This window comes from Pseudomonas sp. 203-8 (genome assembly GCF_020708595.1).
Classification (GTDB): domain Bacteria; phylum Pseudomonadota; class Gammaproteobacteria; order Pseudomonadales; family Pseudomonadaceae; genus Pseudomonas; species Pseudomonas aeruginosa.
On sequence record NZ_JAJFDF010000008.1, the window covers coordinates 1 to 110,956 of the forward strand.

104 protein-coding genes and 1 tRNA gene (1 of these 105 cut by a window edge) are annotated in these 110,956 nt (G+C 66.9%); 52 read left to right on the plus strand and 53 right to left on the minus strand.

Annotated elements, in window-relative coordinates:
* Together tssD and LJF27_RS18925 are read right to left on the minus strand one after the other, a co-directional pair.
* The coding region (tssD, locus tag LJF27_RS18920) for a type VI secretion system tube protein TssD (protein WP_034048843.1) at window positions 1-123 on the minus strand (123 nt) is incomplete at its 3' end.
* A 1,255-nt stretch (window positions 124-1,378) separates the two neighbouring features.
* Window positions 1,379-1,455, minus strand: a tRNA-Arg gene (locus LJF27_RS18925).
* A gap of 629 nt (window positions 1,456-2,084) precedes the next feature.
* Between LJF27_RS18925 and gabD the strand changes: the two genes are divergently transcribed.
* From gabD to LJF27_RS18940, 3 genes are all read left to right on the plus strand, one after another.
* Window positions 2,085-3,536 carry an NADP-dependent succinate-semialdehyde dehydrogenase gene (gabD, locus tag LJF27_RS18930; RefSeq protein WP_003106269.1) on the plus strand — a complete coding sequence of 484 codons (1,452 nt, stop codon included), beginning with the start codon at window positions 2,085-2,087 and terminating at the stop codon, window positions 3,534-3,536.
* A 244-nt stretch (window positions 3,537-3,780) separates the two neighbouring features.
* On the plus strand, window positions 3,781-5,061 hold the full coding sequence (gabT, locus tag LJF27_RS18935) for a 4-aminobutyrate--2-oxoglutarate transaminase (RefSeq protein ID WP_003106268.1): 1,281 nt from the start codon (window positions 3,781-3,783) through the stop codon (window positions 5,059-5,061).
* 325 nt (window positions 5,062-5,386) lie between these two features.
* A complete protein-coding gene (locus tag LJF27_RS18940) occupies window positions 5,387-6,586 on the plus strand; it encodes an HDOD domain-containing protein (protein WP_019725712.1) in 1,200 nt (399 codons plus the stop codon).
* A gap of 170 nt (window positions 6,587-6,756) precedes the next feature.
* On the opposite strand, the gene LJF27_RS18945 is transcribed toward LJF27_RS18940, so the two are convergent.
* Window positions 6,757-8,178 carry a PLP-dependent aminotransferase family protein gene (locus LJF27_RS18945; RefSeq protein ID WP_003106262.1) on the minus strand — a complete coding sequence of 474 codons (1,422 nt, stop codon included), beginning with the start codon at window positions 8,176-8,178 and terminating at the stop codon, window positions 6,757-6,759.
* A 126-nt stretch (window positions 8,179-8,304) separates the two neighbouring features.
* On the opposite strand from LJF27_RS18945, the gene LJF27_RS18950 reads away from it, so the two are divergent.
* The 3 genes from LJF27_RS18950 to LJF27_RS18960 are packed head-to-tail and all read left to right on the plus strand — an operon-like array spanning window position 8,305 to window position 9,479.
* On the plus strand, window positions 8,305-8,742 hold the full coding sequence (locus tag LJF27_RS18950) for a carboxymuconolactone decarboxylase family protein (protein ID WP_003106260.1): 438 nt from the start codon (window positions 8,305-8,307) through the stop codon (window positions 8,740-8,742).
* Window positions 8,743-8,753: 11 nt separating this feature from the next.
* Entirely contained in the window at window positions 8,754-9,161 is a 408-nt protein-coding gene (locus LJF27_RS18955) for a cupin domain-containing protein (protein WP_003112927.1), read from the plus strand.
* Between the two features lie 33 nt (window positions 9,162-9,194).
* Window positions 9,195-9,479, plus strand: a complete 285-nt coding sequence (locus LJF27_RS18960; RefSeq protein WP_003106257.1) for an antibiotic biosynthesis monooxygenase family protein — start codon at window positions 9,195-9,197, stop codon at window positions 9,477-9,479.
* Here LJF27_RS18960 and LJF27_RS18965 read toward each other — a convergent pair.
* The 4 genes from LJF27_RS18965 to LJF27_RS18980 form a co-directional block, all read right to left on the minus strand.
* Window positions 9,476-10,408: a LysR family transcriptional regulator gene (locus tag LJF27_RS18965; RefSeq protein WP_023089555.1), complete on the minus strand. Its 933-nt coding sequence runs from the start codon at window positions 10,406-10,408 to the stop codon at window positions 9,476-9,478. The genes LJF27_RS18960 and LJF27_RS18965 overlap by 4 nt on opposite strands.
* 49 nt (window positions 10,409-10,457) lie before the next feature.
* On the minus strand, window positions 10,458-11,672 hold the full coding sequence (locus LJF27_RS18970; protein ID WP_003118714.1) for a CynX/NimT family MFS transporter: 1,215 nt from the start codon (window positions 11,670-11,672) through the stop codon (window positions 10,458-10,460).
* A 162-nt stretch (window positions 11,673-11,834) separates the two neighbouring features.
* Window positions 11,835-12,605 (minus strand): hypothetical protein, encoded by a 771-nt coding sequence (locus LJF27_RS18975; RefSeq protein ID WP_003107718.1) that lies wholly within the window; start codon window positions 12,603-12,605, stop codon window positions 11,835-11,837.
* Between the two features lie 108 nt (window positions 12,606-12,713).
* The gene (locus LJF27_RS18980) at window positions 12,714-13,400 is read right to left on the minus strand and encodes a Crp/Fnr family transcriptional regulator (RefSeq protein ID WP_003107720.1); all 687 of its coding nucleotides are present in this window, start codon (window positions 13,398-13,400) and stop codon (window positions 12,714-12,716) included.
* A 75-nt stretch (window positions 13,401-13,475) separates the two neighbouring features.
* Between LJF27_RS18980 and LJF27_RS18985 the strand changes: the two genes are divergently transcribed.
* The gene (locus LJF27_RS18985) at window positions 13,476-13,991 is read left to right on the plus strand and encodes a DUF962 domain-containing protein (protein ID WP_003107722.1); all 516 of its coding nucleotides are present in this window, start codon (window positions 13,476-13,478) and stop codon (window positions 13,989-13,991) included.
* A gap of 39 nt (window positions 13,992-14,030) precedes the next feature.
* Here the strand turns inward: LJF27_RS18985 and LJF27_RS18990 are convergent, their stop codons facing one another.
* Window positions 14,031-14,789 (minus strand): M48 family metallopeptidase, encoded by a 759-nt coding sequence (locus LJF27_RS18990; protein WP_003084230.1) that lies wholly within the window; start codon window positions 14,787-14,789, stop codon window positions 14,031-14,033.
* Between the two features lie 171 nt (window positions 14,790-14,960).
* The gene (locus LJF27_RS18995; RefSeq protein WP_003118717.1) at window positions 14,961-15,713 is read right to left on the minus strand and encodes a sulfite exporter TauE/SafE family protein; all 753 of its coding nucleotides are present in this window, start codon (window positions 15,711-15,713) and stop codon (window positions 14,961-14,963) included.
* Window positions 15,714-15,806: 93 nt separating this feature from the next.
* Here LJF27_RS18995 and LJF27_RS19000 point away from each other — a divergent pair, with 93 nt between their 5' ends.
* Window positions 15,807-16,505 carry an ArsR/SmtB family transcription factor gene (locus tag LJF27_RS19000; protein WP_003118718.1) on the plus strand — a complete coding sequence of 233 codons (699 nt, stop codon included), beginning with the start codon at window positions 15,807-15,809 and terminating at the stop codon, window positions 16,503-16,505.
* Window positions 16,506-16,518: 13 nt separating this feature from the next.
* Here the strand turns inward: LJF27_RS19000 and LJF27_RS19005 are convergent, their stop codons facing one another.
* From LJF27_RS19005 to LJF27_RS19030, 6 genes are all read right to left on the minus strand, one after another.
* Window positions 16,519-17,508 (minus strand): sulfate/molybdate ABC transporter ATP-binding protein, encoded by a 990-nt coding sequence (locus LJF27_RS19005; RefSeq protein ID WP_003118719.1) that lies wholly within the window; start codon window positions 17,506-17,508, stop codon window positions 16,519-16,521.
* 3 nt (window positions 17,509-17,511) lie between these two features.
* Window positions 17,512-18,381 carry a sulfate ABC transporter permease subunit CysW gene (gene cysW, locus LJF27_RS19010; RefSeq protein ID WP_003084239.1) on the minus strand — a complete coding sequence of 290 codons (870 nt, stop codon included), beginning with the start codon at window positions 18,379-18,381 and terminating at the stop codon, window positions 17,512-17,514.
* Window positions 18,382-18,391: 10 nt separating this feature from the next.
* Window positions 18,392-19,210, minus strand: a complete 819-nt coding sequence (gene cysT / locus LJF27_RS19015; protein ID WP_003084241.1) for a sulfate ABC transporter permease subunit CysT — start codon at window positions 19,208-19,210, stop codon at window positions 18,392-18,394.
* 161 nt (window positions 19,211-19,371) lie between these two features.
* The gene (locus LJF27_RS19020) at window positions 19,372-20,370 is read right to left on the minus strand and encodes a sulfate ABC transporter substrate-binding protein (protein WP_003084243.1); all 999 of its coding nucleotides are present in this window, start codon (window positions 20,368-20,370) and stop codon (window positions 19,372-19,374) included.
* A gap of 176 nt (window positions 20,371-20,546) precedes the next feature.
* Window positions 20,547-20,729 carry a sulfur starvation response protein OscA gene (gene oscA, locus LJF27_RS19025; RefSeq protein WP_003084246.1) on the minus strand — a complete coding sequence of 61 codons (183 nt, stop codon included), beginning with the start codon at window positions 20,727-20,729 and terminating at the stop codon, window positions 20,547-20,549.
* A gap of 163 nt (window positions 20,730-20,892) precedes the next feature.
* A complete protein-coding gene (locus LJF27_RS19030) occupies window positions 20,893-23,175 on the minus strand; it encodes a putative bifunctional diguanylate cyclase/phosphodiesterase (protein ID WP_023117233.1) in 2,283 nt (760 codons plus the stop codon).
* 171 nt (window positions 23,176-23,346) lie between these two features.
* Between LJF27_RS19030 and desA the strand changes: the two genes are divergently transcribed.
* The 6 genes from desA (at window position 23,347) to LJF27_RS19060 (ending at window position 31,247) form a co-directional block, all read left to right on the plus strand.
* A complete protein-coding gene (gene desA / locus LJF27_RS19035) occupies window positions 23,347-24,525 on the plus strand; it encodes a delta-9 fatty acid desaturase DesA (protein ID WP_023117232.1) in 1,179 nt (392 codons plus the stop codon).
* Between the two features lie 230 nt (window positions 24,526-24,755).
* Entirely contained in the window at window positions 24,756-26,141 is a 1,386-nt protein-coding gene (locus tag LJF27_RS19040) for a sodium:solute symporter (protein ID WP_023117231.1), read from the plus strand.
* 55 nt (window positions 26,142-26,196) lie between these two features.
* Window positions 26,197-27,153, plus strand: a complete 957-nt coding sequence (gene speB / locus LJF27_RS19045) for an agmatinase (RefSeq protein ID WP_003104498.1) — start codon at window positions 26,197-26,199, stop codon at window positions 27,151-27,153.
* Window positions 27,154-27,205: 52 nt separating this feature from the next.
* Window positions 27,206-28,168 carry a LysR family transcriptional regulator gene (locus LJF27_RS19050; RefSeq protein ID WP_003118724.1) on the plus strand — a complete coding sequence of 321 codons (963 nt, stop codon included), beginning with the start codon at window positions 27,206-27,208 and terminating at the stop codon, window positions 28,166-28,168.
* 112 nt (window positions 28,169-28,280) lie between these two features.
* Entirely contained in the window at window positions 28,281-29,252 is a 972-nt protein-coding gene (locus LJF27_RS19055; protein ID WP_003104500.1) for a GGDEF domain-containing protein, read from the plus strand.
* A gap of 612 nt (window positions 29,253-29,864) precedes the next feature.
* Window positions 29,865-31,247, plus strand: coding sequence for an OprD family porin (locus LJF27_RS19060; RefSeq protein ID WP_003084265.1), 1,383 nt, complete (start codon window positions 29,865-29,867; stop codon window positions 31,245-31,247).
* Window positions 31,248-31,381: 134 nt separating this feature from the next.
* Here LJF27_RS19060 and aguA read toward each other — a convergent pair whose 3' ends face one another.
* The 5 genes from aguA to LJF27_RS19085 all read right to left on the minus strand — a co-directional run bounded on the left by aguA (window position 31,382) and on the right by LJF27_RS19085 (window position 37,034).
* Window positions 31,382-32,488 carry an agmatine deiminase gene (gene aguA, locus LJF27_RS19065; RefSeq protein ID WP_003144947.1) on the minus strand — a complete coding sequence of 369 codons (1,107 nt, stop codon included), beginning with the start codon at window positions 32,486-32,488 and terminating at the stop codon, window positions 31,382-31,384.
* A gap of 85 nt (window positions 32,489-32,573) precedes the next feature.
* Complete coding sequence (gene aguB, locus LJF27_RS19070) at window positions 32,574-33,452, minus strand: N-carbamoylputrescine amidase (RefSeq protein ID WP_003111119.1); 879 nt, start codon at window positions 33,450-33,452, stop codon at window positions 32,574-32,576.
* 162 nt (window positions 33,453-33,614) lie between these two features.
* Window positions 33,615-34,280, minus strand: coding sequence for a TetR/AcrR family transcriptional regulator (locus LJF27_RS19075; protein ID WP_003107783.1), 666 nt, complete (start codon window positions 34,278-34,280; stop codon window positions 33,615-33,617).
* A gap of 60 nt (window positions 34,281-34,340) precedes the next feature.
* On the minus strand, window positions 34,341-35,402 hold the full coding sequence (locus LJF27_RS19080; protein ID WP_003107781.1) for a polyamine ABC transporter substrate-binding protein: 1,062 nt from the start codon (window positions 35,400-35,402) through the stop codon (window positions 34,341-34,343).
* A gap of 255 nt (window positions 35,403-35,657) precedes the next feature.
* Entirely contained in the window at window positions 35,658-37,034 is a 1,377-nt protein-coding gene (locus tag LJF27_RS19085; RefSeq protein ID WP_003112937.1) for a glutamine synthetase family protein, read from the minus strand.
* Between the two features lie 278 nt (window positions 37,035-37,312).
* On the opposite strand from LJF27_RS19085, the gene LJF27_RS19090 reads away from it, so the two are divergent.
* From LJF27_RS19090 to LJF27_RS19125, 8 genes are all read left to right on the plus strand, one after another.
* The gene (locus LJF27_RS19090; protein WP_023117230.1) at window positions 37,313-38,065 is read left to right on the plus strand and encodes a gamma-glutamyl-gamma-aminobutyrate hydrolase family protein; all 753 of its coding nucleotides are present in this window, start codon (window positions 37,313-37,315) and stop codon (window positions 38,063-38,065) included.
* Between the two features lie 40 nt (window positions 38,066-38,105).
* Window positions 38,106-39,464: a glutamine synthetase family protein gene (locus tag LJF27_RS19095; protein ID WP_003084290.1), complete on the plus strand. Its 1,359-nt coding sequence runs from the start codon at window positions 38,106-38,108 to the stop codon at window positions 39,462-39,464.
* Between the two features lie 65 nt (window positions 39,465-39,529).
* Window positions 39,530-40,900: a putrescine--pyruvate aminotransferase gene (spuC, locus tag LJF27_RS19100; protein ID WP_003084297.1), complete on the plus strand. Its 1,371-nt coding sequence runs from the start codon at window positions 39,530-39,532 to the stop codon at window positions 40,898-40,900.
* 115 nt (window positions 40,901-41,015) lie between these two features.
* On the plus strand, window positions 41,016-42,119 hold the full coding sequence (gene spuD, locus LJF27_RS19105) for a putrescine-binding protein SpuD (RefSeq protein ID WP_003084299.1): 1,104 nt from the start codon (window positions 41,016-41,018) through the stop codon (window positions 42,117-42,119).
* A 418-nt stretch (window positions 42,120-42,537) separates the two neighbouring features.
* Window positions 42,538-43,635, plus strand: a complete 1,098-nt coding sequence (spuE, locus tag LJF27_RS19110) for a spermidine-binding protein SpuE (RefSeq protein WP_003084301.1) — start codon at window positions 42,538-42,540, stop codon at window positions 43,633-43,635.
* Between the two features lie 54 nt (window positions 43,636-43,689).
* Window positions 43,690-44,844, plus strand: a complete 1,155-nt coding sequence (gene potA / locus LJF27_RS19115) for a polyamine ABC transporter ATP-binding protein (protein WP_003084303.1) — start codon at window positions 43,690-43,692, stop codon at window positions 44,842-44,844.
* A gap of 26 nt (window positions 44,845-44,870) precedes the next feature.
* Window positions 44,871-45,752 carry an ABC transporter permease subunit gene (locus LJF27_RS19120; protein WP_003121722.1) on the plus strand — a complete coding sequence of 294 codons (882 nt, stop codon included), beginning with the start codon at window positions 44,871-44,873 and terminating at the stop codon, window positions 45,750-45,752.
* Window positions 45,749-46,618, plus strand: coding sequence for an ABC transporter permease subunit (locus tag LJF27_RS19125; protein ID WP_003084307.1), 870 nt, complete (start codon window positions 45,749-45,751; stop codon window positions 46,616-46,618). The genes LJF27_RS19120 and LJF27_RS19125 overlap by 4 nt, the downstream gene beginning before the upstream one ends.
* Window positions 46,619-46,795: 177 nt before the next feature.
* On the opposite strand, the gene hacB is transcribed toward LJF27_RS19125, so the two are convergent.
* Window positions 46,796-49,183 carry an N-acylhomoserine lactone acylase HacB gene (gene hacB, locus LJF27_RS19130; RefSeq protein ID WP_023117229.1) on the minus strand — a complete coding sequence of 796 codons (2,388 nt, stop codon included), beginning with the start codon at window positions 49,181-49,183 and terminating at the stop codon, window positions 46,796-46,798.
* A gap of 110 nt (window positions 49,184-49,293) precedes the next feature.
* Between hacB and LJF27_RS19135 the strand changes: the two genes are divergently transcribed.
* Window positions 49,294-50,346, plus strand: coding sequence for an AraC family transcriptional regulator (locus LJF27_RS19135; RefSeq protein WP_003112941.1), 1,053 nt, complete (start codon window positions 49,294-49,296; stop codon window positions 50,344-50,346).
* Here the strand turns inward: LJF27_RS19135 and LJF27_RS19140 are convergent.
* Both LJF27_RS19140 and LJF27_RS19145 read right to left on the minus strand, forming a co-directional pair.
* Window positions 50,325-50,828 carry a transcriptional regulator gene (locus LJF27_RS19140; RefSeq protein WP_003112942.1) on the minus strand — a complete coding sequence of 168 codons (504 nt, stop codon included), beginning with the start codon at window positions 50,826-50,828 and terminating at the stop codon, window positions 50,325-50,327. The two genes, LJF27_RS19135 and LJF27_RS19140, sit on opposite strands and share 22 nt — an antisense overlap.
* Window positions 50,829-50,931: 103 nt before the next feature.
* Window positions 50,932-51,543 carry a DUF6436 domain-containing protein gene (locus tag LJF27_RS19145; protein ID WP_003118762.1) on the minus strand — a complete coding sequence of 204 codons (612 nt, stop codon included), beginning with the start codon at window positions 51,541-51,543 and terminating at the stop codon, window positions 50,932-50,934.
* Between the two features lie 76 nt (window positions 51,544-51,619).
* Between LJF27_RS19145 and LJF27_RS19150 the strand changes: the two genes are divergently transcribed.
* Window positions 51,620-52,561 (plus strand): alpha/beta hydrolase, encoded by a 942-nt coding sequence (locus LJF27_RS19150; protein WP_003084318.1) that lies wholly within the window; start codon window positions 51,620-51,622, stop codon window positions 52,559-52,561.
* Between the two features lie 19 nt (window positions 52,562-52,580).
* Here LJF27_RS19150 and LJF27_RS19155 read toward each other — a convergent pair whose 3' ends face one another.
* Window positions 52,581-53,333, minus strand: coding sequence for a hypothetical protein (locus tag LJF27_RS19155; protein WP_003084320.1), 753 nt, complete (start codon window positions 53,331-53,333; stop codon window positions 52,581-52,583).
* 48 nt (window positions 53,334-53,381) lie between these two features.
* Here LJF27_RS19155 and LJF27_RS19160 point away from each other — a divergent pair, with 48 nt between their 5' ends.
* Window positions 53,382-54,080, plus strand: coding sequence for a 2OG-Fe(II) oxygenase (locus tag LJF27_RS19160; RefSeq protein ID WP_003118764.1), 699 nt, complete (start codon window positions 53,382-53,384; stop codon window positions 54,078-54,080).
* A gap of 21 nt (window positions 54,081-54,101) precedes the next feature.
* On the opposite strand, the gene LJF27_RS19165 is transcribed toward LJF27_RS19160, so the two are convergent.
* Window positions 54,102-54,656 (minus strand): DUF6160 family protein, encoded by a 555-nt coding sequence (locus tag LJF27_RS19165; protein ID WP_003084327.1) that lies wholly within the window; start codon window positions 54,654-54,656, stop codon window positions 54,102-54,104.
* Between the two features lie 265 nt (window positions 54,657-54,921).
* Between LJF27_RS19165 and LJF27_RS19170 the strand changes: the two genes are divergently transcribed.
* Window positions 54,922-55,416, plus strand: coding sequence for a DUF523 domain-containing protein (locus tag LJF27_RS19170; RefSeq protein WP_003112945.1), 495 nt, complete (start codon window positions 54,922-54,924; stop codon window positions 55,414-55,416).
* 2 nt (window positions 55,417-55,418) lie between these two features.
* On the opposite strand, the gene LJF27_RS19175 is transcribed toward LJF27_RS19170, so the two are convergent.
* Window positions 55,419-56,111: an amino acid ABC transporter permease gene (locus tag LJF27_RS19175; RefSeq protein WP_003084339.1), complete on the minus strand. Its 693-nt coding sequence runs from the start codon at window positions 56,109-56,111 to the stop codon at window positions 55,419-55,421.
* Window positions 56,112-56,182: 71 nt separating this feature from the next.
* Window positions 56,183-56,953: a cystine ABC transporter substrate-binding protein gene (locus LJF27_RS19180; protein ID WP_003112946.1), complete on the minus strand. Its 771-nt coding sequence runs from the start codon at window positions 56,951-56,953 to the stop codon at window positions 56,183-56,185.
* 292 nt (window positions 56,954-57,245) lie between these two features.
* Between LJF27_RS19180 and LJF27_RS19185 the strand changes: the two genes are divergently transcribed.
* On the plus strand, window positions 57,246-57,683 hold the full coding sequence (locus LJF27_RS19185; RefSeq protein ID WP_003084345.1) for a DUF4399 domain-containing protein: 438 nt from the start codon (window positions 57,246-57,248) through the stop codon (window positions 57,681-57,683).
* A 57-nt stretch (window positions 57,684-57,740) separates the two neighbouring features.
* Here the strand turns inward: LJF27_RS19185 and serA are convergent, their stop codons facing one another.
* A complete protein-coding gene (gene serA / locus LJF27_RS19190; protein WP_003112947.1) occupies window positions 57,741-58,970 on the minus strand; it encodes a phosphoglycerate dehydrogenase in 1,230 nt (409 codons plus the stop codon).
* Window positions 58,971-59,173: 203 nt separating this feature from the next.
* On the opposite strand from serA, the gene LJF27_RS19195 reads away from it, so the two are divergent.
* From LJF27_RS19195 to LJF27_RS19210, 4 genes are all read left to right on the plus strand, one after another.
* Entirely contained in the window at window positions 59,174-60,568 is a 1,395-nt protein-coding gene (locus tag LJF27_RS19195) for an FAD-binding oxidoreductase (RefSeq protein ID WP_003112948.1), read from the plus strand.
* 91 nt (window positions 60,569-60,659) lie between these two features.
* Window positions 60,660-61,325 (plus strand): fumarylacetoacetate hydrolase family protein, encoded by a 666-nt coding sequence (locus LJF27_RS19200; protein WP_003110705.1) that lies wholly within the window; start codon window positions 60,660-60,662, stop codon window positions 61,323-61,325.
* Window positions 61,326-61,423: 98 nt separating this feature from the next.
* Window positions 61,424-62,413, plus strand: coding sequence for an SdiA-regulated domain-containing protein (locus LJF27_RS19205; RefSeq protein WP_003121726.1), 990 nt, complete (start codon window positions 61,424-61,426; stop codon window positions 62,411-62,413).
* Window positions 62,414-62,496: 83 nt separating this feature from the next.
* Complete coding sequence (locus LJF27_RS19210; RefSeq protein ID WP_003084357.1) at window positions 62,497-62,847, plus strand: NirD/YgiW/YdeI family stress tolerance protein; 351 nt, start codon at window positions 62,497-62,499, stop codon at window positions 62,845-62,847.
* Between the two features lie 80 nt (window positions 62,848-62,927).
* Here the strand turns inward: LJF27_RS19210 and aphB are convergent, their stop codons facing one another.
* From aphB to LJF27_RS19240, 6 genes are all read right to left on the minus strand, one after another.
* The gene (gene aphB / locus LJF27_RS19215) at window positions 62,928-63,962 is read right to left on the minus strand and encodes an acetylpolyamine amidohydrolase AphB (RefSeq protein WP_003110574.1); all 1,035 of its coding nucleotides are present in this window, start codon (window positions 63,960-63,962) and stop codon (window positions 62,928-62,930) included.
* A gap of 15 nt (window positions 63,963-63,977) precedes the next feature.
* Window positions 63,978-65,372 (minus strand): APC family permease, encoded by a 1,395-nt coding sequence (locus tag LJF27_RS19220; protein ID WP_003112951.1) that lies wholly within the window; start codon window positions 65,370-65,372, stop codon window positions 63,978-63,980.
* Between the two features lie 420 nt (window positions 65,373-65,792).
* The gene (locus LJF27_RS19225) at window positions 65,793-66,836 is read right to left on the minus strand and encodes an extracellular solute-binding protein (protein WP_003084365.1); all 1,044 of its coding nucleotides are present in this window, start codon (window positions 66,834-66,836) and stop codon (window positions 65,793-65,795) included.
* A 47-nt stretch (window positions 66,837-66,883) separates the two neighbouring features.
* Window positions 66,884-67,672: an ABC transporter permease gene (locus LJF27_RS19230; protein ID WP_023117228.1), complete on the minus strand. Its 789-nt coding sequence runs from the start codon at window positions 67,670-67,672 to the stop codon at window positions 66,884-66,886.
* On the minus strand, window positions 67,669-68,598 hold the full coding sequence (locus LJF27_RS19235) for an ABC transporter permease (RefSeq protein ID WP_003112953.1): 930 nt from the start codon (window positions 68,596-68,598) through the stop codon (window positions 67,669-67,671). Before LJF27_RS19235 ends, LJF27_RS19230 begins: the two co-directional genes overlap by 4 nt.
* Window positions 68,595-69,644 (minus strand): ABC transporter ATP-binding protein, encoded by a 1,050-nt coding sequence (locus LJF27_RS19240; RefSeq protein ID WP_003112954.1) that lies wholly within the window; start codon window positions 69,642-69,644, stop codon window positions 68,595-68,597. The genes LJF27_RS19235 and LJF27_RS19240 overlap by 4 nt, the downstream gene beginning before the upstream one ends.
* Window positions 69,645-69,971: 327 nt before the next feature.
* Between LJF27_RS19240 and LJF27_RS19245 the strand changes: the two genes are divergently transcribed.
* The gene (locus LJF27_RS19245; RefSeq protein ID WP_003118774.1) at window positions 69,972-70,937 is read left to right on the plus strand and encodes an SdiA-regulated domain-containing protein; all 966 of its coding nucleotides are present in this window, start codon (window positions 69,972-69,974) and stop codon (window positions 70,935-70,937) included.
* A 39-nt stretch (window positions 70,938-70,976) separates the two neighbouring features.
* Here LJF27_RS19245 and LJF27_RS19250 read toward each other — a convergent pair whose 3' ends face one another.
* A complete protein-coding gene (locus LJF27_RS19250; protein WP_025324571.1) occupies window positions 70,977-72,920 on the minus strand; it encodes an autotransporter outer membrane beta-barrel domain-containing protein in 1,944 nt (647 codons plus the stop codon).
* Window positions 72,921-73,209: 289 nt separating this feature from the next.
* On the opposite strand from LJF27_RS19250, the gene LJF27_RS30460 reads away from it, so the two are divergent.
* On the plus strand, window positions 73,210-73,935 hold the full coding sequence (locus LJF27_RS30460; protein WP_003117873.1) for a CatB-related O-acetyltransferase: 726 nt from the start codon (window positions 73,210-73,212) through the stop codon (window positions 73,933-73,935).
* A gap of 42 nt (window positions 73,936-73,977) precedes the next feature.
* On the opposite strand, the gene LJF27_RS19260 is transcribed toward LJF27_RS30460, so the two are convergent.
* Complete coding sequence (locus LJF27_RS19260) at window positions 73,978-74,310, minus strand: YegP family protein (protein ID WP_003117874.1); 333 nt, start codon at window positions 74,308-74,310, stop codon at window positions 73,978-73,980.
* A 122-nt stretch (window positions 74,311-74,432) separates the two neighbouring features.
* Window positions 74,433-75,104 (minus strand): ribose-5-phosphate isomerase RpiA, encoded by a 672-nt coding sequence (gene rpiA / locus LJF27_RS19265; RefSeq protein ID WP_023086903.1) that lies wholly within the window; start codon window positions 75,102-75,104, stop codon window positions 74,433-74,435.
* 234 nt (window positions 75,105-75,338) lie between these two features.
* On the opposite strand from rpiA, the gene ilvA reads away from it, so the two are divergent.
* The 4 genes from ilvA (at window position 75,339) to LJF27_RS19285 (ending at window position 79,250) form a co-directional block, all read left to right on the plus strand.
* Window positions 75,339-76,877, plus strand: coding sequence for a threonine ammonia-lyase, biosynthetic (gene ilvA / locus LJF27_RS19270; protein ID WP_017001827.1), 1,539 nt, complete (start codon window positions 75,339-75,341; stop codon window positions 76,875-76,877).
* A 119-nt stretch (window positions 76,878-76,996) separates the two neighbouring features.
* Window positions 76,997-77,464, plus strand: a complete 468-nt coding sequence (locus LJF27_RS19275; protein WP_003084389.1) for a DUF2269 domain-containing protein — start codon at window positions 76,997-76,999, stop codon at window positions 77,462-77,464.
* 50 nt (window positions 77,465-77,514) lie between these two features.
* Window positions 77,515-78,786, plus strand: a complete 1,272-nt coding sequence (locus LJF27_RS19280) for an SDR family oxidoreductase (RefSeq protein WP_003084391.1) — start codon at window positions 77,515-77,517, stop codon at window positions 78,784-78,786.
* On the plus strand, window positions 78,783-79,250 hold the full coding sequence (locus tag LJF27_RS19285; protein ID WP_003084393.1) for a DUF2269 family protein: 468 nt from the start codon (window positions 78,783-78,785) through the stop codon (window positions 79,248-79,250). The genes LJF27_RS19280 and LJF27_RS19285 overlap by 4 nt, the downstream gene beginning before the upstream one ends.
* Here the strand turns inward: LJF27_RS19285 and LJF27_RS19290 are convergent.
* The gene (locus LJF27_RS19290; RefSeq protein WP_023117227.1) at window positions 79,223-80,464 is read right to left on the minus strand and encodes an MFS transporter; all 1,242 of its coding nucleotides are present in this window, start codon (window positions 80,462-80,464) and stop codon (window positions 79,223-79,225) included. The genes LJF27_RS19285 and LJF27_RS19290 overlap by 28 nt on opposite strands.
* Window positions 80,465-80,513: 49 nt before the next feature.
* Window positions 80,514-81,167: an HAD family hydrolase gene (locus LJF27_RS19295; RefSeq protein ID WP_003110585.1), complete on the minus strand. Its 654-nt coding sequence runs from the start codon at window positions 81,165-81,167 to the stop codon at window positions 80,514-80,516.
* Between the two features lie 203 nt (window positions 81,168-81,370).
* On the opposite strand from LJF27_RS19295, the gene LJF27_RS19300 reads away from it, so the two are divergent.
* From LJF27_RS19300 to LJF27_RS19310, 3 genes are all read left to right on the plus strand, one after another.
* Entirely contained in the window at window positions 81,371-81,850 is a 480-nt protein-coding gene (locus tag LJF27_RS19300; RefSeq protein WP_003084400.1) for an RNA pyrophosphohydrolase, read from the plus strand.
* Between the two features lie 22 nt (window positions 81,851-81,872).
* Complete coding sequence (ptsP, locus tag LJF27_RS19305) at window positions 81,873-84,152, plus strand: phosphoenolpyruvate--protein phosphotransferase (RefSeq protein WP_003084404.1); 2,280 nt, start codon at window positions 81,873-81,875, stop codon at window positions 84,150-84,152.
* 118 nt (window positions 84,153-84,270) lie between these two features.
* The gene (locus LJF27_RS19310) at window positions 84,271-85,308 is read left to right on the plus strand and encodes a sensor domain-containing diguanylate cyclase (protein WP_023117226.1); all 1,038 of its coding nucleotides are present in this window, start codon (window positions 84,271-84,273) and stop codon (window positions 85,306-85,308) included.
* A gap of 3 nt (window positions 85,309-85,311) precedes the next feature.
* Here the strand turns inward: LJF27_RS19310 and LJF27_RS19315 are convergent, their stop codons facing one another.
* Window positions 85,312-86,067: an NRDE family protein gene (locus tag LJF27_RS19315; RefSeq protein ID WP_003160930.1), complete on the minus strand. Its 756-nt coding sequence runs from the start codon at window positions 86,065-86,067 to the stop codon at window positions 85,312-85,314.
* A 121-nt stretch (window positions 86,068-86,188) separates the two neighbouring features.
* On the opposite strand from LJF27_RS19315, the gene LJF27_RS19320 reads away from it, so the two are divergent.
* The 3 genes from LJF27_RS19320 to LJF27_RS19330 all read left to right on the plus strand — a co-directional run bounded on the left by LJF27_RS19320 (window position 86,189) and on the right by LJF27_RS19330 (window position 88,802).
* A complete protein-coding gene (locus LJF27_RS19320; protein ID WP_003110587.1) occupies window positions 86,189-86,992 on the plus strand; it encodes a sulfite exporter TauE/SafE family protein in 804 nt (267 codons plus the stop codon).
* Between the two features lie 9 nt (window positions 86,993-87,001).
* Window positions 87,002-87,802, plus strand: a complete 801-nt coding sequence (lgt, locus tag LJF27_RS19325) for a prolipoprotein diacylglyceryl transferase (protein WP_003112963.1) — start codon at window positions 87,002-87,004, stop codon at window positions 87,800-87,802.
* A 205-nt stretch (window positions 87,803-88,007) separates the two neighbouring features.
* Entirely contained in the window at window positions 88,008-88,802 is a 795-nt protein-coding gene (locus LJF27_RS19330) for a thymidylate synthase (RefSeq protein WP_003110588.1), read from the plus strand.
* A gap of 26 nt (window positions 88,803-88,828) precedes the next feature.
* Here the strand turns inward: LJF27_RS19330 and LJF27_RS19335 are convergent, their stop codons facing one another.
* The 3 genes from LJF27_RS19335 to LJF27_RS19345 are packed head-to-tail and all read right to left on the minus strand — an operon-like array spanning window position 88,829 to window position 92,417.
* Entirely contained in the window at window positions 88,829-89,626 is a 798-nt protein-coding gene (locus LJF27_RS19335) for an FkbM family methyltransferase (protein ID WP_003112965.1), read from the minus strand.
* A gap of 33 nt (window positions 89,627-89,659) precedes the next feature.
* Entirely contained in the window at window positions 89,660-91,039 is a 1,380-nt protein-coding gene (locus LJF27_RS19340; RefSeq protein WP_023117225.1) for a GTPase/DUF3482 domain-containing protein, read from the minus strand.
* Window positions 91,032-92,417 (minus strand): DUF2868 domain-containing protein, encoded by a 1,386-nt coding sequence (locus LJF27_RS19345; RefSeq protein WP_003142615.1) that lies wholly within the window; start codon window positions 92,415-92,417, stop codon window positions 91,032-91,034. Before LJF27_RS19345 ends, LJF27_RS19340 begins: the two co-directional genes overlap by 8 nt.
* Before the next feature lie 191 nt (window positions 92,418-92,608).
* Here LJF27_RS19345 and LJF27_RS19350 point away from each other — a divergent pair, with 191 nt between their 5' ends.
* On the plus strand, window positions 92,609-92,971 hold the full coding sequence (locus LJF27_RS19350) for a hypothetical protein (RefSeq protein WP_003084423.1): 363 nt from the start codon (window positions 92,609-92,611) through the stop codon (window positions 92,969-92,971).
* Between the two features lie 36 nt (window positions 92,972-93,007).
* On the opposite strand, the gene LJF27_RS19355 is transcribed toward LJF27_RS19350, so the two are convergent.
* Window positions 93,008-94,159, minus strand: a complete 1,152-nt coding sequence (locus LJF27_RS19355) for a glycerophosphodiester phosphodiesterase (protein ID WP_003117884.1) — start codon at window positions 94,157-94,159, stop codon at window positions 93,008-93,010.
* Between the two features lie 209 nt (window positions 94,160-94,368).
* Between LJF27_RS19355 and LJF27_RS19360 the strand changes: the two genes are divergently transcribed.
* The 3 genes from LJF27_RS19360 to LJF27_RS19370 all read left to right on the plus strand — a co-directional run bounded on the left by LJF27_RS19360 (window position 94,369) and on the right by LJF27_RS19370 (window position 97,089).
* Entirely contained in the window at window positions 94,369-95,463 is a 1,095-nt protein-coding gene (locus LJF27_RS19360; RefSeq protein ID WP_003117885.1) for a hypothetical protein, read from the plus strand.
* Window positions 95,460-96,500 carry a hypothetical protein gene (locus tag LJF27_RS19365; RefSeq protein ID WP_003112968.1) on the plus strand — a complete coding sequence of 347 codons (1,041 nt, stop codon included), beginning with the start codon at window positions 95,460-95,462 and terminating at the stop codon, window positions 96,498-96,500. Before LJF27_RS19360 ends, LJF27_RS19365 begins: the two co-directional genes overlap by 4 nt.
* 82 nt (window positions 96,501-96,582) lie before the next feature.
* Complete coding sequence (locus LJF27_RS19370) at window positions 96,583-97,089, plus strand: dihydrofolate reductase (RefSeq protein ID WP_003117886.1); 507 nt, start codon at window positions 96,583-96,585, stop codon at window positions 97,087-97,089.
* A gap of 15 nt (window positions 97,090-97,104) precedes the next feature.
* Here the strand turns inward: LJF27_RS19370 and LJF27_RS19375 are convergent, their stop codons facing one another.
* From LJF27_RS19375 to pfpI, 5 genes are all read right to left on the minus strand, one after another.
* Window positions 97,105-97,578: a metallophosphoesterase family protein gene (locus tag LJF27_RS19375; RefSeq protein WP_003102894.1), complete on the minus strand. Its 474-nt coding sequence runs from the start codon at window positions 97,576-97,578 to the stop codon at window positions 97,105-97,107.
* 138 nt (window positions 97,579-97,716) lie between these two features.
* Window positions 97,717-99,102 (minus strand): nucleobase:cation symporter-2 family protein, encoded by a 1,386-nt coding sequence (locus LJF27_RS19380; protein WP_003102887.1) that lies wholly within the window; start codon window positions 99,100-99,102, stop codon window positions 97,717-97,719.
* Window positions 99,103-99,331: 229 nt separating this feature from the next.
* Window positions 99,332-101,170, minus strand: coding sequence for a dihydroxy-acid dehydratase (gene ilvD, locus LJF27_RS19385; protein WP_003084436.1), 1,839 nt, complete (start codon window positions 101,168-101,170; stop codon window positions 99,332-99,334).
* A 327-nt stretch (window positions 101,171-101,497) separates the two neighbouring features.
* Window positions 101,498-102,694, minus strand: coding sequence for a class I SAM-dependent rRNA methyltransferase (locus LJF27_RS19390; protein WP_003102882.1), 1,197 nt, complete (start codon window positions 102,692-102,694; stop codon window positions 101,498-101,500).
* A 72-nt stretch (window positions 102,695-102,766) separates the two neighbouring features.
* Window positions 102,767-103,306, minus strand: a complete 540-nt coding sequence (gene pfpI, locus LJF27_RS19395) for a protease PfpI (protein ID WP_003102879.1) — start codon at window positions 103,304-103,306, stop codon at window positions 102,767-102,769.
* A 215-nt stretch (window positions 103,307-103,521) separates the two neighbouring features.
* Here pfpI and LJF27_RS19400 point away from each other — a divergent pair, with 215 nt between their 5' ends.
* The 5 genes from LJF27_RS19400 (at window position 103,522) to LJF27_RS19420 (ending at window position 107,555) form a co-directional block, all read left to right on the plus strand.
* Window positions 103,522-104,346, plus strand: coding sequence for an HDOD domain-containing protein (locus LJF27_RS19400; RefSeq protein ID WP_003118789.1), 825 nt, complete (start codon window positions 103,522-103,524; stop codon window positions 104,344-104,346).
* Window positions 104,347-104,404: 58 nt separating this feature from the next.
* Window positions 104,405-105,217 carry a bifunctional DNA-formamidopyrimidine glycosylase/DNA-(apurinic or apyrimidinic site) lyase gene (mutM, locus tag LJF27_RS19405; RefSeq protein WP_003102876.1) on the plus strand — a complete coding sequence of 271 codons (813 nt, stop codon included), beginning with the start codon at window positions 104,405-104,407 and terminating at the stop codon, window positions 105,215-105,217.
* Window positions 105,218-105,293: 76 nt separating this feature from the next.
* The gene (locus LJF27_RS19410; RefSeq protein ID WP_003117887.1) at window positions 105,294-105,872 is read left to right on the plus strand and encodes a lysophospholipid acyltransferase family protein; all 579 of its coding nucleotides are present in this window, start codon (window positions 105,294-105,296) and stop codon (window positions 105,870-105,872) included.
* An 82-nt stretch (window positions 105,873-105,954) separates the two neighbouring features.
* On the plus strand, window positions 105,955-106,299 hold the full coding sequence (locus LJF27_RS19415; protein WP_003084452.1) for a hypothetical protein: 345 nt from the start codon (window positions 105,955-105,957) through the stop codon (window positions 106,297-106,299).
* Between the two features lie 269 nt (window positions 106,300-106,568).
* A complete protein-coding gene (locus LJF27_RS19420) occupies window positions 106,569-107,555 on the plus strand; it encodes a tetratricopeptide repeat protein (RefSeq protein ID WP_003117888.1) in 987 nt (328 codons plus the stop codon).
* Between the two features lie 104 nt (window positions 107,556-107,659).
* Here the strand turns inward: LJF27_RS19420 and ggt are convergent, their stop codons facing one another.
* The 4 genes from ggt to LJF27_RS19440 all read right to left on the minus strand — a co-directional run.
* Window positions 107,660-109,393: a gamma-glutamyltransferase gene (gene ggt / locus LJF27_RS19425; protein WP_004346651.1), complete on the minus strand. Its 1,734-nt coding sequence runs from the start codon at window positions 109,391-109,393 to the stop codon at window positions 107,660-107,662.
* 127 nt (window positions 109,394-109,520) lie between these two features.
* A complete protein-coding gene (locus LJF27_RS19430) occupies window positions 109,521-109,772 on the minus strand; it encodes a YfhL family 4Fe-4S dicluster ferredoxin (RefSeq protein ID WP_003084462.1) in 252 nt (83 codons plus the stop codon).
* A 120-nt stretch (window positions 109,773-109,892) separates the two neighbouring features.
* Window positions 109,893-110,372: a pantetheine-phosphate adenylyltransferase gene (gene coaD, locus LJF27_RS19435; protein ID WP_003084466.1), complete on the minus strand. Its 480-nt coding sequence runs from the start codon at window positions 110,370-110,372 to the stop codon at window positions 109,893-109,895.
* A gap of 148 nt (window positions 110,373-110,520) precedes the next feature.
* On the minus strand, window positions 110,521-110,956 hold the 3' portion of the coding sequence (locus LJF27_RS19440) for a GMC family oxidoreductase (protein WP_003102870.1). 1,160 nt of this gene lie beyond the right edge of the window; only the last 436 of its 1,596 coding nucleotides appear in the window; its start codon lies beyond the right edge, outside the window; its stop codon occupies window positions 110,521-110,523.

The window sequence follows — 110,956 nt, forward strand, 5'->3', positions numbered from 1 at the left end:
GACCATCACCTGGTCCTCGTGGCCTTCCTGGTAGGTGTTGCCGACCGAATCCTCGGTGAAGGCGCCGGCGGTGATCAGGCCCTGCTTGGTGCCGGTGATGGACATATAGGCGGGGGTTGCCATGGATACGTTCCTTGTCGTTGAAAGTGCCCAGGCGATATGCCGGGGGCATCGGTGCTAGACAAGAACCGTGCCACTAGTCTTGAAACTCTTTTCCATCAAGGCGTTATTGGGGGAAGCCAAAAATTGGCTGGCGATTCTCATGGGAAGAACACTGAAAATTGCGCAACTTTTTGCACACCGCTTGCAAAAAGTTGCGCATTCTCTCGGAGCCCTTTGGGTGTTTGTTCCCTAGCGTTCTATCCACAGCTTTATCCACCAAAAAGTTGCACAATGGCTTTTGGATTGTGAGGCTGAATGGTCGGAGTATTTTCTGCCTCTGCCCCTATCCAAACAACGCTTCAGCACGGGTAGTCTGATTGTCCAAACGTTCACCAAGCCCAGCCGGTACAAGCTCACCTTTCCACCGTATGCGTGACCTCTCCCTCAGCCGGTATTCCCCCAATGGGGGCGAACCGCCGTTCAAATGCGGGTGGCCGGCTTGAAGTCGGATAGTCTGACCTCAAAACCGGCAAATCGCCGGTTTTGGATCTCCTGCATTGCAGACAAAGGCTCGCTGCGTTCAAGCGCAAATACGGGAATATCCCGCATTTGAAAACCCGGCTTCAAAAGTACGCAAAACGTCCTTTTGACTGCGGACGAAATTCGTCGTCAGTCGGTGTTTTGTGCGTCCGAATTTCGGACGCACAAAATCCCCCAGATTCGGGGTATTACGAGAGTCTCGTAAAACTCTCACTCCAGCCACCGGCTGAAGCCGCCACTACAAAATATTCGTAGTGAACATGCCCTGATTTTTCAGGAGATGATCGCGCGACCGTGGCCGCAATTTTGTGGAGACGGCGACCCCGCTGAGTTACGGCCTCGGGCATTAACGTTGGAGCAACGTTGGCTAACGGTGGACTAACGTTGATCGCGTTACCGGGAAGGGGGCGCATTTCAAGTGCGCCCCTTGGCGCGACCAGCGATGGCTCCGAACTGAGCCATGGGCTAACGCGGCGCTATCTCACAACCACCAATGGGGGAAGTGAGGAGAATCCCACCTTGCCTGACCAATCGCCAGGGGATCGAACTTACCGGGAGCGACGCAGGCCACCCGGTTGCCCTGCTGGAACTGACGACAGACATTTGAGCTGGCCGGCATAAAAAAGCCCCGCCTGAGCGATTCAGGACGGGGCTTTCCTTTAGGCTTACTGCACCCACCATGCACCCATGAGAGGTGGCTTGTGGCTAATGACTTTTGGTAAGTGCTTGATTTGTATGGCGCATCCGGCGGGATTCGAACCCACGACCCCTGCCTTCGGAGGGCAGTACTCTATCCAGCTGAGCTACGGATGCAGCGCCGCGGCTCGCGCGGCAGGCCGCAATCATACGCATCTCGTCGGCGGGAGTCCATTCCATGTGCGTACGTTCGTGATTTCGAACGAAAATGACCGTCCGTCGAGGATGTGCTCAGAAAAGCAGCAGAATTTTCCGACTTTCGTTGATTTTATCGAACGGGGTATTGCCCTTTGTCAGTGGTGGCCCTAGGATTCGTTTGAGATTTCAAACGCCCCCAAAGCCACAACAACAGGAGACCGGGGAATTGGCATCAGTTCAGCCGGCCGCGTGCCCCTGGAATGACCTCTTTCTGACCTGCCCGTCGCTCGTCCGGCCTTTCGCGCTGCCGGGCCGCCGTGGTGCCGGCGTGGCGTTTCGTCCGCGATCCCTTTTCCGCACGAGCCTTTCGTATCCTCCCCGACGCCTGCCGGCGGTCGCGTTCGTCCGCGTCCGCCCGTTGCGCATGGTGGCCGGCCGGTAACGGCGACGCCGCTGGCACAGGGCGCAGGAAATGGAACACCGGGGCGCTGGCCCTTTCGAATAACCAGCAGGCAACACTTTCCGGTTACAACCGAACCAGACAACCAGGCACGCGGGGTAGTCGAGGTAGACCCGCTGCTCACGGCATTCCTCGAAGGAGACAGGTCATGCAACTCAAAGATGCCAAGCTGTTCCGTCAACAAGCCTACGTCGATGGCGCCTGGGTGGATGCCGACAACGGCCAGACCATCAAGGTGAACAACCCGGCCACCGGCGAGATCATCGGCAGCGTGCCGAAGATGGGCGCCGCCGAGACCCGCCGCGCCATCGAGGCTGCCGACAAGGCCCTGCCGGCCTGGCGCGCGCTGACCGCCAAGGAGCGCGCCAACAAGCTGCGCCGCTGGTTCGACCTGATGATCGAGAACCAGGACGACCTGGCCCGCCTGATGACCATCGAGCAGGGCAAGCCGCTGGCCGAGGCCAAGGGCGAGATCGCCTACGCCGCCTCCTTCCTCGAATGGTTCGGCGAAGAAGCCAAGCGCATCTACGGCGACACCATTCCCGGCCACCAGCCGGACAAGCGCATCATCGTGATCAAGCAGCCAATCGGCGTGACCGCGGCCATCACGCCGTGGAACTTCCCCTCGGCGATGATCACCCGCAAGGCCGGCCCGGCCCTGGCCGCCGGCTGCACCATGGTGCTCAAGCCTGCTTCGCAGACCCCGTATTCCGCCCTGGCCCTGGCCGAACTGGCAGAGCGCGCCGGCATTCCGAAGGGCGTGTTCAGCGTGGTCACCGGTAGCGCCGGCGAAGTCGGCGGCGAGCTGACCAGCAACCCGATCGTGCGCAAGCTGACCTTCACCGGTTCCACCGAAATCGGCCGCCAACTGATGGCCGAGTGCGCCCAGGACATCAAGAAGGTGTCCCTGGAGCTGGGCGGCAACGCGCCGTTCATCGTGTTCGACGACGCCGACCTGGACGCCGCCGTCGAGGGCGCGCTGATTTCCAAGTACCGCAATAACGGCCAGACCTGCGTCTGCGCCAACCGCCTGTACGTGCAGGACGGCGTGTACGACGCCTTCGTCGACAAGCTGAAGGCCGCCGTGGCCAAGCTGAACATCGGCAACGGCCTGGAAGCCGGCGTGACCACCGGTCCGCTGATCGACGCCAAGGCCGTGGCCAAGGTCGAGGAACACATCGCCGACGCGGTCTCCAAGGGCGCCAAGGTGGTTTCCGGCGGCAAGCCGCACGCCCTCGGCGGCACCTTCTTCGAGCCGACCATCCTGGTCGACGTGCCGAAGAACGCCCTGGTGTCCAAGGACGAGACCTTCGGCCCGCTGGCGCCGGTGTTCCGCTTCAAGGACGAGGCCGAGGTCATCGCCATGTCCAACGACACCGAGTTCGGCCTGGCGTCCTACTTCTACGCCCGCGACCTGGCCCGCGTGTTCCGCGTCGCCGAGCAACTGGAGTACGGCATGGTCGGCATCAACACCGGCCTGATCTCCAACGAAGTGGCGCCGTTCGGCGGCATCAAGGCCTCGGGCCTGGGCCGCGAAGGTTCCAAGTACGGGATCGAGGACTACCTCGAGATCAAGTACCTCTGCCTGGGCGGTATCTGAGCCCGGCGAGGAACGCATCCGGAGGGGCCGGACGGCAGGCAAGAGCTGCGCCGTCCGGTGTCGACGTTGCCGGTGGTGGCACCGGACGAACCGGGAGACGCGGTCGCCGATCGCGAAGCGGCTCCGAGCCCTGGCGGGCCTGCAAGTCCCGAGGCAGTCGATCATCGCATGCTGCCTTGGGGAGCTTCCTTCCCGCCTTCATCCTTTGACCCGGCCGACCCGATGAGCGGCCACTGAGGAAGCCATGAGCAAGACCAACGAATCCCTGCTGAAGCGTCGCCAGGCCGCGGTACCCCGCGGCGTGGGCCAGATCCACCCGGTCGTCGCCGAGCGCGCCGAGAACTCCACCGTCTGGGACGTGGAAGGCCGCGAGTACATCGACTTCGCCGGCGGCATCGCCGTGCTGAACACCGGCCACCTGCATCCGAAGGTGATCGCCGCGGTCCAGGAGCAACTGGGCAAGCTGTCCCACACCTGCTTCCAGGTGCTGGCCTACGAACCCTACATCGAGCTGGCCGAGGAAATCGCCAAGCGCGTGCCGGGCGACTTCCCGAAGAAGACCCTGCTGGTCACCTCCGGCTCCGAAGCCGTGGAGAACGCCGTCAAGATCGCCCGCGCCGCCACCGGCCGCGCTGGCGTGATCGCCTTCACCGGCGCGTACCACGGCCGCACCATGATGACCCTGGGCCTGACCGGCAAGGTGGTCCCGTACTCCGCCGGCATGGGCCTGATGCCGGGCGGCATCTTCCGCGCCCTGGCGCCCTGCGAGCTGCACGGCGTGAGCGAGGACGACTCCATCGCCAGCATCGAGCGCATCTTCAAGAACGATGCCCAGCCCCAGGACATCGCCGCGATCATCATCGAGCCGGTGCAGGGCGAGGGTGGCTTCTACGTCAACTCCAAGTCCTTCATGCAGCGCCTGCGCGCCCTGTGCGACCAGCACGGCATCCTGCTGATCGCCGACGAAGTGCAGACCGGCGCCGGCCGTACCGGCACCTTCTTCGCTACCGAGCAACTGGGCATCGTTCCTGACCTGACCACCTTCGCCAAGTCGGTCGGCGGCGGCTTCCCGATCTCCGGCGTGGCCGGCAAGGCCGAGATCATGGACGCCATCGCGCCCGGCGGCCTGGGCGGCACCTATGCCGGCAGCCCGATCGCCTGCGCCGCGGCACTGGCCGTGCTGAAGGTGTTCGAGGAAGAGAAGCTGCTGGAACGTTCGCAAGCCGTCGGCGAGCGCCTCAAGGCCGGCCTGCGCGAGATCCAGGCCAAGCACAAGGTGATCGGCGACGTTCGTGGCCTGGGTTCGATGGTGGCCATCGAGCTGTTCGAGGGCGGCGATACCCACAAGCCGGCCGCCGAGCTGGTCAGCAAGATCGTCGTCCGTGCGCGCGAGAAGGGCCTGATCCTGCTCTCCTGCGGCACCTACTACAACGTCATCCGCTTCCTCATGCCCGTCACCATCCCCGACGCGCAACTGGAGAAGGGCCTGGCCATCCTGGCCGAGTGCTTCGACGAACTCGCTTAAGCTTCACCGGCAAAGCGATACCCCCGAGGCCCGCGCGTCCGCGCGGGCCTTTCTTTCAGAGGCTTCACGGAAACGGAAGCCTCTTTTTTCTGCCAGGGTTTTCCGCGAAACGCCCGACGAACGGTTTTCGCCTGTTACCCTTGGGCGCCTGGCGCATACGAATCCTCCCGCATTCCTCCGGTCGTTCCGTTCGTGGCGATTAGGACAGGTCCTAGAGGCGCACCGTGTTCGTCCGTCATACCCTTGTGTGCCCGCGGGCCGTGTCGTGCCCGCCTGTCATGCCTGGTGCGTCCCGCTCGGTTCGCCAGGTTCGAAGAGGAACGCCATGAGTGCCGCGAAAAAGGCCCCCGTCATCCTGATTGCCGACCCGGACCCCTGGAGTCGCGACTTGCTTGGCCAACTGGTCCTCGGCGTGCGTTGCGATGCCCGGCTGGTCCTCTGCGGCGATGGCGGAGAAGCGCTGGCGCATTGCCGGCGCCGGCGCTTCGCGTTGATCCTGGCCGAGCTGAACCTGCCGCAGGTGGATGGCTTCGAGCTGCTGCGCGAAGCGCGCCTGCGCCGCTCGGTCGCCGAGCAGCCGTTCATCCTGATCAGCGACCGCGCCGACCAGGCCAGCGTGCGCGCCGCCGTGGCACTGGCGCCGACCGCCTACCTGGTGAAGCCGTTCCAGGCCGAGAACCTGATGCAACGCCTGCGAGGGTTGTTGCTGAAGGGCGACGAAGTGGTCGCCTGTCCGCTGCCGGAGCGGGACGCGGGCGAGAACCTGGAGGCTTTCCTCGAACGCGCGCGCGACTCCGCGGAGGGGGCGCCGTTGCTGGCCGACGTGCGTGCCGCCAGCGATCGTTGCCTGAGCGCCGAGGAGCATCCGCTGCGCGTGCTGGAGGATGAGTTCGGCCGCGATCCGCAGATCACCGCTGGCCTGATCGCCGCCGCCAACAGCGCCGCCCGGCACGTCGGTCCGGCCTGCCAGACCCTGGGCCAGGCCCTGCGGCGGCTGGGACTTGGGCACAGCCTGAACCTGGTGCTCGGTTTCAGTCTGCAGCGGGCCATCCAGCTCGGCGAGCCGCTACTGGCCGAGCGCGCCATGCACTTCTGGGATCTTTCGCAACGTTGCGCGGACATCGCCTGGGAACTGGCCGACGCCCTCGGCGCGGACGTCGAGCGCTGCTATACCGCAGGGCTGCTGCATCGCCTGGGCGACCTGGCGCTGCTGCGGACATTGCAGGATTGGTGCGATGGCGGCGGCGCGCTGGACGAGGCGCGGCTCGACGAGCTGCTGGGGCGTTTCGGCGCCAGCTTCGGCTCGGCCCTGCGGGCGCGTTGGCGGCTGCCGCTGGAGCTGCGCCGGCTGATCGCTGCGGCGTACCAGTTCGGTGGCGTGCTTTCCCGCGAAGAGCTGATCCTCAGCCTGGCGAGCCAGGCCGCCAGCCTGCCCGAGGACGACGCGGAGCAACTGGCCGAGAGCAAGGCTGCCCGCATGCTCGGCCTGGACGGCGAACGACTGGCGAAACTGCTGCAGCCCTGAGCCGTCCTCGCCGGGCCTTTGCAAGGGGCGGCGCCTCCCGTAGGGCGGATAACGCGACGCGTCATGCGCCGCTGGGCATGGGACGCGGTTGCAATCGAGCCTCTGGCCGGGGAGATCGGCACCTACCTGCGCGCCGCCGAGTTGCCGGCCGTGGATGGGCGGAAGCGCGCCTAGCGCCGCAGCTCGGCGCGCAACAGGTCCAACGCCGGGTCGATGTCGTCCCGTTCGATGCAGCCGAAGCCGAAGAGGAAGCCGGCCTGTGCCGGGGTTTCCGCGTAGAAGGGCGGCAGGGTGCCGACCTCCAGGCCTTGCTGGCGCAAATGACGGGCGATGCGCAGCACATCCAGCGGTTCGCGACAGCGCGCCGCGAGGTGGATCCCGGCCACCGCCGGCAGCGCTTCGAGCCAGGGGCTCAGGTCGCCGTGCAGGCGTTCCAGCAGGCGCCCGCGACGCTGGGCGTATTCGCGTTGCAGGCGGCGCGTATGGCGGGCGAAGTCGCCGCGCTGGATGAACAGCGCGAGGGCGCGTTGCTGCAAGGTCTCGCTATGCCGGTCGACCAGCTTGCGCGCCGCCAGCACCGCTTCGCGCAGGCTTGCCGGCGGCAGCAGGTAGCCGAGGCGCAGCTCGGGGAAGAGGGTCTTGGAAAAGGTCCCGAGGTAGGCCACCTGGCCGTTCCGGTCGAGGCTGCGCAGCGACTCCAGCGAACGCCCGTCGAAGCGGTACTCGCTGTCGTAGTCGTCCTCGATGATCAGCGCCCGGTGGCGCTGCGCCCAGTCCAGCAACTGCAGGCGCCGCTCCAGGCTCATCGGCATGCCCAGCGGGAACTGGTGCGACGGGGTGACGTAGACCAGCTTGGCGTTGTCCGGCAGCAGGTCGACGCGCAGCCCCTCGGCGTCCACCGGCACTCCGCGCACCTCGGCGCCGGTGGCCAGCAGGCTGGCGCGGGCCGGCGGATAACCGGGTTCCTCGACCACCGCCAGGTCGCCGGGGTCGAGCATCACCCGGGCCAGCAGGTCGAGTCCCTGCTGGGCGCCCTGGGTGACCATCAGGGCGTTCCAGTCGCACTGCACGGCGCGGTTGATCGCCAGGTAGCGGGAGATCGCCAGGCGCAGCTCGGGGTCGCCTTCGGTTTCCTTGTAGAACGCCGGCGAGCGCTGTTGCAGGCGTAGCGCCTGGAGCACGCAGGTACGCCAGGTATCGAAGGGAAAGCGGCGCTTGTCGGTCGTGCCGCCGGCGAAGCTGTAGCGGAGCGGTGCTCGCTGGTCCATCAGACCGGACTGCGGTTCGATGCGTGCCCAGCGCGCGGCCGGCCGCAACGGACCGTCGGCGCGCTGCGGCGGCGCTTCCCCGGCGGGCCCGCGGGCGACGAAGGTGCCGCTGCCGACCCGGCCTTCGAGGAAGCCCTCGCTGGCGAGGCGCTCGTAGGCTTCGCTGACGGTCTTGCGCGACACTTCCAGGCGTTCGGCGAGGTAGCGCGTGGCTGGCAGGCGATCGCCGGTGGCCAGGCGACCATGGAGGATCGCGTCGCGCAGCTGGCGATAGAGCTGGCCGACCAGGTCGTGGCGGCCGTCGAGGATCAGTTGCAGTTCCATGGCGAAATTGGCTACCTGGTATTTCTGGTAATTGGCTCTTCGTGGAAGCCAAAGGCAGGCTTAGTGTTACCCCATGCCGCGCCGCTTTCCACTCTCGCGGCTGCCAATCAGCCAAGGAGATTCGCCATGACCACCCGCCTCGAATGGGCCAAAGCCTCCCCCGACGCCTATGCCGCCATGCTCGGCCTGGAAAAGGCCCTGGCCAAGGCCGGCCTGGAGCGCCCGTTGATCGAACTGGTCTACCTGCGCACTTCGCAGATCAACGGTTGCGCCTACTGCGTGAACATGCATGCCAACGACGCGCGCAAGGCCGGCGAGACCGAGCAGCGTCTGCAAGCGCTCTGCGTCTGGCAGGAAACCCCCTACTTCACCCCGCGCGAGCGCGCTGCCCTGGCCTGGACCGAGCAACTCGCCCGCCTCAGCCAGGGGGCGTTGCCGCACGGCCTGCTCGACGAACTGCGCGAGCACTTCGACGACAAGGAGATCGCCGAACTGACCCTGGCGGTCTCGGCCATCAACGCCTGGAACCGCTTCGGCGTCGGCATGGGCATGCAACCGGAATGAGGTGGACGGCGATGAAGGCCAATCGATCGATCGCCTGCCTGCTGCTCGCCGCGCTGCCGACGCTGGCCAGCGCCCATGTTGCGGAGAAGGTGGAAACCCTGCACGACCAGGCCCTGGCCGAGATTCCCGGCCATCGTGGGTTGATGCTGACGGTGTCGTTCAAGCCCGGCCAGGTCTCCGCGCCCCATGTGCATCCCGGCTCGGTGTTCGTCTACGTGCTCGAAGGCACCGTGCAGACGCAACTGGAAGGCGGCTCGGTGGAGACCTACACGGTGGGCCAGAGCTGGTACGAGCCGGCGAACGTGCCGCACCTGCTGGCACGCAATCCCGATCCGATGAAGCCGGCCAAGTTGCTGGTCTGGGAGTTGCTCAAGGAGGGCGACCCGATCCTCAAGCCACTGGAGCGCGGCGCCCACTGAGGCGTCGCTCGTTCGCCCGGAGGAGCGTCCGTCATGAGCGCCAGCCAGGTCATCCGTATTCGCGCGCGCAATGGTCAGTCGGAACGGCTTGGCCTGCGCCTGCAACAACTGGTCGAACCGGGGCTGGAGGCGCCGGGTTGCCTGGAGTACCAGGTGCGCAGGGACGCCCTCGAGCCGGATCTCTGGCTGGTGTGCAGCCAGTGGCGGGAAGCGCAGCAGATGTTCGACTACCTGGCCGGCGGCATCCAGCAGGTATTCGCCGAAGTGCTCTGGCGCTCCCTGGCGGCGAGCCTCGAAGTGCAGGATGACGCAGGCTAGAGCAAACCCAGCTCGGCGCAGACGATCAGTACCTGCTCGCGCAGCCAGAGGTTCGCCGGGTCCTGGTCGGCGGCGCGGCTCCATGACAGGTGCAGGGCGAACGGCGGCAGCCCGGGCGGTGCGAGGCAGGCGCGATGGCGGCCATCGTCGAGCAGCGCGTGGATACGTCGCGGCAGCATCAGCACGAAGTCGCTGCCCGACAGCAGTTGCAGGGCGGCGACGTAGCTGTTGGCGCGCGCGGCGACTTCGCGGCTGCGGCCCTGGCGTCGCAGCCACGTGTCCACCAGGTTGGCGTTGCTGGCGTCGAGCGGGGTCGGGAAGACGAAGCGGCGCCGGCAGAACTCGTCCAGTTCCAGGCGCTCGTGGCGCGGCTGGGCACGATCCTGCACGCAGAGCAGTTCGTCGCTGAACAGGGCGAGCGCCTGTAGCTCCGGTGCCGGTCGGTGGTACTCGGGACCGAAGTCGAAGACCAGGTCGACCTGGCCGTCGAGCAATGCTTCGGTGGGCAGTTCGGGACCCAGGCGGCGGATGTCCAGGCCGATCCTCGGGCCGTTGGCGGCGAGCCGTCGCAGGAGTGCCGGAAGGATCAGCAGCTCGACGTATTCCGGCGCGCAGAGGGTAAAGGTCCGCGGCTCGCCACGCGGGTCGAAGCTGCCCTGGGCGGCGTGACAGGCGTTGATGCGGGCGAGCATTTCCTCCACGTGGGGCAGCATGGCGCGACTCTTGTGGGTCGGCTGCATGCCGCCGCGGGTGGCGATGAACAGCTCGTCGTCGAAGGCCTGGCGCAGCTTCTTCAGGCAGTAGCTGACCGTCGACGGACTGAGGTTCAGGTGTTCGGCGACCTCGACGAGGTTCTGTCGTTGGTGGACCTGGAGGAAGACCAGCAGGTCCTGCATGTCGACCTTGCGCAGGCCGTTGGCGATCAGCATCGGGGCGTCCTGACGGCGTCGGGAGCGCCATCAGAACCCGTCCCTTTCCTCAGCGCAAGCTTTCGGCGCCGACGCCTCGCGCCTGCCGCTCGGCGAACAGTGCCGCATAGCGCCGCGGGTCGAAGCGCAGGCCCAGCCCCAGTAGCAGCGCCGCCACCGTGGCCAGCCCGAGCCAGGCTCCGGTGAAGCTGCCGAGGCTGTCGCGCAGCAGCCCGGCGATCCATGGCGAGACCCCGGCGATCAGGTAGCCGGCGCCTTGTACCAGGGCAGCCAGTTGACCGGCGCGTTGCGGCGCGTCGAAGTGGTCGAGGCAGACGATCAAGCCCATGGGGAACAGCCCGCCGATGCCCAGTCCCAGACACAGCGCCCAGAGCAGCGGCAGGCTGGCCGGCGCCCAGGCGAGGCCGAGGAAGCCGGCCAGCATCAGCGCCGTTAGCCCGACCAGCACCGGGCGGCGATCCCGCGAGCGGCTGGCCAGGGCCGGCGCGAGCAACCCGGAGAGCACCTCCATGGCCGTCAGGAAACCGAGCAGCAGCCCGGATTCCTGGGCGCTCCAGCCCTGCTCCAGGTAATAGGGCGCGAGCCAGGCCAGCACGCAGGTGTAGCAGGCTGTGCCGAGGCCGAAGAACAGGACCAGCAGCCAGGTCCGCGGATAGCGCAGGAGGCTCCTGCCCGGCTGCGCGTCGGGCAGGCGCAGGCGGGTGCCGGGTTGCAGCCACCAGGCCAGCAGCGCGAGCGCGGCGAGCGCCGCCCAGGCACCGAGGCCGAGCCGCCAGCCGGCGTGCTCCGCCAGGGTCGGCGCGGCGCTGGCGGACAGCGCCGCGCCAGCCATGATGGCGGTGACGTAGAGCCCCATGCAGAGCGGCGTGCGCGCGCCGAAACGGGCCTTGATCAGGGCCGGCATCAGCGCCTGGATCAGGGCGATGCCGAGACCGGCGAGCATGGCGCTGCCGAGCAGGTCGGGCAGGCCTCGGCTGCCCAGGCGCAGGGCGCTGGCGGCGCCGATCAGCAGCAGGGCGAGGGCCACCGAACGCCACTCGCCGACGCGGCGGGCGATGCCCAGGCCGAAGAACATGCCGAGGCCGAGGGTCAGCACCGGCAGGGCGGTCAGCAGCGAGACGGCGCCGAAGCTGAGCGCGATCTCGCCGCGCATGGCGTTCAGCAGTGGGCCGACGGCGGCCATGGAGGGCCGCAGGTTGAGGCCGACCAGGACGATGGCGGCCATCAGCCAGAGGGTGCGGCCGGGTGGGTTGGCAGTGGGCATGGCGATCTCCTTTCGGGAGCACCATTGCGCCTGCGCCAGGGCGTGGCGGCAAATCAAAATCCGCAGGGCGGATTCGAAAAAATGCGCTGGCCAGGGAGTCGGGGCGGACGCTGGCGCAACGTTGCGAGTCGCGAGGTTATCCGCCCCGTGCGGCGCGTGGCCTCACTCCGCACTCAAGCGCATCAGGCTTTCGCTCAGGGCACGCGCGTGGCGGTCGACGATGATCGGCGCCCAGGGCCTGCCGGAAGCGCTGACCAGCGCGCTGCTCTTGCTGTTCAGGTCGCGCAGGGCCTGGCTCAGGTACTCCCAGCGGTTTTCCAGTTTCTTCAGTCCCGCCGGGTTGGCGCTTTGCGCCACCAGCAGGGCGATGCGCCGGTCGATCAGCGGGACCAGCACGCTCTCGTCCTGGCCGAGATAGTCCCGGGGCTGCTCGCGGGCAGTTTCCAGCCCGCCCAGGTAGGCGCGCGCCAGGTATTGCAGGGACAGGTACTCGACCCGCACCGGCAACTGCCAGAGCGGCAGGGGCTGGCCTGGCGGGGGCGGTGGCACCTGGCGTTCCACCAGGTTGAGGAAGTCACGCAGGGCGCGGCTCAGTTGCTGCGGGTAGCGCCAGGGCAGGTCCTCTTCGCGGGGGCCGTAGGCCGCGCCTTCACGGATGCGCGCCACCAGCGTCTTTTCGTCTTGCCGCAGGAGCACCCCCTCGGGGGCGGCGGCGAGCGCGCGGTCGAGGCTGGCGAGGTCCTTCTCCAGTTGCGCCGCGTGCTGTTCCTGGAAACCCTCGCCGCGCAGCAACAACAGGCTGCCCACCGCGCGACAGGCCTGGACCTGCAGTTGTTGCAGGGCGCGTTGCTGGTCGTCGAGGGCGGCGCGCGCCGGCAGCACCAGCAGCAGGCAGTAAAGACAGAGGACAGCGGGAAGCGCGGGACGGAGCATGGGGAGATCCTGTTGTTGTCGTTATGGATATCCGCACCGAGGGCAGGTGCCCTGCACACGGTAGCCGGCCATGGCGCGCCTGCAAGCGTTCGAAAGTGTGATTCGCGCTCAGCCGTGGGTGGCCGCGCGCAGGCCGGCGAGGTCGAGAATCTCGATGCCGCCGTAGCTGAGCTGGAGGATGCCCTGGGCTTCGAGGTCCTTGAGGATCTGGTTGGTGGTCTGCCGCGACAGCGACAGCATCAATGCCAACTGCTCCTGCGGCAGGTGCAGGACCTGCCGGCTGCGGCTGTTGTCGTAGCCCTCGGCGAGCATCAGCAGGCGCCGCGCCAGGCGTTGTGCGGCCGGCAGCAGGGCCATCTCTTCCAGGGCGATGAATGCCAGGCGCAGCTTGTGGCTCATCAGCAGGGCCACGTCGCGCCAGTAGTGCGGCTCGCGGCGAAGCAGTTCGAGCAGCGCCGCCTGCGGCACCTGGAGTAGCTGGGTGTGGCCTTCGGCGTAGGCGTCGTGGGTGCGCGCCTGGCCGTCGAACAGGGCGATCTCGCCGAACCAGTGCGGCGCTTCCACCAGGATCAGCAGCGCCTCCTTGCCGTTCTCGCTGACCGCGCTGATACGGATCGCGCCCTCGACCACGCAGTACAGTCCGCAGGGCGCGTCGCCGCGGGCGAACAGGCGCTGGCCCGGCGGCAACTGGCGCGGTTGGGCGAGTGCCAGCAGGTGCGTCTGCAAGGCCTCCGGCAAACCCTGGAACCAGCGGCCGGCCTGGAGTTGCGAACGGTAGTCGGTACGCTCGTTCATGTTTGTCGTCTAGCTGACAGAGTGGAAAACCGGGGCGGCGCGATGATGCGAGAACCCTGGCGTGAGACCACAACAATGAAAACCCTAGTCGATCACCTTGCGCAATACGCCGCCTACCACCGCGACCGGCGCAACATCTTCAGCCATTTCATCGGCATTCCGATGATCGTCCTCTCCATCGCCGTGTTGCTGGCGCGGCCGGCGCTGGGGTTCGGCCTGTCTCCGGCGCTGCTGCTGGCGCTCGCCGCGGCGCTGTTCTACCTGCGCCTGGACCTGCGCTTCGGCGTGGCCATGACGGCGCTGCTGGCGCTGACGGTGTGGGGCGCTGCGCAATTGGCGGCGGGGACTACCGCGGCCTGGCTGGGCTGGGGCGTCGGCCTGTTCGTGGTCGGCTGGATCATCCAGTTCGTCGGTCATTACTACGAAGGGCGCAAGCCGGCCTTCGTCGACGATCTCAGCGGGTTGATCGTCGGTCCGCTCTTCGTGCTGGCGGAACTGGCCTTTCTGCTGGGGCTGCGCGGCGACGTGCAGCGCGAGGTCGAGGAGCGCGCCGGCCCGACCTGCATTCGCGAGCACAAGCGGGCGGCGTGAGGCGGTCTCCCGCGAGCGCGGGAGACCGGGGTGGGAGCGTTACTTGCGATCCGCAGCGATGCGCTGGCGGATGTGATCGGCGCGGGCCTGGGAGCCCGGGTGCGAATCGAACATGCTGCTGTCGCCGCCGCCCAGCTTGGCCAGCTTCTCGAAGGCGGTGACCAGGCCCTGGGTGTTCACTCCGCGCTTCTTCAGTAGCTCGTAGGAGAAATCGTCGGCGTCGGATTCCTGGGACTGGGAGAACTGCGCGTTGACCAGCGATTCGGTGAGTTCGCCCAGCTGGGAGCCGGACAGGGCGGCCAGCGCGCCGCTCTTCGAGGCGCCGGCGGCGCCGCGCACCGCGGCGGCCGCGTAGGCGGTCTGGGCGGCCTTGCGGGTGTGGCCGAGGGCGACGTGGCCCATCTCGTGGCCGAGCACGCCTTCGATCTCGTTGTCGCTCATCAGCTCCATCAGCCCGCTGTAGACGCGGATGCAGCCGTTGGCCATGGCCCAGGCGTTGACCTCCTCGGTGAGGTAGACCTTGTAGTTCACCGGCACGCCGTCGATCTGGTCGCCCAGGGCCTTGGCGATCTTGTCCAGGCGCTGGCCGTACTTGCTGTTGGCCGGGGCGATGCGGTTTTGCTGGTCGGACTCGGCGCAGGCCTGGTCGGCGACCTGGCGGACCTCGGCGTCGCTCAGGGTTGCAGCCTTCACCGCCATCATGCCGTGCTGCATGAGGTCACCCTGGGGCAGGTTCTGGCAGCCGGCCAGGGTGGCGCAGGCGAGGGCCAGGGCGGAAAGGGAAAGACGGGTCTTCATCGTGTGCTCCTTGCGATAGGTGGCGTTCCGTGCCGGACGGGCGTGTTCCGCCCGGTGCCGCGCGCCCGGTGGGGGTCGCGCGGCGGCGGATGATAGCGACTTGTGCCGTTCGTCGGAAGTCCCGCGAAGGCCGCAGGCCCGCCCTGGCGGGTGCGCAATGCGTCCCTGGCGTCAGTGGAAACCGCGCCAGGCGAGGTCGGCGCCGAGCAGCAGGAGACCGACGAAGAAGCAGCGCCTGAACAGCGTCGCGCTGATCCGCTGGCGCAGCCACTGGCCGAGGAGCATCCCGCCCAGCGCCGGGACCAGGGTCAGCAGAGAGGCGCCGAGCATCTGCGGTTCGAGCAGGTCGCCGTGCACGCCGAGAGTGACCGCCAGGGCCAGGGTCGAGGCGCTGAACGACAGGCCGAGGGCCTGGACCAGTTCGTCGCGCTGCAATCCTAGGGCTCCCAGATAGGGCACCGCGGGAATCACGAAAACCCCGGTGACCGCGGTCAGCGCGCCGGTCGCCAGCCCGACCAGCGGGCCGGCCCAGGGCTCGTGGCGCGCCGGCAGGTGCAGCGGGATCGCGGCCAGGCCGAGCAGCGCGTAGGCCGCCAGGGCCAGGCCGAGCACGCCGGTGGCCTGCCTTGGGGCGTCGCCGCCGAGCCATGCGCCGACCAGCAGGGTGCCCACGATCACCCCGAGCAGCAGGCCGGCCAGGCGCTTCATCAAGCCGAGGAAGCGCGGGCCGCAGGCGAGCTGCCAGAGGTTGGTCACCATCGACGGTACGATCAGCAGCGCCGCCGCCTGCATCGGCGGCATGGCCAGGCCGAGCAGGCCCACCGAGACCGTCGGCAGGCCCAGGCCGACCACGCCCTTGACGAAGCCCGCGAGAAGGAAGGTGAGGGCGATCAGTGGGATCAGGGCGTGGAGGTCGACGGACATGCGGGTTCTTCCTTGTCTCGGGCTGGCGCGAACGGGCGATGGCGGCCAGTATCTCTCGTCGTCGACAGGCAATGTTTCATCCGGAGGTGAAGCATGCAATTCAATCCCGGCTTCAGTTCGCTGGCGGCGCTGCTCGCCGATCCCGGCCGCGCGCAGATGATCTGGGCACTGATGGATGGCAGCGCCCGCCCGGCCAGCGAGCTGGCGCTGCTGGCGGGCGTCTCGCCGTCCTCCGCCAGCGGCCACCTGGGACGGCTGGTCGAGGGCGGCGTGCTGAGCCTGGAGGCGCGCGGGCGCAATCGCTTCTATCGCCTGGCCGGGCCGGAAGTGGGACAGGCGGTGGAAGCGCTGGCCAGCGCCTCCCTGGCCCTGCAGCCGCAGCGGCGCAGCCTGCCGCCGAGCCACGGCACGCCGTCGGCGTTGCGCGAGGCGCGGACCTGCTACGACCACCTGGCCGGCGAACTCGCGGTCGGTGTGTTCGCACGGATGCTGGATGCCGGCTGGATCGAGCAGGAGGGCAGGACGCTGCGCCTGAGCGCGACCGGCGAGGCCGGGCTGGCCAGGTTGGGAATCGACCTGTCGGAGGTCCGCCGCCGCCGTCGGCAGTTCGCCTGCGCCTGCCCCGACTGGAGCGAACGCAAGCCGCACCTCGGCGGCGCGCTGGGGGCGGCGTTGCTGGAGGCCTGTCTGCGCCAGGGCTGGTTGCGGCCGCAGGACGGCTCGCGGGCGTTGCAGGTGTCGTCGAAGGGCCGCGCGGGACTGCGCGGCCTGGCGGAGCGCACGGCGGGCTGAACCCGCCGCGGGATCAGAGATTGGCCACCGGCTGGAAGGCCTTCGGCTTGAAGTAGAGGGTCTCGCCGCGGGCCAGGCCGGCCAGGCTGTCGTGGTCCTTCACCACTTCGGCTTCGATCAGTTCGTCCTGGCCGTCGACCTTCAGCGTTACCCGGGTGATAGCCCCCAGCGGACGGATGTCGCGGACCTCGGCGGCGCGGTGCTCGGCCACCTCGGAACGCGACAGCGACACTTCGTGGGGGCGGAACAGCAGGTGCTGGTCGTTGCCCAGTTGCAGGCGGTTGGAGTCGCCGAGGAAGTGGTAGACGAAATCGCTGGCCGGGTTCTCGTAGACCTCGCCGGGCGAGCCGATCTGCTCGATCACGCCCTTGTTCATCACCACGATGCGGTCGGCCACTTCCATCGCTTCTTCCTGGTCGTGGGTGACGAACACCGAGGTCAGGTTGATCTCCTCGTGCAGGCGCGCCAGCCAGCGGCGCAGCTCCTTGCGTACCTTGGCGTCGAGGGCGCCGAAGGGTTCGTCGAGGAGCAGGATCTTCGGCTCCACCGCCAGCGCGCGGGCCAGGGCGATACGCTGCCGCTGGCCGCCGGAGAGTTGCTCTGGATAGCGGTCGGCGAGCCAGTCGAGCTGCACCATGTTGAGCAGCTCGTGGACCTTGGCCTTGATCGCGGACTCGCCCGGCCGCTCGCCCTTGGGCTTCATGCGCAGGCCGAAGGCGACGTTGTCGAACACCGTCATGTGGCGGAACAGCGCGTAGTGCTGGAAGACGAAGCCGACGTTGCGGTCGCGCACGTCGTGCTGCGAGACGTCCTCGCCATGGAACACGATGTTGCCGGCGTCCGGGGTTTCCAGCCCGGCGATGATCCGCAGCAGGGTGGTCTTGCCGCACCCGGAGGGGCCGAGCAGGGCCACCAGTTCGCCGCTCTGGATATCCAGGTTGATGTTGTCCAGGGCCTTGAAGGCGTTGAAGTTCTTGCTGACGTTACGGATTTCGATGCTCATGGTTCATTCCTCGTCAGCATTGCTTTTCAGTCGGGACATGCGGGATTCGCTCCACTGCTTGAGCAGAAGGATGACCAGCGCCATCAGCAGCAACAGGCTGGCGACGCTGAAGGCGGCGACATGGTTGTATTCGTTGTAGAGGATCTCGACGTGCAGCGGCAGGGTGTTGGTGACACCGCGGATATGCCCGGAAACCACCGACACCGCGCCGAACTCGCCCATCGCCCGCGCGGTGCAGAGCACCACGCCGTAGATCAGGCCCCACTTGATGTTCGGCAGGGTCACGTGCCAGAACATCTGCCAGCCGTTGGCGCCGAGCAGGCGGGCGGCTTCCTCCTCCTGGGTGCCCTGCTCCTGCATCAGCGGGATCAGTTCGCGGGCGACGAAGGGCACGGTGACGAAGAGGGTCGCCAGGACGATTCCGGGCACCGCGAAGACGATCTGGATGTCGTGGTCGCTCAGCCATTCGCCGAAGTAGCCCTGGGCGCCGAACAACAGCACGTAGATCAGGCCGGCGATCACCGGCGAGACCGAGAACGGCAGGTCGATCAGGGTCACCAGGATGCTCTTGCCGCGAAACTCGAACTTGCTCACGCACCAGGCGGCGGCGACACCGAACAGCAGGTTGAGCGGCACCGAGATGGCCACCGCGATCAGGGTCAGCTTCAGCGCGGCCAGCGCGTCGGGTTCGAGGATCGCCTCGAAGAAGGTGCCGAAACCCTGCTTCAGCGCCTCGCTCAGGACCACGTAGAGCGGCAGCAGGAGGAACAGGGCGAAGACCAGCCAGGCCAGGACGATCAGGGCCAGGCGGCCGCCGGCGTTGCCGCGGCGGGAGGCGCTGGCGGTGGCAGCGGAAATGCTTGCACTGGACATGGCGCCCTCCTTACGGGGTTTCGATGCGACGCTGCAGCAGGTTGATCAGCAGCAGCAGGATGAAGGACACCACCAGCATCAGCACGCCGATGGCGGTGGCGCCGGTGTAGTCGTACTGGTCCAGCTTGACCATGATCAGCAGCGGCAGGATCTCGGTCTTCATCGGCATGTTGCCGGCGATGAAGATCACCGAGCCGTATTCGCCGACGCCCCGGGCGAAGGCCAGGGCGAAACCGGTCAGCCAGGCCGGCAGCAGCGCCGGCACGAGGATATGGCGGAACACCTGCAGCGGCCTGGCGCCGAGGCAGGCGGCGGCTTCCTCGACTTCCTTGGGAATGTCGGCGAGCACCGGCTGCACCGTGCGGACCACGAACGGCAGGGTCACGAAGGTCAGCGCCAGGGTGATCCCCAGGGGGGTATAGGCGATCTTGAAGCCGAGGTCGCTGGCGAACTGTCCGACCAGGCCGGCCGGCGCATAGAGCGCGGTGAGGGCGATACCGGCGACGGCGGTGGGTAGGGCGAAGGGCAGGTCGATCATGGCATCGATGATCTTCCGTCCGGGGAATTCGTAGCGCACCAGGACCCAGGCCAGCAGCGTGCCGATCAAGCCGTTGAGCACGGCGGCGGCGAGCGCGGTGCCGAAGCTCAGCTTGAGCGCGGCGAGCACCCGCGGCGCGCTGATGATGGCCCAGAATTGCTCCCAGCTGAGCTGGGTGGTCTTGAGGAACATGGCCCCCAGCGGGATCAGGACCAGCAGGCTGAGGTACACCAGGGTGTATCCCAGGGTCAGCCCGAAGCCGGGTATGACCGGGGAAATGCGTCGTGACATGTTCTGTCCTTACTCTGCGTTGGAACGCTTGGTGGCTCTCCCGGTGCCGGTTCCTTCCGGCAGTGGGCCCGGTACGGGACCGGGCCTGCTAGCCCCCTCGCCCGTCCGGGAGAGGGTCTGGGAGAGGGGCCGTGGTTCGGGCGACGGGTCTGCCGTCGCGATCATTGCGCCTGGTAGATCTGGTCGAAGATGCCCCCGTCGTTGAAGAACTTCGGCTGGGCCGTCTTCCAGCCGCCGAAATCGGAGTCGACGGTGACCAGGTTCAGTTTCGGGAACTGCGTGGCGAACTCGGCGGCGACCTTCTGGTTGCGCGGCCGGTAGAAGTTCTGCGCGGCGATGCGCTGGCCTTCCTCGCTGTACAGGTATTGCAGGTAGGCCTCGGCGACCTTGCGGGTGCCTTTCTTCTCGACCACCTTGTCGACCACCGCGACCGGCGGTTCGGCGAGGATGGAGATGGAGGGCACGACGATCTCGAAGTTTTCCCCGCCCTGTTCCTTCTTCGCCAGGAACGCCTCGTTCTCCCAGGCCAGCAGCACGTCGCCGATCTGGTTGTTGACGAAGGTGATGGTCGAGCCGCGGGCGCCGGTGTCGAGTACCGGTACGTGCTTGTACAGCGCCTGCACGTAGTCCTTGGCCTTCTCGTCGCTGCCGTACTGCTTCTTCGCCCAGGCCCAGGCGGCGAGGAAGTTCCAGCGCGCGCCGCCGGAGGTCTTCGGGTTCGGCGTGATGACTTCCACGCCTTCCTTGGTCAGGTCGCCCCAGTCCTTGATTCCCTTGGGGTTGCCCTTGCGCACCAGGAACACGATGGTCGAGGTGTAGGGGGTGCTGTTGTCCGGCAGGCGTGCCTGCCAGTCGGCCGGCAGCAGCTTGCCGAGCTTGTGCAGTTCGTCGATGTCGCCGGCCAGGGCCAGGGTCACCACGTCGGCCTTGAGCCCGTCGATCACCGCGCGGGCCTGCTTGCCGGAGCCGCCGTGGGACTGCTGGACGGTCAGGTCCTCGCCGCCCTGGGCCTTCCAGTGCTTGATGAAGGCCGCGTTGTAGGCCTGGTACAGCTCGCGGGTCGGGTCGTAGGAAACGTTCAGCAGTTGCGTGGCTGCGGCAACCGGGCCGGAGACCAGGGCGCTGGCGAGTGCGGCCAGGGCGAAACGACGAAGGGACATGTGCAGCTCCTAGGTGTGTGCTGTTTCGATTGTTCTAATGGGGTGTTGGCGGAACGACGGGAACACGGGGCGTCAGGCGCGCATTCGCGGCCGACAGCTGCAGTACCGGTGCGGATGGGGTATCGAACGGATGTTCATGGCGAGACGCCTCCGGTGGTCCAGTCGGGTCGTGTGCTTCAGGCCTGCTTGACGGCCGGTTGCTGCAGACGGAATTTTTCCTTGCGCTCGATCTGCACCACCTGGCCGTTGTGCACGGTGATCTCGACGGCGCCGAAGCGCAGGCCGCGCAGGGCACTCTGGATTTCACGCAGGATGGTGGCTTCGTCCTGGCCATCCAGGCTTCTGAGGGTTGCGCTCATGGGTCTCTGCTCCTGTGGCTCGAGGTGCCGCGTTGCTCGACGAAGTGGAGGCGGCGTGAGGCGCATAGTAAGCAGTGGGCAATATTCTTAAAAATATTGTTTAAGAATCTTTATAGGTAAAGTGGTTATAAGACGGCGAAGCGGCCCGGCTTCGCCGCCAGGCTCAGTCTTCCGGCAGCGCCACGGGCGGCAGGTCGAAGCGCAGCGCTTCCGCCGGTTGCGGCCGTCCGTACCAGTAGCCTTGGCCGAAGTCGCAGCCATGTTCGCGCAGGAACAGCGCCTGGTCCTGATGCTCGATGCCCTCGGCAACCACCCGCAGCCCCATGCTTTGCGCCAGGGCAACGATCGCCCGGGCGATCGCGGCGTCGTCCACCGCGCCGGGCAGGCCGGCGACGAAGCCCTGGTCGATCTTCAGCTTGTGCACCGGCAGCCGCTTGAGGCGCATCAGCGAGGAATAGCCGGTGCCGAAGTCGTCGATGGCCAGGTTCACGCCGAGGATGCGCAGGCGGCAGAGCAGGTTGAGGGACTGCTCGAAGTCCTCCATCACTGCGCTTTCGGTGACTTCCAGCTCCAGGTAGCGGGGCTCCAGCCCGGACTCTTCCAGGGCGTTGGCGATCCTTTCCTCCAGGCCGCCGCGGTTGAACAGCCGGCTGGAGACGTTGACCGCGACGAACTCCAGTTCGACGCCGCGCTGTTGCCATTCGCGCATCTGCCGGCAGGCCCGCTTGAGCACCCAATTGTCCAGCGCGGCGATCAGCCCGCATTCCTCCGCCACCGGGACGAACTCGCCTGGCGGCACCAGGCCGCGCTCGGGATGCTGCCAGCGCACCAGCGACTCGACGCCGACGATCCGCCCGCTGGCCAGGTCGTGCACCGGCTGGTAGTGGACGCGCAGTTCGTCGTGCTCCAGCGCATGGCGCAGGGCCGATTCCACCTGGACATGGGCGCGGGCCCGGGCGGTCAGCACGCGGGTGTAGAAGGCGTAGGCGTTACGCCCGCTGTCCTTGGCCTGGAACAGCGCGGCGTCGGCATGCTGCATCAGGTGGTCGACGTCGCTGGCGTCTTCCGGGTAGAGGCTGACACCGAGGCTGGCGCTGATATAGATCGGCTGGCAGTGGATGTCGAACGGCGCGTTGAAACCGTCGAGGATGCGCTGTGAGAGTCGCGCGACGGCTTCCGGGTCGTCGTTCTCGACGAGGATGGCGAATTCGTCGCCGCCCAGTCGCGACAGCAGGCAGCGCTCGTCGAGCTGGTGTTGCAGGCGCTTGCTGACCTCCTTGAGGAGCATGTCGCCAGTTGTATGGCCGAGGCTGTCGTTGATGTGCTTGAAGTGGTCGAGGTCGATCAGCAGCAGGGCCCCGGCCACCGTCCGGTCCTTGCCGTTCTCCAGCGCCTGCTCGATGCGCTCGCGCAGCAGCACGCGGTTGGGCAGGCCGGTCAGCGAGTCGTGGTGGGCGAGGAAGTCCAGCTCGTTCTCCGAGCGCTTGATGCTGCTCAGGTCGGAGAACACCCCGACGTAGTGGGTCAGCTGGCCCTGGTCGTTGCGCACCACGCGGATGTGCAGCCACTGCGGGTAGATCTCGCCGCTCTTGCGCCGGTTCCAGATTTCTCCGCTCCAGACGTCCTGCTCGCGCAGGGCCAGCCACAGGCGCTGGTAGAACGCCTGGTCCTGGCGGCCGGAGCGGAGGATCGCCGGGGTCTTGCCGAGCACGTCTTCGGAGCGGTAGCCGGTGATGCGCTCGAAGGAAGGGTTGACGTGCACGATCACCGCCTGGGCATCGGTGACCAGAACGCCCTCGCGGGTGCTGTCGAATACCGCCGCGGCCTGGCGCAGGTGGTCTTCCTTGAGCCGCTGCAGGGTGATGTCGCGGGCCACGCCAGTGTAGTGCAGCGGCTTGCCCAGGGCGTCGCGGAGGACCCGGCCGCGCGAGTGGATCCAGCGGTAGTCGCCGTCCTTGTGGCGCAGGCGGTAGATGTGGTCGAGATTGTCGGTCAGGCCCTGCAGGTGGTTGCGGTGGGCCTCCAGCACGGTGGCGTACTCTTCGGGGTGCAGGCGCTTCTTCCAGGTCTCGATGGGGTCGCCGAGTTCCTCCGGAGCGAGGCCGATCAGCGCGGCGTAGCCCGGCGAGACGAACATCCGGTCGGTCACCAGGTCCCAGTCCCAGAGTCCGTCGCGCACCGCTTCCAGGGCGCGGTTCAGGCGCTGCTCGCTGCCGTGCAGTTCGTCGTAGGCCTGGGCCTTGCGGCGGAACTGGCGTACCAGGTAGAGGTACAGGAGCAGGCCGGTTGCGGCGAAGAAGAACAGCCGCTTGGCGGTCATCCAGAACACCAGTTGGTCGTGGTCCTGGACCTGGTTTTGTAACAAATGATCGCTCAGGAACGCCCAGGCGATGGCGATTGCGAGATAAGCCAGGCTCAGGCGAAGGGCACTCAGGCGGGGGCTCATGGGATTTTCAGTGGGCAATTATTGGCCGGGCAGTATAAATGATGGCCATCCGGCCCTGTTCATATCTAAAAGAACGGATGGTAATCCCCAGCCGCTTGGTGATAATGCCCCCAGGTTTTGTCAGACAAGGCCCTCATCACTCCCAAGTCCCCCCGAGGTTCAGTACCGCCTATGTGGTTCAACGGTTTTCTCGACCTGTCGCCGTGGCAACTGGTGGCAGTTACCCTGGTGCTGACGCATATCACCATCGTCAGCGTGACCGTCTACCTGCATCGCTATTCCGCCCACCGTGCACTCGACCTGCACCCCGCGCTGCAGCACTTCTTCCGTTTCTGGTTGTGGTTGACCACAGGGATGAACACGCGCGAATGGACCGCGATCCACCGTAAGCACCATGCCAAGTGCGAGACCGTCGAGGATCCGCACAGCCCGGTGCACAAGGGCCTGTTCACCGTCCTGCGCGCAGGCGCGGAGCTGTACAAGGCCGAGGCGAAGAACCAGGACACCCTGCGCATCTACGGCAAGAACTGCCCGGACGACTGGATCGAGCGCAATCTCTACTCGCGCTTCCCGATCAGCGGCGTGGTGCTGATGGCGCTCATCGACCTGGCCCTGTTCGGCGCCCTTGGCCTGACCGTCTGGGCCGTGCAGATGGTATGGATTCCGTTCTGGGCCGCCGGCGTGGTCAACGGCCTCGGCCACGCGGTCGGCTATCGCAACTTCGAATGCCGCGACGCCGCCACCAACCTGGTGCCCTGGGGCATCCTCATCGGCGGCGAAGAGCTGCACAACAACCACCACACCTACCCGAACTCGGCCAAGCTGTCGGTGAAGAAGTGGGAATTCGACCTGGGCTGGGCCTGGATCAAGCTGTTCAGCTTCCTGCGCCTGGCCAGGGTCGCCCGGGTCGCGCCGATCGCCCATCGGGTCGAGGGCAAGCACAGCCTGGACATGGACACCGCCATGGCGATCCTCAACAACCGCTTCCAGATCATGGCGCAGTACCGCAAGCTGGTGATCGCGCCGCTGGTCAAGCAGGAAGTGGCCAAGGCCGACGAGTCGGTGCGCCACCTGTTCCGCCGCGCCAAGCGCCTGCTGTCGCGCGAGACCAGCCTGCTGCAGGACCGCCACCACGTGCGCATCGACTCGATGCTCGCCCACAGCCAGGCGCTGAAGGTGATCTACGAGAAGCGCCTGGCGTTGCAGCAGATCTGGGCCAAGACCAGCGCCAACGGCCACGACATGCTGGCGGCGATCAAGGACTGGGTGCATGAGGCGGAAGCCAGCGGTATCCAGTCGCTGAAGGAGTTCGCCGCGCAACTGAAGACCTACTCGCTGCGTCCCGCCTGACGCCCCTGGCGCGCCCTCGCGGGTGCGTCAGCCGCCTCTGCAACGCGCCGGCTCCTGCCGGCGCGTTGCGTTTCGGCGTCGCCAATGCGACGCCCCGCCGATACTTCTCTTCCTCCGCAAGTCGACTTGCCCGATCCGGGATTCAGCCCGGGCGGCGCCCGGCCTATCTTCGGCGTGCCCAGGCGCCACGCCGGGCGTCACGCAGAACAACAAGAAAAGGAGCGCGGGCGATGTTGCTGGATTACCTGATCATGCTGGTCTACGCCCTGGCCATGCTGGGCCTGGGCTGGTACGGAATGCGCAAGGCGAAGAGCCAGAGCGATTTCCTCGTCGCCGGACGCCGCCTCGGCCCCGGCCTCTACCTGGGGACCATGGCCGCGGTGGTGCTCGGCGGCGCGTCGACCATCGGTACGGTCAAGCTCGGCTACCAGTTCGGCCTGTCCGGCTTGTGGTTGGTGTTCATGCTCGGCCTGGGGATCATCGTCCTCAGCCTGGTGTTCTCGCGGCAGATCGCGCGCCTGCGGGTGTTCACCGTGACCCAGGTGCTGGAGCAGCGCTACCAGGCCTCCTCGCGCCTGATCGGCGGGGTGGTCATGGTCGCCTACGACCTGATGGTGGCGGTCACCGCGACCATCGCCATCGGCTCGGTCACCGAGGTGGTATTCGGCATCCCGCGGATCCCGGCGATCCTCTGCGGTGGCGGGATCGTCATCGTCTATTCGGTGATCGGCGGCATGTGGTCCCTTACGCTGACCGACATCATCCAGTTCGTGATCAAGACCGTCGGTATCTTCCTGGTCCTGCTGCCGTTGTCGATCGACGGCGCCGGTGGCCTGGCGCGCATGCAGGAGGTGCTGCCGGCGGGCTTCTTCGACCTCGGCCACATCGGCCTGGATACCATCCTCACCTACTTCCTCCTGTACTTCTTCGGCGCGCTGATCGGCCAGGACATCTGGCAGCGGGTGTTCACCGCGCGCAGCGAGACGGTGGTGCGCTACGCCGGGCTTGGCGCCGGCGTCTACTGCATGCTCTACGGCGCCGCCTGCGCGCTGATCGGCGCGGCGGCGCGGGTCCTCCTGCCGGACCTGGCGGTGCCGGAGAACGCCTACGCCAAGATCACCCGCGAGGTACTGGCGCCGGGCCTGCGCGGCCTGGTGGTGGCGGCCGCGCTGTCGGCGATCATGTCCACCGCCAGCGGGTGTCTGCTGGCGGCGGCCACCGTGCTGCAGGAAGACATCTACGCGCGCTTCCTGCGCCCCGGTACCACCAGCGACATCCGCCTGAGCCGTTGCATCACCCTGCTGATGGGGGGGGCGATGCTGGTCCTGGCGTGCCTGGTCAACGACGTCATCGCGGCCCTGAGCATCGCCTACAACCTGCTGGTCGGCGGCCTGCTGGTGCCGATCGTCGGCGCGCTGCTGTGGCGTCGGGCCAGTCCGCAGGGAGCGATCGCCAGCATCGTCGCCGGTTGCCTGGCGGTGATCGCCTGCATGGCCCGCGACGGCCTGCTCGCCAACTCGCCGATCGTCTACGGCCTGCTGGCCAGCCTGGCGACCTTCGTCGCGGTCAGCCTGGCCACCCGTCCTGCCGCCAGCCTGCGAGCCCAGCCGGAATGAACCCACCGCGCCGGGCGGCGCCCGGCGCTTTCTTCCCGCCACACGGAGACGCCCCATGTCGAACGACCATCCGCAGCCCCTCGACGCCGCCGAGATTCCACGCTTCGCCGGCATCCCGACCTTCATGCGCCTGCCGGCGTTCACCGACCCGGCGGCGCTGCAGGTCGGCCTGATCGGCGTGCCCTGGGATGGCGGCACCACCAACCGCGCCGGTGCCCGCCATGGCCCGCGCGAGGTGCGCAACCTGTCCAGCCTGATGCGCAAGGTGCATCACGTCAGCCGCATCGCGCCCTACGACCTGGTGCGGGTCGGCGACCTCGGTGATGCGCCGGTGAATCCCATCGACCTGCTCGATTCGCTGCGCCGCATCGAAGGCTTCTATCGCCAGGTCCATGCCGCCGGTACCCTGCCGCTGTCGGTCGGTGGCGACCACCTGGTGACCCTGCCGATCTTTCGCGCCCTGGGTCGCGAGCGGCCGCTGGGCATGGTGCATTTCGATGCGCATTCCGATACCAACGACCGCTACTTCGGCGACAACCCCTACACCCACGGCACGCCATTCCGCAGGGCCATCGAGGAAGGTCTGCTCGACCCGCTGCGCACGGTGCAGATCGGCATTCGCGGCTCGGTGTATTCGCCGGACGACGACGCTTTCGCCCGCGAGTGCGGCATCCGCGTGATCCACATGGAAGAGTTCGTCGAACTGGGCGTCGAGGCGACCCTGGCCGAAGCTCGGCGGGTGGTGGGCGACGGGCCGACCTATGTGAGTTTCGACGTCGACGTGCTCGACCCGGCCTTCGCGCCTGGCACCGGCACCCCGGAGATCGGCGGCATGACCAGCCTCCAGGCCCAGCAACTGGTCCGCGGCCTGCGCGGGCTGGACCTGGTCGGCGCCGACGTGGTGGAAGTCTCGCCGCCGTTCGATGTCGGCGGCGCCACGGCGCTGGTGGGGGCGACCATGATGTTCGAACTGCTCTGCCTGCTTGCCGAGTCGGCCGCGCGAAGCGCCTGACGGCGTTCCGCCGGCCTGGCTTTGGCGCTATAACGAAGGCGGACCGAACGCCATGGGGGCGGGAATGCTGGGCAACCTCAACGACATCGACCTGCGCATGCTGCGCACCTTCTGCGCCATCGTCGAGGCCGGCGGCTTCACTGCCGCCCAGGCGCGCCTGAACACCAGCCTGTCGCGCCTGAGCGTGCTGGTGCGCGACTTGGAGGTGCGCCTGGGCTATTCCCTGTGCCGGCGCGGCAACGGCGGTTTCCAGTTGACCGAGGAGGGGCAGGAGCTCTACGACGCCGCGCTCGGCCTGTTCAGCGACATCGCCCGTTTCCGCGAGCAGGTCCGCGGCCTCGGCGGGCGCGATCGCGAGGCGTTGCACCTGGGCTGCGTCGATGGCGTCATCGGCCAGCATTGCCTGCCGTTGCCGCTGGCCATCCGGCTGTTTCGCCAGCGCGCCCCGGAGGTGCTGCTCAAGCTGCACACGCGGCGTCCCGACGAACTCGAGCACGCGGTGCTGGAAGAGCGCCTGCAACTGGCGGTGGGGGCCTTTCACCACCGGTTGTCCGGGCTCTACTACCAACCCCTGTTCCGCGAGGAGCAGAACCTCTATTGCGGCAGCGCGCACCCCTTCTTCGCCCGGGCGGACGACGAGCCGACACTGGACGAGATCTGCGCCGCCGACTATGTCGGCCGCGGCTACATGGCGGAAAACCATCGCCCGCACGACCTGCGCTTCAACCAGGGGACCGACGCCTACACCATGGAGGCCATCGCTACCCTGGTCTTCAGCGGCACCTACATCGGCTACCTGCCGACGCACTATGCCGCCACCTGGGTCGCCGAAGGGCGCATGCGGGCGATCCGGCCACGGCAACTGGCCTACGACTCGGAATTCCATTGCATTACCCGTCAGGGACACGAAGAACGACCGACCCTGACCCTGTTCCTGCGCTCGCTGTTCGAGGCGCAGAAACAACTGGGCGTGCAGGCTCCGGCGAATACGAACGGCATCGCTCGGCAATTGTGATCAAGCGCACTGGCTGGAGCCTTTCCCTGCCGTTCGGCGGGCATTTCTGTATCGCCGCGACCCCTGCGCTAAGTTGGCGGTCGAACCCGTTCCGCGAGCAGAGCGACGATCCATGGACGACCTAACCGGCATTCCCGAAGACCCGCAGGAGGCCGCGCTGGCCTTGCTGCACAGCCGTGCCGAAGTGGCCCGGCTGAAGGAGCGCGAGCAACTCTTCAGCGCCTTGCTGGCCAGCGTCAACTCGGTGCTCTGGGCCTACGACTGGCAGAACCGGCGAATGGTCTACGTCAGTCCCGCCTACGAGAAAATCTTCGGCCGTTCCGCGGCGCTGCTGCTGGCGGACTACGAGGAATGGCGCAACAGCATCTACCCGGACGACCTCGACTACGCCGACAGCAGCCTGCTGCAGGTGCTCGAACGTGGCGCCGTGGAACAACGCGAATACCGCATCGTGCGTGGCGACGGCGAGGTCCGCTGGCTCAACGACAAGTGCTTCGTCAGCCGCCAGGGCGAGGCGGGACTGCCGCTGATGGTGGTGGGCATCGCCGAGGACATCACCGACAAGAAGCACATGGAGAGCGAGCTGCAACGGCTGGCCACCACCGACGTGCTGACCCAGAGCAGCAACCGTCGCTATTTCTTCGACAGTGCCGAGGCGGCCTTCAAGGAGTGTCGCCGCGAGGGGATACCGTTGGCGTTCCTGCTGCTGGACGTCGATGATTTCAAGAAGATCAACGACCGCTTCGGCCACCAGGTCGGCGACCAGGTCCTCCAGCGTATCGCCCAGAGCGGCAGTGCCGCGCTGCGCCGTGGCGACCTGTTCGGGCGGATCGGCGGCGAGGAGTTCGCCGTGCTGCTGCCCGGCTGCGACGAGCAGACCGCGCGACAGATCGGCGAACGCCTGCAGCGCGAGGTGCAACGCCTGCGCTTCCAGGAGGGCGAGCACAGCTTCGGGATCACCGTCAGCCAGGGCCTGACGGTCCTCCAGGCCGATGACGAGGGACTCGGTGCCCTCTACAGCCGGGCCGACGCCGCGATGTACTCGGCCAAGCGCCAGGGCAAGGACTGCATCGTCGTGGGCTGACCGCTGGGCAAACGTTTCCGTTTTGTCGACGGCGCCACGGAATACCTCTTTGGGGAGGCGACCGGCAGGTCGCGGCTGCGGTACAATATTCCTTAAAGCTATTAAATATGAATAATTAATTCTTTTTAGGTTTATTGCGGATATTTTACTGTTTATTACCCACGCGCTATAAAGCGCGGGAAATAACGATTTCTGAAACGTGGCGGTAACTCGCCAGAAAGGAAGCTGTAATAGGCGGTTTTCTGCCGACACCCTTCGGCCCGTCAGCCGGGAGAAGGGCAGGAAGCCCGAGAGGACGCGAAGGCGGAGCCCGATGGAAAGATTGGCTTACAAATTGCCTTCACTGGCGGTGGGTCGAGACACCCGCCGCACAATAACAAGACACGAGTACGCCCATGCACACGCTTCCGTTCGCTGCCTCCCTGCCTGCTTGCCTGCCCCGTCGTTCCATCGTCGCGGGTTGCGCCGTTTCCTGATCCATCGAATGCCGAGTTTCGCGCGCGCCATCTTCCGGGATGGTACGGCGCTCAGTGTTTCAACGACCGGTCGGGCCCACGCGTTCCACTTCCCCCGACCGGAAGACAATTAGCAATACCAATGGGGAAAAGACCAATGAAGAGTCGCAAGATCAACAAGTCACGACTGGCCCTGGCCATCACTGCCGGTACCCTCGGTGCCCTGGCGCAACAGGCGGTCGCCGCCGGTTTCATCGAGGACAGCAAGGCATCGCTGACCCTGCGCAACTTCTACATCAATACCGACAACCGCAATGGCACCGCCTCGCCGAGCAAGCAGGAAGAGTGGGGCCAGGGCTTCATCCTGAATTACCAGTCGGGCTTCACCCAGGGCACCGTCGGCTTCGGCGTCGACGCGCTGGGCCTGCTCGGCGTGCGCCTGGACGGCGGCGGCCGTGCCGGCAAGAGCGGCCTGGACCGCCAGCCGGGCACCGTGTTCCCGCTGGAAAGCAACGGCGAGCCGGTGCACGACTTCGCCAGCCTGGGCCTGACCGCCAAGGCCAAGGTGTCCAACACCGAGTTCCGCTACGGCACCCTGCAGCCGAAGCTGCCGGTGGTCACCTACAACGACGGCCGCCTGCTGCCGGTCACCTTCGAGGGCGGCCAGGTCACCTCGACCGACCTCAAGGACTTCACCCTGGTTGCCGGCCAACTGGAGCACTCCAAGGGCCGTAACTCCACCGACAACCGCAGCCTGAGCATCGCCGGCGCCAACGGCAGCAGCGCCAGTTCGCGCGACAGCAACAAGTTCTACTACGCGGGTGGCGACTACAAGGTCAACAAGGACCTGACCCTGCAGTACTACTACGGCAACCTGGACGACTTCTACAAGCAGCACTTCCTCGGCCTGATCCACAACTGGCAGATTGGCCCGGGCGTCCTGAAGACCGACCTGCGCGCCTTCGACAGCAGCTCCGACGGCAAGAACGGCAGCCGTTCCGGCCGTGCCGACGGCTACGTCAGCAGCGGCTACTACGGCAGCGGCGTGACCAAGGGCGAAGTCGACAACCGCGCCTTCAGCGGCCTCTTCACCTATACCGTCAGCGGCCACAGCATCGGCGCCGGCTACCAGATCCTCAACGGCGACAGTGACTTCCCGTTCCTGAACCGTGGCGATGGCGAAGGTTCTACCGCGTACCTGATCACCGACGTGCAGATCGGCAAGTTCCAGCGTGCCGGCGAGCGCACCTGGCAGGTCCGCTACGGCTACGACTTCGCCACCGTCGGCGTGCCGGGCCTGACCTTCAACACCATTTACCTGAGCGGCGACAAGATCAAGACCGCCCGCGGCGACCAGAGCGAGTGGGAACGCGATATCTCCCTGGCCTACGTGATCCCGGACGGCACCTTCAAGGGCCTGGGCTTCACCTGGAAGAACGCCTCCTTCCGCAGCGGCCTGCCGGCTGCCGGTTCGAGCAACAACCAGCGCGACCAGGACGAGAACCGCCTGATCGTCAGCTACACCCTGCCGCTGCTGTAAGCTCCGGCCGGACAGGAAAAAGCCCGCGTCCTCCTGGAGGACGCGGGCTTTTTTCATTCATGGCGCCACTCGGCGTGCCGGGCCGGCCAGGGCGAACAGCGCCGCGGCTGGCCATCCGCCCTGCGGGATGCCCGTCAGGCCTTGCGCGGCGCCGGTTGCTGCTGGGTGATGCAATGGATGTTGCCGCCGCCGAGGAGGATCTCGCGCCCCGGGACCATCACCACCTCGTGCTCGGGGAACACGCGCTGGAGGATCGCCCTGGCCTCGGCGTCCTTGGGATCGTCGAAGCTCGGCGCGACGATGCCGCCGTTGACGATCAGGAAGTTCACGTAGGAGCCGGCCAGGCGAATGGAGGGATCGCGCGGCTGGCTGCCCTCGACGATATCCACGCCGTCGCACTCTTCCTGGGTCGCGTACAGCGGGCCGGGGATCGGCATCTTGTGTACCACCAGCTTGCGTCCCTTGGCGTCGCGGCTTTCTTCCAGCACGCGGAGGGCGGCCTGGCAGCGCAGGTAGTTCGGGTCGTCCTGGTCGTCGGTCCAGGCCAGCAGCACCTCGCCGGGACGCACGTAGCAGCAGAAGTTGTCGACGTGGCCGTCGGTCTCGTCGTTGTAGAGGCCGTTCGGCAGCCAGATGATGCTCTCCACCGCAAGGTAGTCGCGCAGGGTCCGCTCGATCTCCGCCTGGCTCAGGTGCGGGTTGCGGTTGTGGTTGAGCAGGCATTCCTCGGTGGTGATCAGCGTGCCTTCGCCGTCGACGTGGATCGAGCCGCCCTCGAGGACGAAGTCGTCGGTGCGGTAGCGGGCGCGCCGTTCGATCTCGAGGATCTTGCGTGCCACCTGGTCGTCGCGCTGCCAGGGGAAGTACAGGCCGCCTTCGAAGCCGCCCCAGGCGTTGAAGCCCCAGTCGACGCCGCGTACATCGCCCTTGTCGTCGATGACGAAGGTCGGGCCGGTGTCGCGGACCCAGGCATCGTCGCTGCTGATTTCCACGACGCGGATGTTGCCGTCGTCGAGGCGTGCGCGCGCGTTCTCGTACTGCCCGGCGCTGGCGCAGACGGTGACCGGCTCGAAGCGCGCGATGGCCTTGGCCACCGCGGCGAAGGCCGCCTGGGCCGGCTTGCCGCCGTTGCGCCAGTTGTCCGGGCGTTCCGGCCAGACCATCCAGGTCTGCTCGTGGGGTTCCCATTCGGCGGGCATGCGGAAGCCGTCGGCGCGTGGGGTGCTGGTCGGGTTGCTCATCGCTGCTCCTGAAATCGTTGCTATGCGCGGCGGACGCCGGCGCGGAATGCGCGGGGCGTCCCCGCGCGGATCGTTTCCCGAGGCCTCAGGACTCCAGCGAACCGTCCAGGGTCTTCAGCGGACCGTAGAGGTTCGGCCGGCGGTCGCGGAACACGCCCCAGGCGCTGCGGGTGCGCTCCAGCGCATCGAGGTCGAAGGTGTGGACAAGGATACCTTCCTCGGTGCGGTTCAGCTCCTCGACTTTCTCGCCGAACGGGTCGGCGATGAACGAAGAACCATAGAAGGTGATGTCGTAGCCATCCTGCTCCTCGCGGCCGATGCGGTTGGAAGCCACCAGCGGCATCAGGTTGGCTCCGGCATGGCCTTGCTGCACGCGCTGCCAGTGATCGCGCGAGCTGATGCTGGCGTCGTGCGGTTCGCTACCGATGGCGGTCGGGTAGAACAGGAGTTCCGCGCCGAGCAAGGCCATGCTGCGCGCCGATTCGGGGAACCACTGGTCCCAGCAGATACCGACGCCGATCCGTGCGTAGCGGGTCTGCCAGACCTTGAAGCCGGTGTCGCCCGGATTGAAGTAGTACTTCTCGTGGTAGCCCGGGCCGTCCGGGATGTGGCTCTTGCGGTAGACCCCGAGGTTGCCGCCATCGGCGTCGATGACCGCGATGCTGTTGAAGCGGGCGCGCCCGGCGCGTTCGAAGAAGCTGATCGGCAATACCACCTGCAACTCCCGGGCGAGGGCCTGGAAGTGGGCGATGGCGGCGTTCTCCTCGACCGTGGTGGCCAGCTGCAGGTAGTCCGGGTTCGGCTTCTGGCAGAAGTAGGGGGTCTCGAACAGTTCCTGGATCAGGATGATCTGCGCACCCCTGGCGGCGGCCTGGCGCACCAGTTTCTCGGCGCGGGCGATGTTCGCCGGACGATCCCAGGAGCAGGCCATCTGGGTGGCGGCGACGGTGACGTTGCGGGTCATGGAGCACCTCGTGTGCTGGCTCGGATGGCTGCCGGGCTTGGCGGCGGCCGGTTGTGGGTCGGGCGGGCGGGAACGGGGTGTCGCGCCCGATCGAGTGATGGGCGGATTTATATCCGATAAAAATCGGACTGTGAAGCGGTTTAAGAGAGTGTTATGGATTTTCTATCGATTTAAATCGGATATAAATCCGGATAATGGTTCGCTACGCTTTTCCAGGATCGGCGGCAGGTAGAGCCCCAGGTAGGCGTCGAACACCCGCATGCCTTCTTCCGCCAGGCGTGCGTCGATGATCCCGTGACGCTGGACCGACAATGCGTAGACGCGATCGCCTAGCTCCATGGCCAGGCTGAAGATCTCGATATCGGTCGGCAGCGGTGGCAGCAGGAAATGCCGCTCGAACAGGGCGCGCATGGCCTGGCCGAGTTGCACGTCATGCTGGCGATCGGCCTGGGTGACTTCGGCCAGGCCGTGGCTGGCGAGAATCAGTTGGCGGGCCGCCGCGTCGCGGGCGTAGACCGCCAGCATGCGCTCCTCGACGATCCGCGACAGGTCGCGCCAGCAGCGCAGGCCTGCATGGTCCACCGGCTGTTCGAGGCACGCGCGGAAGGCGGCGTGGACCTCGCCGGTCAACCCCTGGAGCAGGGCCGGCACGCTGGGGAAGAAGTGGTAGACCGACGATGGCGGCATTTCCGCGCGTTCGGCCACGCTATAGATGGTCAGGCCGCCGATGCCTTCGTCGGCGAGCAGGCCGCGGGCGGCGTCGAGGATCGCGGCGATCCGGGCCTGGCTGCTGGCGCGGGGCTTGCGGGTGGACGAGGTGGGCTGCATGGCGGGTCTCCGGGCGTGAGCGGCTATTGGACGCCAGCTCACGCGACCGGGGCAAGCCGCTCAGTGGCTGGCGCCGCGGAAGGCCTTCCAGATCTCGTCGACCACCGGCCGGAGTTTTTCCGGCGGCGTTTCCAGGGCGAACAGGCGGCGGCTGGTGTCGCGGTCCGGATACAGGCCCGGTTGCTGGCGCAGGGCGGGATCGAGGAAGCCGGCGGCGTCGGCGTTGCCGCTGGGGTAGAGGGTGGCGGCGGTGATCTGTGCGGCGATCTTCGGTTGCATCAGGTAGTCGATGAAACGGTGCGCCTCGCGTGGATGCTGGGCGCCGGCCGGGATCACCAGGTTGTCGATGAACAGCACCGAGCCTTCCTGCGGTACCTCGAAACTTACCGGCTGGCCCGCCTTGGCCGCGCGCAGGGCGTCGCCGACCCAGGCCATGGCCAGGCAGAGGCGACCGCCTTCGAGGTCGGCGATGTAGCGCTCGCTGTCGACGTAGCGCAGGTTCGGTCGCAGTCCGTGCAGCGCCTCGGCGGCGCGGCGTACCTGGCTCGGCGCAGTACGACCGAGGTTGCGGCCCTGGTAGTTGAGGAGGATCGCCAGGGTTTCGTCCGGCGCGTCCAGCAGGCTGATGCCGCAGCTTTTCAGGCGCTGGCTCTGGCTGGCGTCGAACAGCAGGCTCCAGCTGTTGGGCAGCGGCCCGCCATAGGCGGCTTCGGCCTGCGGGGTATTGATGGCCAGGCCTACGGCACCCCATAGATAGGGGACGGCGTGGCGATTGTCAGGATCGACCGCGGCCAGTTTGCTCAGCAATTGACGGTCGAGATGGCTGCGGTTGGGCAGCTGGGTGAAGTCCAGCGGCCGCAGCAGGTTGTCCTTCAGCAGGGCCGGCAGGGTGTCGTGGGAGGGGACGGCGACGTCGATCGCCTCGCCACTGCGCAGCGCCTTGTCCAGTTCCTCGGCGGTGGCGAAGGTGTGGTACTCGACGCGGATGCCGGTGTCCTTCTGGAACGACTCGAGCACCTGCGGGTCGATGTAGTCGTTCCAGTTGTAGACGCGCAGGGTCTCCTCGGCCTGGGCCAGCCAGGGTGCGAGGGCGAGGAACAGCAGGGCGGAAAGGCGGGGCATGGAATCTTCTCGCTGGACGGAACGGAGCGGACGATGGTGCCGGAGCCAGGCGGCAGAGGCATTGATGCAGGCCAGCATCGAGTCTGGCGGGAGGCGTGGCGGCAGGCTGTGCCGTGGCGCACATTTCCCGGTTCCGAGAAAAGGACCGGGGCGGTTTCCCAGACACAGACGCCCCCGCGTTGAGTGTCTGCGAAACCGCCCCGGATTTCGCTGCGTACGGCGCCGGCCCAGGACCGGCGCGCCGATACCGCTACCTCAGACGGTATGCAGGTACCAGTTGTACTCGAGGTCGGAGATCGAGTGCTCGAACTCCTCCAGCTCGCTTTCCTTGCAGGCGACGAAGATGTCGATGTACTTCGGGTCGATGTACTTCGCCATGATCTCGCTTTCGTCCAGCTCGCGCAGGGCGTCGCGCAGGTTGTTCGGCAGGCTCGGCTCCATCTGCTCGTAGGAGTTGCCTTCGATCGGCGCGCCCGGCTCGACCTTGTTGGTCAGCCCGTGATGAACGCCTGCCAGCACCGCTGCCAGTAGCAGGTAGGGGTTGGCGTCGGCACCGGCCACCCGATGTTCCAGGCGTACCGCGTCCGGGCTGCCGGTGGGCACGCGCAGGGCCACGGTGCGGTTGTCCAGGCCCCAGCTCGGCGCGTTCGGCACGTAGAACTGCGAACCGAAGCGGCGGTAGGAGTTGACGTTCGGGCAGAGGAAGGCCATGGAGGCCGGCAGGGTCTCGAGCACACCGCCGATCGCATGGCGCAATGCGGCGTTCTGCTCGGGATCCTCGCTGGTGAAGATGTTGTTGCCATGCTTGTCGAGCAGCGAGATATGCACGTGCAGTCCGTTCCCGGCCTGGCCCGGATAGGGCTTGGCCATGAAGGTGGTGTCCATCTCGTGGTCGTAGGCGATGTTCTTGACCAGGCGCTTGAGCAGCACCGCGTGGTCGCAGGCCTTGAGGGCGTCGTTGACGTGGTTGAGGTTGACCTCGAACTGCGCCGGTGCGGATTCGGCGACGATGGCGTCGGCCGGGATGCCCTGGGCGCGGGCGCCGTCGATGATGTCCTGGAGGCACTCGACGTATTCGTCGAGGTCGTCGATGGAGTACACCTGCACCGACTGCGGACGTTTGCCGGAGATCGGCGAGCGCGGCGGTTGCGGCCGGCCGTTCACGTTCTCCTGGTCGATCAGGTAGAACTCCAGCTCGAAGGCGGCGACGATGGTCAGTTCCATCTCGGTGAACCTGGCCACCACCTGGCGCAGGACTTCGCGGGGGTCGGCGAAGAACGGCTCGCCTTCCAGTTCGTGCATGGTCATCAGCAGTTGCGCGGTCGGTCGCTTCTGCCAGGGTTCCATGGAGAGGGTGCCGGGGATCGGGTAGCAGATCCGGTCGGCGTCGCCGATGTCGAGACCCAGGCCGGTACTCTCTACGGTGGAGCCGGTGATATCGAGGGCGAACAGGGAAGCGGGAAGGTTGATACCTTTTTCGAAGACTTTGTTCAGACTGTTGCGTTCGATCCGCTTGCCGCGAACCACGCCATTCATGTCTGCAATAAGGAGGTCGACGAACTGGACCTCGGGATGTTCCTTGAGGAACTCGCTCGGTTCAGTGAGCTGAACGGCACGCTGGGGTACCGACATGATGCAACACCTTTTTTGTTAAAAATTTCAATCATGCGGGGGGTAGGCTATGAGTCAATCCGAAAGCCTGTGGGATGTCAATAGCCGCCAAAAACGCCCTCTTGTGGGGCGTTGAGGCCGTTTTCAGGGCATTTTCGCCGGACGAAAAGCCGAAAAAAACCTCGCGTCGAAGGGTGTTCAGGAGTGCGTGTTCAATTTTTTACAGGCCTATTGTGTAAAAAAATGAACAACGCTAAGCTCGGCCAAACCCCATAACATCTACAAACAACGGGTGTCTCATGTCTCGCCTGCCGTTAATCGGCGTCACCGCCTGCACCAAGCAGATCGGTCTTCATCCCTACCACATTGCCGGCGACAAATATCTGCGTGCCGTCGTCAACGGCGCTGGCGGTCTCCCGCTGATCATTCCTGCGCTGGGCGAGTCGATCGACCAGGCAGCCCTGCGGGACAGCGTCGACGGCTTGCTCTTCACTGGCTCGCCGTCGAACGTCGAGCCCCGTCATTATAGTGGACCGGCGAGCGAGCCCGGCACCCTCCACGACTCCGACCGCGACGCCACCACGTTGCCGCTGGTCCGCGCCGCCATCGACGCCGGCATTCCGGTCCTCGGCATCTGCCGCGGTTTCCAGGAAATGAACGTGGCTTTCGGCGGCAGCCTGCACCAGAAGGTGCACGAGGTCGGAACCTTCATGGACCACCGCGAGCCGGCCGACCAGCCGCTCGAGGTTCAGTACGCGCCGCGCCATGCCATGCATGTGCAGCCGGGCGGAGTGCTCGCCGGTATCGGCTTGCCGAGCGAGTTCCAGGTCAATTCCATCCATGGCCAGGGCGTTGATCGTCTGGCGCCGGGCCTTCGAGTAGAAGCACTGGCGCCTGACGGGTTGGTCGAAGCCATCTCCGTAGAAGGTGCAAAAGCCTTCGCTCTTGGTGTGCAATGGCACCCGGAGTGGCAGGTTCTGACGAACCCCAACTATCTCGCTATCTTCCAGGCTTTCGGTAAGGCCTGCAGCAAGAGGGCGGGGCAACGTTGAGTCCGGCTGTTGGGGCCGGACTCTCAACCCTGAGGTCTTTATGACTACCAAGTTAGACCAGCTGACCAGCTGGCTGAAGGAACGCAAGATCACCGAAGTGGAATGCCTGATTTCCGATCTGACAGGCATCGCCCGCGGCAAGATCTCGCCGACCAACAAATTCATCGCGGAAAAGGGCATGCGCCTGCCGGAGAGCGTTCTGCTGCAGACCGTCACCGGCGACTACGTGGAAGACGACATTTACTACGACCTGCTCGACCCGGCCGACATCGATATGGTCTGCCGCCCGGACGAGAATGCCGTGTTCCTCGTCCCCTGGGCCATCGAGCCCACCGCGATGGTGATCCACGACACCTTCGACAAGCTCGGCAATCCCATCGAGCTGTCGCCGCGCAACATCCTCAAGCGCGTGTTGAAGATGTATGCCGACAAGGGCTGGCGGCCGATCGTGGCGCCAGAGATGGAGTTCTACCTGACCAAGCGCAGCGACGACCCCGACTATCCGTTGCAGGCCCCGGTGGGCCGCTCCGGACGCCAGGAAACCGGGCGTCAGTCGTTCTCCATCGACGCCGCCAACGAGTTCGACCCGCTGTTCGAGGACATGTACGACTGGTGCGAGGCCCAGGGCCTTGACCTGGATACGCTGATCCACGAGGAAGGCACCGCGCAGATGGAGATCAACTTCCGTCATGGCGACGCCCTCGACCTGGCCGACCAGATCCTGGTGTTCAAGCGCACCATGCGCGAGGCCGCGCTCAAGCACAACGTCGCCGCGACCTTCATGGCCAAGCCGATGACCGGCGAGCCGGGCAGCGCGATGCACCTGCACCAGAGCATCGTCGACGTGAAGACCGGCAAGAACATCTTCTCCAATGCCGACGGCACCATGAGCGAGCTGTTCCTGCACCATATCGGCGGCCTGCAGAAGTTCATCCCGGAAGTGCTGCCGCTGTTCGCGCCCAACGTGAACTCGTTCCGCCGCTTCCTGCCCGATACCTCGGCGCCGGTGAACGTCGAGTGGGGCGAAGAGAACCGTACCGTCGGCCTGCGCGTGCCGGACTCCAGCCCGGAGAACCGCCGGGTCGAGAACCGTCTCGCCGGCGCCGACGCCAACCCTTACCTGGCGCTGGCTGCCAGCCTGCTGTGCGGCTACATCGGCATGGTCGAAGGCATCAAGCCGAGCGCCCAGGTCAAAGGTCGCGGCTATGAACGCCGCAACCTGCGCCTGCCGCTGACGATCGAAGCGGCGCTGGAGCGCATGGAGAACTGCAAGCCCCTCGAGCAGTATCTCGGCAGCAAGTTCATCAGCGGCTACGTCGCGGTGAAGCGTGCGGAGCACGAGAATTTCAAGCGGGTAATCAGCTCCTGGGAGCGGGAATTCCTCCTGCTTTCCGTTTGATCCTGACCGGGGGCGGCCGGCGTGGTCCGCCGCTCCCGGACAGTCTTGAATAGAAGAGGTGTGACATGAACAGCCAAATCACCAACGCCAAGACCCGTGAGTGGCAGGCGTTGAGCCGCGACCACCATCTGCCGCCGTTCACCGACTACAAGCAGTTGAACGAGAAGGGCGCGCGGATCATCACCAAGGCCGAAGGCGTCTATATCTGGGACAGCGAGGGCAACAAGATCCTCGATGCGATGGCCGGCCTCTGGTGCGTCAACGTCGGCTACGGCCGCGAGGAGCTGGTCCAGGCCGCCACCCGGCAGATGCGCGAGTTGCCGTTCTACAACCTGTTCTTCCAGACCGCCCACCCGCCGGTGGTCGAGCTGGCCAAGGCGATCGCCGACGTCGCTCCGGAAGGCATGAACCACGTGTTCTTCACCGGCTCCGGCTCCGAGGCCAACGACACCGTGCTGCGTATGGTCCGCCACTATTGGGCGACCAAGGGCCAGCCGCAGAAGAAAGTGGTGATCGGCCGCTGGAACGGCTACCACGGCTCCACCGTCGCCGGCGTCAGCCTGGGCGGCATGAAGGCGTTGCATGAGCAGGGTGATTTCCCCATCCCGGGCATCGTCCACATCGCCCAGCCCTACTGGTACGGCGAGGGCGGCGACATGTCGCCGGACGAGTTCGGCGTCTGGGCCGCCGAGCAGCTGGAGAAGAAGATTCTCGAAGTGGGCGAGGAAAACGTCGCCGCCTTCATCGCCGAGCCGATCCAGGGCGCCGGCGGCGTGATCGTCCCGCCGGACACCTACTGGCCGAAGATCCGCGAGATCCTCGCCAAGTACGACATCCTGTTCATCGCCGACGAAGTGATCTGCGGCTTCGGCCGTACCGGCGAGTGGTTCGGCAGCCAGTACTACGGCAACGCCCCGGACCTGATGCCGATCGCCAAGGGCCTCACCTCCGGCTACATCCCCATGGGCGGGGTGGTGGTGCGCGACGAGATCGTCGAAGTGCTCAACCAGGGCGGCGAGTTCTACCACGGCTTCACCTATTCCGGTCACCCGGTGGCGGCCGCCGTGGCCCTGGAGAACATCCGCATCCTGCGCGAAGAGAAGATCATCGAGAAGGTGAAGGCGGAAACGGCACCGTATTTGCAGAAACGCTGGCAGGAGCTGGCCGACCACCCGTTGGTGGGCGAAGCGCGCGGGGTCGGCATGGTCGCCGCCCTGGAGCTGGTCAAGAACAAGAAGACCCGCGAGCGTTTCACCGACAAGGGCGTCGGGATGCTGTGCCGGGAACATTGTTTCCGCAACGGTTTGATCATGCGCGCGGTGGGCGACACTATGATTATCTCGCCGCCGCTGGTGATCGATCCGTCGCAGATCGATGAGTTGATCACCCTGGCGCGCAAGTGCCTCGATCAGACCGCCGCCGCCGTCCTGGCTTGAGTCCCTGAGCGGACTTTTGCCAGACTGCGCCAGTGCGTTGGCCAGGCTCACCGGGTGGTGACGCGATCGGTTGCGCCACCGCCCGGATACTTCAACAAAAATGGAGCTACCCCGCATGATGAAACGTTTCGGTAAGACCCTGCTCGCCCTGACCTTGGCGGGCTCTGTGGCCGGTATGGCGCAGGCTGCGGACAACAAGGTGCTGCACGTGTACAACTGGTCCGACTACATCGCGCCGGACACCCTGGAGAAGTTCACCAAGGAAACCGGGATCAAGGTCGTCTACGACGTCTACGACAGCAACGAAGTGCTGGAAGCCAAGTTGCTGGCGGGCAAGTCCGGGTACGACGTGGTGGTGCCGTCCAACTCCTTCCTCGCCAAGCAGATCAAGGCCGGGGTCTACCAGAAACTCGACAAGTCCAAGCTGCCGAACTGGAAGAACCTGAACAAGGACCTGATGCACACCCTGGAAGTCAGCGACCCGGGCAACGAGCATGCGATTCCCTACATGTGGGGCACCATCGGCATCGGCTACAACCCGGACAAGGTCAAGGCGGCCTTCGGCGACAACGCGCCGGTGGATTCCTGGGACCTGGTATTCAAGCCGGAGAACATCCAGAAGCTGAAGCAGTGCGGCGTCAGCTTCCTCGACTCGCCGACCGAGATCCTCCCGGCGGCCCTGCATTATCTCGGCTACAAGCCGGACACCGACAATCCCAAGGAACTCAAGGCGGCCGAAGAGCTGTTCCTGAAGATCCGTCCCTACGTCACCTACTTCCACTCGTCGAAGTACATTTCCGACCTGGCCAACGGCAACATCTGCGTCGCCATCGGCTACTCCGGCGACATCTACCAGGCCAAGTCCCGCGCCGAAGAGGCGAAGAACAAGGTCACCGTCAAGTACAACATTCCCAAGGAAGGCGCCGGCAGCTTCTTCGACATGGTCGCCATTCCGAAGGACGCCGAGAACACCGAGGGCGCCCTGGCCTTCGTCAACTTCCTGATGAAGCCGGAAATCATGGCCGAGATCACCGACGTGGTTCAGTTCCCCAACGGCAACGCGGCGGCCACCCCGCTGGTGTCCGAGGCGATCCGCAACGACCCGGGCATCTACCCGAGCGAAGAGGTCATGAAGAAGCTGTATACCTTCCCCGACCTGCCGGCCAAGACCCAGCGGGCGATGACCCGCAGCTGGACCAAGATCAAGTCCGGCAAGTGATCCGCGAGGAGCCCGGCGGCGCCTGAAGCCGCCGGCGCTCCGGCACGAGAGAACCGGAACGCGGCCGGGTTTCCTCCGGCCACGCTCCCCTGCGAAGAGGTTCGACTCTTTTGCCCGTTCGTCCAGACGCTTCCTCCTGGGGGCCCGACGACCGGACGCAGTATCGACGACGAAGACGCTGCCATGGGCGCTGCGCCAATCTGCCGCGCCGGGGCCGGTCGTGTCGCTCGCACCGGGGCCGAGGGCCCGGAAAACCTGAAACCAACACGCCGGTAGGGAACCCAGCTCACTCATGTTTCCCGGCGGAATCGTCGGGTTGTCATGAAACCCGAGTGATCTGGGCTTACATCGGCACTTGAAGAACACGGGTCGAACAGGCAGGGTGCTGCCGTGAAAAGGCCCGGAACAGGAGTCGGACATGCAACATTCCATTGGCAAGACACTGCTGGTAGCCGCTCTGGCTACGGCGATCGCGGGCCCCGTGCAGGCGGAGAAGAAGAGCCTGCACATCTATAACTGGACCGATTACATCGCTCCCACCACCCTCAAGGACTTCACCAAGGAGAGCGGGATCGACGTCAGCTACGACGTCTTCGACTCCAACGAGACCCTCGAGGGCAAGCTGGTCTCCGGCCACTCCGGCTATGACATCGTGGTGCCGTCGAACAACTTCCTCGGCAAGCAGATCCAGGCCGGTGCCTTCCAGAAGCTGGACAAGAGCAAGCTGCCGAACTGGAAGAACCTCGATCCGGCGCTGCTCAAGCAACTGGAGGTCAGCGACCCGGGCAACCAGTACGCGGTTCCCTACCTGTGGGGCACCAACGGCATCGGTTACAACGTGGCCAAGGTCAAGGAAGTCCTCGGTGACCAGCCGATCGACTCCTGGGCCATCCTCTTCGAGCCGGAGAACATGAAGAAGCTCGCCAAGTGCGGCGTGGCCTTCATGGACAGCGGTGACGAGATGCTGCCCGCCGCCCTCAACTACCTGGGGCTGGATCCCAACACCCACGACCCGAAGGACTACAAGAAGGCCGAGGAAGTCCTGACCAAGGTTCGCCCCTACGTCAGCTACTTCCACTCCTCCAAGTACATCTCCGACCTGGCCAACGGCAACATCTGCGTCGCCTTCGGCTATTCCGGGGACGTCTTCCAGGCCGCTGCCCGCGCCGAAGAGGCCGGCAAGGGCATCGACATCCAGTACGTGATTCCCAAGGAAGGCGCCAACCTGTGGTTCGACCTGATGGCGATTCCCGCCGATGCCAAGGCCGCCGATAACGCCTACGCGTTCATCGACTACCTGCTGCGTCCGGAGGTGATCGCCAAGGTCAGCGACTACGTCGGCTACGCCAACGCGATACCGGGGGCCCGCCCGCTGATGGACAAGAGCGTCAGCGACAGCGAGGAGGTGTATCCGCCGCAGGCCGTGCTCGACAAGCTCTACGTTTCCGCCGTGTTGCCGGCCAAGGTGCTGCGCCTGCAGACCCGTACCTGGACCCGGATCAAGACCGGCAAATAAGTTCAAATTCCGCCCGGTAGCGTGACCGGGCTCAACGACTTGGGAGTTGTGGTAATGGCGATAGCCTCCGGTGCCTACAAGAAAGCCCTAGAGGGCAACCAGCAGCCGAAAGAGGTGCTGGTAAAGATCGACCGGGTAACCAAGCAGTTCGACGAGACGCTGGCGGTGGACACCGTGTCCCTGACCATCAACAAGGGCGAGATCTTCGCCCTGCTCGGCGGCTCCGGTTCGGGTAAATCCACCCTGTTGCGCATGCTCGCCGGTTTCGAGCGGCCCACCGAGGGGCGGATCTTCCTCGATGGCCAGGACATCACCGACCTGCCGCCCTACGAGCGGCCGATCAATATGATGTTCCAGTCCTATGCGCTGTTCCCGCACATGAGCGTGGCGCAGAACATCGCCTTCGGCCTCAAGCAGGACGGCCTGCCCAAGGCCGAGATCGACGAGCGCGTGGCCGAGATGCTCAAGCTGGTGCACATGACCCAGTACGCCAAGCGCAAGCCGCACCAGCTCTCCGGCGGCCAGCGCCAGCGGGTGGCCCTGGCCCGTTCGCTGGCCAAGCGGCCGAAGCTGCTGCTACTCGACGAGCCGATGGGCGCGCTGGACAAGAAGCTGCGCTCGCAGATGCAACTGGAACTGGTGGAGATCATCGAGCGCGTCGGCGTGACCTGCGTGATGGTGACCCACGACCAGGAAGAGGCCATGACCATGGCCCAGCGCATCGCCATCATGCACCTGGGCTGCATCGAGCAGATCGGCAGCCCGATGGACATCTACGAGACCCCGGCGAGCCGCCTGGTCTGCGAGTTCATCGGCAACGTCAACCTGTTCGACGGCGTGCTGGTGGAGGACGTGCAGGACCATGCGGTGATCGCCTGCCCGCAGCTGGAGAACCCGATCTACATCGGCCACGGCATCAGCACCCGCGCCGAGGACAAGCGCATCACCTACGCGCTGCGGCCGGAGAAAGTGATGATCAGCGCGCAGAAGCCGGACAACCTGGAACACGCCGGGCACAACTGGGCCCAGGGCACCGTCTACGACATCGCCTACCTTGGCGGCCACTCGGTGTACTACATCAAGCTGGCCTCCGGGATGATCGTCCAGGCCTTCATGGCCAACGCCGAGCGCCACGTCGCCCGGCCGACCTGGGACCAGTCGGTGTACATCAGCTGGTACGACGACAGCGGCGTGGTACTGCAGTCATGAAATTCGCCAACAGCCTGAAAAAGCGCATGCCCACCGGGCGGCATGCGGTCATCGGGGTGCCGTTCCTGTGGCTCTTCCTGTTCTTCCTGCTGCCCTTCGCCATCGTGCTGAAGATCAGCCTGGCGGAAGCGGACGTGGCCATCCCGCCCTACACCGAGATCTTCGCCTACGCGGACCAGCAGTTGCAGGTGCTCCTCAACCTCGGCAACTACCTGATGCTGACCGATGACCCGCTCTACATCGATGCCTACCTCGGCTCGCTGAAGATGGCCTTCATCAGTACCCTGATCTGCCTGCTGGTGGGCTACCCGATGGCCTACGCCATCGCCCGCTCCAGCCAGTCCTCGCAGACCGTCCTGCTGCTGCTGATCATGATGCCGACCTGGACGGCGATCCTGATCCGGGTCTATGCCTGGATGGGCATCCTTTCCAACAACGGCCTGCTCAACAGCGTACTGATGGGGCTGGGGCTCATCAGCGAGCCGCTGACCATCCTCAATACCAACATCGCGGTGTACATCGGCATCGTCTATTCCTACCTGCCGTTCATGATCCTGCCGCTCTACGCCAACCTGGTGAAGCACGACCCGAGCCTGCTGGAGGCCGCTTCCGACCTGGGCGCGCGTAACTTCACCAGCTTCTGGAAGATCACCGTGCCGCTGTCGAAGAACGGCATCATCGCCGGCTGCATGCTGGTGTTCATCCCGGCGGTGGGCGAGTTCGTCATCCCGGAACTGCTCGGCGGCCCCGAGACCCTGATGATCGGCAAGGTGCTCTGGCAGGAGTTCTTCAACAACCGCGACTGGCCGGTGGCGTCCGCCCTGGCGGTGGTGATGCTGGCGATCCTGATCATCCCGATCATCCTGTTCAACAAGAACCAGGCCAAAGAACTGGAGGGCAAGGTATGAAGCGCTGGAATTTCTCCAACGTCATGCTGATCGTCGGCCTGCTCTTCATCTACCTGCCGATGCTGATCCTGGTGATCTATTCGTTCAACGCCTCCAAGCTGGTGACGGTGTGGGGCGGCTGGTCGGTGAAGTGGTACGTCGGCCTGCTGGACAACACCCAACTGGTCAGCTCGGTCGGACGCTCCCTGGAGATCGCCTTCTATACGGCGTTCTCCTCGGTGCTCCTCGGCACCCTGGCGGCCTTCGTCCTCACCCGCATCCCGCGCTTCCGCGGTCGTACGCTGTTCGGCGGCATGGTCACCGCGCCGCTGGTGATGCCGGAAGTGATCACCGGCCTGTCGCTGCTGCTGTTGTTCGTGGCCATGGCGCAACTGATCGGCTGGCCGCAGGAACGGGGTATCGTGACCATCTGGATCGCCCACACCAGCTTCTGCTCGTCCTACGTGGCGGTGGTGGTGTCGGCGCGCCTGCGTGAACTCGACCTGTCGATCGAGGAAGCGGCGATGGACCTGGGCGCCAAGCCCTGGAAGGTGTTCCTGCTGATCACCATCCCGATGATCGCGCCCTCGCTGGCGGCGGGCGGCATGATGTCCTTCGCCCTGTCGCTGGACGACCTGGTACTGGCCAGCTTCGTCTCCGGACCCGGCTCGACCACCTTGCCGATGGAAGTGTTCTCGGCGGTACGCCTGGGCGTGAAGCCGGAGATCAACGCGGTGGCCAGCCTGATCCTGCTGAGCGTTTCGCTGTTCACCTTCTTCGCCTGGTACTTCACCCGCCAGGCCGAGGAGCGGCGTCGCCGGGCGATCCAGCAGGCGATGGAAGAGACCGCGACCGACTGGCAGAAAGGCTCGCCGACCCCGGCCTGAGCCCTCCGCCGAAAAGAAAAGGCCACCTGCGGGTGGCCTTTTTCATTGGCGCGTCGGTGGCGGGAAATGCCTGGCTACGCTCCGTAGGGCGACGCCCGAGGCGTTATCCGCCGATAGCCCGTTGTATCCGGCGGACAACCACCATGCGGCTACTCGCCCGACCCCACGCCGGCCGGCTCAGCGCTTCGGCTCCAGCACCAGCACGCCCTTGCTGTTCGCCTTCACCTCGTTTTCCTCGTAGTGCTGCGGCAGGTAGTGGCCCTCGATGTAGGCCTCGGCCTGGTCGTCGTAGTGGCCGTCGAAGGGCACGCCGCTCTGCCCGACCGGGTTGATGCCGAGGCTGTGGGTCGGGTCGGCGAAGTCCACCAGGCGCCGGGTCGATGGACCGTAGGTGACCGCCCAGGGGGCCGGGCCGATCTTCGCCGACAGATTGTTCGGTACCTCGTGGGTGCCGGGGGCGGCGAACGGACCGACGTTGAGAAGGCGCTTGAGCAGCGCCTGCTGGCCCAGGGCGTGCTCGTGGGTCAGGGTATGCGCCTTGCCCCACAGCCAGCCGGACGGGTCGTTGCCGAGGGTGCTGCGCAGATGCGCGAGGGAGGCGTTCCAGGCGGTCCTGACGATATCCGCGCGGGTTTCCCGGTGTTCTGTGCGGCGGTCGTCCCACCAGGACGAGTCGGCGTCGCCAGCCAGCCGAGGCAGCGCGCTGTCGATGGCGCGGGTGGCGATCAGGCTGTCGAAGAAGGCATCGCCCAGTTCGTCGTGCAAGGCGCCCTCGGCAATCTGGAACAGCAACTGGTTGAACAGCGTGGCGGCGGTCGAGTCGACCGGGTAGTCGCCCTTCCAGGCCGCCAGTTGCTCGACCAGGCGCTTGCCTTCGGCGTCGTCGACCACCTCGCGCAGGACCGGCAGCAAGGGTGCGAGCAGGCGTGGCGCGTAGCCGGTGCGATTGCCGAGTTGCAGCGCGCGGCTGTTGTCCAGGTTCCATTTGGTGCCGCGGTCGGCCAGTTGGGTATCCAGCCACTGGCCGCGGTCCGCCAGGTTGTAGTAGCCGGGAATCGGCCGGCCATTGGCCGGGACCGGCTGGAAGTTGGCGGAGACGATATAGCCGCGCGCCGGGTTTTCCTCCTGTGGGTTGTCGGCGAACGGATAGAAGCCGGACTTGTCCGCCTCGCCCTTGCTGCCGTCGAGGATGAAGCTCGGGTTCACCCCCTCCGGCCGCTTCGGCAGGGCCGCCGAGGCCCACCAGCCGATATCGCCGGCGGCGTTGGCCCAGACCAGGTTGAGTCCCGGCGAATGGATCTTCGAGGCCGCCGCGCGGGCCTTGGCCAGGGTATCGGCGCGATTCAGCTGGTAGAAGGCGTCGAGCACCGGGTTCTCGGTCTCGAGGAAAGCCCACCACATGGCGATCGGGGTCTTGCCGGAGCTGGCGCCGAGCGCGTCGTTGACGATCGGACCGTGGGGCGAGCGGCGCAGGGTGAGCTTCACCGGCGCAGCGCCCTTGACCGCGATTTCCTGCTCCTCGCTCTGCAGGTCGACCCATTCGCCCTGGTACCAGACCTGGTTGGGGTTGTCCGGGTTGACCTTCTCGGCGACCAGGTCGAGGTCGTCGTTCTGGAACATCGTCAGGCTCCAGCCGAACGCACGGTTGTGGCCCAGCGAGGCGAAGGGGTTGAGCGCCTGGTGGTGGCCATAGAGTTCGAAGCCGGGCGCGCTCAGCTGGGCCTCGTACCATACCGCCGGCGCGGCGAAGCGGATATGCGGGTCGCCGGCCAGCAGGGGCTTGCCGCTGGCGGTGCGGCTGCCGGCGACGACCCAGGCGTTGCTGCCCTCGAACTGCGGCAGGCCGGCGTCCTCCAGGGCCTGCTGGCTGAGACGGGCGAGGGCGCCGAGGTCCTTCCAGTCGCCGGCGCCCAGTGCGCCGGAGGGCGTCAGCACGCCCTGCGGATGCCAGTCGAGATCGAAGATGCGCAGGTAGTCGCTGCCCAGTTCGTCGCGGATGTAGGTCAGCACCGGCTCGGTGCGGAAGGCGGCGGCGAAGCTGTAGGCCATGTAGCCGGCGATGCTCAGGGTATCTTCGGGGGTGAAGGGACGCCTGGGTATGCCCAGCAGATCGAATTCGAGCGGCGCCGGGTTGTTTTCCTGGAACTGGTTGACCCCGTCCAGGTAGGCCTCCAGCACTTTCCAGGGCTGCGACTGCTTGTCCTGGCGGGCGCTGTATTCGGCGGCGTGGTCGCGGATGCGCAGGGTGCGGAACAGACGGTCGGTATCCACCAGCTTGGGTCCGAGCACTTCGGCCAGCTCGCCGCGCGCCAGGCGCCGCAGCATTTCCATCTGGAACAGGCGGTCCTGGGCGTGCACGTAGCCGAGGGCGCGGTAGAGGTCGGTCTGGTTCTGCGCATACAGGTGCGGAACCCCGCGCTCGTCGTAGCGCACGTCGACCGGCGCCTGCAGGTGGGCCACGGCGAGCGAGCCGTTGCGGAGCGGCTGCTTGGCATGGAGGTACCAGGCGCCGCCGGCAGCCGCGGCGGCGACCGCCACGGCGATCACGGTCAGGGTGCGTTTCATCGATCCTTTCTCCTTGTTGTAGTGCCGAGCATTCTGCGGATGCCGCCGGCCCGCGGCATTGACCGAATGCTCGGACCCTGGAAGTCTTTGGTCAATCGCGAGGAGCCGCCATGCAGGACGACCCGTCTACCAGCCCCCTGACCCATTCCGCCACGTTGCGGCGTCTGTTGTATGAAGCCCTGGACGCCCTCGGGCTCGACCCCACCCGCGTCTACCGCAGCGTCTACCGGCGTATCCCGCTGCCGCCGCCGACCCTGGGCGGCCGCCTGGTGCATGACAACGCCCCGTTGTTCTGGACCGAACTGGCGGCGGTGACCGGCGATGCCGACATCGGCCTGCACCTGGGCGAGGCAATGAAGCCGCGCCTGCTCGATGTGGTCGGCTACCTGCTGCTGTCCGCGCGCGACCTGGAGGAGGCGCTGCGCAGCTTCGTGCGTTTCCAGCACATTCTCTCCGGCGGTTTCGCCGCGCGCCTCGAGGTCGAAGGGGAAACGGCAAGGCTGATCCTCGACATCAACTACCTGGGCTATGCCTCGCTGCGCCAGCAGATCGAATGCCTGATGCTGCTGTTCCTCAAGCTGCTGGCGCTGATCAGCGACGACGAGTTCGTCGCCGAGCGCATCGAGTTCCGCCACCGAGCCCCGCCGCGGCTGGGCGAACACCGCCGGTTGTTCGGCAGGCTGCCGCTGTTCTCGCGGCCGCACGATGCCCTGGTGTTTTCCGCCGCCTTGCTGCGGCGTCCTTCGCGCAACGCCAATCCGGACATGCATGACGTGCTGACCCGCCACGCGGAAGAACAGTCCCGCGAACTCAGCGAGAACCGCTTGCTCAATCGCGTGCGCTACCTGATCGAGCTGCGCCTCGGGGAGGGCTATGGCTTGCGCCAGTGCGCGGCGGAGCTGGGCCTTGGCAGCGGTGCCTTGCAGCGTGCGCTGGCCGCTGGGGGAGCGAGTTTCCGGCAGGTTCGCGATGAGGTTCGCCGGCAGCGGGCGAGCGAGATGCTGTTGGCCGGTCGCGCCATCCGCGAGGTGGCCAAGGCTTGCGGGTTCGCCGAGCTGTCGCCGTTCTACCGGGCCTTTCGCCGCTGGCACGCCGCGCCCCCGGAGCAATACAGGGCGCGGCTGGCGAAGCGGGAAGAGGGTTACTCGACCAGCGGTACCTGACGGCCGATCTCCAGGGTGGCGATGGCGTCGAGCTGGATCTCGATCTGCAGGAAGCGCATGGCGCGCTTGGGCGAGACGTTCTTGGCGATGCGCTTGACGTACTTGTCGCGCAGTTCCAGACGGTCCTCCTGGAGGTCGTCGACACGCTCGATCAGCTTGCTCGCCTGGTCGTCGCTGACGTTGCCGCTGTTGTAGGCCTGGGCGTAGTCGAGCAGGAGCTTGAGGGTTTCCTTGCTGAGCTTGTCCGACTCGGTGCGGTAGGTGTTGTAGATCGGCCAGAACTTCTCGCCTTCCTGGTCGGTGAGGTTCATGTTGGCCTCGACGATGCGCTTGCGCTTGTAGTCGACGTCGGCCAGGTCGTTCTGGATCTGCGCCTGGTGCTCCTTCATCAGTTCCTTGCTGCTGGGCTGAGGGTCGTTCTGGGCGGCCATCAGTGGCAGGCTGACGAGGGCGAGCAGGGCGAGGGTGGGACGTAGGGACATGCAGCGACTCCTTGGTTCGGCAACGGCCCCTCGTGGGCCGACCCGGGCAGTGTAGCCGCTACGCCTTCCGGCGCCCCTCCGGAAGGCCCGGTGTTGAGCCAGGTCAGCCTTTTTCCGGGGTCCAGGGGCAGTAGCAACCCACGGCGAGGGTATGGGTGGCATCCACCGGACGTCCCTGCAGCAGCGCTTCGAGGATCGGTTCGATGAAGCTGTTGCTGGAGGTGCATACCGCGCCCTCGCTATAGGGGCCGAAGTAGGCCAGGCGGCCGTCGCGGTCCCAGATCGCCACGGCCGGGCTGGCCGGCAACTGCTCGGAACCGGGCAGACCAGCGAGGGGGCGCAGGGCGGCCAGGTTGTCCGGCAGGCGGCCCTGGCTGCCAGGCTTCTGCAGGACATGGAACTCCACGCCCTTGCCGGCGAAGCGTTCGATCAGCTCGCCGAGGTGCTGCTGGTTGCCGACGTTGCAGGGGCAGGCCGGGTCCCAGAAATGCACCAGGCGGATCGCCCCCGGCCCGGCCAGCTCGGCCGGCAGGCGCAGGCTGTCGCCGGAGAACAGGGTGGTCTGCTCGCTGAACGGGCGGATGTAGCGGATCTCGAACCACCAGTAGGCGGCGAGCAGGCCGCCGGCCCAGAGCAGGCCGACCAGGCTGACGAGGAGCGTCTTGCGGCGGGGAGTCATGGCATTCACACGGAAAACGGGTGCCAAGCTTGCCATGTGTTCGCGCGCAGCTGAATATCCCTGGGTTTCGCCCGTGGCCCGGCCACGAATCGATTGCAGCCCGGAACCGCCGATGTCAGAAGCCTTCAACCCCGATTACCTGCGCCAGCACCTGCGACCCTTGGCCGCGGCCGAGGCGGACGCCGCCGTCCTCGCCTACCAGGCCTACTACGGCCTGGACCTGCGCTCCCGCCATCCGCGCCTGCAAGCGCGGCTCGGCAGCATGGCGGTCGACGGGCGCCGCCTGGCGGTGCAGGCCTGGCTGCTGCCGGAAGCGCGCGGCAGCCTGTTGCTGATGCATGGCTATTACGACCACATGGGACTGTATCGGCACGTGGTCGACTGGGCGCTGGGCATGGGCTTCTCGGTGCTCGCCTGCGACCTGCCGGGGCATGGCCTGTCCGAAGGCGAGCGGGCCAGCATCCGCGACTTCGCCGAATACCAGGCGGTGTTCAAGGGCCTGCTGGGCCAGGCTGCCGAACTCGACCTGGCGGCGCCCTGGCACCTCTGCGGACAAAGCACCGGGGGGGCGATCCTGCTGGACTACCTGCTGCACGGCGGCGAACGTCCCGAGCTGGGCGAGACGATTCTCCTGGCGCCGCTGGTGCGCCCGCGCGCCTGGGGCTGGTCGAAGCTCAGCTACCGCCTGCTGAGCCCCTTCGTCGACTCGATCCCGCGGCGCTTCTCGGAGAACTCCAGCGATCCGCAGTTCCTCGACTTCCTCCGCGAGCACGATCCGTTGCAGCCACGCACCCTGCCGACCGCCTGGGTCGGCGCGCTGACCCGCTGGGTGCCGCGCATCGAGCGGGCACCTCGGCGTGCCCTGAGCCCCCTGGTGGTGCAGGGCGAGTCCGACGAGACGGTGGACTGGCGCCATGGCCTGAAGGTGCTGCGGGAGAAATTCGACGAGCCGCGGATACTGTTGCTGGAAGAGGCGCGCCATCACCTGGCGAACGAAAGCGAGGGGCTGCGGCGGCGCTATTTCGATTTCCTGAGCGACGCGCTGGGGGCCTGAGTTCCATGCCCCGCGTCGATCAGGGGGCGACCGCCTGGTCCACCGCCAGGCCGGCTTTCAGCGCGGCCAGGGCCGCCTGGTAGTAGCTGCGGCCGGCCGGCGACTCGGCGAAGTTCACGTACTGGGTGAGTTCCGCATCGGAGAGATCGCGGTAGACATACAGCAGGGTGTTCTCCAGGTCCGCGCCGATCTGCTGCACCAGGCGCTGGCGCTGGCCTTCCAGCAACTGGCCGGTCTGTCCGCCGCCAAGCAGGCCGGGGAGGCCCGGAAGCATCTGGCTGAGGCTGTCGGCGGCGACCCCAGCCAGGGCCAGGCTGACTTCCGCGCCGGCCTCTCGGGCCGGAAGGACCTGGGCCAGGCGCTTCACCAGGGCCCGGCGTGGCTCGCTGGCGGTCTGCCGCGGCAGGCCGTTGCTGTGCTGGAGCAACTGGTCGCGGCGGGTGGCGAGCACCTCGGCGGCGACCACCTTGCGCCCCAGCGGCGACTCGAAGAAATTCAGCGGGCTGGCGCTGTCCGGCAGGTTCTCGCGCAGGCCGTTGAGGGCGCGCTGGTCGACTTCGGCCGGGGCGAAGCGGCGATTGCTGTTGTCCACCAGGGTCTGGTAGAGCGCGGGCGGCAGCTTGTCCTGGTAGCGCTTCTGCGCCGCGTCCAGGGCATCGCTGAAATGCGCGCGCTGGTCGGGCCAGCCAGCGGCCTGGTACAGGCGTTGATAAGGGTCGGCCAGGGCGGGCAGACCAACCAGCAGTAAAGCGAAGGCGAGCAAAGCGCGCATTGATACTCCTTTGGCGGCGAAAGCCTCGTCGTTCGGGTGGTGCCGTCCATGGGGCGCTATTGTCGACATGCGGCGGACCGCTTGTCGAGACACCGGGGCGGCACGCTACAATGGACAATGCACATCAACGTCAATCATCCCCTCCTGCATCGCATCGTCGATGAACTGGTCGACCAGGGCTGGTCGCACCAGAGCATCTTCATGCCTGAGCGTCTGACCACCAGATTGGCCGAAGAGTGCCGCACCCGTGCGGTCGCGGGCGACCTGACCCCGGCGGCGATCGGCCGCGGCGACGGCCAGGTGATCCGCGAAGGCATCCGCGGCGACCTCACGCAATGGCTGGAGCCCGGAGAATCCGAGGCCTGCGACGAATACCTGGGGGTGATGGACAGCTTGCGCCAGGCGCTCAACGCCTCGCTGTTCCTCGGCCTCGAGGATTTCGAGTGCCACTTCGCGCTGTACCCGCCGGGCGCCTATTACCAGAAGCATGTCGATCGTTTCCGCGACGACGACGCACGCACCGTCTCCGCGGTTCTCTACCTCAACGATGCCTGGTTGCCCGAGCATGGCGGCGCGCTGCGCCTGCACCTGCCGCAGCGGCAGGTGGACATCCAGCCGACGGGCGGTAGCCTGGTGGTGTTCATGTCCGCCGGCACCGAGCACGAAGTCCTGCCCGCCAGCCGCGACCGGCTGTCGCTGACCGGCTGGTTCCGCCGGCGCAACGAATCCCTCCTGCAACTCTCCTGAACCCTCGGCGGCGTCGCCGCCTCAGTGACCCCAGACCTTGATCGTGCCGCGCAGGTCGGTGATGTCGCGCAGTTCGATGCGGCCGATCGAGTTGTCGCCGATGTACAGGTCGCTGGCCACCCGCAGGCGGATGCGCTGCGCCGGCAGGCCGCTGGCGATCAACTGGTCGTTGATGGTGGCGAGGTCCGGCAGGCTGATCGCCAGTTGCTGCCCGCCGCCGCTGCCGGTGGTCACGTCCAGTGCCAGGGTCGGCTGCTCGACGCCGAAGATCGGCAAGCTCAGGCCGAGCTGGGCGGCGCCCAGGGGGATGTTGCCGCCGCGCCCGTCCGGGCAGTCGCCGGCCTTCACGCAGCCGTTGTCGATCACCAGGTTGCGCAGCGAGAGGCTGCCGCCGTCGTCCACCCAGGCGACCCTGGCCGCGCCGGCGCGCAGGTCCAGGCGCAGGCTGATGCCGGCCTGGCCGGTGACCTGGCTGAGACTGTCGTTGTCCAGGGCCTCCATGGCCGCCTGGCTGGCAGCGCTGGCGAGCAACGCGGGGGCCAGGAAAAACGGTAGAAGCGAGCGGGTCGGGAGCATGACGGGCGGGTCCTTCGCGGTTGCGCGGGAAGCCAGTCTGCTCGGGGCGGCGGAGGTTCGCCATGGGCCGCCCGCAGTTCTATCCTAAGGATCGGCAAGAAATAGCCCTGGTCCCCGCCATACGGGCGCTGGAGCGCTACCGCGAGGCCTAACTCCGGTTGGGTCGAGGGCGGGTTTCCCCGGTGTTTCCCGGCTACTGTTACCGGGCGTGACCATCGGCGAGCGGCGGGCTACTCTGTGTGCCTGTCAAAGGGGTGGAGCATCCATGCAGAAGGTTCTGGTCAGCCGTTGCCTGCTGGGCCACCTGGTGCGCTACGACGGTGGCAGCCATGGCCCGTTCGACCTGCTCTCGCGCTGGCATGCGCAGGGGCGGATCGTCGCCCTTTGCCCGGAGGTCGCCGGAGGCCTGCCGACGCCCCGCCCGCCAGCGGAGATCCCCGGCGGCCAGGGCGGCGAAGTGCTGGACCGGCTGAACCGGGTCTTCACCGTCGACGGCGAGGATGTCAGCGAAGCATTCCTGCTGGGTGCGGAGGCGGCAGTGGAGCTGGTCCGCCGCCATGACATCCGGATGGCCGTGCTCAAGGCGCGCAGTCCTTCCTGCGGCAACCTGGAGAACTACGACGGGCGCTTCAACGGCAACCGGGTCGCCGGCGAGGGCGTTACCGCCGCCGCCCTCAAGCGCATGGGCGTGCTGGTATTCAACGAGGATGAACTGGACCGCGCCGCGGTCTGCCTGGCCGGCCTCGACGCCGGCGGCTGAACTCAGCGCCGCAGCGGCGCGGTCAGGCGGTTCTCCAGGGCTTTCTGCACACGCTCGAAGAGTGCCGAAAGCAGCCAGTAGATCCCGGCGGCGGCGAGATAGAGCGGCAGCGGCTGGAAGGTCTCGGCGATGACCTCCTTGGTCGCCAGCATCAGTTCGGTCACGGTGATCACGGAGATCAGCGAGGTGTCCTTGATCAGGCTGATCAGGCTGTTCGACAGGCTCGGCACCGCCAGGCGCAGGGCCTGCGGGGTGATGATGTTCCACAGGGTCTGGCCCCAGGTCAGGCCGACCGAGAGCCCGGCTTCCCATTGTCCCTTGTCGATGCCGAGGATCGCCCCGCGCATGGACTCCGAGAGATAGGCCGCGACATTCAGGGTCAGCGCCAGGATGCCCGCGGTGACCGGGGTGAACTCGATGCCTACGCTCGGCAGCCCGTAGTACAGGACGAAGATCTGCACCAGCAGTGGCGTCCCGCGGAAGGCGCTGACGTAGACCGCGGCGATCTGCGAGACCACCGGCACCTTGGTCACCCGGACCACCGCGACGCTGAAGCCGAGGATCAGGCCCAGGACCATCGATACCGCGGCGAACAGCACGGTATACATCGCGCCCTGGAGCAGGAAGGGCCAGGCCATCCCGAGCAGCTCGACCAGGTTGGCGAGCCATTCGAGCAATTTCTGCAGCGAATTCATTCAACACTCCATCGACAAACACGACGGCCGCGTCTCTCGGGCGCGGCCGCTTCCCCCGTTCGGGCGGGAACTCACTTCGGCGGCTGGCTGACGTCCAGGCCGAACCACTTTTCCGAGAGCTTGGCGAAGCGGCCGTCGGCCTTGATCTTCTCCAGCGCCGCGTTCAGCGCCTCGCCGAACTTCGGATTGTTCTTCCGGTAGGGAATCGCCATGTTCGCCACCGGTCCCACCGCCGCGCCGGGCTTGACCGGCAGCTTGGCCTCGCGGATGGCGAAGGGGATCAGCAGGCGGTCGTTGAGCGCCGCGTCGATGCGTTTGCTGGCCAGGTCCTGCAGGTATTCCGGGGCGCCCGGATAGGTGCGCACGTTGACGCCGGCCACCGACTTCGCCAGGTCGGCGTAGTTGGTGCCCTGGCCGACGCCGAGCTTGAGGCCCTTGAGGTCTTCCAGCGACTTGAACTGGCGGGTTTCGTCGGCGCGCACGATCAACTGGGCGCTGGAGATGGTGTATGGCTCGCTGAAGTCGAAGACCTTGCGCCGCTGCTCGTTCACCGAGACCTGGTTCAGCGCGATGTCGTACTTGCCGCTCTGCAGGCCGGCGAGGATGCCGCTCCATTCGGTGGTGACGAATTCCGGCTTGACCGCCAGTTCGGCGGCCAGCAGTTCGCCCAGTTCGGTCTCGAAGCCGGTGAGCTTGCCGCCCTGCTTGAAGTTGAACGGCGGATAGGTGCCCTCCAGGGCGATGCGCAGGGCGCCGCGCTGGTGGACGTCGTCGAGCAGCTCGGCATGGGCCAGCGGAGCGGCCAGGGATACCAGCATCAGCAGGCGGGGCAGAAATCGCATGTAGTACTCCTCGGGTGGGAATGAACGTCGGTCGGGCCTATGCTGTTCGTTCAGCTTAGCCGGGCCCGCGTCCTGGACAATCGCGAACCTACTGGGTTGCATGCGGTCTTTCCAGGGGTTGCGGGCATTGACCCGGATTATGTGCGCGAGCGCCGCTCTAACACGGGCTTCGCAGTGGAAATCGCTGTGCCAGCGATGCCTTTCCCTGATTCGGAAGGCACGAAGAGTGCCGGGGAAATTCCGTCCAGTGGTGTTTCCCGGGTGCTAACGGAAGTGAAAACAGGAGACTCCCATGAGAGTGACATTGCCTTGCCTCGGTCTAGCCGCCCTGATGTTCGGCGCATCCGCCAGCCTGATGGCTGCCGACCTGCCCCGGACGAAGGCGCCCGAAGGGGCGAAAGTGTATTTCATCACGCCGGCCGATGGTGCAACCGTCGACAAGACCTTCACCGTGAAATTCGGCCTGAAAGGCATGGGCGTGGCGCCGGCCGGCGTCGACATGCCGGATACCGGCCACCATCACCTGTTGGTGGACCTGAAGGAGCAGCCGGCGATGAACCTGCCGCTGCCGATGACCGACAACATCCGCCACTTCGGCAAGGGCCAGACCGAAACCGAGATCACCCTGCCGCCGGGCAAGCACACCCTGCAACTGCTGGTGGGCGACAAGAACCACGTGCCGCTGGAGCCGACCGTGGAGTCGGAGAAGATCACCGTTACCGTCAAGTGACGGAAACGAAAAAAGGAGGCCGCTGGGCCTCCTTTTTCCTTTCCGCCGGACGCTGTCTTAGAACAGCACGCGGCTACGGATGGTACCGTTGACCTGCTGGAGTTTCTCCAGGGCCAGGTCCGAGTACTCGGCATCGACGTCGATCACTACGTAGCCGACCTTCTCGTTGGTTTGCAGGTACTGGCCGGAAACGTTGATGCCGTTGTCGGCGAAGACCTTGTTGATCTCGCTCATCACGCCGGGGATGTTGGCGTGGATGTGCAGCAGGCGGTGCTTGCCCGGGTGCGACGGCAGGGCCACTTCGGGGAAGTTGACTGAGGACACCGAGGTGCCGTTGTCGCTGTACTTGACCAGCTTCTCCGCCACTTCCAGGCCGATGTTGGCCTGTGCCTCGGCGGTGGAGCCGCCGATGTGCGGGGTCAGGATCACCCGGTCCAGGCCACGCAGCGGGCTGGCGAATTCCTCGTCGTTGGATTTCGGCTCGACCGGGAACACGTCGATGGCGGCGCCGATCAGGTGCTCGTCCTTGATCGCGGCGGCCAGGTGGTCCAGCTCGACCACTGTGCCGCGCGCGGCGTTGATCAGGATGCCGCCCTTCTTCATCGCGCGGATTTCCTTCTCGCCGATCATCCACTGGGTGGAGGGCAGTTCGGGAACGTGCAGCGAGACGATGTCGGACATGCCCAGCAGCTCGTGCAGGCTGCCGATCTGCACCGCGTTGCCCAGCGGCAGCTTGGTCACGGTGTCGTAGAAGAACACCTGCATGCCCAGGGCCTCGGCGAGTACCGAGAGCTGGGTGCCGATCGAGCCGTAGCCGACGATGCCGAGCTTCTTGCCACGGATCTCGAAGGAATTCGCCGCGCTCTTGATCCAGCCGCCGCGATGGCAGGAGGCGTTCTTTTCCGGGATGCCGCGCAGCAGCAGGATCGCCTCGGCCAGTACCAGCTCAGCCACAGAGCGGGTGTTCGAGTAGGGCGCGTTGAACACGGCGATACCGCGTTCGCGGGCGGCGTTGAGGTCGACCTGGTTGGTGCCGATGCAGAAGCAGCCGACCGCGATCAGTTTCTTCGCGCAGTCGAAGACCTCTTCGGTCAGCTGGGTGCGGGAGCGAATGCCGATGAAGTGCGCATCGGCGATCCTTTCCTTCAGCTCGTCGCCGGAAAGCGCGGTCTTGAGGTACTCGATGTTGGTGTAGCCGGCGGCCTTCAGCGTGTCCACGGCGTTCTGGTGGACACCTTCGAGAAGAAGGAACTTGATCTTGCTCTTGTCGAGAGAGGTCTTGCTCATCTGCGTAAACCTGTTGTCCCGGAGGAAGTGGCTGGAAAGCGAACTGCGCGAAGCGGGTCCGGCCGGCGCTGGCCGGCACCCGCAACTCGGCGCCCAGAGGCACTAAGCGCGGGGGGCGTATGCTAGCATGTTCTCCCTTTTCCTTGCCCGGTTGCGACCTGAGTTGTTCTCAGGACGACCATGAATCATTTGAGAGTTCCCGAATGACCCGCGAAGCCCTGATCGAATCGCTCAAGCCCCTGGTCGAGCCTGGCAAGCTGCTCGACGACGCCGCCTCCCTGGACGCCTACGGCAAGGACTGGACCAAGCATTTCGCCCCTGCGCCGCTGGCCATCGTGTTCCCCAAGAGCGTCGAGCAGGTCCAGGCGATCGTCCGCTGGGCCAACCAGCACAAGGTCGGTCTGGTCCCGTCGGGCGGTCGTACCGGGCTCTCCGCCGCGGCCGTGGCGGCCAACGGCGAAGTCGTGGTGGCCTTCGACTACATGAACCGGATACTCGACTTCAATGCCTTCGACCGCACCGTAGTCTGCCAGCCGGGCGTGGTTACCAAGCAACTGCAGACCTTCGCCGAGGAAAACGGCCTGTACTACCCGGTTGACTTCGCTTCTTCCGGTTCCAGCCAGATCGGCGGCAATATCGGCACCAATGCCGGCGGAATCAAGGTCATTCGCTACGGCATGACCCGCAACTGGGTGGCCGGGATGAAGGTCGTCACCGGCAAGGGCGACCTGCTCGAGCTGAACAAGGACCTGATCAAGAACGCCACCGGCTACGACATGCGCCAGCTGTTCATCGGCGCCGAAGGCACCCTGGGCTTCGTGGTCGAGGCGACCATGCGCCTGGAGCGCACGCCGAAGAACCTCACCGCTATGGTCCTCGGCACGCCCGACTTCGACTCGATCATGCCGGTGCTGCATGCCTTCCAGAGCAAGCTCGACCTGACCGCCTTCGAGTTCTTCTCCGACAAGGCCCTGGCCAAGGTCCTGGCCCGTGGCGATGTACCACGGGCGTTCGAGACCGACTGCCCGTTCTACGCCCTGCTGGAGTTCGAGGCGACCACCGAGGAAGTCGCCAACGAGGCGCTGGCCACCTTCGAGCACTGCGTCGAGCAGGGCTGGGTGCTGGACGGGGTGATGAGCCAGAGCGAGCAGCAGTTGCAGAACCTGTGGAAGCTGCGCGAGTACATCTCCGAGACCATCTCCCACTGGACGCCGTACAAGAACGACATCTCGGTCACGGTTTCCCGGGTGCCCGCCTTCCTCAAGGACATCGACGCCATCGTCGAGGCCAACTACCCGGACTTCGAGGTGGTGTGGTTCGGCCACATCGGCGACGGCAACCTGCACCTGAACATCCTCAAGCCGGAAAACCTCGGCAAGGACGAGTTCTTCGCCAAGTGCGCGACCGTCAACAAGTGGGTGTTCGAGACCGTCGAGAAGTACAACGGCTCGATTTCCGCCGAGCATGGCGTGGGCATGACCAAGCGCGACTACTTGACCTACACCCGCTCGGAAACCGAAATTGCCTATATGAAGGCACTGAAGGCGGTGTTCGACCCCAACGGGATCATGAATCCCGGCAAGATCTTCGCCGAGTAGCAGGTGTCGCAACGCAGAGGGCCGGTCATCCGGCCCTTCTCGTCTGTGGCGGGCGCCACGGATGCCTTTCCACCCGTTCAGGAGTCGGTAAATGAGTTACCAGCATCAATATATCGACGGCACCCCGATCCACTTCCCCCTGGGCAAGCTGGTCTGCGTCGGGCGCAACTACGCCGAACACGCCAAGGAACTGAACAACCCGGTTCCCACCGAGCCGCTGCTGTTCATCAAGCCCGGCTCCTGCGTGGTGCCGGTGAGCGGCGGGCTGAGCCTGCCGCAGGAGCGCGGCTCGGTACACTACGAGGCGGAAATCGCCGTGCTGATCGGCAAGCCGCTGTCGCGCAAGCCGAACCGCGAGGAGGTCCTCGACGCGATCTCCGGCTATGCGCCGGCGCTGGACCTGACCTTGCGCGAGGTCCAGGCGAAACTGAAGGAAAAGGGCCTGCCCTGGGAGCTGGCAAAGAGCTTCGATGGCGCCGGCGTGCTGTCGCCGTTCGTGAACGCCGACCAGTTTCCCGACCCGACCGACATCGGCATCCGCCTGACCATCAACGGCGAGGTGCGCCAGGACGGCAACAGCCGCGACATGCTCAATCCGATCGTGCCGCTGATCCAGCACATCGCCGGGCATTTCTCGCTACAGGCCGGCGATGTGGTGCTGACCGGCACGCCGTCCGGGGTCGGGCCGCTGAACAGCGGCGACGAGTTGCTGCTCGAATTGCCGGGCGCCAGCCGTTTCGAGACCCGCGTGCTCTGAACCGCTGCGGCCGCCGGGGGCGGCCGACTTCCCTAGCGCCGGCAGCGGAAGCGACTGTCGGTCGGCTGGCCGACGCTTCGATTGACAGGCCGGGGGCAATGCCCTTTCATGGCGACGCCCAAGAAAACACCTGGCCAAACAGTCGAGCCTCGCCCATGTCCCTTGCCTCCAAGCTTCCCCGTTTCCGCTGGCTGCTGCCGGCGTTCGTCGTGCTCGTCGGCGTGGTGCTGACCATCGTCATGCATTGGGACGATCGCGCCGGCCTTTGGTGGAAGGAAAGCCAGGCCAGCCAGCAGCAGCGCGACGAAAGCATCTGGCTGCCGGGCTATCGGGTGGTGATCGACGCCAAGCCGTTGCAGGGCCTGGAGGAGGAAGAAACCTCGGACCTGGCCTACAACCCGGCAACCAGGACCCTGTTCACCGTTACCGGCAAGCGGCCGCTGCTGGTGGAGCTGTCGCTCACCGGCGACGTGCTGCGTACCATCCCGCTGCTCGGCCTGAGCAATCCCGAAGGCGTGGCGGTGCTGGAGAACGGCAACGTCGCGGTGACCGACGAGCGCCGCAATACCCTGACCATCTTCCATGTCGACCCGCAGACCGCCGAGCTGAGCACCAAGAGCCTGGCCGAATTCCCGCTGGGCAATATCGGCAAGAAGAACAAGGGCTTCGAGGGCATCGCCTGGGATCCGCGCCAGCAGCGTCTGTTGCTGAGCAAGGAGCGCGATCCGATGACCCTGTTCAGCTGGAAGAGCGACGGCGGGCCGAGCCTGAGCGGGGCGATGACCGCGCTACCGAGCGACGACCTGTACATGCGCAACGTCTCGGCCCTCAGCGTCGACCCGCGTACCGGCCATACCCTGGTGCTGTCGGCCGAATCGCATCTGCTGCTGGAGCTGGACGAGAAGGGCGAGCCGGTCAGCTTCATCAGCCTGCTCGGCGGCTTCAACGGCCTGGACAGCAAGATCCCGCGCGCCGAAGGGGTGGCCATCGACGACGAGGGCACCATCTACATGGTCAGCGAGCCGAACCTGTTCTACGTGTTCCGCAAGAAGAGCGGCGAGCGCCTGGCCACCAGCGACGCCGATTAAGCTTCGCTTAAGCGCCGATTAAGCCTGGTTTCAGCAAGGCTTCGTAGCCTGGACCCATCGAAACCAACTACGAGGCGTTACCCATGAAACTTCGTCACCTGCCCCTCATCGCTGCCATCGGCCTGTTCTCCACCGTCACCCTGGCCGCCGGCTATACCGGCCCGGGCGCTACCCCGACCACCACCACGGTGAAGGCCGCGCTGGAAGCCGCCGACGACACCCCGGTGGTCCTCCAGGGCACCATCGTCAAGCGCATCAAGGGCGACATCTACGAGTTCCGCGATGCCACCGGCAGCATGAAGGTGGAGATCGACGACGAAGACTTCCCGCCGATGGAAATCAACGACAAGACCCGGGTCAAGCTGACCGGCGAAGTCGACCGCGACCTGGTCGGCCGCGAGATCGACGTCGAGTTCGTCGAAGTGATCAAGTAAGGCCCTGAATCGAAACGGCCCGCCTCCCGGAAGAGAGGCGGGCCGTTTCGCGTTCCGACCGGGCGAAGTTGCGGGCGGGCTTACCGGTGAACCCCTTCGAAACCCTGTAGCACGTTCACCGCGTTGATCCCGATTTCCTCCACCGCGTAGCCTCCCTCCATCACGAACAGCGTGGCCAGGCCGAGCTTGCCGATGGCTTCGCCCATGCGCAGGTAGTCGGGGCTGTCCAGGCGGAACTGGGAAATCGGGTCCTCCTTGAAGGTATCCACCCCCAGGGAAACGATCAGGACGTCCGCCGCATAGGCCTGGATCTGCCGGATCGCCGCCTGCAGCGCCTGGCTCCAGGTCGCCCAGTCGCTGCCGGCCGCCAGTGGGTAGTTGAAGTTGTAGCCGGTGCCGACGCCGTTGCCCTTCTCGTCGGCGTAGCCGAGGAAATAGGGGTATTCGAAGCGCGGATCGCCGTGGATCGAGGTGAACAGCACATCGGCGCGGTCGTAGAAGATGTCCTGGGTGCCGTTGCCATGGTGGTAGTCGACGTCGAGGATCGCCACCCGCCCGGCGCCCCGGTCGAGGAAGGCCTGGGCGGCGATGGCGGCATTGTTGAAGAAGCAATAGCCGCCCATGTAGTCGGCCGCGGCGTGGTGGCCCGGCGGGCGACAGAGCGAAAATACCGAGCGCGCGCCGTTGGCGAGTTCGGACTGGCCGCTGAGGGCGACGTTGGCCGAACTGGTGATCGCCTGCCAGGTCCCGGCGGTGATCGGCGCGCCGGCGTCGAAGGAGTAGTAGCCGAGGCGACCGTCGATGTTGTCCGGCTCCGTCTGCCGCAGGCGCCGGGTCGGCCAGGCGATCGGCAGCATATCGTGGCTGCGGCCGGTGGCCAGCCAGTCCTGCCAGGCGTTCTGCAGGAAACGCACGAAACCCTCGCTGTGCACCCGGCGGATCGGTTCCAGGCCGAAGTCGCGCGGTGCGCGGACTTCGCCGAGGCCGACGGCCTTCACGCGGTCGAGGACCATGTCGGCGCGGCTGGGTTTTTCGAAGCAGGGGGTGAACTGGCCGCCGATCAGTTCGTGCCGGCCGTGGTGCAGGCGATGGTCGTCGCTGTAGATGGTCAGCATGTCGGGCTCCCGGGCTCAGTTCTGTTCGGAGAAGGTCACGGTCGGCGCCTTGCGGCGGAAACCGCCGGTATGCAACGCCAGGTAGGCGAGGCCGGCGGCGAACCAGGTCAGGCCGATCACCAGGGTCAGCGCCGAGAGGCTGGTCCACAGCCACAGGGTCAGGCCCAGGCCGATGGCCGGCACCAGCCCGTAGCGCAGCAGGTCGCGCGGGGCGCGGCGGCCGTCGAGCAGCAGGTAGCTGCGGATCACCGCCAGGTTCACCGCGGAGAACGCCACCAGCGCGCCGAAGCTGATCATCGAGGCCAGGGTGGTGAGGTCGATGACCACCGCCAGCAGGGAAATCACCGAGACCACCAGGATCGCGATCACTGGCGTCTTGAAGCGCTCCGAGAGGCTGCCGAACACGCGCCGCGGCAGGATGCCGTCGCGGCCCATGCTGTAGAGGATGCGCGACACCGAGGCCTGCGAGGCCAGCGCCGAGCCGGCGGCGCCGGCGACGTAGGCGGCGGTGAAGAAGCTGGCGAGGAACTTGCCGCCGGCCGCCAGCATCACTTCGTTGGCCGCCGACTCGGCGTCCTGGAATACGCTGCCGGGGAACACCAGTTGGCTGAAGACCGCCAGCACGGTGAACAGCAGGCCGGCGCCGACCGTGGTGATGACGATGGCGCGCGGGATGTCGCGTTGCGGGTCGCGGGTTTCCTCGGCCAGGGTCGAGACCGCGTCGAAGCCGAGGAACGACAGGCACAGCACCGCCGCGCCGGCCATCAACGGGGCGAAGCCCGGCTGGCTGCCGTCGCCGACGAAGGGCAGGCTCAGGTCCAGCGAGGGGATGCCGGCCAGGTGCTTGACCGCCATGGCGACGAACACCACGGCGAAGACGAACTGGGCGCCGACGATCACGTTGCTCATGCCGGCCACCGAGCTGATGCCGATCACGTTGAGCACGGTGACCAGGCCGATCGCCGCGAGCACGAAGACCCAGGCCGGCACCATCGGGAAGGCGATGTTGAGGAACAGGCCGATGAGCAGGTAGTTGATCATCGGCAGGAACAGGTAGTCGAGCAGCAGCGACCAGCCGGCGAGGAAGCCGACGCAGGGGCCGAAGCTGAGGCTGGTATAGGAATAGGCCGAGCCGGCGATGGGATATTTCTTCACCATGAAGCTGTAGGAAAAGGCGGTGAAGAGCATCGCCGCCAGGGTGATCAGGTAGGCGCTGGCGGTGCGACCGCCGGTGATCTCGGTGACTACCCCGTAGGTGGTGAACATGGTCAGCGGAACCATGTAGACCAGCCCGAAGAAGACCAGGGCGGGAAGCCCGAGGATGCGCCGCAGGCCGGTGCCCTGGGCGCTGTGGACGTACTCGGGGCGCTTGCCGCCGATGAGGATGCCGTTGTTGCGTTCGCTGGCCATGTTCCGCTCCTCGCGAAATGCCGTATCGATCCCGCAGGCGGCCGCTTGGGCGGACCTTTCCTGCGCCGGGTGAATGGACGGGCTAGTGGAAAACCGCTGGGGTTTCCGCCGGGTCGGTGGAAATGGCAGTGACGAGAGGGCGCGCGGCGTGTGCGGGCACGGGCGTTGGGGCGTCGATAGTGTTCATGGCGTTCTCAGGAAGCGTTCTTGTTGGATTTCTAGCTCGCGGTCGCGAGGTTCCCTTGGGCTCTGCCGGCGCCGTTTCCGCGGCTCCGGGCGACCCCTCGAGGAGGGCGCGGTTCGACTCTAGCAATCCGGTTTCGCCGGGGAGAACCCTGTAGACGGTCAAAAAGGGATCGAAATGGCCAAGCTGGCTGGCCGGCCAGCGCTGGCGCGAGCTGGCCGCCAGCGCCGCGTCGATTATTTCTTAAGCTTGGTCCAGACCTTGCTGCGCAACGCCAGGGCTTTCGGCGAGCAGAGCTTGAACGGCTTCAGGCGGTCGAGCTTGTCCTGCGGGGTGTTGATCGCCGGGTCGTCGAACAGTGCTTTCTCCATGAATTTCTCCGAGCCGACGATGGCGTTGTTGTACTTGGCGAAGTTGGAGGCGGCGGCGATGTTCTCCGGGCGCATCATCCAGTCGATGAAGACGTGGGCTTCCTTGACGTTGCTGGCGTCGCGCGGAATCGCGAAGTTGTCGATGAACAGCCGGATGCCTTCCTTCGGATAGACGTATTCGAGGCTGGCGCGTTGGGCGTGGGCGCGGTGGAAGGCGCCGTTCCACTGCTGGTGCATGGCGACCTCGCCGGCGGCCATGCGCTCGATGGTGCCGTCGCTGTTGTACATGGCCAGCGCCGGCTTTTGCCTGAGCAGCAGGTCGAGGACCTTCTGCGCTTCCCTGGCGTCCTCGGTGCATTCGTCGATGCCGAGGTAGTAGGTGGCGGGAATGAACAGTTCCTCGATGGAGTTCAGAGCCACCACCTTGCCTTTCAGCTCGGCTGGTGGTTCGAAGAACGGCTTCCAGCTTTCTTCCAGCCTGCCGCCCGGCACCTTCGCCGTATCGTAGCTGTAGCCGGTGGTGCCCCAGAGATAGGGAATGCTGTAGTCGTGGCCGGGATCGAAGCCAAGGGTCCGGAAGTTTTCCTTCAGATTGCCCAGGCTCGGCAACTGGCTCTTGTCGAGCTTTTGCAGCAGCCCCTCCTTGACGAATATTTCTATGAAACTGTCCGACGGCACCACCACGTCGTAGGCGCCGCCACCGGCCTTGAGCTTGGCCAGCAGCGTCTCGTTGCTGTCGTAGGCGTCGAGGGTGGCCTTGATCCCGGTGTCCTTCTCGAACTTCTTCAGCAACTCCGGCGGGTAGTAGTCCGACCAGTTGGCGAAGTGCAGGGTGCCTTCGGCGCGAGCCTGGCCGCCCAGGGCTAGACCGGCGGCGAAGAGCAGGGTGAGCGGTGTGCGGTAGGTCATGATGGACTCCTGGCGATCTTCTGTTTTTTCTTCGTGGAGGCAGGTTCTCAGCGGCGGCGTTGGCCGAGGTAGTACGACAGGGCGACGAAGGCGATGGAAATCATGAGGATGATCGAGGAAATCGCATTGATCTTCGGGGATATGCCCATGCGGATGGAACTGAAGATGTACACCGGCAGGGTGGTTGCGCCGGCGCCGGCGACGAAATAGGTGATGACGAAATCGTCCATCGAGATGATGAACGCGAGCATCGCCCCGGACAGCACGCCGGGCATCAGCAGCGGCAGGGTGATTTTCCAGAAGGCCTTCCACGGCGAGGCGTAGAGGTCGGCGGCGGCCTCCGCCAGGCGCGGGTCCAGGCCCTCCAGGCGGGCGCGGATCGGCAGGTAGGCGAAGGGGATGCAGAACACGATGTGGGCGATGAGGATGGTGAACAACGACAGCTTCAGGCCGATGAAGGAGAAGAACATCAGGGTCGCCACCGCAGTGACGATCTCCGGCACCAGCAGCGGCAGGCCGAGAACGCCGTTCATCAGGGTCTGCCCGCGGAAGGCGCGACCGCGCATGCCCAGCGCGGCGAGGGTGGCCAGGACGGTCGAGGCCAGGGTGGCGAGGGTGGCGACGAGCAGCGAGTTCTTCGCCGCGCGGAGGATTTCCGGATCGTTGGCCACCACCGCATACCATTTCAGGCTGAAGCTCTCCCAGAGCGTCGCCGACTGGCCGCTGTTGAAGCTGAGCACTACCAGCACCAGGATCGGGATGTAGAGGAAGGCGAAGAACAGCCAGGCGGCCTGGCGCACGCCGCTGAAGATCCAGAGTGGATTGCGGCCGTTCATGGCTGGCCTCCGCCGGCGTTGGCCCGGAAGCGCAGGTTGTAGATCAGCATCGCCAGCAGGACGAAGGCCAGCAGGGCGAACGAAAGGGCGGCGCCGAACGGCCAGTTGTGCGCGGTACCGAATTGCAGCTGGATCAGGTTGCCGATCATCAGCGCCTTACCGCCGCCGAGCAATTCCGGAATGATGTAGCTGCCCAGGGCCGGGATGAATACCAGGATGCAGCCGGCGACTATCCCCGGCATCGCCAGCGGCACGATCACCCGGCGCAGCGCTTTCCAGCGGTTGGCGCCGAGGTCGAATGCCGCCTCCACCAGGCGCCAGTCCATCTTTTCCAGGCTGCTGTAGATCGGCAGCACCATGAACGGCAGGTAGGTATAAAGGAGGCCGATGATCACCGCGTTGTCGGTATAGAGCAGCCCCAGCCCGGTGTCGGTCAGGCCGATGCCTTGCAGGCCGGCGTCCACCAGCCCGCCGTTGCGCAGCAGCAGGATCCAGGCGTAGACCCGCACCAGCAGGTTGGTCCAGAACGGCACGGTGACCAGGAACAGCAGCAGGTTGCGCCGGCGTTCCGGTTGCAACGCCAGGTACAGCGCGGTGGGGAAGCCGAGCGCCAGGCAGCCGAGGGTGGTCAGCAGCGACAGCCAGAACGAGCGCTGGAAGATGCCCAGGTAGTCGGCGTTGAACACCAGGCTGTCGTCCAGGTCGCGTTCCCAGAGGAAATTGAGGTAGGCCTCCAGGCTGTGCTGGCCCCATTTCACTCCGCCGTAGTCGCCGGATTGCTGGATCGACACGGCGAACATGATGCCCAGCGGGATCACCAGGAACAGCACCAGCATCAGCATCGCCGGGCTGCTCAGCAGCAGGCGCCGACGCAGCTGCCGGCGTTCGGCCGACTGTTGCGCGGTAGGTCGGCCGGCGGTGCTCATTCGGCGAGCACCCGGATGGCGGCGGCGGGAATCCGCACCCGCACCTTCGCCCCCGGACTGTGCGGGCAGCGTGCGCCGTCGCGGTTCTGCTGGCGCACGCGGAAGCCCGGCTGTCCGGCCACGTTCAGGTGGTAGACGGTATCGGTGCCGACATAGACGATGTTTTCCAGCACGCCTTCCAACTGGCCGTCGGCGGCCAGTTCGGTGCGCTCCGGGCGGATCGCCAAGGTCACAGCGCCGCTGCCCGGGGTCGTCGCGGCCAGCCGCTGGCCGTCCGCCAGGCGCACGCCGTCGGCGTCGGCCTGGCCCTCGAGGAAGTTGGTTTCGCCGATGAAGTCGGCGACCGCCCGGTTCAGCGGCGCCTCGTAGATGTCGCTGGGCGTGCCGACCTGCAACACCTTGCCCTTGCTCATCACCGCGATGCGGTCGGACATGGTCAGCGCTTCCTCCTGGTCGTGGGTGACGAAGATGAAGGTGATCCCGGTCTCGTGCTGCAGGCGCTTCAGCTCGATCTGCATTTCCTTGCGCAGCTTCAGGTCCAGCGCCGACAGCGACTCGTCGAGCAGCAGCACCTTGGGCCGGCTGGCCAGCGCGCGGGCCAGGGCGATGCGTTGCTGCTGGCCACCGGACAACTGGTCGGCGCGGCGCTTGCCGACCTCCGGCAGCTTCACCAGGTCGAGCATGCGGCTCACGGTGGCGTCGATCTCGCTGCGCGGGCGGCCCTGCATCTCCAGGCCGAAGCCGATGTTGTCGGCGACGCTCATGTGCGGGAACAGCGCATAACTCTGGAACACCGTGTTGACCGGGCGGCGGAACGGCGGCAGGCCTTCCATGTGTTCGCCATAGAGGCGGATGCTGCCGGAACTGGGCTGTTCGAAGCCGGCGATGAGGCGGAGGAGGGTGGTCTTGCCGCAGCCGGAAGGGCCGAGGAGGGTGAAGAATTCGTTGGCGTGGATATCCAGGGACACATCGTCAAGGGCCTTCAGGCCTTGGCCGGGGGTACCGAATTCCATGCAGATCCGCTCGATGGCTATCGCGCTGGTCATGCTGAATTCCATGCAGTCAAGCAGTTGTTATTGTTGAGGTTTTGCGGTTTCTGGGGCCCGCTTCACCTGCTGCGGTTCGATAATGACCGGGGCGCCGCGGGCGCAGAACGATAGATGCGGCCAATAAGGGATCGAACAGGCCAATCTGGTGGCGCTGGAAGAAGACTGCGGATGCTCTCTTGTCGTCTCTTTCGGACAGGAAACTCGGACCTGTCCGAGTCGCCCGGGCGGATGGCTGACTTTAAGCTTGGCTTCAGCCTGGAGCCGTAGCTTGCGTAGGAAAGGTCGGGCGCAGCCCGTTTCCATACAGCGTACAGGCTCTATGCTATGACTATCCACGCCCAAACTCCCGAGCCGTTTTCCATGTCCCGAGCTTTCACGCCTCGCCGTCTGCTGCTGGCCGTCCTGCTGGTCGCGCTGTCCGCGCTGGTCCTTCTCGGCCAGAGCTTCCGGGTCTTCGACCGGGCCTGGTTCGCCGTCCAGGAGTGGCGTCACGCCGATGCCTGGAAAGAGCGCTCGATATGGCTGCCGGACTACCGCGTGCGGATCGAGGCGCAGCCCATCGAGGGGTTGAACGACGACGTTTCCGCGCTGACCTTCGATCCCGACCGGCGCACCCTGTTCACCGTGACCAACCAGCCGGCGCAGATCATCGAGCTGTCCTTGCAGGGCAAGGTACTGCGGACCATCCCGCTGACCGGCTTCGGCGACGCCGAGGCCATCGAGTACATCAGCCGCGGCGTCTACGTGATCACCGACGAGCGCCAGCAACGCCTGGTCAAGGTGCGCCTGGAGGACGACACGCGCTTCATCGACGCTGCCGATGCCCAGCAGCTTTCGCTGGGTATCGGCCTCAACGGCAACAAGGGTTTCGAAGGGCTAGCTTACGACGCCGAGGGCAAGCGCCTGTTCGTCGCCAAGGAGCGTGACCCGGTGCGCATCTACGAGATCCACGGTTTCCCCCACACCCAGGCGGACAAACCGTTCGCCGTGCACGTGGTGGACGACCCCGGGCGCGACAAGCGCCTGTTCGTCCGCGACCTGTCCAGCCTGCAGTTCGACGAGGGCACCGGGCACCTGCTGGCGTTGTCCGACGAGTCGCGTCTGGTAGTCGAGCTGGACACCGACGGCGAGCCGGTCAGCACCCTGTCGCTGCTGCGCGGCATGCACGGCCTGAAGCGCAGCGTGCCGCAGGCCGAGGGCGTGGCGATGGACGACCGTGGCGTGCTCTACCTGGTCAGCGAGCCGAACCTGTTCTACGTGTTCAGCAAGGACGAGCCGGCGCAGCCCTGACGCGGCCTACGGGGACGGCAGGAGCGTCCCCTGGCCCGCTCAGAACTGCCAGTTCACCCCGAGCGAATAGCCCGCCTGGTTGCCTTCGCTGTGGGCGAAGCGGCTGTTGGCTTCGGCGAAGACCCCGAGCTGCTCGGTGATCGCCAGTTGCGCGCCAAGCTGGGCGCGGCCGAAATCCTTGTCCACGCCGCCCATGTCGGCGACCCGGACACGCCCGTCGCCGCGGCTGGTCAGGTCCATGTCGTCCAGGCGTCCGTCCGCCAGCTCGCGGACCCAGCGCAGGCTGGCGTAGGGTTGCAGGCGCATTCTCGCGCCCAGCGCCAGCTCGCCGCGCAGGCGCCAGCCGAGACTCGCCTCCAGCGAGTCGTAGTCCTGCTTCTCGTAGCCGAGTGCGGTACGCAGGGCCTCGTCCTCGCGGAAGTCGTCGATGCGGTAGTGCATGTAGTCGAGGCCGGCCAGCGGCCCGCTCCGCAGTTCGCCGAAGCTGAAGTCATAGCCGCCTTCCAGCCGGGCGCCCCAGGACCAGGCCGAGGTGTCGCCCGACAGACGCTGGTCGAGCAGCACCGGCCCGCCGGCGGCCTGGAGGTAGACCGAACGCTTGCTGTCGTAGCGGGTATGCCCGAGGTTCAGCTCGCCGGCCAGCCATTCCGGACCGCCGTCGTTGTACAGGCCGAACAGGCCGAGCTGCCAGGTGTCGCCCTCGATGCGCCCACCATGGTCCAGCTTGTCGCGGCTGCGCTGGAAGGCCAGGCTGCCGCCGAGGGTCAGGGCCTCGCTGTAGCGGTAGTCGCCGAGCAGATGCACGCCGGCGCGCCTGGACTCCGGATTGCCAGGCATGTCGAAACCGCTGTCCGGCGAGACCTCGCCCTCCGCGCCCACCTCGCCGTCGAAGCTGCCTACCGGCCGGTTGCTGCCGAGCAGGGTCAGCCAGCGGCGGTCGTGCAGGCGGGTCAGTGCCTGATGCTGGCGCTGCAACTGGTCTTCCATCTGCCGCGCCAGGGCGCCGCCGGAGGCGGTGGAGGCCAGCAGGTCGGCGTTGGTCAGCTCCAGCACCAGGCGCGTCAGCAGGCGGGAAAAGTCGCGCATGCGTTGCTCGATGCGCTCCTGGCCGAGGGCGTTGGTCAGTACTTCCTTGTTGTCCTCGGCCGGGTCGTGCCAGGTTGAGCCGCCGGGAATCGCCGGGTTGTCGGTCTGCTCGTAGCCGTCCAGGTCGCCCAGTTCCCAGTTGGTCGCCTCGATGAACAACACCGGGATGTCCATCCCGTTGAAGCTTTCGCCGTCGCTGCAGCAGCCGGTACCCGCCGGGTATTCGGCGTTCAGGCCGGGGTTGGTGAGCAACGGGATGTCCAGCTCGCGGGCGATGCGCAGGATCTGTTCGCGGTAGGCGCCGAGGGCCGGGCTGGACACGCTGTTGGAGCCGGCATGGGCGTACATCTTGTCGCCGGTGACCAGGCTGTCGAGGTTGATCATTCCCAGCAGGTTGGCGCGCTGGCTGGCGTCGAGGGACTCGACGTAGGCACGCGAACCGCGCAGGCCTTCCTCCTCGGCGCCGAAACCGACCACCTCGAGGCCGTTCTCCAGGGCGATGCCGCCGAGGTTGCGGGCGATCTCGGTGAGCACCGCCGCGCCCGAGGCGTTATCGTCCAGGCCCTGCAGGGTCGGGCGACCGTAGTAGGTGTCGTAGTGCGCGCCGAGTACCAGGAACTTCCCGCTGCTACCGGGCGCCGAGGCGATGACGTTCTGTGAACTGCGGTTGCCGGCCCAGGTGAAGTCCTGGCGACTGGTCTGGTAGCCGAAGCCCAGGCGCGACTGCATCAGTTCGCTGGCGCCGGCGAAGCTGGCGGTGCCGCGATAGCGGCCCGGGTAGTCGGTGATCAGGCGCTCCAGGGTCTCCCCGGCGTATTCCCCGTATTGGTAGGCGTTGGCGCCCAACGACAGCGCGGCACATCCCAGGCCTACAGCGACAGCTAATGGTTTGAACACGGCACTTTCCTCTGTGTCGGTACGATGGTGCATCGAATGATGCTCGCGCCGCGGAAAGCAGGATGCGGACCGTTTCATGTCCCGGTGGCACGAAGTGACGCCTGGTCGACCTGCGGTGTCGCCAGGTTGTAAGAAGCGTCGCTCCTGGCGATGGGCGGGAAGCTTCGTGCTGGACGTAGTGTTACCGGCGATGGCCGGTACTGGGGCGTGACTTCCCGTTTCGGGGCTTGGTAACCGCGAGCGGTCGATTTACAGTGCTCGCCCTGCCGATCTCCTGGATACCCGTCGCATGAACATTTTCCGCGAAGCCCTGCTCAACCGTCGCCTGAAGAAGGCCCTGGCACGTCACGGTTGCCGCATGGCCAGCGGGGTCGAGACGCTGCGCGACGGCACGCAGGTGACGCTGGAGCCGAACGTGAAGCTGGGCAAGGCGAAGATCCATTCGCCGGCACTGGAGGTCGGCGCCTATACCGACGTGGTCAGCGGCTGCGAGTTCTTGGAGGTGGCCAGCATCGGCCGCTTCTGCTCGATCGCCACCGGGGTGGTGATCGGTCAGCCGCGCCGCTCGCATCCAATGCACTGGCTGAGCACCCACGCCTTCACCGCCAATCCGAAGCTGTTGCGCAAGCCGTTGCAGCCCGAGCGCGAAGCGACCCCGGCGCGGATCGGCCACGATGTATGGATCGGGCGTGACGCGCTGATCCTCGATGGGGTGGAGATCGGCACCGGCGCGGTGATCGGCGCGCAATCGCTGGTCAATCGCGACGTGCCGCCCTACGCGGTGGTGGCGGGCTCGCCGGCGCGGGTGCTCCGCTATCGCTTCGCGCCGGAGCTGATCGAGCGACTGCTGGCGAGTCGCTGGTGGGAGTTGCCGCTGGACGTGCTCGGCGAATTGCCGCTGGACGATCCGCAGGCCTGCGTCGAGGCGCTGGAGCGTCGGCCGCCGCAGGCGTGCCAGGAGGCGCGGCGCTTGCGCATCCGGCACAAGCCGTTCGCCATCGAATGGCTGTCCTGAGGCCCGCAGCCGCCGCCGGTGTCGACGGCGGCCAGGGCTGGGTCAGCTTTCGTCGCTGAGACCGGCTTCCGGCGCTGCGCGCTTCACCGACTGCACGCCGGCTTCGGCGTTGGCCTGGCTGGCATAGAGCTGGCTCTGGCCGACGACCTGGCCATTGGTGGCCTTGAGCACGAAGTGGAACTTGCCGTTGCTGGCCGGCTTGACCTCGAAGGCACCGTCGCGCTGGGAGTTCTTGCGCACCGACTCGATGCCGCCGAGCGCCGAGTCCTTGGCCTTGTACAGTTCGCTGGTGAGAATGATCTCGCCGTTGGCGGCATGCAGGTTGAAGTGGAACTGGCCGTCTTTCGCTTTCTTCAGATGGAATTTGGCTGCCATGTCTAGCTCCTTGTTCACGGGGTGAGGCGGATCGCAACGGACCAGCCGTCTGCTGAGACACAGCGTAGCCGCTTTTGTTGCAGTGTCGCCCCGCACCGGTCATCGGCCTGGGGCGAGCGGGCTCAGGCCTTGAGGGTCTTGACGCCGTCGGCGGTGCCGAGCAGCAGCAGGTCGGCCGGGCGGGCGGCGAACAGGCCGTTGGTGACCACGCCGACGATGGCGTTGATCTTCTCTTCCAGTTCCACCGGGCTGTCGATGCGCAGGTTGTGCACGTCGAGGATGATATTGCCGTTGTCGGTCAGCACGCCTTCGCGGTAGACCGGATCGCCGCCGAGCTTCACCAGTTGGCGGGCGACGTGGCTGCGAGCCATCGGGATGACCTCCACCGGCAGCGGGAACTGGCCGAGGATGGGCACCAGCTTGCTGGCATCGGCGATGCAGATGAAGGTCTTGGCCACCGCGGCGACGATCTTCTCGCGGGTCAGCGCGGCACCGCCGCCCTTGATCAGCTCCAGGCGCTCGTTGCTTTCGTCGGCGCCGTCGACGTAGAACTCCAGCTCGCTGACCGTGTTCAGCTCGTAGACCGGGATGCCATGCTCCTTCAGGCGCCTGGCGGTGGCCTCCGAACTGGCCACTGCGCCGTCGAACTCGGCCTTGTGGCGGGCCAGGGCATCGATGAAGAAGTTGGCGGTGGAGCCTGTGCCGACGCCGACGATGCTCTTGCTGTCGAGGTGCGGAAGAATGTGGTCGACGGCGGCCTGTGCCACTGCCTGCTTGAGCTGATCCTGGTTCATCCCGGGTGCCTGTCTGGTTGCCTGGCCGGCCGTCCCGGCGGCGCAGGCGGAGGGTGCGCGCGGCCGGGGCGGCCCGGCGGGTTTCCGGCACGTCCTGTGCCGCTGCGATACGAAGGGACGAATTATAGCGGCCTGGCGTCCTCCGGTCTTGCCCCGGATGACCGGCAGTCGCGGTGTTTTCCTGCGGCACGCCGGTAGTCCGCCCGGCGGGCCTGGAGTAGACTCCGGGCTTCCGTGAAGTCCGCCGAACCGCCTCCGATGCTCGAACAATACGTCAAGAAGATCCTCACCTCGCGCGTCTACGACGTCGCGGTGGAAACGCCCCTGCAACCCGCCCGCCAGTTGTCCGAACGCCTCGGCAACCAGGTCCTGCTCAAGCGCGAGGACCTGCAGCCGGTGTTTTCCTTCAAGATCCGCGGCGCCTACAACAAGGTCGCGCAGCTCACCGAGGAGGAGAAGGCCCGCGGGGTGATCGCCGCCTCGGCCGGCAACCACGCCCAGGGCCTGGCCCTGGCGGCCAAGCGGCAGGGGATCAGGGCGGTCATCGTGATGCCCAAGACCACCCCCGAGATCAAGGTCCAGGCGGTGCGCGCCCACGGCGCCAAGGCGGTGCTGCACGGCGACGCCTTCCCCGAGGCGCTGGCCCACGCGCTGAAGCTGGTCGACGAGAAGGGCTACACCTTCGTCCATCCCTACGACGATCCGGACACCATCGCCGGCCAGGGCACCGTGGCCATGGAGATCCTCCGCCAGCAGCCCGGCCGCCTCGATGCGATCTTCGTCCCGGTGGGCGGTGGCGGACTGGTCGCCGGCATCGCCGCCTACGTCAAGTACCTGCGTCCGGAGATCAAGGTGATCGGCGTCGAGCCGGACGAGTCGAACTGCCTGCAGGCGGCCATGGCCGCCGGCGAGCGGGTGGTGCTGGGCCAGGTCGGGCTGTTCGCCGACGGCGTGGCGGTGGCGCAGATCGGCCAGCACACCTTCGACATCTGCAAGGACCACGTCGACGAAGTGATCACCGTCAGCACCGACGAGATCTGTGCGGCGATCAAGGACATCTACGACGACACCCGCTCGATCACCGAGCCGGCCGGCGCGCTGGCGGTGGCCGGGATCAAGAAGTACGTCGAGCGCGAGCGCGCCGAGGGGCAGACCCTGGTGGCGATCGACTCCGGCGCCAACGTCAACTTCGATCGCCTGCGGCATGTCGCCGAACGCGCCGAACTGGGCGAGCGCCGCGAAGCGATCATCGCGGTGACCATTCCCGAGCGGCCGGGCAGCTTCAAGGCCTTCTGCGAGGCGGTCGGCAAGCGCCAGATCACCGAGTTCAACTATCGCTACCACAGCGGCAGCGAGGCGCACATCTTCGTCGGCGTGCAGACCCACCCGGAGAACGACCCGCGCGAGGCGCTGGTGGCCTATCTGCGCGAGAAGGGCTTCCCGGTCCTCGACCTGACCGACAACGAACTGGCCAAGCTGCACATCCGCCACATGGTTGGCGGCCATGCAGTGAAAGTCAGCGACGAGATGGTGTTCCGCTTCGAATTCCCCGAGCGGCCCGGCGCGCTGTTCAACTTCCTCACCAAGCTCGGCGGGCGCTGGAACATCTCGATGTTCCACTACCGCAACCATGGCGCGGCCGACGGCCGGGTGGTGGCCGGGTTGCAGGTGCCGGAAGACGAGCGCCACCTGATCCCGCAGACCCTGGAGGCGATCGGCTATCCGTACTGGGACGAGACCGCCAACCCGGCCTACCAGCTGTTCCTCGGCTGACCCGCGGCGGCTCGCCGACACGGGCTGCTAAGCTTCACGGGCAGGTGATCTCCTTCCTCGGGAACTGAGCCCGCCCCCGGCCCCTCAAACGGGCCGGGAACACGGACAAGGATGCGCTGATGGAACATTTTCTCCAGATCAAGATTCTCCACGGAGTCGCCACCGTGCTGCTCTTCGGCGGCCTGCTCGGCCTGGCGTTCTACGCCTGGCGCAGCTGGCGGACGGGCGACGCGGCGCGGATCGCGCGCGGTTTCAAGCGGGTCCGCCTGATCGGCTGGCCGCTGCTGGGGCTCAGCCTGCTGGCCCTGCCGGTCAGCGGCTGGTGGCTGGTGCACCTGGCCGGCTGGCCGTTGGGCCAGAGCTGGCTGCTGTTCGGCGCCTGCCTCTATCTGCTCGGCTGCATCTTCTGGCTGGTCCTCGCCGGCCGCCTGGCGCGGGTCCAGCACCAGGCCGGCGCCGCCGAGACGGCGGGGGCCGCGCTGGGCGAGCAGACCCTGCGCGAGATCAAGGTGGGCCTGGTCATGGCCCTGCTCGGTGCGGCCAGCTTCATCGCGGTGGCGGTACTGATGGTCAGCAAGCCGCTCTGAAACGCCAACGAAATGGACTTCACCGGCCTTCGCCGGTTCTGTAGGAACGCATGCGTATTCTGCTGGTAGGCGCGGGAGGTTTCGTCGGGCGGCACCTGCTCCCGGCGCTGCTCGCCGCCGGACACGAACTGCTCCTCACCGCGCGCCGCCCGCCGGTCGATGCGCCTGCCGGCGTACGCTGGCTGGCGCTCGACCTGGAGCGGCTTGCGGAAAGGCCGGACAGCTTCGCCTGGCCCGCCGGGGTCGACCTGCTGATCAACGCCGCCGGCACCATGAGCCTCGACGAGGCGAGCATGGCTCGCGTCCAGGACAGCGGCGCGCGAGCACTCTTCGACCTCGCTGCGGCCCATGGGGCGAAGGTCCTGCAGATTTCCGCGCTGGGCGCCGGTGCGCACCCGGACGTGGCCTTCCTCGCCAGCAAGGCGGCGGCCGACCGCCACCTGCTGGAACTGGGCATCCCGGCGCTGGTGCTGCGCCCGTCCCTGCTGCTGGGGCCGGGCGGCGCCAGCAGCGCCTGGCTGGAACGCCTGTCGCCGCTACCGCTGATTCCCTTGCTGGACAATCGCGCGCGCCTGCAACCGCTGCATGTCGAGGACCTGGTCGGCGCGGTGCTGGCCTTGCTGCGCTGCTGGCCGGAGCGGGCGCAGGTGATTCCGCTGGTGGGTCCGCAGGCGCTGACCCAGGGCGAGCTGCTGGACGAGCTGCGCCGCGCCCAGGGTTGGCCGCGCGGCCGCTATGTGGTGCCGCCCGCGGCGCTTCTCGATGCGTTGGGCGGGCTTGGCCGGCGTGCTGGCTGGCGGACACTGAGTCCATCGATGCTGAAGCTGGTGCGCCACGACAACCTGGCCGACCCGGCACTCCTCGATGAGGCCTGCGGCTATCGTTGCGCGCCGCTGGCCAGTCGGCTGCTCGGCTGGCCGCAGGCGGCACGCAGCCTGGCGGCGCTGATGCGGCCGCTGATGCTGGCGGCCCTGGTGCTGATCTGGCTGGGTACCCTGGTCGCCTGCCTGGGGCCGGGTTACGGCTGGGGCCTGCGGATCCTCGGCGAGGCCGGCATCCACGGCTGGCCGGCGAGCCTGGCGGTGATCGCCGGGGCCCTGCTCGACGGCGCGCTCGGCGTCGGCCTGCTGCTCCGCCGCTGGCGTCGGCGCGCGCTGCTGGCGCAGTTCTGGCTGATGCTTGGCTACAGCCTGGCGATCAGCCTGATCCTGCCGCACTACTGGTACGACCCCTACATGGCGGTCGGCAAGAACATCGTGCTGATGGTGGCCACGCTCTGGCTGCTGGGCGACGAACCTCGAGCCAGGGAGGCCCGTGGATGAACCTTTACCTGCTGCTGAAGACCCTGCATATCCTTTCCTCGACCATTCTCTTCGGCACCGGCCTGGGGTCGGCCTACTACGCCCTGCGTGCCTGGCGCAGCGGGCAGTTGCCGGTGATCGCGGTGACCTTCCGCCACCTGGTCACCGCCGACTGGCTGTTCATCGCCACCACCGCGGTGTTCCAGCCGCTCAGCGGCCTGGCCATGGTGCATGTCGCCGGCTGGTCGCTGGCCCAGGGCTGGTTGCTGTGGAGCCTGGGCCTCTACGTGTTCGCCGGGCTCTGCTGGCTACCGGTGGTGTGGTTGCAGATCCGCGTACGCGACATGGCCGAGGCGGCCTTGCGCGAGGCGCGGCCCATCGAACCGCTGGCGTACCGCTACATGAACGCCTGGTTCATCCTCGGCTGGCCGGCCTTCATCGCCTTCATGGTCATCTTCTACCTGATGGTCAACAAGCCGGTCTGAGAGTCCGCTCGGCGCAACCAGAGCAACGCCAGGACCAGGAACGCCAGGGAGCCGCCCCAGTACAACCAGGCGAAGCCGCCGGGCCGCTCCAGCAGGAGGAAGGCCAGGGCCGGGCCCAGCGCGGCGCCGAGGTCCTGGACGATGGAATAGCGGGTCATGAAGCCGACCACGTCGCCGGCGCGGGCGACGTCGGCGGCGAGGGCGTCGGTCAGGGTGGTGAGGGCGGTGGCGACCAGCATCACCAGCAGGGCGATGGCCAGCCAGGCGAGAATGGGCAGCCTGCTGGAAAGCAGGCCGAAGCCCATTGCGCCGACCAGTAGCGCAGCCACGTAGAAGCGCCGACGCCCGCGCGGGCCATCCGACCAGGCACCGAAGCGCCCGGCCAGCCAGGGCTCCCAGGACCAGCGCAGGGCCTGGATGATCCCGGAGAGGCCGGCGGCGCTGAGCGCCAGGCCGAGCAGGCTGACCTCGGTGCCGAAGCTGCGGGCGATCAGCGCGCTCAGGGTGGCGGCGAGTACGCCCTGGATCAGGAGCGCGGTGGCGAAGCCGCTGAGGATCACCAGGCCGCGCGGCGGCGGGCGCCTGGCGACGCTGGTGGCTGCCGTTGCGGCGGAGGTCCGCGCATGTCCGGCGGGACTCTCCGGCAGGTCGAAACCCTTCGCCAGCAGCGGCAGGCCGAGCAGTGCCAGGAGCGCGAAGGACAGCGCCAGCGCCGGCAGGCCGAGGACCGGCACCAGCAGCCCGCCGAGCAGCATGCCGACCAGGCTGCCCAGGCGGTAGAGGCCGTTGTACAGGCCCATGGCGCGGCCGCGCTGGTGGTCGGCGGCGCAGTAGACCACCGCCGAGAGCCCGCCGATGCGGAAGAACGACCAGCCGATCCCCCACAGTCCGCGCAGCAGCACCCAGGCCAGGAAACCGCTGGCCAGGCCGTAGCCGGCGGTGCTCAGCACGCCGATGACGACCGCCAGGAGCAGGCCGGTCTTCAGTGCCAGGTGCTTGTACAGGCGGCCGATCAGCGGATTGAAGGGCAGGCGGATCAGGCGGTTGATCGACAGCAGCACGCCGACCTGCCAGAGCGCCTCCAGGCCGACCTCGTGCCAGTAGATCGGCAAGGCGATATAAAGCATCGAATCGCCGGCCAGGCATAGCGCGGTGACCAGGGCGACGATCACGACCGGCCGCAGCGAGCCGGGAGCGGGGGCTGTGTGGGGCATCCTGGGTCCGCCGTGGCGCCGCCCGTCGGACGGCGCGCTTGTCAGTGGGTCAACGCAGGGAAATGATCGGCCAGCCGCGTTTTTCCGCCTCGGCGCGCAGGCGCGGATCGGGGTCGACGGCCACCGGCCGGCTGACCTTTTCCAGCAGCGGCAGGTCGTTCAGCGAGTCGCTGTAGAAGCTGGCGCCTTCCAGGTCCAGGCCGTTCTCGTCGAGCCAGCGTTGCAGGCGCACCACCTTGCCGCCCTGGAAGCAGGGCACGTCGAAGGTCTGCCCGGTGTAGCGGCCGTCGCGCATCTCGCACTCGGTGGCGATCAGGGTCTCCACCCCGAGCCGTTCGGCGATGGGGCCGGTGACGAAGCGGTTGGTGGCGGTGATGATCACCAGCCGGTCGCCGGCGGCGCGGTGCTCGGCGAGCAGCGCCTCGCCCTTGGCCAGCACGATCGGCTCGATCACTTCCTGCATGAACTGGCGGTGCCAGGTTTCCAGCTGGGCCATCTCGGTGCGACCGAGGATCGCCTGGGTGAAAGCCTGGTAGGCAAGGACGTCGAGCTTGCCGGCGACGTAGTCGGCATAGAAGGCGTCGTTGCGCGCCTGGTATTCGGCGGCGTCGACCAGGCCGCGCTGGCACAGCCATTCGCCCCAGCTATGGTCGCTGTCGCCGGCGAGCAGGGTGTTGTCGAGATCGAAAAGGGCCAGACGCACGGGGTGACTCCATCGGTTGGCGGGTGGCGGAAGGGCCGTGAGAGCCTTTTGCGAAGGCTCCCACCGGGCCTTGGGAAAGCCCCTAGCCTACCGGCTTTTGCCGGCCCTGTATCCTCCCCGCACGAGTCGCAAAGCCGCGCGTTGCCGCTATCACAAGCTTTATGGAACAATGCGGGCACATGCGATTTCGAGGATGTCCCAGCGTGATCGATTCCGATGGTTTTCGCCCGAATGTCGGCATCATTCTCGCCAACGAGGCGGGGCAGGTGCTGTGGGCGCGACGTATCAATCAGGAAGCCTGGCAGTTCCCGCAGGGAGGCATCAATGATCGCGAAACGCCGGAAGAGGCGCTGTATCGCGAATTGAACGAAGAAGTCGGGCTGGAGGCCGGGGACGTGCGCATCCTGGCCTGTACCCGCGGCTGGCTGCGCTACCGTTTGCCGCAGCGCCTGGTGCGGACCCACAGCCAGCCGCTGTGCATCGGCCAGAAGCAGAAATGGTTCCTGCTGCGGCTGATGTCCGACGAGGCGCGCGTGCGCATGGATATCACCAGCAAGCCCGAGTTCGACGGCTGGCGCTGGGTGAGTTACTGGTACCCCCTGGGACAGGTGGTGACCTTCAAGCGCGAGGTCTACCGCCGCGCCCTGAAGGAACTGGCCCCGCGCCTTCTGGCGCGGGACTGAACACGGAGACAAGGCCCCGAGCATGCTCAACACGCTGCGCAAGATCGTCCAGGAAGTGAACTCCGCCAAGGATCTGAAGGCGGCGCTGGGCATCATCGTGCAGCGGGTCAAGGAAGCCATGGGTACCCAGGTCTGCTCGGTGTACCTGCTCGACACCGAGACCCAGCGTTTCGTCCTGATGGCCACCGAAGGCCTCAACAAGCGTTCCATCGGCAAGGTCAGCATGGCTCCCAGCGAAGGCCTGGTCGGCCTGGTCGGCACCCGTGAGGAGCCGCTCAACCTGGAGAACGCCGCCGCCCACCCGCGCTACCGCTATTTCGCCGAGACCGGCGAGGAGCGCTACGCGTCGTTCCTCGGCGCGCCGATCATCCACCATCGGCGGGTGATGGGGGTGCTGGTGGTGCAGCAGAAGGAGCGCCGCCAGTTCGACGAAGGCGAGGAAGCCTTCCTCGTCACCATGAGCGCCCAGCTCGCCGGGGTCATCGCGCATGCCGAGGCGACCGGTTCGATCCGCGGCCTGGGCAAGCTCGGCAAGGGCATCCAGGAAGCCAAGTTCGTCGGCGTGCCCGGCGCCCCCGGGGTCGGGGTGGGCAAGGCGGTGGTGGTGTTGCCGCCGGCCGACCTGGAAGTGGTGCCGGACAAGCAGGTCGACGACATCGACGCCGAGATCGCCCTGTTCAAGCAGGCCCTGGAGGGCGTTCGCGCCGACATGCGCGCGCTGTCGAGCAAGCTCGCCAGCCAGCTGCGCAAGGAAGAACGCGCGCTGTTCGACGTCTACCTGATGATGCTCGACGATGCCTCCATCGGCAACGAGGTCAAGCGCATCATCCGTACCGGCCAGTGGGCCCAGGGCGCCCTGCGCCAGGTGGTGATGGAGCACGTGCAGCGCTTCGAGCTGATGGACGACGCCTATCTCCGCGAGCGCGCCTCCGACGTCAAGGACATAGGTCGCCGCCTGCTCGCCTACCTCCAGGAAGAACGCAAGCAGAACCTGACCTACCCGGAACAGACCATCATCGTCAGCGAGGAGCTGTCGCCGGCGATGCTCGGCGAGGTGCCGGAAGGGCGCCTGGTCGGCCTGGTCTCGGTGCTCGGCTCGGGCAACTCGCACGTGGCGATCCTCGCCCGTGCCATGGGCATCCCCACGGTGATGGGGGCGGTCGACCTGCCGTACTCCAAGGTCGACGGTATCGACCTGATCGTCGATGGCTACCACGGCGAGGTCTACACCAACCCCTCCGCCGAGCTGGTGCGCCAGTACAGCGACGTGGTCGCCGAGGAGCGCGAGCTGAGCAAGGGCCTGGCGGCCCTGCGCGAGCTGCCCTGCGAGACCCTCGACGGCCACCGCATGCCGCTCTGGGTCAACACCGGCCTGCTCGCCGATGTCGCCCGCGCCCAGGAGCGTGGCGCCGAGGGCGTGGGCCTGTACCGCACCGAAGTGCCGTTCATGATCAACGACCGCTTCCCCAGCGAGAAGGAACAGTTGGCGATCTACCGCGAGCAGCTCAGTGCCTTCCACCCGCTGCCGGTGACCATGCGCACCCTGGATATCGGCGGCGACAAGGCGCTGTCCTACTTCCCGATCAAGGAAGACAACCCGTTCCTCGGCTGGCGCGGCATCCGCGTCACCCTCGACCACCCGGAGATCTTCCTGGTCCAGACCCGCGCCATGCTCAAGGCCAGCGAAGGACTGGACAACCTGCGCATCCTGCTGCCGATGATCTCCGGCACCCACGAGCTGGAAGAGGCCCTGCACCTGATCCACCGCGCCTGGGGCGAGGTGCGCGACGAGGGCGTGGACATCGCCATGCCGCCCATCGGCATGATGGTCGAGATTCCCGCCGCCGTGTACCAGACCCGCGAGCTGGCCCGCCAGGTCGACTTCCTTTCGGTCGGTTCGAACGACCTGACCCAGTACCTGCTGGCGGTCGACCGCAACAATCCGCGGGTCGCCGACCTCTACGACTACCTGCATCCGGCTGTGCTGCATGCGTTGAAGAAGGTGGTCGACGATGCCCACCTGGAAGGCAAGCCGGTGAGCATCTGCGGCGAGATGGCCGGCGATCCCGCGGCTGCCGTGCTGCTGATGGCGATGGGCTTCGACAGCCTGTCGATGAACGCCACCAACCTGCCCAAGGTGAAGTGGCTGCTGCGCCAGATCACCCTGGACAAGGCCCGGGACCTGCTCGGCCAGTTGCTCACCTTCGACAACCCGCAGGTCATCCACAGCTCGCTGCACCTGGCGTTGCGCAACCTCGGCCTGGGTCGCGTGATCAACCCGGCGGCTACCGTCCAGCCCTGATTTCCCGCGCGCCGGACGCTTCGTCGTGCGGCGCTTACGCTTTCCCCGCAAGCGTATAGACTGCCTGCCATTCGGTAGAGGCCACTGGCCAGTCGAACGTGCGAGGGATTGCCGCAAAATGGACGAACGGGCGTCGAAGCCGCCAGGTCTTCTTCCGCTGTCACGCGAAGACCTTGAGAAAACCCTGCGATATGCCCTGGAGATCGTCAGCGACGGGATCTGGGACTGGAACATCGCGACCAACCAGGTCAGCCGCAGCGCCGGCTGGTACCTGATGCTCGGCTATCCGCCGCATAGCCTGCCGGAGAGCGTGGAGACCTGGAGGAGCATCATCCATCCCGAGGACTATCCGCGGGTGATGGCCAGCTTCCAGGCCTACCTCGACGGCGAAAGCCCGGAATACTGCGAGGAATACCGCTGCCGCACCTACAGCGGGGATTACCTGTGGATCAGCGATCGCGGGCGTTTCGTCGAGTTCGACGAGCGCGGCGAGCCGCGGCGGATGATCGGTGCGCACCACGAGATCCATCAGCGCAAGCTGGTCGAGCTGGAGTTGCAGCAGCGCAACGAGGAACTGTTCGACTGGAACCTGCGTCTCGAGGAACTGGTGGCCGAGCGCACCGAGGCGCTGCACCGGGTCAACCAGGCGCTGGCCTCGAAGATGGCCGAGGCCCAGCGCCTGAGCGAAATCGATCCGCTCACCGAGCTGTACAACCGACGCAAGTTCGAGCAGTGCCTGCACCATGAATGGATGCGCCGGCAGCGCCATGGACGCGCCACGGCACTGGTGATGATCGATGTCGATCACTTCAAGCGGATCAACGACCTGTTCGGCCACTCCACCGGTGATCGCGTGCTGGTCGCCTTCGGCCGCCTGGTTGCCAGCGAGCTGCGCGAGGTCGACGTGCTGGCGCGCTGGGGTGGCGAGGAGTTCATCCTGCTGCTCCCGGAAACCGGCCTGGAGGCCGCGGCGGCCTTGGCCGAACGCCTGCGCCAGCGGGTTCGCTCGCAGTCCTTCGAGATGGGCGAGCGGTTGACCGCCAGCTTTGGCGTCGGCGTGCTGAATGATGGCGAGACCCTCGACCTGCTGCTGTGCCGGGTGGACGACGCCCTCTATCGGGCCAAGCAGCGTCGCGATTGCGTGGCCTGTTGCTGAAGGTCAGCCTGGCGGCAGCACCAGGCTGACCTCGCCGAGCCGGGCGCCGGACGGCCCGAAGCTGCGCTCGATCATCTCCCGCGTGCCGTCGGCGTGTACCCGTACGACGCTGCTGGCGCGAGTGCCGTAGCTCGGGCTGGCGATGAACACGCTGGAGAGCAGGCGTTCCGTGGCCAGACCCACGCCGGTATCCGGCAACTGGCCGTCGGCGGCCGGCGCTGCGTCGGCCAGCAGCTCCATCAGGGCCTGCGGATGCGGCTCGGCAAGCCGCTCGGCGAGGGCGGCGCGAGCCTTGAGCAGCTTCGGCCAGGGCGTATCGAGGGCCGCGTTGGACAGCCCGTAGATCCCCGCCGGCAGCAGGCGCGGTGGCCCTACGCGGGGGTTGTAGTGCCAGAGCTGATGGCGATCGCCAATGAGCAGGTTGAAGCCGGAATAGTCCGCGGCGCGCCCGGCGACCTGCGCCAGGTAGTCGGCCGGGTTGCCGCCGCCGCGCAGGAAGTCCGCCACCAGTTCGCCACGGGAGCGCTTGCCGAGAGCCTGCGACGGATCGCGGACGTTGGTCAGGGCGGCGAAACGGCCGGCCGGGCCGAGCCCCAGCCAGGTGCCGCCGGCCTCCAGGTCGCGTCCGGCGAATACCCCCTCGGCGTCCTCCCAGGCCGCCAGCGGCAGGCTCGGGCGGGCATAGAATTCGTCACGGTTGGCGGCGACCAGCAGCGGCAGGGCGTGCCCCGGTTGCCAGGCGAAGACGATCAGGCACATGCGCGATCCTTGGGATGGGCTGGCCGTCAGGCTAAAGGCATCCGCCATCGCCGTTCAAGCACGACGCCTGCCGCACGGCGCGCAATTCCGTTACCATGCCGGCTTTCCAACGGGGGCGTGCATGGAGTTTCTCCTCTATATCGTGCTGGGCGCCTGTGCCGGCGTGCTGGCCGGACTGTTCGGCGTCGGCGGCGGCCTGATCATCGTCCCGGCGCTGGTCTTCAGCTTCACCGCGCACGGTTTCGGCGGCGACGTCCTGACCCAGATGGCGGTCGGCACCTCCCTGGCGACCATCGTCTTCACTTCGATCAATTCCATTCTCGAACACCATCGGCGCGGCGCGGTGCGCTGGCCGGTGTTCGCCTGGATGACCCTCGGCATCCTCATCGGCAGTGCCCTCGGCGCGCTGACCGCGGCGCAGATCAAGGGGCCGCTGTTGCAGAAGATAATCGGGGTGTTCGCCATCCTGGTCGCTTTGCAGATGGTTCTCGACCTCAAGCCCAAGGGTAGCCGCGAGGTGCCCGGCAAGGGCGGCCTGACCCTGGCCGGCGCGGTGATCGGCTGGGCCTCGGCGATCTTCGGCATCGGCGGCGGTTCGCTGACCGTGCCTTTCCTCAGTTGGCGCAGCGTGCCGATGCAGCAGGCGGTGGCGACTTCCTCGGCCTGCGGCCTTCCTATCGCCATTTCCGGCGCTCTGTCGTTCATCGCGGTCGGCTGGCACAACCCGCAGTTGCCGGAGTGGAGCCTGGGCTACGTCTATCTGCCGGCGTTGGTCGGCATCGCCGCCACCAGTATGCTGTTCGCCCGCTTCGGCGCGCGCCTGGCGCATCGTTTGTCGCCGCGCGTACTCAAGCGACTGTTCGCCCTGCTGCTGTTCAGCGTGGGCATAAGTTTCCTGACCCCCGATCTCGCTTTTCTGTCGTAGGAGTTATCGATGCTGACGTATCCCCAGATCGATCCGGTTGCGCTGGCCATCGGCCCGCTGAAGATCCACTGGTACGGGCTGATGTACCTGATCGGGATCGGCGGCGCCTGGCTGCTGGCGTCGCGCCGGATGAAGCGCTTCGACCCGACCTGGACCAAGGAGCGCCTTTCCGACCTGGTCTTCTGGGTCGCCTGCGGCGTGATCCTCGGTGGCCGCCTGGGCTACGTGCTGTTCTACAACCTGGACGAGTACATCGCCAACCCGACGCTGATCTTCGAGGTCTGGAAAGGCGGCATGTCCTTCCATGGCGGCCTGCTCGGCGTGATGCTGGCGGTCTGGTGGTTCGGCAAGCGCCATGGCAAGAGCTTCTTCCAGCTGATGGACTTCATCGCCCCGCTGGTGCCCATCGGCCTGGGCGCCGGGCGCATCGGCAACTTCATCAACTCGGAACTGTGGGGCAAGGTCAGCGATGTGCCCTGGGCCATGGTCTTCCCCAACGGCGGCCCGCTGCCGCGGCATCCCTCGCAGCTGTACCAGTTCGCCCTGGAAGGCGTGGCGCTGTTCGTCATCCTCTGGCTGTTCACCCGCAAGCCACGGCCGACCGCCTCGGTCTCCGGCCTGTTCGTGCTGTGCTACGGGATCTTCCGCTTCGTCGTCGAATTCGTCCGCGTGCCGGATGCCCAGCTCGGCTACCTCGCCTGGGGTTGGCTGACCATGGGCCAGGTGCTCTGCGTACCGATGGTGCTGGCCGGCATTGCCCTGATGGTCTGGGCCTACCGCCGCGACGCGGCGCAGCCGAAGGCGGCCTGAGCCGCTTTTCGTGCCCGGAGCGGATAACGTCGCAGGCGTCATCCGCTCCGGGCAGCCGGCTTTCCGCTCCAGGGCGTGCATGGCTTGCGCCGGTCGCGCCGAACTGGCGATGCCGGCCCCGTCGCCGTAGACTTGGCCATCCTTCTGTCATCCCTCGGTGGGAGCCGCCATGTCGGCGCCGCACCGATATCGATCCGAGCCTCCGATGAAACAGTACCTCGACCTGATGCGCCACGTGCGCGAGCACGGCACCTTCAAGAGCGACCGCACCGGCACCGGCACCTATAGCGTGTTCGGCCACCAGATGCGTTTCGACCTGGCCGCGGGCTTCCCCCTGGTGACCACCAAGAAGTGCCACCTCAAGTCGATCGTCCACGAGCTGCTGTGGTTCCTCAAGGGCTCCACCAATATCGCCTACCTCAAGGAGCACGGCGTCTCGATCTGGGACGAGTGGGCCGACGAGAACGGCGACCTCGGCCCGGTGTATGGCTACCAGTGGCGCTCCTGGCCGGCGCCGGACGGCCGCCACATCGACCAGATCGCCAACCTGATGGCGATGCTGAAGAAGAATCCGGACTCGCGCCGGCTGATCGTCTCCGCCTGGAACCCGGCGCTGATCGACGAGATGGCCCTGCCGCCCTGCCACGCGCTGTTCCAGTTCTACGTCGCCGACGGCAAACTCAGCTGCCAGCTCTACCAGCGTTCGGCGGACATCTTCCTCGGCGTACCCTTCAACATCGCCAGCTATGCCTTGCTGACCCTGATGGTGGCGCAGGTCGCCGGCCTGCAGCCGGGCGAGTTCATCTGGACCGGCGGCGATTGCCACCTGTACGCCAACCACCTGGAGCAGGCCGACCTGCAGCTGACCCGCGAGCCGCTGCCGTTGCCGAGCATGAAGCTGAATCCCGAGGTGAAGGATCTGTTCGACTTTCGCTTCGAGGACTTCGAGCTGGTCGGCTACGAGGCCCATCCGCACATCAAGGCACCGGTCGCGGTCTGACCCTTCGGCGGAGCCGTCGGCTCCGCTCAACCGAACAGGCGACGGTACCAGGGAAGCGCGCGCCAGTCCCGCAAAGCCCGCTCCGCATCTTCTGCGCGTTGCAGCGCCTGTTCCAGGGCCTGCTCCAGCGGAGCGACCGGATGGCTCATGGCATGGCCATGGCAGAGCTGGAAGTCGTCCAGCAGGTTCGGCGGTAGCGCGAAGGCGCCTTCCAGGCGTGCCTGTTCCTCCGCCAGGTAATAGCCGTTGAGGCCGTCGAAGTGGACGAAACGGTAGCCCGCGGCGAGCAGCGGCGCTTTCCACTCGGGGTCGTGGTCGAATGGAGTTTCCGCGAGGATCAGCCACGGGCGCCAGCGGTTCAGGTCGAGGCCGCGGAGCACCGCGCCTTCCAGCCCTTCGACGTCGATCTTGAGGAAGTGGATCGGCCCTTCGACATGGGCCGCGCAGATCGCGTCCAGGGTGCTGACCTTCACTTCGCGCGGGGTGGCCGTGCAGCCCTCGGCCTGGCGCTGGCGGGCTAGCTCGGGGTCCAGGGTGGAGAGACCCGAGGCGGCCATCTCGTAGAGCGTGGCGCGGCCTTCGCGCTCGCCAATGGCGAGGTTCAGGTTGAGGTCTTCCGGCCGTTCCCGCTCCAGCTCGCGGTGCAGGTGGGGCAGCGGTTCGATGTTGATGCCGCGCCAGCCGCGCTCGTAGAACGCCAGGGTGACCGAGTCGATCCGCGGGTGGTTGGCGCCGACGTCGATGTAGAACCCCCTGGGGAAGAGTTTCAGGGCCCGCCAGAGTCGGACGTCTTCCAGGTTCTGCGCGTAGGAAACGAAGGGCATGGGCCTACCTCTTGGGCGATCGTCGCCAGTCTGTCATTCCCCGCGCCCGCTCTCCAGCAATTCGGCCAGCGCGTCGATCTGTTCCTGGCGGTCGCTGCCGCCCACCCGCCTGCCGTTCAGCGACGACCACTCCGGATGCGCGCGCGCCTTGCGCAGCGCTTCCGGCAGCTTGCCTTCGCGCCACTGCTTGTCCTCCGGGGTTTCCAGGCGGATCGCCTCGACCGCCGCGTGGCCGCGCGTTTGCAGGGCTGCCAGGAGCTGCCGTTGGCGCAGCGCGAGCAAGCGCAGCACGGCGTCGTTGACGGTCAGCTCGCGGGCGCCCTTGAGCTTGCCGAGCAGGCGCGAGCCGTAGTGGCCGACGGTCTGCCAGGCGCCGCCGGCGAGGGCACCGAGGGCGGCGGCGGCGCCAAGGGTGACGCCGCCCACCAGCAGGTCGATGCCGGCGCCGGCCGCGGCACCGGCCGCAACCCCGCCGCCGAGGCGGATACCGAGTTGGCGCAGGGTCTCCGGATTGAACAGATCGTCGCCCCAGCGGCCGTCGAGCAGCGGCAGGTCGGCGGCGCGGGCGTCGTCCCTGGCGAAGGCGTAGAGCCGCAGCAACGCTTCCACGCAGGCCTGCTCGCGCTTGCGCACCTGCTGGTGCAGGTCGCGGGTGGCTTCCTGCACGGCGCTTTCGCCGCCGGGCACCAGGCGCCGGCAGGCGGCGACGTCGACCAGCAATTCGGCGATCAGCCGTTGCCCGGCGCGCAGGCGCGCGGCGGCCTGGGTCTCATGGTCGGCGATCAGCCGGTCGAGTTGCGGCCGGGCGCGCTCCAGCAGCAGCGCCAGGCTCTCGTAGAGGCGCCGTTCGCCGTCCAGCGGCGGCGCCACGCTGTCGAAACGCACCAGGGCGTGCAGGCCCAGGCGAGCGAGGGCGGCGCGCCACTCCTCCTCGCGATGCTGCGGGCTGGCGACAAAGTTCAGCACCGGCAGCAGCGGCCGGCCGCAGCCGGCGAGCACCGCCAGTTCGTCGCGATACTTGGCCAGCACCGGTTCGCGGGCGTCGATCACGTAGAGCCCGGCGTCGGAGGCGAGCAACTGGCGGACCACCTTGGCTTCCTGTTCGAAACGCCCGCGCGCTTCGTTGCTGTCCAGCAACCGCGCCATGCGTTCCGGGCCATCGAGACGCTCGCCGGGGCGCTCCAGGGCGTCCAGGTAGTCGAGCAGGGCGATGGCGTCTTCCAGGCCGGGCGTGTCGTAGAGTTCCAGCAGCGCTTTGCCGTCCACCGACAGCCTGGCGCCCTCGACGTGGCGGGTGGTGCTGGGGCGATGGCAGACTTCGCCGAATCCACGGTCGCGAGTCAGGGTGCGCAGCAGCGAGGTCTTGCCGGTATTGGTGTGGCCGACCACGGCCAGGATCAGCGGCTCAGTCATGGCCGGTCTCCAACCAGGCCAGCGGCGAGGTCTCGCCGTGCGGCAGTTGCAGGCGTTCCAGGGCGGCGTGCCAGTCACCCAGGCGGTCGCTGTCGAGCGCTTCGCCGGGCGGAGCCTGGAGCAGCCAGATGCGGGTGCTGGCGGCGCAGCGGGCGAGTTCGCCGAGCAGTGCCAGGGTGCCGCGGTCCGGCGAGCGACGCGGGTCGCAGGCGATGGCCAGGCGCGCCGGCGGGTAGCGGGTCAGTTGTTCGAGCAGGCGACGGCGCTGCTGGCCGTCGTCGAGGATGCCGGCGTCGGCGACGCCTTCGGCGAGCTTCGGCGGCCAGGGCCGGCGATCGTCCAGCTCCACCGCCACCAGCACCGCTCCGGCGGCTTCCTGGCTGGACTGGCCGCCCTGCGGCTCCGGCAGCCAGTCCGGTGCCGCGTCGCTGACGCCGAGGCGTTCGCTGGCCGGCATCAAGCGTTCGCGCAGCAGGCTGTAGCCTGGGTCGTCGAGGTCCAGGTCGAGGTCGGCCAGGCCGCGTTTCCAGCGCCACAGGCAGAACAGACCGAGCAGCGCGCGCGGCAGGACCCCATAGACCAGCAGTACGCCTACCAGCCAGCCGGCCCAGGCGTGCCGTGCGGCTTCGCTGGCCAGGGCGGCGTCGCCGCTGGCGCGGATCAGTTCGGCGTCCGGCAACGGGAAGCCAAGCAACGCCGGCAGGGCGCCGAGCGCCTGGGTGAGGGCGATGAAGGTATCGCTGCCGAGAATGGTGGTTTCCCAGACGAAACCGTAGCGGCGGGTCGCCAGCAGGCCGAGGAGCATGGCCAGCGCGGTCAGCAGGCCGAGCAGCCAGAGCCCGTGGACCAGCGCGCCGAGGCCCCAGCGCGCCAGCCGGCGCCGGCCGAGCAGGACCAATAGCGCCGGCGCCAGGTGCGCGGCGCGGGCATCGCGCGCCAGCTTGCCGCTGAGCCACAGCCAGAGCCGGCCGAGCGCGCCCGCGGCCTCGCCGCCGGCGAGCAGGCCGAGGGCCCAGCCGAGCAGGGTCAGCAGGTGCAGGCCGAGGAGGCTGGCCAGCGCCCAGAACACGTTGACCGGGCGCTGGCCGTCGCCAAGCGCGGCGAAGGCCAGTCCGGCGCCGCTGGCCAGGGCCAGCACCAGCAGCAGGGCCAGCGCCAGCCGCGAACCCTGGCGCCAGGTCCGCTGGGCGTCCAGCAGGCCCTCGCGGCGGCCCAGCCAGTGGGCGCGGGTGAGAATACGGCGCGGCAGGGAACCGCCCTGGGCCAGCGCCTGGCGAAGCGCCTCGCTGTCTTCCAGCGGACCGGCCTGCTCCTCGCGCAGGCGAACGGCCTCGGTCAGCCAGAGGGCGTCGAGGCCGGGATGCGTCGTGTGACTCAAGTCACCTCCTGTGTCGATTTCCCTGCCGAGCGTGAATCGTGCCCGGCCAACGGCGTCTGATCAGCGCCAAACATAGCAAAAAGCGCCCCGGCGGCTCATGCTGGCTTGCCAGCCGGCTGGCGGCGGGGTGTGGGATTTTGACTGGCGCCGTGGCGAAAGCGTTCGGCGCCGGTAGCGAGAGGAACACTGAGATGAAGGTAGTACGCCGATACCCCCTGGCGCTGTTGCTGGGGATGGCGGGCGCGCTGGCCGACGAGTTGCCCGATGGCTCCTTGCTGCAACGCTATGGCGTGCAGGCCGACCAGTTGCCGACCCTGGCGGCGGATCCGCCGTCGCGCAAGGAGGAGAAGGAAACGCCGTCGCGCTTCCGGGTGGAGCCGGAGCAGCCCTTGGTGACCTTTGGCGTCAAGGACCACAAGGGCGTGGAACCCACCGGCAACCCGTCGATCGACGCCATGCACGAGCGCGATCGGCGGATCTGCCGGAACATCAGGCGGCAGGCGCTGGAGAAGGGCAAGGCACAGCCCTTCGACGGCTACATCGAGTGTCCATGAGGCCGGCGCCCGCGTACGAGCGCCGGTCGGGCCGCGTCAGCGCTGCTCGCGCAGGCGCACGGCGACGTCCGGCTGGTCGCTGAACAGGCCGTCGATGCCGGCGTCGAGGTAGGCCCTGATCTCGCCGGCCAGGTCGCCGCGCGACTGTGGGTTGCCGTCGGCGCTGCGGAACTCCGCCGGAAGGAAGCTGTTTTCCGCGCGGAAGGTGTAGGGATGCACCTTCAGCCCGGCGGCGTGGGCGTCGCCGACGAAGCGGGTCGGCTGGCCGAGGTTGCCGTTGGCATCGCGAGGAATCACGTAGCTCTTGTCCGGACCGACCCCGTAGGCGTAGCGCGCCACCTGGCGCAGGCCCTTGGCGGTGGCCATCTCGGCGTAGGTCAGGCTGCCGCCGCTGGCCTGCTGGTCGTAGGGCTGGCCGCTGCCGTAGAGCTGGACCAGGCGGATGCCGGTGAGGCGCTTGAGTTCCTTCAGGTTGTTCACCTCGAAGGACTGGATGAATACCGGCGCGCGCGGACCGAGGTAGCCGTTGCGGTGCAGGGTCTTCACCAGCGGGCGTTCCATGGCCAGGCCGAGGCGCTGGAAGTGGGTACCGTGCTTGATCTCGGGGTACAGGCCGATGGTGCGTTGCTGGCTAATTTGCAGGCTTTTCACCAGGTCGATGATCTCCTGCAGGGTGGGGATCTCGAAGGTGCCGTCCAGGCGCGCATTGCCCGGGCGGATCGTGGGGATGCGCTCGATGGCGCGCAGGGTCTTCAGTTCGGCGAGGGTGAAGTCTTCGCTGAACCAGCCGGTGAGTTCCACTCCGTCGACTTTCTGCGTGCGCTTGCGGTCGGCGAATTCCGGGTGCTGGGCGACATCGGTGGTCAGGCCCAGTTCGTTGTCGTGGCGGGCGACCAGCTTGCCGTCGCGGGTCATCACCAGGTCCGGCTCGACGTAGTCGGCGCCCATCATCACCGCCAGGGCGTAGGCGCCCAGGGTGTGTTCCGGTACGTAACCGCTGGCGCCACGGTGGGCGATGACCAGCGGCGAGCGTTCGTCGCTGGCCGGGTGGCGAACGGAGGCCTGGCCCTGGGCCCAGTCGATGGCGCGTTGTACGTTGCCGGTGTCGGCGTGGGCAGCGCTGGCCAGGCCAGCGGCGAGCATCAGGCAGGCGGCGCCGAGGTGGCGGCGCAGGAAGGCTGGTTGCATGACGGGTCCTCGTCGGCGGTTCGGGAGTGTTCCAGTCCAGCAGAGTGACGCAGCCAGGTGATACTTCTTTGCCCGTTTCGCGACATTCCCGTGACAATCGCCGCCAGCGTGACGACGTCGGCGTTTTCCCGGCCAATCCAACGAAAGGGGCGGACGGCCGGGGCAGGGTATAGGGTGACGGCGCTCGCATAACAATAAGAGGATCGGTGATGGCTTCCGCGCAACCTGCCTCCGCGTTTCCCTGCCTGTCGTTGCAACTGGCCTGCCTGTTGCTGGGCGCCTGGCTGGCCTTCGATGCCCACGGCGGCGGCCCGGCCGTGGCGCCGCCGGCCCGTGTCGAAGCGCGTGTGCCGACGGCCGCTACCGATGACTGGGGACGCCAGCCGGACAGCCTGATGAGCGCCGTGCCGCCGCGCACGCTGGAGGCGAGCGTCGGCGCCCGCGGCTCGGGATCGGCGAGTTCGCGACTGTGGATCGCCGATACCGACTTCCGCCTGCACGACGACATCGGTTTCTTCATCCAGCGCATGCTGATCCGCATGGAGCCGACTCGTCCCGGCGCGCCCTTGTCGCTCGACGATCCGACGGCGATGGTGGCGCGGATCCAGGCCGGCGAGATATTCGTCAGCGACGCCACCCTGGCGACCCTGCTCAACCAGGACCTCGCCGCGTCCCGCGCGGCCGTGCGCAACCTCAGTATGAACACCCGCAAGGACGGCCAGGAAGTGCGTGGCGAGTTGTTGCGCAAGGGGCGCTGGCGGCCGCTGCGGATGCTCACCGAGATCGAGCTGAGCGGTCCGCTGGAGGTGACCCTGGTACCCCGGCGGATCTTCGTCGACGGGGTCGAGGTCACTTCGTCGCTGGCGGCGGCCTCGATCGAGATGTCCGAGGTGCTGAAGCTGAAGACCCGGCACATGGAACTGGTCGGCAACCGCATCCGCGTCGACCTCGACGGATTGTTCCCGCCGCCGCGCCTGGACTTCCGCGTCAGTCGCCTGGCCCTGGCCGACGGCGGCATGCAACTCGCCCTCGGCGACTCCCTGGCCGACCTGCAATGGCCGGCATTACGGGCGCCGGACAGCTACATGTTCATCGAGGGCGGCGATATCAAGATGGCGCGCACCGTGCTGGTCAAGGCCTATGCCCTGTTCACCAGCCTCAGCCCGGGGCAGCCGCTGCTGTTCAATCTCTACGACTACCGGCGGCAACTGCAGAACGGCGTGATCCGCCTGCGCGAGGACGGCATGGTGCAGATCGCCGTGTCGCCGGTGAAGGCGCCGGCGCCGCTGGAGGCACGGCTGTGAGCCGGCGTCCGTGGGGCGTACTGCTTGGCTGTTGCCTGTTGGCGGCCAGCGCGGCCCAGGCCGAAAGCGCCATCGACCGGCAGCAGCGCGAACTGGCCCTGCTGCGCGAGGGCTGGTACCGGCAGGTCCCGCCGGCGCCGGTGCCGCTGCCCATGCGTACGGCCGGGCCGGCGGATTCCGGCCAGGATGGCGTCGGCATACTGCTGCGCAACGTGGACATGTACCTGCGCGGCAACATCGGTTTCCACGTGCCCGAGGTGAAGGGCTGGCTGGTGCCGAACCGGGCCGGCCAGCCGGTGGACTTCGACCGTCCGCAGGACATGCATTTCCAGGTGATGGAGGGCGAGGTGCTGCTCAGCCCGCGGCAACTGGCCAACCTGTTCAACGAGCACATCCTCGCCTACGACGGGACCATGTTGAAGGACTTCCGCATGAGCAGTGCGGCGGGACGCCTGGAGGTGGAGGGGCGGGTGCGTCCGCTCGGCGTAGGGCCCTGGCTGCCGCTGCGGCTGGGCGGCGGCGTGGAGGTGGACGCGGCCAGCGGCGCGCTGGTCTATCGGCCCGACCAGTTGAGGGTGATCGGTCTGCCGCTGTACGGGGCGATGAGCCTGGTCGGCCTGCCGATGTCGGCGCTGGTCAGCCTCGATCGGCCGGGGGCGAGCCTGGTGGGCAGCGCCATGCGCCTGGACTACCGCAAGGTCTTCCCGCTGCTGGGCATCGACGGCCACGTACAGGAGGCCTGGCTCGACGACCAGGGGCTGCACCTGCGTTTCTCCCAGGCGCCCGGCCAGCCGTCGCCGGTGTTCAGCCCGCCGGCCGCGGCGGGCCCATCCTTCCTCTGGCTACAGTCGGGCGACCTGAAGATCTTCGAAATCCTCATCACCTACGCCCAGGTGCTGCTGAAGACCGAGACCCCGGACCAGGTGCTGACCTTCAACCTGCAGGACTACCGCAAGGTGCTGGCGACCGGCACCACCCAGGTCAACGAGGATGGCACCTTCTTCATGCAGGTGCCGCCGTATGCCAATCCCTTGTAGGCCGGCCCGCACAGTTGGCCTGGAGTCCGCCGGCGCGAGTGTTTATCCTCGCGCCTTTGTCCTTCCACGATGAGGTAACCCCATGGCACGACCGCTGGCGATGATCGCCGCCCTTGGCGAGAACCGCGCGATCGGCATCGACAACCGCCTGCCCTGGCGCCTGCCGGCCGACCTCAAGCATTTCAAGGCGATGACCCTCGGCAAGCCGGTGATCATGGGGCGCAAGACCTGGGACTCGCTGGGTCGGCCGCTGCCGGGCCGGCTCAACCTGGTGGTCAGCCGCCAGGCCGCCCTGGCACTGGAGGGGGCGGAAGTGTTCGCCAGCCTGGACGCCGCGCTGGCGCGCGCCGAGGCGTGGGCGCAGGCGGAGGACGCCGACGAACTGATGCTGATCGGCGGCGCCCAGCTCTATGCCGAGGCCTTGCCGCGCGCCGCGCGTCTCTACCTGACCCGGGTTGGCCTGGCGCCGGAGGGCGACGCCTTTTTCCCCGAGATCGATGGTGCGGCCTGGCGCCTGGCGTCGAGCATCGAACACGCCGCGGCTGACGATGCGCCTGCCTACGCCTTCGAGGTATGGGAGCGCCGCTGACGGTTCCAGGCGGGGTCAGAGGGTGATCAGCTCCGCCTCGATCTTCTTCCCCGCCACTTCCAGCACGCCGATCCCGATCGGCAAGCTGAAGCGCCGCGGCCCGGCGCTGCCCGGGTTGAGGTAGAGCACGCCGTCGCGCTCTTCCTTCAGCGGCTTGTGCGAATGTCCGGCGACCACCACGTCGATGCCTTCGGCGGCCGGGTCGAGGTCGAGTCGCTTGAGGTCGTGCAGCACATAGAGGGTCAGCCGGCCGATCTTCAGCAGCAGGCGCTCGGGGATGTCCGCCGCCCAGTCCTGGGTGTCGTTGTTGCCGCGCACCACCGAGAGCGGCGCCAGGCGTTCCAGCTCGGCGAGGATTTCCGGCTTGCCGATGTCGCCGGCATGGATCAACTGGTCGCAGCCGCGCAACCGTTCCAGCGCCTCGGGCCGGAGCAGGCCATGGGTGTCGGCGATCAGGCCGATGCGCAACGGGCGGCGGGACTGGGGCATGGGCGCGGGTCCGGGTTGCGGGACGGAAGAGGGTGGCCGACGGGCATGGCCATGCCGTCGATCATACCCAACCATTGGCCGGGTACGAAAACCCTTCGGCGAAAACCGCGACGCCGCCCGGAGGTGGCGCCGCGCCTATCAGTGTCCGGCCTTCTGGACCGGGCTTTCCGGCAGGAACCAGTTCAGCAGCAGGGCGCAGATGCCGCCGGTGGCGACCCCGGACTCCAGCACGTTGCGCAGCGCCGCGGGCATGTGCGCGAGGAACTCCGGCACCTGCGAAACGCCCAGGCCGAGGGCCAGGGATACGGCGATGATCAGCAGGGCACGGCGGTCCAGCTGGATGCCGGCGAGGATGTTGATGCCCGAAGCGGCCACCGCGCCGAACATCACCATCGCCGCGCCGCCCAGTACCGGTTCCGGCACCGCCTGGATGACCCCGGCGACGCTCGGGAACAGGCCGAGCAGGACCAGCATGGCGGCGATCCACAGGCCGACGTAGCGGCTGGCCACGCCGGTGAGCTGGATCACCCCGTTGTTCTGGGCGAACACTGAGCTGGGGAAGGTATTGAAGATACCGGCGAGGAACGAGTTGGCGCCGTTGACCAGCACGCCGCCCTTGATCCGCTGCATCCACAGCGGGCCTTCCACCGGTTGCTTCGACACCTTGCTGGTGGCGGTGACGTCGCCGATGGCTTCCAGGGAGGTGACCAGGTAGATCACCAGCATCGGGATGAACAGCGGCCAGGAGAAGTCCAGGCCGAAGTGCAGCGGGGTCGGTACCTGGAACAGCTCGGCCTGGTGCATGCCGGTGAAGTCCAGGCGACCGAGGTAGCCGGCCAGCGCGTAGCCGACGGCCAGGGCGATGACGATGGCGCAACTGCGCATCCATACCACCGGGATGCGGTTGAGCACCACGATGATGCCCAGCACCACACCGGACAGCAGCAGGTTCTCGCCGTTGGCGAAGGTGCCGTTGGACATCGCCGAGAAGCCGCCGCCCATGCTGATCAGGCCGACCTTGATCAGGGTCAGGCCGATCATCAGCACGACGATGCCGGTCACCAGCGGGGTGATCAGCCGCTTGACGAACGGCAGTATGCGCGAGATGCCCATCTCGACGAAGGAGCCGGCGATGACCACGCCGAAGATCGCCGCCATCACGCTTTCCACCGGCGTGCCCTGCTTGACCATCAGCGCCCCGCCGGCGATCAGCGGGCCGACGAAGTTGAAGCTGGTGCCCTGGACGATCAACAGTCCGGCGCCGAACGGGCCGAAGCGCTTGCACTGGACGAAGGTGGCGATGCCGGAGATCACCAGCGACATCGACACGATCAGATTGGTGTCGCGCGGCGATACGCCCAGCGCCTGGCAGATCAGCAGGCCAGGGGTAACGATCGGCACGATGATCGCCAGCAGGTGCTGGAGGGCGGCGAGCAGGGCGATGGGAGCGCTGGGACGGTCGTCCAGGCCATAGACCAGGTCGTTGCGGGCGCTGGCGTCCGACGGGCTTTGCAGGGAACTCATGGTGGCGGTCCGGGGAAAAAGAGCGCGATTTTACTGGGCGAACGCGGTCTCGCCCAGGCCTGGCTGCGTCGCATGTCGGCGGATAACGCCGGTGGCGTATGCGCCCTGCGGTTGGAGCGTGGGTGAGCGGTAGGGCGAATGACCGCTTGCGGTTATCCGCCATTCGGCGCGCGTACGCGTGAATGAAAAAGCCCGGCGCGGGACCGGGCTTTTTTCGTCGCTGGACGATTCAGCCGTCCAGCAGCGCCTTGTTGCGTACCGCGCCCTTGTCGGCGCTGGTGGCGAGCAGGGCGTAGGCCTTGAGCGCGGTGCTGACGCGGCGGGCACGCGGCGCGGCCGGCTTCCAGCCCTTCTTGTCCTGTTCGGCGCGGCGTGCGGCGAGTTCTTCGTCGCTGACCAGCAGGTTGATCGAGCGATTGGGAATGTCGATCAGCACCTTGTCGCCGTCCTGCACCAGGCCGATGGCGCCGCCGGCGGCGGCTTCCGGGGAGGCGTGACCGATGGACAGGCCCGAGGTGCCGCCGGAGAAGCGTCCGTCGGTGAGCAGGGCGCACTGCTTGCCCAGGCCCTTGGACTTCAGGTAGCTGGTCGGATAGAGCATTTCCTGCATGCCCGGCCCGCCCTTCGGTCCTTCGTAGCGGATGATCACGATGTCGCCGGCCTTCACCTCGTCGCCGAGGATGCCTTTCACCGCGGCGTCCTGGCTTTCGAAGATCTTCGCGCTGCCTTCGAACACGTGGATCGACTCGTCGACCCCGGCGGTCTTCACCACGCAGCCGTCGAGAGCGATGTTGCCGTAGAGCACGGCCAGCCCGCCTTCCTTGGAATAGGCATGCTCGACGCTGCGGATGCAGCCCTCGGCGCGGTCGTCGTCCAGGCTCGGCCAGCGGGTGTTCTGGCTGAACGCGGTCTGGGTCGGGATGCCCGCCGGACCGGCCTTGAAGAAGGTGTGCACGGCTTCGTCGCGGGTCTGGGTGATGTCCCACTGGGCGATGGCGTCGGCCATGCTCGGGCTGTGCACGGTGGGGACGTCGGTGTGCAGCAGGCCACCGCGGGCCAGTTCGCCGAGGATGGAGAAGATGCCGCCGGCGCGATGCACGTCTTCCATGTGGTACTTCTGGATGTTCGGCGCCACCTTGCACAGTTGCGGCACCTTGCGCGACAGGCGGTCGATGTCGCGCAGGTCGAACGGCACCTCGGCCTCCTGGGCGGCGGCCAGCAGGTGCAGGATGGTATTGGTCGAGCCGCCCATGGCGATGTCCAGGGTCATGGCGTTCTCGAAGGCCTTGAAGTTGGCGATGTTGCGCGGCAGCACGCTGTCGTCGCCTTCGCCGTAATAGCGCTGGCAGAGTTCCACGGCCAGGCGCCCGGCGCGCAGGAACAGTTGCTCGCGGTCGGCGTGGGTGGCCAGGGTCGAGCCGTTGCCCGGCAGCGACAGGCCGAGCGCCTCGGTCAGGCAGTTCATCGAGTTGGCGGTGAACATGCCGGAGCAGGAGCCGCAGGTCGGGCAGGCGCTGCGCTCGTACTCGGCGACCTTCTCGTCGGAGCAGGAGTCGTCGGCGGCCACCACCATGGCATCGACCAGGTCCAGGCCGTGGCTGGCCAGCTTGGTCTTGCCGGCTTCCATCGGCCCGCCGGAGACGAACACTACCGGGATGTTCAGGCGCAGCGCGGCCATCAGCATGCCGGGGGTGATCTTGTCGCAGTTGGAGATGCAGACGATGGCGTCGGCGCAGTGGGCGTTGACCATGTATTCCACGGAGTCGGCGATGATCTCCCGGCTCGGCAGCGAATAGAGCATGCCGTCGTGGCCCATGGCGATGCCGTCGTCGACGGCGATGGTGTTGAATTCCTTGGCCACGCCGCCGGCCTTCTCGATCTCGCGGGCGACCAGTTGGCCGAGGTCCTTCAGGTGCACGTGGCCGGGCACGAACTGGGTGAAGGAGTTGGCGATGGCGATGATCGGCTTCTTGAAGTCTTCGTCCTTCATCCCGGTGGCGCGCCAGAGGGCGCGGGCGCCGGCCATGTTGCGGCCGTGGGTGGAGGTTTTCGAGCGGTAATCGGGCATGACGATTTCCTGCGGCTAATCAGGTTCGGGTTATGACTGTATCGTGAGCGTCGAAGGAACCGGATGCAAACGGGGAATAGCCGAGTGTACGGAGTTGGCCGGGGTCTGAATGGGGTCACCATTGGCGACGGCCTGGGCTCACTGCCCGCCGGGGGATGATTGGCGAGGAATGCCCGGATTCTAAGCCCAGAGCGGGCGAATGGGGAAGGCTGGCGGTCGGCGGAGCGGCGCGTCGCGACCCGGCTGGCGTCTTGCGCCGCCCGTCGCGCCATGAGCGGCGGTGGCCGTAGGGCGGATGAACGCAGGCGCTCATCCGCCGGGACGGGCTCAGCCGTTGGGCAGCAGCCGGCAGGTCAGGCTCTTGATGTAGCGGGTTTCCGCGATCGCCAGGTGCACCGGATGGTCGGGGCCCTGGCCGCCGCGCTCGAGCAGCTGGATGTTGCGGTCGAGATGGCGGGCGCTGCCGATCAGGATGTTCTGCAGGTCGTCCTCGGGCAGGTGCATCGAGCAGGAGGCGCTGACCAGGATGCCGTCCTTGCTCAGCAGGCGCATGGCCTGTTCGTTGAGACGGCGGTAGGCGGCCTCGCCGTTCTTCAGGTCCTTCTTGCGCTTGATGAAGGCCGGCGGGTCGGCGATCACCACGTCGAAGCGTTCGTCGGCGGCCTTCAGCTCGCGCAGGGCCTCGAACACGTCGCCCTCGACGCAGGCGACCTTCTCCGCCACGCCGTTCAGTGCCGCGTTGCGCTCGACGCCGTCGAGGGCGAAGGCGGACGCGTCCACGCACATCACTTCGCTGGCGCCGAAGGCGGCGGCCTGGATGCCCCAGCCACCGATATAGCTGAACAGGTCGAGGACCCGCTTGCCCCGCACGTAGGGCGCCAGGCGCGCACGGTTCATGCGGTGGTCGTAGAACCAGCCGGTCTTCTGCCCGGCCAGCACCGGCGCCTCGAACTTCACGCCGTTCTCTTCCAGGGCGACCCACTCCGGCACTTCGCCGTAGGCATTGGCCACGTAGCGCTCCAGGCCCTCGGCGTCGCGCGCGCTGGAGTCGTTCTTCCAGAGCACGGCGGCGGGCTTGAGCACCTGCAGCAGGGCGGCGAGCACCTCGTCCTTGCGCAGTTCCATGGCTGCGGACGCCAGTTGCACCACCAGCACGTCGCCGAAGCGATCGACCACCAGGCCGGGCAGCAGGTCGGAATCGCCGTAGACCAGCCGGTAGAACGGCTTGTCGAAAAGCCGCTCGCGCAGGCTGAGGGCGATGTTGATGCGATGAACCAGCAGCGATTTGTCGAGAACGTGCTTGGTATCACGGGAAATGAGGCGGCCGCAGATGAGATTGTTCGGGCTCAGCGCGACGATGCCCAGCGGCTTGCCGTTGGCCATTTCCAGCACCGCCTGGTCGCCGGCGGCGAAGGCATTCAGCGGCGTCGCGGCGACATCCACCTCGTTGCTGTAGACCCACAGGTGGCCGGCGCGCAGGCGGCGCTCGGCGTTGGCTTTGAGACGCAAGCTGGGCAGGGTCATGGGAAAGGCTCCGGCAAAAGAGCGCGATTATAGCGCAGCGACGGGATTCGCCGCTGCGCGAACGCGGGCCGTTCAGCCGGCGAGGATTTCGATGAATCGACGGTTGAAGGCCGGGATGTCTTCGGGTTTGCGGCTGCTCACCAGCTTGCCGTCCACCGCTACCTCCTGGTCCACCCAGTGGCCGCCGGCGTTGTTGATGTCGTCCTTGAGCGACGGCCAACTGGTCAGGGTACGACCCTGCACCAGTCCGGCGGAGATCAGCAGCCAGGCGCCGTGGCAGATCACCGCCACCGGCTTGCTCGCCTGTTCGGCGCGGATCGCCAGTTCCTGGGCCTTGGCCAGGCTGCGGATCTGGTCGGAATTGATCACCCCGCCGGGCAGCAGCAGGGCGTCGTAGTCGTCCAGGCTGGCGTCTTCGAAGGTGCCGTCGACGCGGAAGGCCTCGGCTGGCTGGTGATGGTTCCAGCCGCGCACCTCGCCGGCCTTGTCGGAAAGAATCCTTACCGTGGCGCCGGCGTCTTCCAGGGCTTTTTTCGGACCGGTCAGTTCGACCTGTTCGAAACCGTCGGTCACCAGGGCGGCGACGACCTTGCCGTGCAGGGATTGGGTCATGGCATGTCTCCCGATATCAGAAGGGGTATTCATTCCGACCCTGGCGGCTGCGGGAAAAGTTCCATGTCCGTTGCCTGGCGCCGCTTTTCCGGTAGAAGCCCGCCCCATGGCGGGGTTCTCCGGGTAAACTGCGCGCACCGTCAACTTTCGCCTCCGTCCTCATGGTCCAAGAACTCACCGCCGAGCAGATCCGCCAGGCCCTGCAAGGCATCAGCGTGCCGCCGCAACCCCAGATCATGGTCGACCTGCAGATGGAGCAGGTCATGCCCAATCCGGACCTGAAGAACATTGCCAGGCTGATCAGCCAGGACCCGGGCCTTTCCGGGGCTCTCCTGAAACTGGTGAACTCGCCGTTCTTCGGCCTGGCCAATCGCATCACTTCGATCCAGCGCGCGGTGAACCTGCTGGGCAGTCGTTCGGTGATCAACCTGATCAACGCCCAGTCGATCAAGGGTGAGATGAGCGACGACACCATCGTCACCCTCAACCGTTTCTGGGACACCGCCCAGGACGTGGCCATGAGCTGCCTGAGCCTGGCCAAGCGGATCGGCTACGAATCGGTGGACGAAGCCTACGCTCTCGGCCTGTTCCACAACTGCGGCATCCCGCTGATGCTCAAGCGCTTCCCGCACTACATGGCGGTGCTGGAAGAGGCCTACGCCGCCGCCAGCGACGAACGCCGGGTGGTGGACACCGAGAACCGCGTGCTGAACACCAACCATGCGGTGGTCGGCTACTACACCGCGCGCTCCTGGCGCCTCCCGGAGCACGTCTGCGAGGCGATCGCCAACCACCACAACGCGTTGTCGATCTTCGGCGACGAATCGGCACGCGATACCCAACTGAAGAACCTGCTGGCGATCCTGAAGATGGCCGAGCACATCTGCGGTTCGCACCGGGTCCTCGGCAACCAGCCGGAAGACCACGAATGGAACAGCATCGGTGCGCTGGTGCTGGACTACGTCGGGCTCACCGACTACGACTTCGAGAACCTCAAGGGCTCGATCCTCGAGCTGGGCGTCGGCCAGGGCAGCTACTGACTGGCCGCGCCGCGGCGCTTCCTGCTAAGGTGCCGCGGTCAACCGGATTGCTGCCGCCATGCCCGAACTACCCGAAGTCGAAACCACCCGCCGGGGCATCGCCCCCTACCTCGAAGGCCAGCGCGTCGAGCGCGTGATCGTGCGCGAGCGGCGCCTGCGCTGGCCGATTCCCGAAGACTTGGACGTGCGCCTGTCCGGACAACGCATCGTCAGCGTCGAGCGCCGCGCCAAGTACCTGCTGCTGGGCGCCGAGGCCGGTACGCTGATCAGCCACCTGGGCATGTCCGGCAGCCTGAGGCTGGTGGAGAGCGGCACCCCGGCCAGTCGCCACGAGCACGTCGACATCGAGCTGGCCTCGGGCATGGCCCTGCGCTACACCGATCCGCGGCGCTTCGGCGCCATGCTCTGGAGCCTGGCGCCACTGGAACACGAGCTGCTGCGCAACCTCGGCCCGGAACCGCTGACCGACGCTTTCGCCGGCCAGCGTCTGTTCGAGCTGTCGCGCGGGCGGAGCATGGCGGTCAAGCCGTTCATCATGGACAACGCGGTGGTGGTCGGGGTCGGCAACATCTACGCCAGCGAAGCGCTGTTCGCCGCCGGCATCGATCCGCGCAAGCCCGCCGGGAGCATCTCCAAGGCGCGCTACCTGCGCCTGGCGGAGGAGATCAAGCGGATCCTGGCGATCGCCATCGAGCGCGGCGGCACCACCCTGCGCGATTTCGTCGGCGGCGACGGCCAGCCCGGTTACTTCCAGCAGGAATTGTTCGTCTATGGCCGTGGCGGGGAGTTCTGCAAGGTCTGCGGCAGCACCCTGCGCGAGATCCGCCTAGGCCAGCGCGCCAGCGTGTACTGCCCGCGCTGCCAACGCTGAAGCGCCGCGCCGCGCATACTCTACCGCCACAAGAAGGGCCGCCACGGTGAGCGGCCTGCCATAAGAAAGGTGCACGATGTCCGGCAATTACCTGCCTCGCAACACCCTGGTCGAGTCGCTCGGCCATGCCATGCTGAAACTCTCCGGCTGGAAGATCGAGGGCCAATTGCCCGCGCTCGACAAGTTCGTGGTGATCGGCGCCCACCACACCTCGAACTGGGACTTCGTGGCCTTCCTTGCCGCCAAGTTCGTCCTGCGCCTGAACGCCCGCTGGTTCGGCAAGCACACCCTGTTCAACGGCCCGCTGGGCGGCCTGATGCGGCGCTGGGGCGGTATCCCGATCCAGCGCCACCTGAAGCTGAATACCGTGGACCAGGCGATCCAGGCCTTCCGCGAGCACCGCGAGTTCATGCTGATCATCGCTCCGGAAGGCACGCGCAAGAAGGTCGACCGCTGGCGCATGGGCTTCTACCACATCGCCCGTGGCGCCGGCGTACCGGTGGTACCGGCGGCGCTGGACTACGAAAACCGGCGGATCGTCATCGGCGAACTCTTCTGGCCGACCGGCAACGAGGACGCCGACCTGTGCAGCCTGATCGGCTTCTACCGGCCGTTCATCCCGAAAAAGCCGCACTACGCATTCCTCGGCGATTGAAGGCGGTCACGCTGGCACTACCCGCAGCGCTGTTATAGTTAGGCGATATCTGCCCAACCAAAAACCAGAAAGGACCGCCTCCATGAACCTGTTTCGCACCACCGCGCTCGTGCTGGCGCTGACCACCGGGCTCTCGTCCATGCCCGCGCTGGCGGATGCCGTGCAGGAAAACGCCAGCGGCGACCCGATGTACACCGTCGAAGCGCCCCCCGCGTACGCCATGATCGGCGATCTGCTCATCGCCCGTCCCTTCCTGATCGCCGCCACGGCCGTCGGGGCGGTGGCCTTCGTGGTCAGCCTGCCGTTCACTGCGGCCAGCGGCAGCGTCGGCAAGGCCGGCCAGGCGCTGGTGGTCGATCCGGGCAAGGAAGCCTTCGTCCGTTGCCTGGGCTGCACCACCAGCGGCTATAACCACGACGAAAGCTGAGTTTCCAACGGAATGAAAAAAAGCCGGTCATCGACCGGCTTTTTATTTTCTCGATGCATTGCAGGGGGCACGGAGATTGGGCTAAGTCTTTTCTTCCGCCACGGCAGGCGGCAGCTATAGCGCCGTATCGGCCGATGACAGATGTTCCGCACGGACCGTTCGCGGCACTTGATCGGACTCTCCGATGGTGACAGTGTCCTGCTGACCAGCAAGGTCACAAGGTCGACCAGGGGTGGCCGACCGACTCAACCAAGATAAGGATTTCGCGTATGTTCAGTCAGTGGGTGTTCCTGTCCGTCCTTGCTCTTGCCATACCCTCGTTCGCCTGGGCGGAGGATGCGGCGTCCGACCTCGGCACGGAGCAGTCCAAGGCCGAGCAGGGCGACAAGCGCGGCGATGAACTGTTCGCCGAATTCACCCGCCTCCGCCAGGCCGCCGAGACGGGGGAGCCGCAGGCTCTGTTCGATTTCGGCGCCTACTTCTACCAGCAACAGAACTACGCCAGCGCGCGCGAATGGTGGGGCAAGGCGGCCGCTGCGGGGATGGTCCGCGCGCAGATCCAACTGGCCATGCTCTATCGCGATGGTGACGGCGGGCCACAGGACAAGACCGAGGCGGCACGCTGGTTCCGGAAGGCCGCGGAGCAGGGGGATGCCGCCGCCCAGAATGAAATGGGCGTTCTCTACTGGAGAGGCGAAGGGGTCGACCAGGACCGGGTGAAGGCCGGGACCTGGTTCGAACGCGCGGCGGCCAGCGGTAGCGAAGACGCCGAAACCAATCTGGGATGGTTCTACCTGGACGACTCGCAAGGCGTCTATTCCGCCACTTCAGACGAGGAAGCCGCCCTGCTGGACCGTTATGCCGGCAGCCGGGAAAAGGCCTTCCACTGGTTCTGCAAGGCTGCGACCCAGGGAGATGCCCGTGCCCAGTTCAAGGTGGGCGAGGCCTACTGGAACGGTTCCGGTGCCGGGATGAACAAGCTGCAAGCGCGGCTCTGGCTGGAAAAGGCCGCACAGCAGCAGGATGCGGATGCCATCGCCTGGTTGGAGAGCGCCGCGAACGCAGCCTGGTACACCCGCCTGGAAAACTGGATTCACGCTGCGCTGGATGGAGAGCTGTCCGGTGTCGCCGACTGCTCCGGTGCCGCCGATCGCCGGCACTCCGGCCGAGGCATGGAGGGCGCCCCGTCTGACCCGGAGGCGGTGGAAGCCAGTGCGGAGGATGCGCAGCAGGCGGTTGAAGCGGCGAGCCAGTGAGGCACGCCGCCTGGATTGCCAGCCGGACTCGTCGGCGAAATCCCTACGCGGCGCCTATCTGGGTGAGATCGTCGAGCATTTTTTGAGCGCTGTCTCTCGTTTGTTCAGTGCGGCCGAGGCTGCGCTTGCGCCTCCAGGGACAGAGACGAGTAGCCGATCCCGCGCGGGTCGCTGGCGGCGTCGACGCGGCCGCTGCGCTTGTCCCAGTAGAGCACCTGCTGGTTGCCGTAGCTGCGCTCCAGGCGTTTGAGCTGATAGCCGCGCCGGCGCAGTTCGGCGGCCTCGGCATCGCTGAAGGCGCGCGGTTCGTACTCGACGACGTCCGGCTTGTACTGGTGGTGGTAGCGCGGCGCGGCGACCCATTGGCCGACCGGGCGACCGTCGAAGTACTGCAGCATGGAGATCAGAACCATGCTCGGGATGCGGCTGCCGCCAGGGGTGCCGAAGGCGGCGAAGTCGGTCGGGCTTTCCAGGAAGCTCGGGCTCATGCTCGACAGCGGGCGCTTGCCGGCCGCCACCGCGTTCGCCTGGCTGCCGGCCAGGCCGTAGCTGTTGGCGCCCTGGGTGTCGGCGGCGAAATCGTCCATCTCGTTGTTCAGCACCACGCCGGTACCGGGAACGGTGAAGGCGGCGCCGAACGGCAGGTTCACCGAGAGGGTGGCGGCCACCGCGTTGCCCTGGGCATCGATCACCGCGAAGTGGGTGGTGTGGTCGCCTTCGCGCCAGGCCGGCGCCTCCGGCAGCGCCGAGCTGGGCGTGGCGCGGCGCGGGTCGATGCCGGCGGCAAGGCGCTTCAGGTAGTCCGGCGCCAGCAAACTGGGCAGCGGGTTGGCGACGAAGTCCGGGTCGCCGAGCAGGCCTCGATCGCGGTAGGCACGGCGCAGGACCTCCAGCACGTAATGGGCGCGCTGTACCGGCTCGGCCTTCTGCCACGGCAGCTGTTCCAGCATCTGCAGGCTCTGCGCCAGGGCGACGCCGCCGGCCGAGGGCGGCGGTGCGCTGATCAGTTCGCGGCCGTTGGCCAGCTTCACCTCCAGCGGGCGGCGTTCGATCACCCGGTAGTCGCGCAGGTCGGCCGCGCTCCAGATGCCGCCGCCGGCGCGGACCCCGGTGAGCAGCTTGTCCGCTGTCTCGCCTTCGTAGAAACCGATCCGCCCGTAGCGCCCGAGGCGTTCCAGGGTACGTGCCAACTGCGGTTGGCGGAGTAGGTTCCATTCGTCGGGGATTCCGCCCTTGTCGAGGAAGATCCGCGCGGTTTCCGGGTCCTTGCGCATCGCTTCCAGGCGCATGGCGGCGCGGTCACGGTAGATCCGGTCGACGGATATGCCATCCACCGCCAGGCGGATCGCCGGCACCAGATTGTCGGCCAGGGGCTTGCGTCCGTAGCGGCTGCTCAATTCGACCAGCGCCGCCGGCAGGCCGGGGATCGCCGCCGCCAGCGGGCCGTCGACGGACAGCCTGGGGTCGACCTTGCCATTGCGCCGGTACATGTCGGCGTAGGCGGCCTTCGGCGCGCGCTCGCGGGCGTCGAGGAAGCGATAGGTCGGCTGCGCACCGGCCTGGCGCAGAAGGAAGAATCCACCGCCGCCGAGTCCCGAGCCGTAAGGCTCGGCTACCGCCAGGGCAGCGGCGATGGCCGCCGCAGCGTCGAAGGCGTTGCCGCCATTGGCCAGGGTTTCCAGGCCGGCGACGGTCGCGGCCGGATGTGGCGTGGCGACGGCGGCCTGCTGCGGTGCGTGGGCGTCGCCGCGAAAGCTGTCGGCATGCGCCGCGAGGCTGAGCAGGGACAGGCCGCAGGCGGCGACCAGGGTACGGACGGGCAGGTTCAGGAAGGACATGGCGGCTCACTGTTCAGCGGCGTTCGCGGGACGGGGCCGCGAACGCCTCAGACTGGATTGCCAAGGATAGCCAAAAGCGCGTCGGACGGGGCGCGAACCGTCCCTGAAGGACAGGCGCCGGCGGGGATCAGGCCTTGCCGGTGATCTTCCGGTATTTCTCCATCAACTGGTCCTTGCTCTCGACATTGGCGTCGTCAAGGGGAATGCAGTCCACCGGACAGACCTGCTGGCACTGCGGCTCGTCGTAGTGGCCGACGCACTCGGTGCAGAGATTGGGATCGATCACATAGATTTCTTCGCCTTGCGAGATCGCGCCGTTCGGGCATTCGGGTTCGCAGACGTCGCAATTGATGCAATCGTCAGTGATTTTCAGGGACATCTAACAACTCCAACCGCGACGGACAGCCACGGCATCGGTAACGGGAATAGCGGAATTGTGCCGCATCGGCGCCCGCAGTGCACGCGGGACGCCGACGGGAGGCCGGCGGAGAGACGCGGATCAGCGCTTGAAACGTTCCGCCAGGGCGTCTGCCACGGCCGGATGCACGAACTTGCTGATATCCCCGCCGAGAGCGGCGATTTCCCGGACCAGCGTCGAGGAAATGAAGGAATACTTCTCCGACGGGGTGAGGAACATGCTTTCCACGTCGGGGGCGAGCTGGCGGTTCATGTTGGCCAGCTGGAACTCGTACTCGAAGTCGGAAACCGCGCGCAGGCCGCGGAGGAAGACATTCGCCTTCTGCTCCTTGACGAAGTGCGCCAGCAGGGTGGAGAAGCCCACCACCTCGACGTTCGGCAGGTGCTTGGTGACCTCCTGGGCCAGCGCAACCCGCTGTTCCAGGCTGAACAGGGGGTTCTTCTTGGGGCTGGCGGCGACCGCGATGATCACATGGTCGAAAAGCCGTGAAGCACGTTCGATCAGATCGCCGTGACCCTTGGTGATGGGATCGAAGGTGCCTGGGTACAGCACTCGGTTCATCGCTACGTCCTGGCAGGGTTTCGTAAGGGAATCGGATGGTAGCGCAGGGATGCCCGTGCGGCCAAGACGCACGGGCCATCGGCCTTTAGCCCATAGGTCTGATGGCGCCGGGCCGGCTGCCGCGGCGCGCGGCCGGCCCGGCGGCGGTTCAGGCCCTGGCCAGGCGTTCGGCCAGCGCGCTGGCCAGTTGCGCGGTAAGACCGTAGACCGAGAGCTGCGGGTTGGCGCCGATGCTGGTGGGGAACAGCGAGCCGTCGTGGATCGACAGGTTCCGCAGGTGGTGATGGCGGCCGAGGCTGTCGGCCACCGCCACGGCCGGGTCTTCGCCCATGGCGCAGCCGCCCATGACGTGGGCGCTGCCCAGGCGCGTGCGGTAGATCTCCAGGCGCAGGCCGTCGATGATCCCGCGCGCCTCCTGCAGGTTCTTCGCGCTACGCGCGTCGCTGTGCACCGGCCGCACTTCCCGGGCGCCGGCGGCGAACTGGATCTCCGCCATGGTATGGAAGGCACGGCGGATACCGTCCCAGGTGTAGTCGGTCATCCGGTAGTCGAGCACTGGGGTGTCGTCGCCGCGCAGGCCGACC

Excerpts from the sequence above, each read along its gene's own strand:
- gabD (WP_003106269.1), top strand. The coding sequence starts at position 2,085 with ATGCAACTCAAAGATGCCAAGCTGTTCCGTCAACAAGCCTACGTCGAT.
- gabT (WP_003106268.1), top strand. The coding sequence starts at position 3,781 with ATGAGCAAGACCAACGAATCCCTGCTGAAGCGTCGCCAGGCCGCGGTA.
- LJF27_RS18940 (WP_019725712.1), top strand. The coding sequence starts at position 5,387 with ATGAGTGCCGCGAAAAAGGCCCCCGTCATCCTGATTGCCGACCCGGAC.
- LJF27_RS18945 (WP_003106262.1), bottom strand. The coding sequence starts at position 8,178 with ATGGAACTGCAACTGATCCTCGACGGCCGCCACGACCTGGTCGGCCAG.
- LJF27_RS18950 (WP_003106260.1), top strand. The coding sequence starts at position 8,305 with ATGACCACCCGCCTCGAATGGGCCAAAGCCTCCCCCGACGCCTATGCC.
- LJF27_RS18955 (WP_003112927.1), top strand. The coding sequence starts at position 8,754 with ATGAAGGCCAATCGATCGATCGCCTGCCTGCTGCTCGCCGCGCTGCCG.
- LJF27_RS18960 (WP_003106257.1), top strand. The coding sequence starts at position 9,195 with ATGAGCGCCAGCCAGGTCATCCGTATTCGCGCGCGCAATGGTCAGTCG.
- LJF27_RS18965 (WP_023089555.1), bottom strand. The coding sequence starts at position 10,408 with ATGCTGATCGCCAACGGCCTGCGCAAGGTCGACATGCAGGACCTGCTG.
- LJF27_RS18970 (WP_003118714.1), bottom strand. The coding sequence starts at position 11,672 with ATGCCCACTGCCAACCCACCCGGCCGCACCCTCTGGCTGATGGCCGCC.
- LJF27_RS18975 (WP_003107718.1), bottom strand. The coding sequence starts at position 12,605 with ATGCTCCGTCCCGCGCTTCCCGCTGTCCTCTGTCTTTACTGCCTGCTG.
- LJF27_RS18980 (WP_003107720.1), bottom strand. The coding sequence starts at position 13,400 with ATGAACGAGCGTACCGACTACCGTTCGCAACTCCAGGCCGGCCGCTGG.
- LJF27_RS18985 (WP_003107722.1), top strand. The coding sequence starts at position 13,476 with ATGAAAACCCTAGTCGATCACCTTGCGCAATACGCCGCCTACCACCGC.
- LJF27_RS18990 (WP_003084230.1), bottom strand. The coding sequence starts at position 14,789 with ATGAAGACCCGTCTTTCCCTTTCCGCCCTGGCCCTCGCCTGCGCCACC.
- LJF27_RS18995 (WP_003118717.1), bottom strand. The coding sequence starts at position 15,713 with ATGTCCGTCGACCTCCACGCCCTGATCCCACTGATCGCCCTCACCTTC.
- LJF27_RS19000 (WP_003118718.1), top strand. The coding sequence starts at position 15,807 with ATGCAATTCAATCCCGGCTTCAGTTCGCTGGCGGCGCTGCTCGCCGAT.
- LJF27_RS19005 (WP_003118719.1), bottom strand. The coding sequence starts at position 17,508 with ATGAGCATCGAAATCCGTAACGTCAGCAAGAACTTCAACGCCTTCAAG.
- cysW (WP_003084239.1), bottom strand. The coding sequence starts at position 18,381 with ATGTCCAGTGCAAGCATTTCCGCTGCCACCGCCAGCGCCTCCCGCCGC.
- cysT (WP_003084241.1), bottom strand. The coding sequence starts at position 19,210 with ATGTCACGACGCATTTCCCCGGTCATACCCGGCTTCGGGCTGACCCTG.
- LJF27_RS19020 (WP_003084243.1), bottom strand. The coding sequence starts at position 20,370 with ATGTCCCTTCGTCGTTTCGCCCTGGCCGCACTCGCCAGCGCCCTGGTC.
- oscA (WP_003084246.1), bottom strand. The coding sequence starts at position 20,729 with ATGAGCGCAACCCTCAGAAGCCTGGATGGCCAGGACGAAGCCACCATC.
- LJF27_RS19030 (WP_023117233.1), bottom strand. The coding sequence starts at position 23,175 with ATGAGCCCCCGCCTGAGTGCCCTTCGCCTGAGCCTGGCTTATCTCGCA.
- desA (WP_023117232.1), top strand. The coding sequence starts at position 23,347 with ATGTGGTTCAACGGTTTTCTCGACCTGTCGCCGTGGCAACTGGTGGCA.
- LJF27_RS19040 (WP_023117231.1), top strand. The coding sequence starts at position 24,756 with ATGTTGCTGGATTACCTGATCATGCTGGTCTACGCCCTGGCCATGCTG.
- speB (WP_003104498.1), top strand. The coding sequence starts at position 26,197 with ATGTCGAACGACCATCCGCAGCCCCTCGACGCCGCCGAGATTCCACGC.
- LJF27_RS19050 (WP_003118724.1), top strand. The coding sequence starts at position 27,206 with ATGGGGGCGGGAATGCTGGGCAACCTCAACGACATCGACCTGCGCATG.
- LJF27_RS19055 (WP_003104500.1), top strand. The coding sequence starts at position 28,281 with ATGGACGACCTAACCGGCATTCCCGAAGACCCGCAGGAGGCCGCGCTG.
- LJF27_RS19060 (WP_003084265.1), top strand. The coding sequence starts at position 29,865 with ATGAAGAGTCGCAAGATCAACAAGTCACGACTGGCCCTGGCCATCACT.
- aguA (WP_003144947.1), bottom strand. The coding sequence starts at position 32,488 with ATGAGCAACCCGACCAGCACCCCACGCGCCGACGGCTTCCGCATGCCC.
- aguB (WP_003111119.1), bottom strand. The coding sequence starts at position 33,452 with ATGACCCGCAACGTCACCGTCGCCGCCACCCAGATGGCCTGCTCCTGG.
- LJF27_RS19075 (WP_003107783.1), bottom strand. The coding sequence starts at position 34,280 with ATGCAGCCCACCTCGTCCACCCGCAAGCCCCGCGCCAGCAGCCAGGCC.
- LJF27_RS19080 (WP_003107781.1), bottom strand. The coding sequence starts at position 35,402 with ATGCCCCGCCTTTCCGCCCTGCTGTTCCTCGCCCTCGCACCCTGGCTG.
- LJF27_RS19085 (WP_003112937.1), bottom strand. The coding sequence starts at position 37,034 with ATGTCGGTACCCCAGCGTGCCGTTCAGCTCACTGAACCGAGCGAGTTC.
- LJF27_RS19090 (WP_023117230.1), top strand. The coding sequence starts at position 37,313 with ATGTCTCGCCTGCCGTTAATCGGCGTCACCGCCTGCACCAAGCAGATC.
- LJF27_RS19095 (WP_003084290.1), top strand. The coding sequence starts at position 38,106 with ATGACTACCAAGTTAGACCAGCTGACCAGCTGGCTGAAGGAACGCAAG.
- spuC (WP_003084297.1), top strand. The coding sequence starts at position 39,530 with ATGAACAGCCAAATCACCAACGCCAAGACCCGTGAGTGGCAGGCGTTG.
- spuD (WP_003084299.1), top strand. The coding sequence starts at position 41,016 with ATGATGAAACGTTTCGGTAAGACCCTGCTCGCCCTGACCTTGGCGGGC.
- spuE (WP_003084301.1), top strand. The coding sequence starts at position 42,538 with ATGCAACATTCCATTGGCAAGACACTGCTGGTAGCCGCTCTGGCTACG.
- potA (WP_003084303.1), top strand. The coding sequence starts at position 43,690 with ATGGCGATAGCCTCCGGTGCCTACAAGAAAGCCCTAGAGGGCAACCAG.
- LJF27_RS19120 (WP_003121722.1), top strand. The coding sequence starts at position 44,871 with ATGCCCACCGGGCGGCATGCGGTCATCGGGGTGCCGTTCCTGTGGCTC.
- LJF27_RS19125 (WP_003084307.1), top strand. The coding sequence starts at position 45,749 with ATGAAGCGCTGGAATTTCTCCAACGTCATGCTGATCGTCGGCCTGCTC.
- hacB (WP_023117229.1), bottom strand. The coding sequence starts at position 49,183 with ATGAAACGCACCCTGACCGTGATCGCCGTGGCGGTCGCCGCCGCGGCT.
- LJF27_RS19135 (WP_003112941.1), top strand. The coding sequence starts at position 49,294 with ATGCAGGACGACCCGTCTACCAGCCCCCTGACCCATTCCGCCACGTTG.
- LJF27_RS19140 (WP_003112942.1), bottom strand. The coding sequence starts at position 50,828 with ATGTCCCTACGTCCCACCCTCGCCCTGCTCGCCCTCGTCAGCCTGCCA.
- LJF27_RS19145 (WP_003118762.1), bottom strand. The coding sequence starts at position 51,543 with ATGGCAAGCTTGGCACCCGTTTTCCGTGTGAATGCCATGACTCCCCGC.
- LJF27_RS19150 (WP_003084318.1), top strand. The coding sequence starts at position 51,620 with ATGTCAGAAGCCTTCAACCCCGATTACCTGCGCCAGCACCTGCGACCC.
- LJF27_RS19155 (WP_003084320.1), bottom strand. The coding sequence starts at position 53,333 with ATGCGCGCTTTGCTCGCCTTCGCTTTACTGCTGGTTGGTCTGCCCGCC.
- LJF27_RS19160 (WP_003118764.1), top strand. The coding sequence starts at position 53,382 with ATGGGGCGCTATTGTCGACATGCGGCGGACCGCTTGTCGAGACACCGG.
- LJF27_RS19165 (WP_003084327.1), bottom strand. The coding sequence starts at position 54,656 with ATGCTCCCGACCCGCTCGCTTCTACCGTTTTTCCTGGCCCCCGCGTTG.
- LJF27_RS19170 (WP_003112945.1), top strand. The coding sequence starts at position 54,922 with ATGCAGAAGGTTCTGGTCAGCCGTTGCCTGCTGGGCCACCTGGTGCGC.
- LJF27_RS19175 (WP_003084339.1), bottom strand. The coding sequence starts at position 56,111 with ATGAATTCGCTGCAGAAATTGCTCGAATGGCTCGCCAACCTGGTCGAG.
- LJF27_RS19180 (WP_003112946.1), bottom strand. The coding sequence starts at position 56,953 with ATGCGATTTCTGCCCCGCCTGCTGATGCTGGTATCCCTGGCCGCTCCG.
- LJF27_RS19185 (WP_003084345.1), top strand. The coding sequence starts at position 57,246 with ATGAGAGTGACATTGCCTTGCCTCGGTCTAGCCGCCCTGATGTTCGGC.
- serA (WP_003112947.1), bottom strand. The coding sequence starts at position 58,970 with ATGAGCAAGACCTCTCTCGACAAGAGCAAGATCAAGTTCCTTCTTCTC.
- LJF27_RS19195 (WP_003112948.1), top strand. The coding sequence starts at position 59,174 with ATGACCCGCGAAGCCCTGATCGAATCGCTCAAGCCCCTGGTCGAGCCT.
- LJF27_RS19200 (WP_003110705.1), top strand. The coding sequence starts at position 60,660 with ATGAGTTACCAGCATCAATATATCGACGGCACCCCGATCCACTTCCCC.
- LJF27_RS19205 (WP_003121726.1), top strand. The coding sequence starts at position 61,424 with ATGCCCTTTCATGGCGACGCCCAAGAAAACACCTGGCCAAACAGTCGA.
- LJF27_RS19210 (WP_003084357.1), top strand. The coding sequence starts at position 62,497 with ATGAAACTTCGTCACCTGCCCCTCATCGCTGCCATCGGCCTGTTCTCC.
- aphB (WP_003110574.1), bottom strand. The coding sequence starts at position 63,962 with ATGCTGACCATCTACAGCGACGACCATCGCCTGCACCACGGCCGGCAC.
- LJF27_RS19220 (WP_003112951.1), bottom strand. The coding sequence starts at position 65,372 with ATGGCCAGCGAACGCAACAACGGCATCCTCATCGGCGGCAAGCGCCCC.
- LJF27_RS19225 (WP_003084365.1), bottom strand. The coding sequence starts at position 66,836 with ATGACCTACCGCACACCGCTCACCCTGCTCTTCGCCGCCGGTCTAGCC.
- LJF27_RS19230 (WP_023117228.1), bottom strand. The coding sequence starts at position 67,672 with ATGAACGGCCGCAATCCACTCTGGATCTTCAGCGGCGTGCGCCAGGCC.
- LJF27_RS19235 (WP_003112953.1), bottom strand. The coding sequence starts at position 68,598 with ATGAGCACCGCCGGCCGACCTACCGCGCAACAGTCGGCCGAACGCCGG.
- LJF27_RS19240 (WP_003112954.1), bottom strand. The coding sequence starts at position 69,644 with ATGACCAGCGCGATAGCCATCGAGCGGATCTGCATGGAATTCGGTACC.
- LJF27_RS19245 (WP_003118774.1), top strand. The coding sequence starts at position 69,972 with ATGACTATCCACGCCCAAACTCCCGAGCCGTTTTCCATGTCCCGAGCT.
- LJF27_RS30460 (WP_003117873.1), top strand. The coding sequence starts at position 73,210 with ATGAACATTTTCCGCGAAGCCCTGCTCAACCGTCGCCTGAAGAAGGCC.
- LJF27_RS19260 (WP_003117874.1), bottom strand. The coding sequence starts at position 74,310 with ATGGCAGCCAAATTCCATCTGAAGAAAGCGAAAGACGGCCAGTTCCAC.
- rpiA (WP_023086903.1), bottom strand. The coding sequence starts at position 75,104 with ATGAACCAGGATCAGCTCAAGCAGGCAGTGGCACAGGCCGCCGTCGAC.
- LJF27_RS19275 (WP_003084389.1), top strand. The coding sequence starts at position 76,997 with ATGGAACATTTTCTCCAGATCAAGATTCTCCACGGAGTCGCCACCGTG.
- LJF27_RS19280 (WP_003084391.1), top strand. The coding sequence starts at position 77,515 with ATGCGTATTCTGCTGGTAGGCGCGGGAGGTTTCGTCGGGCGGCACCTG.
- LJF27_RS19285 (WP_003084393.1), top strand. The coding sequence starts at position 78,783 with ATGAACCTTTACCTGCTGCTGAAGACCCTGCATATCCTTTCCTCGACC.
- LJF27_RS19290 (WP_023117227.1), bottom strand. The coding sequence starts at position 80,464 with ATGCCCCACACAGCCCCCGCTCCCGGCTCGCTGCGGCCGGTCGTGATC.
- ptsP (WP_003084404.1), top strand. The coding sequence starts at position 81,873 with ATGCTCAACACGCTGCGCAAGATCGTCCAGGAAGTGAACTCCGCCAAG.
- LJF27_RS19310 (WP_023117226.1), top strand. The coding sequence starts at position 84,271 with ATGGACGAACGGGCGTCGAAGCCGCCAGGTCTTCTTCCGCTGTCACGC.
- LJF27_RS19315 (WP_003160930.1), bottom strand. The coding sequence starts at position 86,067 with ATGTGCCTGATCGTCTTCGCCTGGCAACCGGGGCACGCCCTGCCGCTG.
- LJF27_RS19320 (WP_003110587.1), top strand. The coding sequence starts at position 86,189 with ATGGAGTTTCTCCTCTATATCGTGCTGGGCGCCTGTGCCGGCGTGCTG.
- lgt (WP_003112963.1), top strand. The coding sequence starts at position 87,002 with ATGCTGACGTATCCCCAGATCGATCCGGTTGCGCTGGCCATCGGCCCG.
- LJF27_RS19330 (WP_003110588.1), top strand. The coding sequence starts at position 88,008 with ATGAAACAGTACCTCGACCTGATGCGCCACGTGCGCGAGCACGGCACC.
- LJF27_RS19335 (WP_003112965.1), bottom strand. The coding sequence starts at position 89,626 with ATGCCCTTCGTTTCCTACGCGCAGAACCTGGAAGACGTCCGACTCTGG.
- LJF27_RS19340 (WP_023117225.1), bottom strand. The coding sequence starts at position 91,039 with ATGACTGAGCCGCTGATCCTGGCCGTGGTCGGCCACACCAATACCGGC.
- LJF27_RS19350 (WP_003084423.1), top strand. The coding sequence starts at position 92,609 with ATGAAGGTAGTACGCCGATACCCCCTGGCGCTGTTGCTGGGGATGGCG.
- LJF27_RS19355 (WP_003117884.1), bottom strand. The coding sequence starts at position 94,159 with ATGCAACCAGCCTTCCTGCGCCGCCACCTCGGCGCCGCCTGCCTGATG.
- LJF27_RS19360 (WP_003117885.1), top strand. The coding sequence starts at position 94,369 with ATGGCTTCCGCGCAACCTGCCTCCGCGTTTCCCTGCCTGTCGTTGCAA.
- LJF27_RS19370 (WP_003117886.1), top strand. The coding sequence starts at position 96,583 with ATGGCACGACCGCTGGCGATGATCGCCGCCCTTGGCGAGAACCGCGCG.
- LJF27_RS19375 (WP_003102894.1), bottom strand. The coding sequence starts at position 97,578 with ATGCCCCAGTCCCGCCGCCCGTTGCGCATCGGCCTGATCGCCGACACC.
- LJF27_RS19380 (WP_003102887.1), bottom strand. The coding sequence starts at position 99,102 with ATGAGTTCCCTGCAAAGCCCGTCGGACGCCAGCGCCCGCAACGACCTG.
- ilvD (WP_003084436.1), bottom strand. The coding sequence starts at position 101,170 with ATGCCCGATTACCGCTCGAAAACCTCCACCCACGGCCGCAACATGGCC.
- LJF27_RS19390 (WP_003102882.1), bottom strand. The coding sequence starts at position 102,694 with ATGACCCTGCCCAGCTTGCGTCTCAAAGCCAACGCCGAGCGCCGCCTG.
- pfpI (WP_003102879.1), bottom strand. The coding sequence starts at position 103,306 with ATGACCCAATCCCTGCACGGCAAGGTCGTCGCCGCCCTGGTGACCGAC.
- mutM (WP_003102876.1), top strand. The coding sequence starts at position 104,405 with ATGCCCGAACTACCCGAAGTCGAAACCACCCGCCGGGGCATCGCCCCC.
- LJF27_RS19410 (WP_003117887.1), top strand. The coding sequence starts at position 105,294 with ATGTCCGGCAATTACCTGCCTCGCAACACCCTGGTCGAGTCGCTCGGC.
- LJF27_RS19415 (WP_003084452.1), top strand. The coding sequence starts at position 105,955 with ATGAACCTGTTTCGCACCACCGCGCTCGTGCTGGCGCTGACCACCGGG.
- LJF27_RS19420 (WP_003117888.1), top strand. The coding sequence starts at position 106,569 with ATGTTCAGTCAGTGGGTGTTCCTGTCCGTCCTTGCTCTTGCCATACCC.
- ggt (WP_004346651.1), bottom strand. The coding sequence starts at position 109,393 with ATGTCCTTCCTGAACCTGCCCGTCCGTACCCTGGTCGCCGCCTGCGGC.
- LJF27_RS19430 (WP_003084462.1), bottom strand. The coding sequence starts at position 109,772 with ATGTCCCTGAAAATCACTGACGATTGCATCAATTGCGACGTCTGCGAA.
- coaD (WP_003084466.1), bottom strand. The coding sequence starts at position 110,372 with ATGAACCGAGTGCTGTACCCAGGCACCTTCGATCCCATCACCAAGGGT.